General features: G+C 49.6%; 98 protein-coding genes (2 of these 98 only partly in view). 39 read left to right on the top strand and 59 right to left on the bottom strand.

The window, feature by feature from the left end:
• From ACYU8Y_RS14875 to ACYU8Y_RS14795, 17 genes are all read right to left on the bottom strand, one after another.
• Positions 1-593, bottom strand: the 5' portion of a protein-coding gene (locus ACYU8Y_RS14875) for an alpha/beta hydrolase (RefSeq protein WP_460938527.1). It extends 286 nt beyond the left edge of the window; the window shows 593 of its 879 coding nt (coding positions 1-593); it begins with the start codon at positions 591-593; the stop codon falls past the left edge of the window.
• A gap of 111 nt (positions 594-704) precedes the next feature.
• Entirely contained in the window at positions 705-2,279 is a 1,575-nt protein-coding gene (locus ACYU8Y_RS14870; protein ID WP_460938525.1) for an ABC transporter permease/substrate-binding protein, read from the bottom strand.
• On the bottom strand, positions 2,272-3,006 hold the full coding sequence (locus tag ACYU8Y_RS14865; protein ID WP_460938523.1) for an ABC transporter ATP-binding protein: 735 nt from the start codon (positions 3,004-3,006) through the stop codon (positions 2,272-2,274). The genes ACYU8Y_RS14870 and ACYU8Y_RS14865 overlap by 8 nt, the downstream gene beginning before the upstream one ends.
• Positions 3,003-3,284, bottom strand: coding sequence for a DUF427 domain-containing protein (locus ACYU8Y_RS14860; protein WP_460938521.1), 282 nt, complete (start codon positions 3,282-3,284; stop codon positions 3,003-3,005). The genes ACYU8Y_RS14865 and ACYU8Y_RS14860 overlap by 4 nt, the downstream gene beginning before the upstream one ends.
• Before the next feature lie 143 nt (positions 3,285-3,427).
• Complete coding sequence (locus ACYU8Y_RS14855) at positions 3,428-5,356, bottom strand: CocE/NonD family hydrolase (protein WP_460938519.1); 1,929 nt, start codon at positions 5,354-5,356, stop codon at positions 3,428-3,430.
• Between the two features lie 130 nt (positions 5,357-5,486).
• The gene (locus ACYU8Y_RS14850) at positions 5,487-5,648 is read right to left on the bottom strand and encodes a hypothetical protein (protein ID WP_460938517.1); all 162 of its coding nucleotides are present in this window, start codon (positions 5,646-5,648) and stop codon (positions 5,487-5,489) included.
• A 68-nt stretch (positions 5,649-5,716) separates the two neighbouring features.
• Positions 5,717-5,917, bottom strand: a complete 201-nt coding sequence (locus ACYU8Y_RS14845; protein WP_460938515.1) for a helix-turn-helix transcriptional regulator — start codon at positions 5,915-5,917, stop codon at positions 5,717-5,719.
• A 66-nt stretch (positions 5,918-5,983) separates the two neighbouring features.
• Positions 5,984-6,310, bottom strand: a complete 327-nt coding sequence (locus ACYU8Y_RS14840; RefSeq protein ID WP_460938513.1) for an L-rhamnose mutarotase — start codon at positions 6,308-6,310, stop codon at positions 5,984-5,986.
• 4 nt (positions 6,311-6,314) lie between these two features.
• A complete protein-coding gene (fucP, locus tag ACYU8Y_RS14835; RefSeq protein WP_460938511.1) occupies positions 6,315-7,706 on the bottom strand; it encodes an L-fucose:H+ symporter permease in 1,392 nt (463 codons plus the stop codon).
• Between the two features lie 31 nt (positions 7,707-7,737).
• Positions 7,738-8,523, bottom strand: coding sequence for an L-fucose dehydrogenase (locus ACYU8Y_RS14830; RefSeq protein WP_460938509.1), 786 nt, complete (start codon positions 8,521-8,523; stop codon positions 7,738-7,740).
• Positions 8,524-8,616: 93 nt separating this feature from the next.
• Entirely contained in the window at positions 8,617-9,597 is a 981-nt protein-coding gene (locus ACYU8Y_RS14825) for a type I phosphomannose isomerase catalytic subunit (protein ID WP_460938508.1), read from the bottom strand.
• A gap of 47 nt (positions 9,598-9,644) precedes the next feature.
• Complete coding sequence (locus ACYU8Y_RS14820) at positions 9,645-11,006, bottom strand: alpha-L-fucosidase (protein WP_460938506.1); 1,362 nt, start codon at positions 11,004-11,006, stop codon at positions 9,645-9,647.
• A 32-nt stretch (positions 11,007-11,038) separates the two neighbouring features.
• On the bottom strand, positions 11,039-12,124 hold the full coding sequence (locus ACYU8Y_RS14815; protein ID WP_460938504.1) for a M20 family metallo-hydrolase: 1,086 nt from the start codon (positions 12,122-12,124) through the stop codon (positions 11,039-11,041).
• 368 nt (positions 12,125-12,492) lie between these two features.
• Positions 12,493-13,278 carry a hypothetical protein gene (locus tag ACYU8Y_RS14810; RefSeq protein WP_460938502.1) on the bottom strand — a complete coding sequence of 262 codons (786 nt, stop codon included), beginning with the start codon at positions 13,276-13,278 and terminating at the stop codon, positions 12,493-12,495.
• A 91-nt stretch (positions 13,279-13,369) separates the two neighbouring features.
• Positions 13,370-14,032, bottom strand: coding sequence for an HAD family hydrolase (locus ACYU8Y_RS14805; protein ID WP_460938501.1), 663 nt, complete (start codon positions 14,030-14,032; stop codon positions 13,370-13,372).
• Positions 14,033-14,086: 54 nt separating this feature from the next.
• The gene (locus ACYU8Y_RS14800; RefSeq protein WP_460938499.1) at positions 14,087-16,504 is read right to left on the bottom strand and encodes an endonuclease MutS2; all 2,418 of its coding nucleotides are present in this window, start codon (positions 16,502-16,504) and stop codon (positions 14,087-14,089) included.
• 210 nt (positions 16,505-16,714) lie between these two features.
• Positions 16,715-16,975 (bottom strand): hypothetical protein, encoded by a 261-nt coding sequence (locus ACYU8Y_RS14795; protein WP_460938497.1) that lies wholly within the window; start codon positions 16,973-16,975, stop codon positions 16,715-16,717.
• A gap of 433 nt (positions 16,976-17,408) precedes the next feature.
• Between ACYU8Y_RS14795 and ACYU8Y_RS14790 the strand changes: the two genes are divergently transcribed.
• Entirely contained in the window at positions 17,409-19,082 is a 1,674-nt protein-coding gene (locus ACYU8Y_RS14790; RefSeq protein WP_460938495.1) for an NFACT RNA binding domain-containing protein, read from the top strand.
• Between the two features lie 84 nt (positions 19,083-19,166).
• Here ACYU8Y_RS14790 and ACYU8Y_RS14785 read toward each other — a convergent pair whose 3' ends face one another.
• From ACYU8Y_RS14785 to ACYU8Y_RS14750, 8 genes are all read right to left on the bottom strand, one after another.
• On the bottom strand, positions 19,167-20,381 hold the full coding sequence (locus ACYU8Y_RS14785; RefSeq protein WP_460938493.1) for a glycosyltransferase family 1 protein: 1,215 nt from the start codon (positions 20,379-20,381) through the stop codon (positions 19,167-19,169).
• Between the two features lie 457 nt (positions 20,382-20,838).
• Positions 20,839-22,860 (bottom strand): M1 family aminopeptidase, encoded by a 2,022-nt coding sequence (locus ACYU8Y_RS14780; protein WP_460938491.1) that lies wholly within the window; start codon positions 22,858-22,860, stop codon positions 20,839-20,841.
• 53 nt (positions 22,861-22,913) lie between these two features.
• The gene (locus ACYU8Y_RS14775; protein ID WP_460938489.1) at positions 22,914-23,579 is read right to left on the bottom strand and encodes a DUF4230 domain-containing protein; all 666 of its coding nucleotides are present in this window, start codon (positions 23,577-23,579) and stop codon (positions 22,914-22,916) included.
• 126 nt (positions 23,580-23,705) lie between these two features.
• Positions 23,706-25,316: a ribonuclease Y gene (gene rny / locus ACYU8Y_RS14770; RefSeq protein WP_460938487.1), complete on the bottom strand. Its 1,611-nt coding sequence runs from the start codon at positions 25,314-25,316 to the stop codon at positions 23,706-23,708.
• A 104-nt stretch (positions 25,317-25,420) separates the two neighbouring features.
• A complete protein-coding gene (locus ACYU8Y_RS14765) occupies positions 25,421-25,708 on the bottom strand; it encodes a cell division protein ZapA (protein WP_460938485.1) in 288 nt (95 codons plus the stop codon).
• 47 nt (positions 25,709-25,755) lie between these two features.
• Complete coding sequence (locus ACYU8Y_RS14760; RefSeq protein ID WP_460938483.1) at positions 25,756-26,094, bottom strand: hypothetical protein; 339 nt, start codon at positions 26,092-26,094, stop codon at positions 25,756-25,758.
• Between the two features lie 83 nt (positions 26,095-26,177).
• Positions 26,178-28,622: a phenylalanine--tRNA ligase subunit beta gene (gene pheT, locus ACYU8Y_RS14755; RefSeq protein ID WP_460938481.1), complete on the bottom strand. Its 2,445-nt coding sequence runs from the start codon at positions 28,620-28,622 to the stop codon at positions 26,178-26,180.
• 98 nt (positions 28,623-28,720) lie between these two features.
• Complete coding sequence (locus tag ACYU8Y_RS14750) at positions 28,721-29,365, bottom strand: DUF1684 domain-containing protein (protein WP_460938479.1); 645 nt, start codon at positions 29,363-29,365, stop codon at positions 28,721-28,723.
• A gap of 185 nt (positions 29,366-29,550) precedes the next feature.
• Here ACYU8Y_RS14750 and ACYU8Y_RS14745 point away from each other — a divergent pair, with 185 nt between their 5' ends.
• The 8 genes from ACYU8Y_RS14745 to ACYU8Y_RS14710 all read left to right on the top strand — a co-directional run bounded on the left by ACYU8Y_RS14745 (position 29,551) and on the right by ACYU8Y_RS14710 (position 36,659).
• A complete protein-coding gene (locus ACYU8Y_RS14745) occupies positions 29,551-29,958 on the top strand; it encodes a sugar 3,4-ketoisomerase (RefSeq protein WP_460938477.1) in 408 nt (135 codons plus the stop codon).
• Positions 29,955-31,055 (top strand): DegT/DnrJ/EryC1/StrS family aminotransferase, encoded by a 1,101-nt coding sequence (locus ACYU8Y_RS14740; protein ID WP_460938475.1) that lies wholly within the window; start codon positions 29,955-29,957, stop codon positions 31,053-31,055. Before ACYU8Y_RS14745 ends, ACYU8Y_RS14740 begins: the two co-directional genes overlap by 4 nt.
• Before the next feature lie 52 nt (positions 31,056-31,107).
• Positions 31,108-32,031: a glycosyltransferase family 2 protein gene (locus ACYU8Y_RS14735; protein ID WP_460938473.1), complete on the top strand. Its 924-nt coding sequence runs from the start codon at positions 31,108-31,110 to the stop codon at positions 32,029-32,031.
• 90 nt (positions 32,032-32,121) lie between these two features.
• Positions 32,122-32,886: a class I SAM-dependent DNA methyltransferase gene (locus tag ACYU8Y_RS14730; protein ID WP_460938471.1), complete on the top strand. Its 765-nt coding sequence runs from the start codon at positions 32,122-32,124 to the stop codon at positions 32,884-32,886.
• A gap of 80 nt (positions 32,887-32,966) precedes the next feature.
• A complete protein-coding gene (locus ACYU8Y_RS14725; protein WP_460938469.1) occupies positions 32,967-33,569 on the top strand; it encodes a riboflavin synthase in 603 nt (200 codons plus the stop codon).
• A gap of 88 nt (positions 33,570-33,657) precedes the next feature.
• Positions 33,658-34,434, top strand: a complete 777-nt coding sequence (locus ACYU8Y_RS14720; protein WP_460938467.1) for a PASTA domain-containing protein — start codon at positions 33,658-33,660, stop codon at positions 34,432-34,434.
• A 24-nt stretch (positions 34,435-34,458) separates the two neighbouring features.
• Positions 34,459-36,324 carry a T9SS type A sorting domain-containing protein gene (locus ACYU8Y_RS14715; RefSeq protein ID WP_460938465.1) on the top strand — a complete coding sequence of 622 codons (1,866 nt, stop codon included), beginning with the start codon at positions 34,459-34,461 and terminating at the stop codon, positions 36,322-36,324.
• Between the two features lie 41 nt (positions 36,325-36,365).
• The gene (locus ACYU8Y_RS14710; RefSeq protein ID WP_460938463.1) at positions 36,366-36,659 is read left to right on the top strand and encodes a rhodanese-like domain-containing protein; all 294 of its coding nucleotides are present in this window, start codon (positions 36,366-36,368) and stop codon (positions 36,657-36,659) included.
• Between the two features lie 34 nt (positions 36,660-36,693).
• On the opposite strand, the gene miaA is transcribed toward ACYU8Y_RS14710, so the two are convergent.
• Positions 36,694-37,590, bottom strand: coding sequence for a tRNA (adenosine(37)-N6)-dimethylallyltransferase MiaA (gene miaA / locus ACYU8Y_RS14705; RefSeq protein WP_460938461.1), 897 nt, complete (start codon positions 37,588-37,590; stop codon positions 36,694-36,696).
• 373 nt (positions 37,591-37,963) lie between these two features.
• Between miaA and ACYU8Y_RS14700 the strand changes: the two genes are divergently transcribed.
• Both ACYU8Y_RS14700 and ACYU8Y_RS14695 read left to right on the top strand, forming a co-directional pair.
• Positions 37,964-38,302 (top strand): winged helix-turn-helix transcriptional regulator, encoded by a 339-nt coding sequence (locus tag ACYU8Y_RS14700; protein WP_460938459.1) that lies wholly within the window; start codon positions 37,964-37,966, stop codon positions 38,300-38,302.
• Positions 38,303-38,363: 61 nt separating this feature from the next.
• Positions 38,364-38,960: a hypothetical protein gene (locus ACYU8Y_RS14695; protein ID WP_460938457.1), complete on the top strand. Its 597-nt coding sequence runs from the start codon at positions 38,364-38,366 to the stop codon at positions 38,958-38,960.
• A 120-nt stretch (positions 38,961-39,080) separates the two neighbouring features.
• On the opposite strand, the gene ACYU8Y_RS14690 is transcribed toward ACYU8Y_RS14695, so the two are convergent.
• A complete protein-coding gene (locus ACYU8Y_RS14690) occupies positions 39,081-39,872 on the bottom strand; it encodes an outer membrane beta-barrel protein (RefSeq protein ID WP_460938455.1) in 792 nt (263 codons plus the stop codon).
• 10 nt (positions 39,873-39,882) lie between these two features.
• Positions 39,883-41,229: an SGNH/GDSL hydrolase family protein gene (locus ACYU8Y_RS14685; protein WP_460938454.1), complete on the bottom strand. Its 1,347-nt coding sequence runs from the start codon at positions 41,227-41,229 to the stop codon at positions 39,883-39,885.
• Positions 41,230-41,452: 223 nt separating this feature from the next.
• On the opposite strand from ACYU8Y_RS14685, the gene lysM reads away from it, so the two are divergent.
• The 4 genes from lysM to ACYU8Y_RS14665 all read left to right on the top strand — a co-directional run bounded on the left by lysM (position 41,453) and on the right by ACYU8Y_RS14665 (position 44,388).
• Positions 41,453-41,920 carry a peptidoglycan-binding protein LysM gene (lysM, locus tag ACYU8Y_RS14680; RefSeq protein ID WP_460938452.1) on the top strand — a complete coding sequence of 156 codons (468 nt, stop codon included), beginning with the start codon at positions 41,453-41,455 and terminating at the stop codon, positions 41,918-41,920.
• 178 nt (positions 41,921-42,098) lie between these two features.
• On the top strand, positions 42,099-43,010 hold the full coding sequence (locus ACYU8Y_RS14675) for a DUF937 domain-containing protein (protein WP_460938450.1): 912 nt from the start codon (positions 42,099-42,101) through the stop codon (positions 43,008-43,010).
• A 123-nt stretch (positions 43,011-43,133) separates the two neighbouring features.
• A complete protein-coding gene (locus tag ACYU8Y_RS14670) occupies positions 43,134-43,406 on the top strand; it encodes a hypothetical protein (protein WP_460938448.1) in 273 nt (90 codons plus the stop codon).
• 97 nt (positions 43,407-43,503) lie between these two features.
• Complete coding sequence (locus tag ACYU8Y_RS14665) at positions 43,504-44,388, top strand: S1 family peptidase (RefSeq protein WP_460938446.1); 885 nt, start codon at positions 43,504-43,506, stop codon at positions 44,386-44,388.
• Here ACYU8Y_RS14665 and ACYU8Y_RS14660 read toward each other — a convergent pair.
• The 5 genes from ACYU8Y_RS14660 to ACYU8Y_RS14640 form a co-directional block, all read right to left on the bottom strand.
• Positions 44,376-44,858, bottom strand: coding sequence for an MOSC domain-containing protein (locus ACYU8Y_RS14660; RefSeq protein ID WP_460938444.1), 483 nt, complete (start codon positions 44,856-44,858; stop codon positions 44,376-44,378). The genes ACYU8Y_RS14665 and ACYU8Y_RS14660 overlap by 13 nt on opposite strands.
• A gap of 89 nt (positions 44,859-44,947) precedes the next feature.
• A complete protein-coding gene (locus tag ACYU8Y_RS14655; RefSeq protein ID WP_460938442.1) occupies positions 44,948-45,871 on the bottom strand; it encodes a metallophosphoesterase family protein in 924 nt (307 codons plus the stop codon).
• A 144-nt stretch (positions 45,872-46,015) separates the two neighbouring features.
• A complete protein-coding gene (locus tag ACYU8Y_RS14650; RefSeq protein ID WP_460938440.1) occupies positions 46,016-48,736 on the bottom strand; it encodes a DUF5686 and carboxypeptidase regulatory-like domain-containing protein in 2,721 nt (906 codons plus the stop codon).
• A gap of 367 nt (positions 48,737-49,103) precedes the next feature.
• Positions 49,104-50,792, bottom strand: a complete 1,689-nt coding sequence (locus tag ACYU8Y_RS14645; RefSeq protein WP_460938438.1) for a hypothetical protein — start codon at positions 50,790-50,792, stop codon at positions 49,104-49,106.
• Positions 50,793-50,823: 31 nt separating this feature from the next.
• Entirely contained in the window at positions 50,824-52,266 is a 1,443-nt protein-coding gene (locus ACYU8Y_RS14640) for an FAD-dependent oxidoreductase (protein WP_460938436.1), read from the bottom strand.
• A 438-nt stretch (positions 52,267-52,704) separates the two neighbouring features.
• On the opposite strand from ACYU8Y_RS14640, the gene ACYU8Y_RS14635 reads away from it, so the two are divergent.
• Positions 52,705-54,072, top strand: a complete 1,368-nt coding sequence (locus ACYU8Y_RS14635; protein WP_460938434.1) for a M24 family metallopeptidase — start codon at positions 52,705-52,707, stop codon at positions 54,070-54,072.
• A gap of 82 nt (positions 54,073-54,154) precedes the next feature.
• Here the strand turns inward: ACYU8Y_RS14635 and ACYU8Y_RS14630 are convergent, their stop codons facing one another.
• The 3 genes from ACYU8Y_RS14630 to fbaA form a co-directional block, all read right to left on the bottom strand.
• The gene (locus ACYU8Y_RS14630) at positions 54,155-55,291 is read right to left on the bottom strand and encodes an efflux RND transporter periplasmic adaptor subunit (RefSeq protein ID WP_460938433.1); all 1,137 of its coding nucleotides are present in this window, start codon (positions 55,289-55,291) and stop codon (positions 54,155-54,157) included.
• The gene (locus tag ACYU8Y_RS14625) at positions 55,275-58,574 is read right to left on the bottom strand and encodes an efflux RND transporter permease subunit (RefSeq protein ID WP_460938431.1); all 3,300 of its coding nucleotides are present in this window, start codon (positions 58,572-58,574) and stop codon (positions 55,275-55,277) included. Before ACYU8Y_RS14625 ends, ACYU8Y_RS14630 begins: the two co-directional genes overlap by 17 nt.
• A gap of 506 nt (positions 58,575-59,080) precedes the next feature.
• Complete coding sequence (fbaA, locus tag ACYU8Y_RS14620; RefSeq protein WP_460938429.1) at positions 59,081-60,160, bottom strand: class II fructose-bisphosphate aldolase; 1,080 nt, start codon at positions 60,158-60,160, stop codon at positions 59,081-59,083.
• 259 nt (positions 60,161-60,419) lie between these two features.
• Here fbaA and ACYU8Y_RS14615 point away from each other — a divergent pair, with 259 nt between their 5' ends.
• On the top strand, positions 60,420-61,985 hold the full coding sequence (locus ACYU8Y_RS14615; RefSeq protein ID WP_460938427.1) for a hypothetical protein: 1,566 nt from the start codon (positions 60,420-60,422) through the stop codon (positions 61,983-61,985).
• Here the strand turns inward: ACYU8Y_RS14615 and ACYU8Y_RS14610 are convergent.
• A complete protein-coding gene (locus ACYU8Y_RS14610; protein ID WP_460938425.1) occupies positions 61,951-62,184 on the bottom strand; it encodes a DUF2905 domain-containing protein in 234 nt (77 codons plus the stop codon). The two genes, ACYU8Y_RS14615 and ACYU8Y_RS14610, sit on opposite strands and share 35 nt — an antisense overlap.
• A 513-nt stretch (positions 62,185-62,697) precedes the next feature.
• Between ACYU8Y_RS14610 and ACYU8Y_RS14605 the strand changes: the two genes are divergently transcribed.
• Positions 62,698-64,875: a DEAD/DEAH box helicase gene (locus ACYU8Y_RS14605; RefSeq protein ID WP_460938423.1), complete on the top strand. Its 2,178-nt coding sequence runs from the start codon at positions 62,698-62,700 to the stop codon at positions 64,873-64,875.
• A 267-nt stretch (positions 64,876-65,142) separates the two neighbouring features.
• Here ACYU8Y_RS14605 and ACYU8Y_RS14600 read toward each other — a convergent pair whose 3' ends face one another.
• Positions 65,143-66,135 carry a fasciclin domain-containing protein gene (locus tag ACYU8Y_RS14600; protein ID WP_460938421.1) on the bottom strand — a complete coding sequence of 331 codons (993 nt, stop codon included), beginning with the start codon at positions 66,133-66,135 and terminating at the stop codon, positions 65,143-65,145.
• A gap of 168 nt (positions 66,136-66,303) precedes the next feature.
• Between ACYU8Y_RS14600 and ACYU8Y_RS14595 the strand changes: the two genes are divergently transcribed.
• Both ACYU8Y_RS14595 and ACYU8Y_RS14590 read left to right on the top strand, forming a co-directional pair.
• Positions 66,304-66,765, top strand: a complete 462-nt coding sequence (locus tag ACYU8Y_RS14595) for a hypothetical protein (RefSeq protein ID WP_460938419.1) — start codon at positions 66,304-66,306, stop codon at positions 66,763-66,765.
• 131 nt (positions 66,766-66,896) lie between these two features.
• A complete protein-coding gene (locus ACYU8Y_RS14590; RefSeq protein ID WP_460938417.1) occupies positions 66,897-67,421 on the top strand; it encodes an acyl-CoA thioesterase in 525 nt (174 codons plus the stop codon).
• Between the two features lie 65 nt (positions 67,422-67,486).
• On the opposite strand, the gene ACYU8Y_RS14585 is transcribed toward ACYU8Y_RS14590, so the two are convergent.
• From ACYU8Y_RS14585 to ACYU8Y_RS14555, 7 genes are all read right to left on the bottom strand, one after another.
• Positions 67,487-68,422, bottom strand: coding sequence for a phosphatase PAP2 family protein (locus ACYU8Y_RS14585; protein ID WP_460938415.1), 936 nt, complete (start codon positions 68,420-68,422; stop codon positions 67,487-67,489).
• 2 nt (positions 68,423-68,424) lie between these two features.
• Complete coding sequence (locus ACYU8Y_RS14580; protein WP_460938413.1) at positions 68,425-69,711, bottom strand: DUF4833 domain-containing protein; 1,287 nt, start codon at positions 69,709-69,711, stop codon at positions 68,425-68,427.
• Positions 69,712-69,723: 12 nt separating this feature from the next.
• Entirely contained in the window at positions 69,724-72,291 is a 2,568-nt protein-coding gene (locus ACYU8Y_RS14575) for a DUF5686 and carboxypeptidase-like regulatory domain-containing protein (protein WP_460938411.1), read from the bottom strand.
• Positions 72,288-72,665, bottom strand: a complete 378-nt coding sequence (locus ACYU8Y_RS14570; RefSeq protein ID WP_460938409.1) for a GtrA family protein — start codon at positions 72,663-72,665, stop codon at positions 72,288-72,290. Before ACYU8Y_RS14570 ends, ACYU8Y_RS14575 begins: the two co-directional genes overlap by 4 nt.
• Positions 72,666-72,673: 8 nt before the next feature.
• Positions 72,674-73,135, bottom strand: a complete 462-nt coding sequence (locus ACYU8Y_RS14565) for a phosphatidylglycerophosphatase A family protein (RefSeq protein ID WP_460938408.1) — start codon at positions 73,133-73,135, stop codon at positions 72,674-72,676.
• 796 nt (positions 73,136-73,931) lie between these two features.
• Positions 73,932-74,447, bottom strand: coding sequence for a hypothetical protein (locus tag ACYU8Y_RS14560; RefSeq protein WP_460938406.1), 516 nt, complete (start codon positions 74,445-74,447; stop codon positions 73,932-73,934).
• 227 nt (positions 74,448-74,674) lie between these two features.
• Positions 74,675-75,190 (bottom strand): pyridoxamine 5'-phosphate oxidase family protein, encoded by a 516-nt coding sequence (locus ACYU8Y_RS14555; RefSeq protein ID WP_460938404.1) that lies wholly within the window; start codon positions 75,188-75,190, stop codon positions 74,675-74,677.
• A 372-nt stretch (positions 75,191-75,562) separates the two neighbouring features.
• On the opposite strand from ACYU8Y_RS14555, the gene dnaE reads away from it, so the two are divergent.
• A complete protein-coding gene (gene dnaE, locus ACYU8Y_RS14550; RefSeq protein ID WP_460938402.1) occupies positions 75,563-79,198 on the top strand; it encodes a DNA polymerase III subunit alpha in 3,636 nt (1,211 codons plus the stop codon).
• Positions 79,199-79,213: 15 nt separating this feature from the next.
• On the opposite strand, the gene ACYU8Y_RS14545 is transcribed toward dnaE, so the two are convergent.
• The 7 genes from ACYU8Y_RS14545 to ACYU8Y_RS14515 form a co-directional block, all read right to left on the bottom strand.
• Positions 79,214-81,550, bottom strand: coding sequence for a GAF domain-containing protein (locus tag ACYU8Y_RS14545; RefSeq protein ID WP_460938400.1), 2,337 nt, complete (start codon positions 81,548-81,550; stop codon positions 79,214-79,216).
• Positions 81,551-81,749: 199 nt separating this feature from the next.
• A complete protein-coding gene (locus ACYU8Y_RS14540; protein ID WP_460938398.1) occupies positions 81,750-82,166 on the bottom strand; it encodes a hypothetical protein in 417 nt (138 codons plus the stop codon).
• Positions 82,167-82,230: 64 nt separating this feature from the next.
• Entirely contained in the window at positions 82,231-82,491 is a 261-nt protein-coding gene (locus ACYU8Y_RS14535; RefSeq protein WP_460938396.1) for an acyl carrier protein, read from the bottom strand.
• A gap of 98 nt (positions 82,492-82,589) precedes the next feature.
• Positions 82,590-85,730 (bottom strand): efflux RND transporter permease subunit, encoded by a 3,141-nt coding sequence (locus ACYU8Y_RS14530; protein WP_460938394.1) that lies wholly within the window; start codon positions 85,728-85,730, stop codon positions 82,590-82,592.
• Between the two features lie 115 nt (positions 85,731-85,845).
• A complete protein-coding gene (locus ACYU8Y_RS14525) occupies positions 85,846-86,895 on the bottom strand; it encodes an efflux RND transporter periplasmic adaptor subunit (RefSeq protein ID WP_460938392.1) in 1,050 nt (349 codons plus the stop codon).
• Positions 86,896-86,916: 21 nt separating this feature from the next.
• Complete coding sequence (locus tag ACYU8Y_RS14520) at positions 86,917-88,236, bottom strand: TolC family protein (protein WP_460938390.1); 1,320 nt, start codon at positions 88,234-88,236, stop codon at positions 86,917-86,919.
• 69 nt (positions 88,237-88,305) lie between these two features.
• On the bottom strand, positions 88,306-88,929 hold the full coding sequence (locus ACYU8Y_RS14515; RefSeq protein ID WP_460938388.1) for a TetR/AcrR family transcriptional regulator: 624 nt from the start codon (positions 88,927-88,929) through the stop codon (positions 88,306-88,308).
• Positions 88,930-89,432: 503 nt separating this feature from the next.
• On the opposite strand from ACYU8Y_RS14515, the gene ACYU8Y_RS14510 reads away from it, so the two are divergent.
• The 4 genes from ACYU8Y_RS14510 (at position 89,433) to uvrB (ending at position 94,848) form a co-directional block, all read left to right on the top strand.
• The gene (locus ACYU8Y_RS14510) at positions 89,433-91,124 is read left to right on the top strand and encodes a GH39 family glycosyl hydrolase (protein WP_460938386.1); all 1,692 of its coding nucleotides are present in this window, start codon (positions 89,433-89,435) and stop codon (positions 91,122-91,124) included.
• A gap of 330 nt (positions 91,125-91,454) precedes the next feature.
• Positions 91,455-91,724: a hypothetical protein gene (locus ACYU8Y_RS14505; RefSeq protein WP_460938384.1), complete on the top strand. Its 270-nt coding sequence runs from the start codon at positions 91,455-91,457 to the stop codon at positions 91,722-91,724.
• A gap of 185 nt (positions 91,725-91,909) precedes the next feature.
• Positions 91,910-92,734, top strand: coding sequence for a peptidoglycan-binding domain-containing protein (locus ACYU8Y_RS14500; protein WP_460938382.1), 825 nt, complete (start codon positions 91,910-91,912; stop codon positions 92,732-92,734).
• A gap of 92 nt (positions 92,735-92,826) precedes the next feature.
• Positions 92,827-94,848, top strand: a complete 2,022-nt coding sequence (gene uvrB, locus ACYU8Y_RS14495) for an excinuclease ABC subunit UvrB (protein WP_460938380.1) — start codon at positions 92,827-92,829, stop codon at positions 94,846-94,848.
• A 101-nt stretch (positions 94,849-94,949) separates the two neighbouring features.
• Here the strand turns inward: uvrB and ACYU8Y_RS14490 are convergent, their stop codons facing one another.
• Positions 94,950-95,435, bottom strand: a complete 486-nt coding sequence (locus tag ACYU8Y_RS14490) for a CdiA C-terminal domain-containing protein (protein WP_460938378.1) — start codon at positions 95,433-95,435, stop codon at positions 94,950-94,952.
• An 87-nt stretch (positions 95,436-95,522) separates the two neighbouring features.
• Between ACYU8Y_RS14490 and ACYU8Y_RS14485 the strand changes: the two genes are divergently transcribed.
• Entirely contained in the window at positions 95,523-96,050 is a 528-nt protein-coding gene (locus ACYU8Y_RS14485) for a DUF2911 domain-containing protein (RefSeq protein WP_460938376.1), read from the top strand.
• Positions 96,051-96,074: 24 nt separating this feature from the next.
• Here ACYU8Y_RS14485 and ACYU8Y_RS14480 read toward each other — a convergent pair whose 3' ends face one another.
• Positions 96,075-97,022, bottom strand: a complete 948-nt coding sequence (locus ACYU8Y_RS14480) for an alpha/beta hydrolase (protein WP_460938374.1) — start codon at positions 97,020-97,022, stop codon at positions 96,075-96,077.
• Positions 97,023-97,557: 535 nt separating this feature from the next.
• Between ACYU8Y_RS14480 and ACYU8Y_RS14475 the strand changes: the two genes are divergently transcribed.
• Positions 97,558-98,709, top strand: a complete 1,152-nt coding sequence (locus tag ACYU8Y_RS14475; RefSeq protein WP_460938372.1) for a sigma-54-dependent transcriptional regulator — start codon at positions 97,558-97,560, stop codon at positions 98,707-98,709.
• 66 nt (positions 98,710-98,775) lie between these two features.
• Here ACYU8Y_RS14475 and ACYU8Y_RS14470 read toward each other — a convergent pair whose 3' ends face one another.
• Positions 98,776-99,915: a LuxE/PaaK family acyltransferase gene (locus ACYU8Y_RS14470; protein WP_460938370.1), complete on the bottom strand. Its 1,140-nt coding sequence runs from the start codon at positions 99,913-99,915 to the stop codon at positions 98,776-98,778.
• A gap of 38 nt (positions 99,916-99,953) precedes the next feature.
• Between ACYU8Y_RS14470 and ACYU8Y_RS14465 the strand changes: the two genes are divergently transcribed.
• Positions 99,954-100,502, top strand: a complete 549-nt coding sequence (locus ACYU8Y_RS14465; protein ID WP_460938368.1) for a hypothetical protein — start codon at positions 99,954-99,956, stop codon at positions 100,500-100,502.
• A 76-nt stretch (positions 100,503-100,578) separates the two neighbouring features.
• Here the strand turns inward: ACYU8Y_RS14465 and ACYU8Y_RS14460 are convergent, their stop codons facing one another.
• Complete coding sequence (locus ACYU8Y_RS14460; RefSeq protein WP_460938366.1) at positions 100,579-101,772, bottom strand: sensor histidine kinase; 1,194 nt, start codon at positions 101,770-101,772, stop codon at positions 100,579-100,581.
• Between the two features lie 353 nt (positions 101,773-102,125).
• On the opposite strand from ACYU8Y_RS14460, the gene hemA reads away from it, so the two are divergent.
• Together hemA and ACYU8Y_RS14450 are read left to right on the top strand one after the other, a co-directional pair.
• Positions 102,126-103,409, top strand: coding sequence for a glutamyl-tRNA reductase (gene hemA, locus ACYU8Y_RS14455; protein ID WP_460938364.1), 1,284 nt, complete (start codon positions 102,126-102,128; stop codon positions 103,407-103,409).
• 102 nt (positions 103,410-103,511) lie between these two features.
• The gene (locus tag ACYU8Y_RS14450; RefSeq protein WP_460938362.1) at positions 103,512-104,114 is read left to right on the top strand and encodes a DUF4230 domain-containing protein; all 603 of its coding nucleotides are present in this window, start codon (positions 103,512-103,514) and stop codon (positions 104,112-104,114) included.
• A 30-nt stretch (positions 104,115-104,144) separates the two neighbouring features.
• Here the strand turns inward: ACYU8Y_RS14450 and ACYU8Y_RS14445 are convergent, their stop codons facing one another.
• Positions 104,145-104,564 carry a hypothetical protein gene (locus ACYU8Y_RS14445; RefSeq protein WP_460938360.1) on the bottom strand — a complete coding sequence of 140 codons (420 nt, stop codon included), beginning with the start codon at positions 104,562-104,564 and terminating at the stop codon, positions 104,145-104,147.
• Between the two features lie 65 nt (positions 104,565-104,629).
• Complete coding sequence (locus ACYU8Y_RS14440; protein WP_460938358.1) at positions 104,630-105,865, bottom strand: sulfite oxidase; 1,236 nt, start codon at positions 105,863-105,865, stop codon at positions 104,630-104,632.
• 282 nt (positions 105,866-106,147) lie between these two features.
• Here ACYU8Y_RS14440 and ACYU8Y_RS14435 point away from each other — a divergent pair, with 282 nt between their 5' ends.
• The 5 genes from ACYU8Y_RS14435 (at position 106,148) to ACYU8Y_RS14415 (ending at position 109,517) form a co-directional block, all read left to right on the top strand.
• Positions 106,148-106,708 carry a YqgE/AlgH family protein gene (locus ACYU8Y_RS14435; RefSeq protein WP_460938356.1) on the top strand — a complete coding sequence of 187 codons (561 nt, stop codon included), beginning with the start codon at positions 106,148-106,150 and terminating at the stop codon, positions 106,706-106,708.
• 143 nt (positions 106,709-106,851) lie between these two features.
• Complete coding sequence (locus tag ACYU8Y_RS14430; RefSeq protein ID WP_460938354.1) at positions 106,852-107,457, top strand: porin family protein; 606 nt, start codon at positions 106,852-106,854, stop codon at positions 107,455-107,457.
• A gap of 81 nt (positions 107,458-107,538) precedes the next feature.
• The gene (locus tag ACYU8Y_RS14425; RefSeq protein ID WP_460938352.1) at positions 107,539-108,006 is read left to right on the top strand and encodes an NADH-quinone oxidoreductase subunit A; all 468 of its coding nucleotides are present in this window, start codon (positions 107,539-107,541) and stop codon (positions 108,004-108,006) included.
• Between the two features lie 64 nt (positions 108,007-108,070).
• Positions 108,071-108,583: an NADH-quinone oxidoreductase subunit B gene (locus ACYU8Y_RS14420; protein WP_460938350.1), complete on the top strand. Its 513-nt coding sequence runs from the start codon at positions 108,071-108,073 to the stop codon at positions 108,581-108,583.
• 4 nt (positions 108,584-108,587) lie between these two features.
• Positions 108,588-109,517, top strand: a complete 930-nt coding sequence (locus tag ACYU8Y_RS14415) for a hypothetical protein (protein ID WP_460938348.1) — start codon at positions 108,588-108,590, stop codon at positions 109,515-109,517.
• 36 nt (positions 109,518-109,553) lie between these two features.
• Here ACYU8Y_RS14415 and ACYU8Y_RS14410 read toward each other — a convergent pair whose 3' ends face one another.
• Complete coding sequence (locus ACYU8Y_RS14410; protein ID WP_460938346.1) at positions 109,554-110,930, bottom strand: hypothetical protein; 1,377 nt, start codon at positions 110,928-110,930, stop codon at positions 109,554-109,556.
• 265 nt (positions 110,931-111,195) lie between these two features.
• Here ACYU8Y_RS14410 and ACYU8Y_RS14405 point away from each other — a divergent pair, with 265 nt between their 5' ends.
• The 4 genes from ACYU8Y_RS14405 to ACYU8Y_RS14390 form a co-directional block, all read left to right on the top strand.
• A complete protein-coding gene (locus ACYU8Y_RS14405; protein WP_460938344.1) occupies positions 111,196-112,464 on the top strand; it encodes an MFS transporter in 1,269 nt (422 codons plus the stop codon).
• 15 nt (positions 112,465-112,479) lie between these two features.
• A complete protein-coding gene (locus ACYU8Y_RS14400; protein WP_460938342.1) occupies positions 112,480-113,721 on the top strand; it encodes an MFS transporter in 1,242 nt (413 codons plus the stop codon).
• Between the two features lie 116 nt (positions 113,722-113,837).
• Entirely contained in the window at positions 113,838-114,251 is a 414-nt protein-coding gene (locus tag ACYU8Y_RS14395; RefSeq protein ID WP_460938340.1) for a hypothetical protein, read from the top strand.
• Positions 114,252-114,474: 223 nt separating this feature from the next.
• On the top strand, positions 114,475-115,343 hold the 5' portion of the coding sequence (locus tag ACYU8Y_RS14390) for a sodium:solute symporter family transporter (protein WP_460938338.1). Its footprint extends 829 nt past the window's final position; the window shows 869 of its 1,698 coding nt (coding positions 1-869); the start codon lies at positions 114,475-114,477; its stop codon lies beyond the right edge, outside the window.

The raw sequence follows: 115,343 nt of genomic DNA, 5'->3' as shown, positions 1-115,343 counted from the left end.
CCTAGTAGCTTGACAAAATTATCGGACCGCGATTTGGCAAAGTCGGCGGGCACTTTCCAGGTTGCCGTATTGATGTTCATGACACCGCTCATACTGCCAGCAGCAGCATATAAATCAGGGTGACGGCTCGAGATAAACATGGCTCCGTGACCACCCATCGACAAGCCCGCGATGATCCGGCCTCTCTTTTCACGAATGGTCCGGTAAGTGTTGTCAATTTTATCCATCAACTCTTTCGAAATAAACGTCTCAAACTGACTGGTCTTGACCAATGGGCTATCGAAGTAGTAACTGGTCGGGTCACCATCCGGTGTAACAATAATCAGGTTGTATTGGTCAGCCAGTCGTTGCAACAGTGTTTTGTCCGGCGTCTTCGTGAGCCAATCCCGAAAGCTGCCACTTCCCCCGTGAAGCAGGTATAGCACTGGTAGCGGCTGCCTGATTTTTTTGTAACGCTGAGGCAGCACAACGGCGGTTCGAAGCGTTCGGCTCATGGCAGCACTGGGCACATCGAGTGTATCAACGTTAGCATAAATAGCTGATAGGGGTAAAGTCAGCAGGATAATACAGGCTAACAAACGAAATAAGGTCATAAATAAGAAGAGGATTTAGGCGAGATGATGTATAGTATACGGGATTAAGACGCAAAAGATGAAGTTCTACCTCTTGGCCAAGATGTGAACAGATCTAAATCAAGCATCCTGTCACTTTGCCCCTAAATACCTAACCAGATCATCGATCGACTGAATACCGTCTTGTCGGGCCTGGCTCCGGCGCATCATCAGGCAGTAACTGTTGCTAAATCCCAGGGGGGTCAACCAGTCGAGTTGATACTTCTCCCGGAATTGCTGCTGGCAAAAGTGATAGACCGAATCCGACCGCATCGTCAGGCTGGCTAAAGTGGCCGCCGGGGGCTGCAACACAACCAGCAAGCCCGTACCCGTGTATTCAGGGTAGAAATCGATGGCCCCCGTCCGTAAGGCATCGAAGCAAATTTGTGTACCGCCCAGCCCCGTTTTGGTAACGACCCGCAACCGCGTCTGCCCTTCAATAAGTTGTCTGTAAATCTCGGCCAGGATATACTGCTCGGTAAACACCTTCGACCCCATGACCACCGTTTCTGTGCGGCTGTCGGCTGGATTGATCGCAAGTTGAGGGTCTTTGTATAAACCTGTTCGTTTCAAAAAGGCACGAGCCACCCGTTCCGGAGACTCCTTTCGATAGTCGACCTCATAATTTAGGCTTGTCATGACCGAATCCGTTAGCTTTCCCGCCAACAGATTCAGCGTCGGGCCAAGCTCAGGGTAGCGTTTGAGTGTCGTCTGTCGAACAACTGGAGCCGCATTATAGGGTGGAAACGCCTGTTTATTATCGGCCAGCACCAGCAGATCGAACGCTTTAATACGACCATCCGTCGAGTAGCCGCTAATGATGTCGACCTGTTCCCGCCGGATAGCCTCATACATTAAGTTCTGATCAATGAGCCGGGGCCGAATGTGCAAACCGTAGGTTTTTTGCAAGCCTGGATAGCCATCGGCACGCCCATAAAATTCATGCGCAAAGCCAGCGATCAACTTATCCTGCCGCCCTGGCAGTAGGTAAAACGCCGATAGAAACGGCACCAATACCACAAATGCCAGCGCCCCGATGCGGAGTTTTCGGGCGGATAAGTGTTGCAGACGAGCCAGCCCAAAATCGAAGCCCACGGCCAGCAAAGCCGCAGGAATAGCCCCTGCCAGCATCATGTTGACATTGCTGAGAGCGATACCACTAAAAATAAACTCCCCCAGCCCACCCGCAGCCACGTAAGCCGCCAGCGTGGCCACACCCACGTTGATGACCGTTGCGGTTCGTACACCAGCAAAAATAACGGGCAGCGCCAGGGGCAGTTCCACTTTGGTCAGGACCTGATTTGGGGTCATGCCGACACCCGTTGCGGCTTCCTTTATCAACGGGCTAACTTCGGTGATGCCAACGTATGTATTTCGGATAATCGGCAATAAGGCGTAGAGAAATAACGCCACGAGGGCCGGACCAACCCCAATGCCCAGCACGGGAATCAGGAAGCCGAGCAAAGCTACGCTCGGCACTGTTTGCAGCACGCCCGCCACGCCCAAAACGCCACTGGCCAGCCGGGGGTGGCGGGCGATAAGAATACCCAGGGGCACCCCAATCAGCAGGGCAACCAATAAGGAAACAAACGTCAGTCCAATGTGCGTCAGCGTCTGTTCCAATAATTTATCGGCATGATCCCGAACAAAAGCGAAGAAGTCAGTCATGCAACCGGTGGGGTTTGTCATCCAGAAAATCGCGAACGAAGTCAGTTGCCGGATTAGTCGACAATTCGTCGGGTGGGCCAATCTGAACAATACGTCCTTTGTCCATGAGGGCAATGCTATCGGCCAGTTCGAGTGCTTCGCTGACATCGTGCGTAACCAGCACGACGGTTGTTTCGCGCAGTTCGGTCAGGCCAAATAACTCCCGCCGAACGTGTTTTCGGGTGAACGGATCAAGCGCCCCAAACGGTTCGTCCATCAGCACGACGGGGGGATGAACGGCCAGCGCCCGTGCCAATCCAACGCGTTGGCGCTGCCCACCACTTAGTTCTGCCGGGTAGCGCGCAAGCAGGGAATCGGGTAATTGGAGCTTGCTCATAAGTTCACGAACTCGCTCCTGAATCCGGGCGGGTTCCCAGCCGAGTAGCTTTGGAACGGTCGCAATGGCATCGGCAACCGTGTAATGGGGAAACAGTCCCCCATCCTGAATCACGTAGCCAATGCGCCGGCGTAGCTCAGGCCCGGATTGCTGCTGAACATCAAGGCCATCAACTTGAATTGAACCCATAGTGGGCTCAATCAGGCGATTGATCATTTTAAGCGTCGTGGTTTTGCCGCACCCGCTCGTACCCAGCAGCACCAGCGTTTCGCCCCGGCCAACCGTGAGCGAAACATCCTGAACGGCGATCTGGGAATTAAATCGTTTTGTCAGCTTTTGGACCTCGATCATTCGATAACCTGTACGCCTTTCCAGAAGGCCACGCGATTTTTGATTTCACTGGCGGCTGGTTTGGGCTCGGGGTAGTACCAGGCAGCATCCGTATTGGTTTTGCCATCGACCGTCAGTGAATAATACGAAGCCAAACCTTTCCAGGGACAGGTTGAATGTGTTGCACTATCGGTCAGAAATTTCGCATTGACCGAGTCCTTCGGAAAGTAATGGTTATTTTCAACGACGATGGTGTCGTTACTTTCGGCAATGGTTTCGCCGTTCCAAATGGCTTTCATAATCGTGCTGTTTATTTTGAGAATAGACCCACGCAGCAGCTGACTGTCGGCGAACTGGCTGGTATGTATGATCTATACGCTACAACCATGATTTCATCGAACCTGTTATCATTCTTACGCTTGCATAGAAATCAATCACCGGCCTATTTCAGGACCTGTACCTCGATGACCGAGTTGTCATACACGCGGTGCGTTGCTTTCTGAAAATCAGCCGCGTCGGCTTTATAAATGTTGTCCACGTATTTCTGCGGGTTCCGGTCAATTAGCGGAAACCAGGTACTTTGCACCTGAATCATGATTCGATGCCCTTTCTTGAAGGTGTGAAGAACATCCTGCAACCGAAAATTCACGTCCGTTACTTCGCCCGATTTAAACGGTTCGGGCTTCTCGAAGGAGTTGCGGAACCGACCACGCATCACTTCCGAACGAACCATCTGCTGATAGTTGCCCAGGGTAATATTTTTGTTGGGCATATACGGGTGATTCGGTTCGTTGGCCGGGTACACATCAATGAGCTTCACTACCCAGTCGGCATCGGTACCCGTTGTACTCACTTTCAGTTTGGCCATTATTTCGCCACCCAGCGTCATATCGTCGGTCAGCACGTCCGTCTGAAAGGTCAGCACATCGGGACGTCGTCCGGCAAATCGCTGATCTTCAGACATGTAATTAAAAGGCGTAAACCCCTGTGTTGTCGTAATGTCTTCCGTGTAAGGAACGGGCTTCATGGGATCGCTGATGAACTCCGAGAACAGGTTATTCGTAGTGTTCATTGTCCGGTTGCTGGCCAGCGTTCCATCCGACATCAGAAAAAACTGCATCTTGGGGGTATCGGCAACCGGCCATTTGTCGAACGTTTTCCATTCGTTACGGCCGGTATTGAACAAATATGCCTCGGGCAGACCCGTTTTTCCATCGCCAGCGCCCTTCAGAAAATGGGAAAAGAACTTTGCCTCGATATTCCGTTGGTAGAACGTCGCAATGCTATCGCCAAAATAAATATTACTGTGCATCGTATGGCCCGTCTCGCGCGACCAGCGACCATGTCCGAACGGTCCCATAACCAGCGTGTTGTACGTATTGGGGCTATTCTTCTCCACTGTTTTGTAAATATTCAGCGGGCCATATAGATCCTCAGCATCGAACCAGCCACCCACCGTCATCACGGCAGGCCGAACATTTTTAAGATGGGGAATGATGCTCCGCTTCTGCCAGAACTCATCGTAGTTGGGATGATTGACGGTTTCCTGCCAGTAGAAATTATCCTTATAATATTTATCGGCATTCTTGAGCGGACCCAGGTCATACTGCCATTGGAATCCATCATTCGAGCCCGTTTTGATCATCTGGTCATTGTACCAGGGTTTCGTGGTCGGCTCTGGATGCTGCACGCCAAACACCGGAAACGTGAACAGGTAGGCCTGAATAAAGGCCCCATTATGGTGGAAATCATCGAAGAAAAAATCGGATACGGGAGCCTGTGGCGAAGCAGCTTTCAGGGCCGGGTGCGCGTTAGGCAACGACGCGGCCGTATAGAAACCCGGATAGCTGATGCCCCACTGCCCTACCCGACCGTTGTTGTTAGGCACGTTCTTCAGCAGCCATTCTATGGTATCGTAGGTATCCGAACTCTCATCGACAGCCGTGGTACTCACAGGTGCTGACGTTTTCTTTTTACCCTTTGCCGCTACCGCTGGTTGTTGATCGGTTACGGTCGGTGTCATATTTGTCCACGTTCCCTCCGACGCCCAGCGACCGCGTACATCCTGGTACACAAAAATAAACTTGTCACGCATGAGGGTTCCAGAAGGGCCAAGTTGCGCGGGATACGCGTCGGCACCATACGGAGCAACACTGTAGCAGGTGCGCTGCATCATGAACGGATATTTAACTGTTGCCGAGGCATCTTTCGGCACGTAGACCGCCGTATGCAATTTTATCCCATCGCGCATGGAAATTTTGTACTCGAATTTCTGGTAGTTATCGCGGACGAAATTGCTGGTTGGGGCTTGTTGTGCGCGTGCGGGCAGGGTCAACGCAAGGGAGAGCAAAGCGTAAAGCCAGTAGTTCATACGAATCAGGAAGTATTGATGGAGTTAGTGCCGTAAAGATAGCGATATGCGCAACACGGGTTACCAACAAAAAACGCCTGATTCGGTCAGGCGTTTTGCGTAATTTATGTTGACGGCAAAAGCCAGATACTTACAAATCGCGAGCTCTGATATGGACAGGTTTCCCGTCGCGAGCAATCACTAATTCCTCATCATTACGTTTTGCCTGCTCAACAACTTTTTGAACAGCCCGACGTATGCCAGCCAGTACTTCTTCGTTACTCGGAATCGACTTCTCCAGACTTGCTTTCATAACTCAGAATAGTTTTCCAAATATCTTTATTTAAAACAACAAGCCATGATATACAGATTTGGCATGTATCAGTCGGTTTCTTCGAGCATAAAGATATGCTCTACCGCCTTACTAAAAACCTGCGCCAGTTTGAGGGCCAGAATCGCCGACGGAACATAACGGCCCGTTTCAATCGAATTGATCGTCTGCCGACTGACACCAATGCGATCGGCTAAATCCGCCTGCGACAGGTTGTGCTCCGCCCGCTCTACTTTCAGTCGGTTTTTCATAAAGCCAGTAACGTGTGGTTATTTCGGTAGATGGGCCATCGAAACCGGATGATGAAGAAAAAGCTATTACAACTTAAAAAAACGCTCCATCAGTACCCATTTCTCGCCCGGTTTGGCGGTGGGCAGGGCTTGCTGGTAACTCCACATCAGGTTTTCCCATTTCTGCACGATCGGGCTGGCGGCATCGGCGGCCGCTTTGGCTTCGAAGGAGAAGCTGTCGTCTGTTTCCATAATCATGAACAGCCGGTTACCGGTGCGATAAAGCTGCATATCGGTAATACCTGCCTCACGGATGCTGGCCTCAATTTCGGGCCAGATCCGCAGGTGGTGACGCTCGTATTCGGCAATGGATGCCGGGTCGTCTTTGAGGTCGAGGGCGAAACAATAACGCATTGACTTAAGGAGCAATTTCGGGGGGAATAACTGGCGAATGCAGGTCGTCGGCGGCAATCTGGTACCCGCGTGTTGCGTAGTACAAAATGTAAGCGAAACAAACCAGAGGTACCAGCAGGGCATATACCGCACCTTTAGCGAACAACGCACCCGCTACGAGCGGCAGCAAGGCACCACCCACAATGCTCATAATGACCAGCGACGACGCAATTTTCGACTCTACACCCAGCCCTTTGGTTGCCAGCGCAAAAATGGTCGGGAACTGAATGGACTGAAAGAAGTACGTGAAGCTCAGGGCAATAACGGCCGTTAAGCCACCGGTTGCCATGGCCAGAATAACCATTGCCACAGCACCGGCGGCATACATGGCCAGTACGGTGTTGGGCCGAATACGAGTCATCAGCGACGTACCCACAAAGCGGCCAAGCATAAAGAGGACCAGGGCAAACGAAGCATGGAAACCCGCGATCTGCGTCGGCGACATGTCCGTTGGCGAACCCGTTACGGAATTAATAAAATTCATGTACCCTTCGGCCAGAGCCCAGTGGCCTTCCCGCGAGAAATCAAGTTTGAGATCAACGAAATAGCCCCATAACGTCGCCTGCGCGCCGACATTCACAAACTGGGCGATGATTCCCAGCGTCAGGTGCCGATGCCGGAACAAACTCGTGATGGGAATATCGCCAGCCGACTGCTCCTCTTCTTCGCCTACTTCGGGCATTTTCGTCACAAAGAACAGCACCGTCATCAGGGCGATAATTGTCCCGATAACCAAATATGGGCCCTGCACCGACAAGGCTTCCTGCACCCGAATGGCCTGCGCCTGCACAGGGGTCATCGCCTTCAGCATGTCGGGGGTGTATTCGGTTTTGGAGAAGATAAACAAGGCCCCAATAATTGGCCCCAGAATGGTGCTTATTCCATTGAACGACTGCGAAAAATTAAGCCGCCACTCGGCTTTTTTCGGATCACCAAGTACCGTTACGTAAAGGTTGGCGGCTGTTTCCAGAAAAGCAATTCCGCACGCCATAGTAAACAGGGCGAGCAAAAAGAAGCTATATACCCGCACTTCGGCCGCCGGATAAAACAGGAACGCCCCTCCTCCATAAAGCAGTAGCCCAAACAAAATACCACGCTTATACCCAAATTTCCGCATGACGTAGCCAGCAGGCAACGCCATAAAGAAGTAGCCCAGATAGAACGCGAAATCGACGATACCCGCCTGGAAACGATTGAGATCCAGTGCTATTTGAAATTGCTTGATCAGCGACCCGTTCAGGCTGTTGGCCAGTCCCCATAGAAAAAATAAACTGGTGACGAGGGCAAAAGCGATACCGTAACTTCCGGTCGAGCCGGCTTTGATCTTGGGCGACGTTGTCGAGGTAGGTAAGGGCATTCTGATGGTCAGGTTTAGGAAAGGCGGGGAATTAATCGGTAATCGAACGATCCAGATGGGTGTAGCCGCCATCGACGTGGATCAGTTGACCAGTGGTGTGGCTCGATTTGTCGGACAGTAGAAACGCAACCGCATTGGCTAGCTCCTCGGGGGTAGTCATGCGGTGTTCGAGCGGAATTTTGGCGACAATCTGCTTGAGCTTCTCGTCTGGATTAGGCAGTGTTTTGATCCAGCTGGCATAAAGTGGCGTCCAGCTTTCGGCCACCACTACACAGTTGACACGAATGCCGTAAGGAAGCAATTCGACGGCCCATTCGCGGGTCAGAGCGTTACGTCCGCCGTTGGCAGCCGCGTAAGCCGAGGTATTTCCCTGACCCGTTTCGGCTACTTTCGACCCAATGTTGACAATAGCACCTTTAGATGCTTTGAGAGCGGGCAGCGCATGGTGCGCCATCAGGTAATAATGCACTAAGTTTTTATGCAGCGACGCCATGAACCCTTCGTAAGACCCGTTTTCGAGACCTACGCCATCGTTTACACCGGCATTGTTGACCAGGCCATCAATGCGCCCGAACTGCGCCAGTGTTTGCTCTACCGCCTTCTTACAATCGTCAGGCTGGGTCAGTTCGGCAACAAACTGACACGCCTGACCGCCCGCAGCCCGAATGGCGTCGACCGTTTTCAGATTATCCGCTTCACTGCGACCAATAATAACAGGAATGGCTCCTTCGGCCGCCAGCACCGTCGAGATGCCTTCGCCAATACCTTTGGCACCACCCGTAACGACGATGATTTTATCTTTTAGATTTAGATTCATACACAAACAGTCATTGACTGTCATTAAGTAGTGAACGCATCTAAACTACTTAATGACAGTCAATGACCAGAAGGAGGGTACAATGGATTGATGTTAGGGAACGTATGTTTCCAGCACGGTCATGTCGCCATCGGGAACGAGCGTCACATTATCGACCGATGCCGGAATCAAGGCGCACTGGCCCATTTTGAGCGACACACTGTAGCCACCCGGCGCTTCGATGGTGAGGGCGCCAGCCACACAGATCAGGATCACAAACGAGTCGATATGGGTATAATCGTGCTCCACCTCCTCGTTGAAATTGAGCACGTTCGTTACGAAGTAATCGCTCGTTACTGCATTGACACTCTCGTTCAGTTTCTTTTCATACTGCGTTTTGTAGTCGTCGTAGTGGTGGTAGTTAATGGCATCGACCGCCAGTTCAGTATGTAATTCGCGTTTCTGGCCCGTGGTCGCATCGACCCGGTCGAAGTCATAAATCCGGTACGTTGTGTCTGACGTCTGCTGAATTTCGGCGAGCAACAATCCTTTGCCAATGTAATGCACACGACCAGCGGGCAGAAAAAAAACATCGCCGGGCTGGGCGGTTTCAATATTCAGAATATCCTGAATCGTGTTGTCGGCAACGGCTTTCACGTACTCTTCTTTGGTCACCTCCCGATTAAAGCCGGAGTTAAGTTTAGCACCCTCGTCGGCCTGCATGATGTACCACATCTCGGTTTTACCGAAGCCACTTTTGCGTTCTGCGGCCAGTTTATCGTCGGGGTGAACCTGAATTGAGAGGTCGTCATTGGCGTCGATAAATTTCACCAGCAATGGAAAACGATTGCCGTATTTCTCGTAAACATGGTCGCCAACCAGTTCGCCTTTGTACTGCTCCACCAATTCGTGGAGTGACTTTCCTTGTAGACCACCTTCTTTAACAACCGAGAGATTCCCGTCGACATCCGACACCTCCCAGGTTTCACCACAGTTGGGCAGGGGCGAAAAATCTTTCCCCAGAATGGTCCTGATTTTCTGGCCACCCCAGATTTTATCTTTAAAAATGGTCTCGAATGTGAGCGGATACAGCATAAGTTGATTGATAGTAAGTAGTTTAGTTTATCTGTTGATTCTGGTTATTATTCGCGGGCGGAAGCCTTGAATACGCCTACTTCGGCGAGTTGCACCGGCCCGTTGGCATTTGTGATAAACAGGCGCAGCTTGGAAGATGTTACAGCCGGGAAGCGCAGTAGGCGCTTATAGCCCACAGTGGTGAACGATTGAAGCGATTTCCAGTTACTGCCATCCCAATATTCTATCCGACCACTAGCCACCCGCTGACCATTGGCAATGTTTTCCTGAATGGCTATCCGGTCAAACGATTTATCACCACCCAAGTCAATCGTTAGAGGCTGATTCGCGGACAACGTGGTGAACGTTGTCAGTTTTTTATCCGTCAGAGCAGGCTGCTTAGCCACCATATTTACCTTAAACGTTTCGTCCAGAATGCTCCGAAATTCTTTCAGGCTGGCCATGTCCGGTTCAGAAAACAGACCATCCCGATTGGGCGGCACGTTGAGCAGCAGCAAACTATTTCGCCCAACGGATTGATAATACAGGTCGACCAGGTTTTTCCCCGACCGTACTTTCGAGTCTTCGGCCGCGTGGTAAAACCAGCCCGGACGAATGGACACGTCGGTTTCGGCGGGAACCCACTGTTTGCCCGTTGCATCGCCCCGGTTCAGGTATTTAGCATCGGCTTTACCAGGAGCCAGCCCTTCGGTATTGATCGTTGACCAGCAGGTTTCACCCGCGTTCCCGGACTCATTTCCCACCCAGCGCACATCGGGACCCGCATCGGAAAACATAACTGCGCTGGGCTGTAACTCACGAACCAATGCCCAGTAACCAGCGAAATCATAGGTCATGTCTTTGGCATTGTCGCCCTTGGCGCCATCGAACCACACTTCAGAGACGGGTCCGTAATTGGTGAGCAGTTCCCGCAGCTGACTTTTGTAGTAGTCGTTGTACGAAGCCGTTCCATACCGGGGCTCATGGCGGTCCCAGGGCGAGAGATACACCCCGAATTTCAACCCGAATTCGCGACAGGCATCCGCCACTTCTTTCACCACATCGCCCTTCCCATTCTTCCAGGGACTGTTTTTGACGGAATGGTCGGTCATTTTGGATGGCCATAAGCAAAAGCCGTCATGGTGTTTGGCGGTAATGATCGCCATTTTAAATCCGGCATCTTTCAGCGCTTTAATCCACTGCCGGGCGTCGAGCTTGGTGGGGTTGAAGATGGCGGGACTTTCCGTGCCGTCACCCCATTCCTTATCGGTGTACGTATTGACCGTAAAGTGCAGAAAGGCCGTCGTTTCCAGCGGCTGCCAGGCAAGCTGGCGGGGCGTCGGCCTAGGTATGGCCCCTGGCTGGGCATATCCCAGCAGTGAACTTAGTAAACCAATAATAAAGAGTCCTTTAGTGCCTATATGCTTCATAGCAATGGATTGACAGATAAGTAAGCCTTCCGTTATACAACTTGCTCCAGCATCTGGATATAGCCGCTTATGCCCTCTCCTATTTCACGCAGGTAGATAAACTCATCGGCCGAGTGCGACCGGCCTGATTGACCCGGCCCGCATTTGAGCGACGGGCAGTTCAGCACAGCCTGATCCGATGTGGTCGGTGATCCATACGTATGACGACCCAAGGCAATACCCGCCTGCACAATAGGGTGATCGGCTGGAATCGACGACGGTTTGAGCCGAATGGAGCGGGGCACCACCTCCGACTGAATATTGGCCCGTATCGTTTCAATTACTTCTTCGAGTGTATACTGCTCCGTTACGCGCACATCAATCGTGAAGGTGCAGGTATCAGGCACGACATTATGCTGGGTACCGGCATTGATGAGCGTGACCGACATCTTGATGGGTCCTAACGTTGGCGAGACCTTCGGGAACTGATAGGCCGTGAGCCAGTTGATATCCTGAACCGCTTTATAAATAGCGTTATCGCCTTCATTGCGGGCGGCATGTCCGCTTACGCCTTTCGCTGTACAATCAAGCACCAGCAACCCTTTTTCGGCAATGGCCAGTTGCATTTCGGTGGGTTCACCCACAATGGCAAAGCTAATATCGGGCAGTTCGGGCAACAGACGTTCAAGTCCATCGCGTCCCGAAATTTCTTCTTCAGCCGTGGCCGCCATCACGATGTTGTACGCCATATCGGGGCGGTCGTAAAAATGGGTGAACGTGGCGAGCAGCGACACCAGGCAGCCCCCGGCATCGTTACTACCAAGGCCAAATAGTTTACCGTCGCGCTCCAGCGGTTCAAAGGGGTCGAGCGTCCAGGACTTATTTGGTTTGACCGTATCGTGGTGCGAGTTGAGCAGCAGCGTGGGCTTAGCCGGATCGAAGTAGCGATTCTTCGCCCAGACGTTGTTTTTCAGGCGCTGACAGGGAATCTGGTTCTGCTGAAAAAACGCTTCGATCGCCATAGCCGTCTGTTCTTCCTCCCGACTGAATGATTGAATGGCAATCAGGCGCTTAAGCAGCGTAAGCGCTTCATCAACGAGCTTCGTTTGCGCCAGAGGTGTATCTGTAGGTTGGATCATAAAAAAAGCGTTGGCCGCTCAAAGATACAGCCAACGCAATAAAGTCGTTCCTACGCTACTATTATCTATTTGCGACAACGTAGCCATCGCCGTTACCTGAATTGACGGATTGAGGGCACAGCCCCAGAGTTAGGTGACTATTGAAGCTGTGCCTCAAAATGAGCCCGAACATGTTGAGTGAGTTTGTGCTTATATTCCCGTTTTCGTAGGGTACGGCTACGGTGGTTAGCCTTGATGGAAGTAATCGGCTTTTCGGGAAAGGGAATCGGGTAGTGGCTGGTGAGCATGGCCAGCTTATTTTTTATGGGCAAATCGAGAGCTAGATACTGAGCCAGAGCAAGCTTACAACACAAATGCTGAATCCGGGATTAGGGCTGTTTAGGTGCCGATGACTGGCCTGGATCAGGCGAAATACGGCTGGGTCGGTTAAAGCCATCCCGATACCGGTTGCGTAGTTGCTGAAGCGTGTTGATGAGGTCGTAATCTTCCGCTTTGAGCAGGTAGTCATCATCAAGATCGCAGAAATCATAAAAACGGTCGATCTCGTCGGGCTTCAGCGTCGTAGACTGTTCCACCAACAGCCGGAATCGCTCCAGCGCAAGCGCGTGCCGACGATCCTGCTGCATGATGTAATACGCTTTCCGGTCGGTTTTTGGCCGCTTGGCAAACAGTTCATACAGTAACGTCACGCCCGCCCCATCGGCCAGCCGGTCGAACGCCTGCTCACCGGTTACTTTTTTAGAGGCCGTCGGCTCATCGAGTACCTGCTGAATTTCGCGTTTCACCTCCTCATATCGCTTGCCCGTTACGGTTACTTCGGCGAGGTCGACAACACGGTAGGGCATAGGAGGAAGCGCCCGGGCAACAATGGTTGGGTTGTCGGCGCCATCGTAGAGAATGCCGGTACGGTCGTACAACTGACTGGTTAGAATCAACGAATCGCCGGGTTGAAGCGTCATAAAAAAACGCCCGGTTGCATTGGTTCGGGCTCGCTGGCGGCTGCGTTTGTTAATCACCGTGGCCCGGTCTACACCCTGCCGGGTAGCCTGATCAACGACCGTTCCAATCACATACTTGCCCTGCGCCCATGCATTACCCGACCAGCTGAGGAGGCTGCTGATAAGGCAAATAAATAGCAGGCGTTTGATGAGCATAGAGAGCGGGCTAGAGCGGTGACGTAATTTATTAACCCAGTTTAATGATACTGGATTTTACAAAAATACGGGTTGATCCAATTAAATTCTGTTAAAAAATCTTAACCAGCTTTTCCAGCCGATCGAGGCTTATTTGGCTAAAGTCAGAGACAACATCATCGACAAAAGGGTACAGTTCATCAGGCGATTGTGTCGTTGCCATACCGACGACCGAGGCCCCCGATGCTTTGGCCGCCTGAATACCCGTCATCGAATCTTCAAAGATGACACTGTCAGCCGGATCGACACCCAGCATACTCATTGCTTTCTGATAAATTTCGGGGTCAGGTTTAGGGTGGCTGACCATGCTTTCGTTCAGCAAAACGTTGAAGTAAGGACGCAGGCTAAGGGCGTCCATAACGAAGTCCAGATTCTCGACCGGGGCCGACGTAGCCACTGCCGTAAGAATATTGGCTTCTTTCAGGGATTGCAAAAAGGGAATCAACCCGACAACCGGCGTGATGTCCTTACTATACAACTCCCTGAATAGCGCTTCTTTCTCATCGGCCAACTGCTTCGACTCAGCCGCGGTGAGGATTTTTCCGGCAAAAAGATGACTCAGGATATCGTTATTGTGTTTCCCAGAAACATAGGTAACGAAATCAGCGTCGCTTAACGTTTTACCATACCGCTGGTAATATTCGCGCCAGGCAATGCGGTGATGCGGGTTCGTATCAACAATAACCCCATCCATGTCAAAAATTATCGCTTTCATAGTTTATAGTTTACCGTATTCGGTTTGTGACGGTCCGTCACAAACCGAATACCATTATTTCATTTTCACGATCGTTACACCCGCCCCACCCCGGTCGGCATGTTCGTCTTCCATCTTACCCACTTGTTTGTAGCCACGCAGATGATTGCGCACGAGCGTTCGGAGAATACCGTCGCCTTTTCCGTGGACAATGCGCAGTTCAGGATAGCCCAGCATCAGGGCATCATCAACAAATCGATCCACTTCGCCGATGGCTTCTTCGCCCCGCTTGCCCCGGATATCGAGGTTGAAGCTGAAGTTTTGCATCTTTTCGTTTATATCGATACCCTGACTTCGCGGGCGGTCGTCCCGTACTTCCGTTGCAGCCGTAAAGGTTTTCTTACTGACTTTTTCGAGTCGGTTGAGCTTTACATTTGACTTTAGATCACCAATGCGGATTTCAGCGTCCTTACCCCGGAGGGCCAACACCTGCCCAATGGCATTTTGGCCCGAAATACGCACATAGCTACCAACCGAAATGGGCCCACCGTCATTCTCGAACGTTTCTTCGGTTTGTTTGGGCGTTTCGATAACGACGGGTTCAGGCTTAAGTTCTTTCTGCTCAAACCGTTCCAGGGTTTGCCGAACCTGTTTAGTCGCTTCCCGTTCGGCTTTGTTTTCCTTGATTTCCCGAATCGTGTTCTCAATTCGCTGATTGGCTTCCTGCACCAACGCTTTCGCCTTCTGCTTCGCATCGTTGATAAGTTGCTTCTGCTCGTTATCCAGGCGATTCTTCAAGGCCGTGTATTCAGCCAGCTGCTGGGCGAGCTTCCGCTGATTGATACTGATCTCGATGTTTTTCTCCGAGAATACCCGCTTCTCAATGTCCAGTTCTTTCAGGAGTTTCTCGAAGTTCACCTGCTGGTTGCCCAGCTTTTCTTTGGCCCGGTCGATAACACCTTTGGGTAAACCAATTTTCTGCGCGATCTCGAACGCAAACGAAGAGCCCGGCCGACCGATCTCCAGTTGGTAAAGGGGCTCCAGATGCTCACCATCAAACCGCATCGCTCCGTTTATCAGGCCCGGCGTTTTGTCGGCAACCACTTTCAGGTTCGTGTAGTGCGTATTGACGACGCCGTACGCGCCTGATTTATTAAGGTCTTCCAGAATTGACTCCGCAATGGCACCACCCAGGCCAGGCTCCGTTCCTGTACCGAATTCATCAATCAGGAAAAGTGTCCGCTTATTGGCACCAATCAAAAACTGCTTCATCGCCGTTAAGTGCGACGAATAGGTACTGAGGTCATTTTCCAGCGATTGTTCGTCGCCAATATCGATGAATAGATTCTGGAAAACGCCCATCTCCGCAAAGTCAGCCATGGGCACGAGCAGACCGCATTGCATCATGTATTGGATAAGGCCAATCGTTTTCAGGGCAACGGACTTACCACCGGCATTAGGACCGGAAATAATGAGAATACGGGCCTTTTCGTCCAATCGCACACCAAGTGGCACGACCGTTTTGCCCACTTTCGAAAAGGATAAGTGGAGCAGCGGGTGGCGGGCGTTGGTCCAGTTAATGAACGGACGCTCATGCAGTTTGGGCATGATGGCATCCAGTTGAATCGCCAGTTTGGCTTTTGCGCGGATGAAATCAATCTGCGCTAAAAAATTGACCGCGCGTTTTAACTCCTCCAGATGGGGCCGAATCTGGTCAGTAAGCGCCAGCAGAATCCGGTAAATTTCCCGCCGTTCTTCATATTCCAGTTCACGAATTTCATTGTTTGCATCGAACACCTCGGCGGGTTCCAGATAGACCGTCTGGCCCGTTTGGGATTCGTCGTGAACGAAACCTTTGATTTTCCGCTTGTGTTCGGCCGCAATCGGAATGACCAGTCGCCCTCCGCGTACGGTCAATGAGAGTTCGTCCGGAATCCAGCCATTTTGCCGGGCCTGCCGCAGAATACTATCGAGCCGTTTGCGAAGATTAGCCTGTTCGCCAATAATCCGACGACGAATGCTGGCTAACTCCGGCGAGGCTGAATCACGGATGTGCCCTCTGTCGTCGATAACCCGTTCCAGCGAATCCGTTAATTTTTTATCGATGCCCACCGGTCCGGCCAGTTCCCGCAGAAAGGGAAAACTGTTCGCTTCTTCCCGCTTGGCCAGAAAGCGAAGGCAATCCTGAATGGTGCGTAAGGCTAGTTTCAGGTCAAAGAATTCGTCTTCCGTCAGGGCGATACCTTCTACGCGGGCACGCCCTAAATGGGGTCTGACGTCGATGTAATTACTGGTCGGGAAGTCCGTTTCATACTGGACAATCTGCTTAAATTCTGTTGTCTGACGAAGCAGTTTGTCTATCAGTTGTACATTATCGGTAAAGCGAATTTTTTCGACGTAATCCTGCCCCAGTGGACTGACACAGGCCTCTTTCAGTCGTTCGCGGATGGTATTGAACCCTAATTTACTTTCTAAAGTATTGGGATAAAGCATTATGTGGAAGCTGCCCCACCAGAGCAGCTTATGGGAAAGAATAGTCTATAAATAATGAATAAAGCCAGGCCGACAGGGTAGCTTCATCTCAATAACAGTAAGGAGGGAGTGTGGGTTCGCTAAATGGGTGCAGATGCACAAGAGGTGTGCTTTGATGAGTGATAAATGATTCTGTAAAAAATCATTTATCACTCACTCGTTATCATTCATCTACTTACGGCTGCCATTCCGGCTACTGCTGTGGCCGGAGTGCCCATGTCCCCCGCGTTCTTCTGCGAGTTCGGCATTGGTTTTGTTCTCCATGCTATGCTCCTCTTCTTCTCGCTGTACGCTTTTGTCCGAACCAATCATGGCTCGTTCCGCATTGGGGCGGTCCTTACCGGTATCGTGGGCTTCGTAATTGCGGGTTCGCTTATGATTTGCCTGCAAGTCTTTAGATCCCGGCTGATCTGTGGTTTTGTGATTTGCCATTGCGTATGTCTATTTGTTGAGTAGGCTAATAACTCGCAATAACACGGATTGTTTCCTATAAAAAATGCCCTTCTGACTCTATCGAAAGGGCATTTTAACTCAATTAAACCAGTTTCAGCATTCGCTTACTAGTCAACATGTTGGTCTGGAACGCGCTTATGTCATAAGCCAATTTGCGTTGTAGAAAAAATGTTCAGTTGCTGCACATTCTTATTTTTTAAGAAGATTAGGTTGGTTTTGCACTAGGCTAAAATCCGTCAACAATATACTGCTTAAATTACATTTCAAAGTGAAATTATGCTAATTATTTTATGCGTGTAATCTCAGAAGTTAACTTATCAGTAGCATTAGTCCTCTATTATAGTTCGTGTTGAGTGGGCTGACTATGTGTTTTGGCAGTGGTTAGCCGTTTACGATGTATGTTTGTTAGATTATGCATACGAATTATTACTTTCTTAGGCAGCTTGCACCCGCCATTCAATCACATTTGTTGAGTGGGGCTGAGGCTGCTTCAGACACATCGTCACCTACGACCGGGCTCCGCTTTATGGCCTGTTTTAGTCAGGATCGGGATGAAGTTGTTTTAGTGTTTGCGCAGGCGAAAGGTAAAGTCAATTATTACAGGCCCTTCTACATCAAAGCAACGCTACGGCCCGATTTCTCGGGTTTGTTTTTTCCCGATGCCATTCAGCGTGCCCGTACAAACAGCGTCGATCTGTTCGATTCAGTAATTGGTGAGCCAAGTAAGGAACGGGCCGTTGTGGCCGTACATTCCTTTGTGAATGAACGCTGTCTGGCCATCAGGCTGGAAGATGATTTTACACTGGTCTTTAAGTTTTTTGGTAATCGACCCAACTTGCTAGCCTTTCAGGGTAATCAGGTAGTTGATCTATTCAATCGGCAGCTAGCCACCGACGAGCACCTTCTGCTCGATGCGTTCGATCGGCCTATTGACCAGTCTTATGCGGCCTTTGAACAAGCGCATTTTGATCGCCGGAAACTGTTCCCAACGTTTGGTAAAGTCGTGAACAGATGGATCGATGATCGCACGAAGCGGTTGGGCGCGGAACCGGATAGTCAGGCGTTATGGGCAATTATTCAGGATGCCTTACGGCAGTTAGAACAACCCCATTACTACCTGATCCGGCTGGATCACAAGCCGACGCTAAGTCTGCTTCCGTTTGAGGCACAAGCCGATGACCCTCCTCAACGAGAATACAGTGACCCGATAGAAGCCGCCAACCGATTCTTTGTTGCCCTTAACGGATTAACGATGTTTGAACTTGAAAAAGCGAATTTGCTTCGCTTGATCGAAAAGCGTCGCAAGCGGGCTGAAGGCCAGATCGATATATCCATGCAGCGGCTGATGCAACGGGATGAAGGAGCCAGCCATGAGGAAATAGGCCACATTCTAATGGCCAATTTACATGAAATTCCCTCTACGGCTAGTGTCAAGTCTCCTGAACGGTTAACCCTATACGATTTCTACCGTGACCGCCCAATTGAGATCAAACTTAAGCCAGACTTAAGCCCCCAAAAGAATGCGGAAAACTTTTACAGAAAGGCTAAAAATGAAAAGCTGGAAGAGCAGCACCTGAATGATCAGATAACCGCTCGCGAAGCAGAACTGATTCGTATCAAGCAGCAAAGGGAAGACCTGAGCCATATACAGAATTTAAAGGAACTCCGAAAGTATATCAAGCAGCATAATATGCTGAGTGAAGGCATTTTAGCCAGCACAGGCGAAGTAGCGGCCTTGTTTAAGGAGGTAACCTATGAAGGATTTCGTATCCTGATTGGCCGAAATGCGAAAAACAATGACTTGCTTACCCAACGATATACTTACAAGGATGATCTTTGGTTACACGCTCGGGATGTTTCGGGCTCGCACGTGGTGGTAAAATACAAGGCGGGCAAAACGTTTCCGAAAAGCGTTATTGAGCGCGCTGCCGAATTAGCTGCCTGGTATTCCAAGCGTCGGACAGATAGCTTGTGTCCGGTCATTGTGACACCAAAAAAATACGTTCGTAAGCCTAAGGGCCTGGCTGAAGGCCAGGTATTGGTCGAGAAGGAGGACGTTGTACTGGTCGTGCCGAAAGGAGAATAAAAACAGGAAATCATGAATAAACAAGTGGCTGATGCTAAGGAAATACCGACGCATCAGCCACTTGTTTATTCTTCACGTGTAGATTTATTGATCGACAAAAACGCTCCGCTGAGCCGTCAGTAGCCGATTCATTTCGCTCCAGGTATGGTCCCAGGAGTTTTCATTCAAAAAGGTGTCAATAGCCGTCCAATCGCCGGACCCTCGGTTGGTGAGCGCTTGCTCAATGGCCGTTTCAAAGGCCTGTACCGAGTCAGCAATCTGAACGAATTCTTTTGAGCCATACATGCGAATGACATCGCGGATAGGCGTTGACACCACCGGTAAACCTGCCGCCAAATACTCGGGTGTTTTGGTTGGACTGATAAACTTAGTTGACTCGTTCAGGGCGAAGGGCAGCATGGCCACGTCCCAATTGCTGAAATAGGCGGGTAGCTCTTTGTACGCTTTCATGCCCAGATAATGCACGTTTGGTCCTTTGGGTAGCAAAGCCCGGTCTATTTTTACGATTGGACCCAACAAAACGAATTGCCACTCGGGGCGACGTTCTGCCAGTTCAGCAACCAGTTTGTAATCGAATCGTTCGTCGATAACGCCACTAAATCCAATTCTGGGGTTAGACAGACTGCGTTGGTCGGCGGGGTCGGGTTGAGGTTTTCGGGCTGACGCGAAATGGGCAAAATCGATGCTACTCGGAAAGGCGAACACGTGCGGATGCCGGTTGCGTTTCGCTTCGTACAAGCTATATCCGCCGGTAAACATGATCCCTGCCTGCTGTATAAGTTGTTTTTCTTTTTCGAGCAGTTGGGCTGGCGCACCCCAAAAGGCCGACAGTTCGTCCATGCAGTCGTACACTGTAAGGGCTGGCTTCAGATGGTCGCTGAATAGCAACGCCATGGGGGTATAGTACCACGCAATAAACGAATTGATGTGCTCACGGGCAATAAATTCATCCAGTAGTTGACGCTGAAGTTGAATAGCTTCGTCGGGCTTGGTACCGTGCGGCAGGTGCGGAACAAGCACAGTCAGTCGATCGGTCTGCTGACTGATGCTCATGTGCAGCGTATCTGCCCAAAGGGGTTCTTCAATAAACCAGACTCTATAGTTTTTGGCTGCTCGGTTAAGTAAGTGCTGTGGGCGTTGGTAAACAAAGTTCCAGCGTAAATGTGAGAAGCAAATTAAGTCAGAAACGTCAGTCGCAGTGGCATCGAAGGGTGATTTATTTGTATAAGTAGGAAGGGTGGATGAAAGTGAGAGGGCGTCATTTTCGCCTGCAATATGCGTTGAATTCGGTACTTTCATAAATATAGGAGGGGATTATATAAGTATATCCAGTTCATGGATTGACCAGACTACTTGTTATGCTTAAATAACACAAACTTTGCGGAAATGTTAGTCTCCTACTTATTTAATTGAGGTAGTGGGCCCATGCCTGTCAAGCAGATCATATCGGCCAAAATAGTGGCTTGACTGACTCAATTATCCTCTGTTTACTGATTAATTCTATTCAGAAATAAGGTGTAATTTTAATATCAAACTAAAATACTTAGACGATACCAACGATGCCCATTTGTCAATGTCAAGATCTATTTTTGTTTCTTAAATATTACTTTGGTTTGTTGACATCTTTGACGAAAAGCGCGTAACGGCTTTCGGCCCGATCATGAAAAATCTACCCGGTCCGGCCGTCCCGAAGGCGAGTCTGAGGATCATTACCTCAGGTTAACCCCAGCACGAATGGTTCTTTTTGGCAAAGCTGCTATCGGACCAGAACGACCTGACTTTGCAGCCCAGCCGGTGTTTCGATAGTTAGGGTATAGCGCCCCGAAGCCAAGCCACGCAGGCTGATTGTTCGCGTGTACTGACCAGGTCTAAGGGCTGACTCGGCTAGGGTTTGAATGCGCTGGCCCAGTGAATTTACGAGCGAGATATTGGCGGCTCCAGCGGTTAGTAGCGTAAAGTCGACTAATACCGTTTCCGTTGTCGGGTTCGGGTAAATACGAAAGCTGTTTGGGGCTGGCTCATCAATGGCGGTTACAATAACTGGAGAGGTTGTTACCGATGTGGGTAAGGTAACGGATTCGACGGTTTTGAGAATCCAGTTATTGGGATCGACAATGAGGCCTGAAATAGGCCCCTTGACGGGCAACGTAAACGTTTGATCGGCACGGTCGTTAAGCACCGTAACGGTTGTATCGCCAGCCACCGACTGCACCCTCATCTGAACCGGCATGGTGAAAGAGGTAGGACTGCTGGCCGTTGTGTTTCGTTGCTCTAGCCGTACCGTTACCGTGTTGGCCGTACTTCCCAACGTTACCGTCGCTCTGTAGGTTGGATAGCCTTCGCCGTAAATCCATTCGTTGAAAAAATAGGCCAGGGAGCGATTAGACACCTGCTGCACTACCGCCTGAAAGTCTTCCGTTACGGCTGTATTGTAGGCCAATGTTGGTGCAGCCGTGTAGGCACGAAGGGTCTGAAAAAATAGATCATCGCCCAAAATACCCCGAAGCATGTGCAAAACGGCCGCGCCTTTGGCATAGGTACGGGCACTGTTAAAAATATTGCTAACGTTACTAATATCCCGAACGTAAAGTGAACCGCGGGCCGTACGGGCACTCAACATGAAGTTATTCATCGTTGATAAATAACCCGTCTGCCCACTAACGGACTCAGCATACACGGCTTCACCGTAAGAAGCAAATCCTTCGTTAAGCCAGATATGCTGCCAGTCACGGCAGGTAATCTTGTCGCCAAACCACTGGTGGGTTAATTCATGCGCAATGACACTGGGCGTCAGCGATCGGATTCCCATGGATGAGATCGTCTGGTGCTCCATGCCACCGTTATCTCGGGCAAACTGAGCATGTCCGTACTTCTCCCGTAAAAACGGATAAGGTCCGAACCGATCGGTGAATAGCTGAATCATGCTGGGAGTCAGATCGAGACTCGACCTGACCTGAGCCAGGTTTTCCGGATAAATGTAATGGGTAACCGGCATCGTCTGATTGCCGGACGTATACGGCGTATCGTATTGCGTGTAGTTCGATACCGCTATTGAAATCAGATACTGCGCAATTGGGTAGCTGTTATGCCATAAATACGTGCGAGTACCATCCGTGTTGGTCGTTGTGCTGATCAGCTTTCCGTTAGAAACGGAGACCAACTGAGCTGGAGCTGTAATGCGGACAGAGGAGGAATCTGCTTTATCGGCCGGGGTATCCCGGCAGGGAAACCAGTCCGATGCCCCATAAGGCTCGCTCAAACTCCAAATGACCGGATCAGCCGTCGTTTCGTGTTTGTCGAACAGGAAGCTCCCATTGGCGGTACCATTTGGTATTCCCCGGTAAAAGACGGTCAGCGTCAGAGCCTGTCCATTTGCCAGGGGTTGCGGGGGCGTAATGGTTAACTTGTCTTGGGCGTGCTGAAAAGTCAGCGCCTGATTCCCCGCTTTTACGGAATCGACCCGTAATCCCAGGCCCGTCGTTGTGGTATCAGAATTCAGATCCAGAAAGAAACTGGATAATCCGGCGACGGTACTTTTCAGCGTAACGGTGGTGGCTCCGATGAGCCTGGCGGGTGTGGTGGTCAGGCGAAGATCAAGGCCGTAATACGTAACGTCGATGGTCGCATCGCCAGGGTAAGCTAATCGTGCCTTGGGATTAGCCGATAGCTGCCCAAAATAACGCACTTTACCCATCTGACAGAACTGCCCGCCATCAACGATAGCCTGAGCGTTGGTAAGTAATGGGAATAGAAACAGAAGCAGGTAGCTAATTCGCATATCCGATGAGTTTTCTTAACAAACTAAACCACACACACTAAGTTAGCGAATGGTTAGTTTTCGTCGGAGCGACCAGCATTCAACCGTTTAGCCGCCTGCGTTTTGTCTTCTGCCTGAGCTTTGAGAGCCTCTAATTTCTGCTGCTCAGCCTCGGGAAGCTGGAGTTGCCAACCCATAGAACTGGCCAACTGGTACATCATGTATTGAATCTGATTGTTGGCAATTTTGGGCAGGTCGCTTTGCATAGCCCGCTCGTTCATGGCTTGTTTGGCTTCATCCAGAATCTGGGTGTAGTCGCCCCCGCTGAAGTGATTCAGGATGCCCGCCTGAATATCGTAGAAGGTGTAGTCGGTATCAATGGACAGGACTTCGGGGTCGGGAAACGATTCGATGATCAACTTTTTGTCGCCGTTGTCCAAAGTCCTGAACCGAACTTTAGCGAAGTCGAAGCCTACCAGCACTTTGGCTTTGGCAATGACCATCGCCTTCTTCGGGTCATTCAACACGTATAAGATTTTTTTCTGGTCCTGATAATTGTAAATCTCCGAAAAGTACCCTTCGGCCATTACTACCTTAAATACTTTCTCAATACGCTCCAGCAACAGGACAGAATCTCGGCGGACATTAGCTATCCCCGTCCGTTTACGCATTGTATTCGCCAGGGCCGCTCCCCCACCCGCGCCGACGAGTAAGAGTAAAAAGGTAGTCAGGAAATCCATGTCAGTTCATGTTAACAGAAACGCAAAGTAGGCAGACCAGGTGAATTAAAACAGATTTTTACCAGTTGTCCATCCGTTTTACCTCACCCGATCTGCCTAATCGGCCTTCTTTACGCTGAATGTTAGTTATTTAGCGTAAGCTACTGCTCTCATTTCCCGAATAACCGTCACTTTTATCTGGCCGGGGTACTGCATTTCTTTCTCTATTTTTTGAGAAATCTCATACGACAGAATCCCCGCCCGTTCATCCGAAACGTGGTCGGCGTCGACCATGATGCGCAATTCGCGGCCCGCCTGAATAGCGTAACATTTAGTCACGCCGGGGAAGTTGCCCGCCAGTTCTTCCAACTCTTTAAGCCGTTTTATATACGACTCCATCATTTCGCGACGGGCACCCGGCCGGGAACCAGAAACGGCGTCGCACACCTGAACGATGGGCGAGATCATACTCGTCATCTCGATTTCGTCGTGGTGCGCCCCAATGGCGTTGATGACTTCTGGATTCTCTTTGTATTTTTTGGCCAGTTCCATTCCCAGAATAGCGTGGGGAAGTTCGGCTTCTTCGGGCCAGACTTTACCAATATCGTGAAGTAACCCAGCCCGTTTGGCCAGCTTGGCGTTCAACCCTAACTCAGCCGCCATGGTCGCGCAAAGTTTGGCCACCTCGCGTGAGTGCTGAAGGAGGTTCTGGCCATAACTGGAGCGGAAACGCATCCGGCCAACCATTTTGATCAACTCAGGGTGGAGGCCATGAATACCCAGATCGATAACCGTACGTTCGCCAATTTCGACGATTTCGTCTTCAATATTTTTGCGGGTTTTAGCTACAATCTCTTCGATGCGGGCCGGGTGAATACGACCATCCTGCACCAGCCGGTGCAGCGACAGGCGGGCAATTTCCCGACGAACCGGATCGAAACCCGAAATAATAATAGCTTCGGGTGTATCGTCAACAATAATTTCGACACCCGTAGCCGCTTCGAGCGCCCGGATATTACGACCTTCCCGACCAATTACTTTGCCTTTAACGTCATCGGATTCGATGTTGAAAACTGATACGCAGTTCTCGATGGCGTGTTCAGTAGCCGTCCGCTGAATGGTTTCAATAACTACTTTTTTGGCTTCTTTGGTAGCGGTCAGTTTGGCTTCTTCAACGATATTTTTGATGTACGAAGAAGCACGTGTTTCGGCTTCAGCCTTGAGGTTTTCTACGAGTTGCTCACGCGCCTGATCGGCTGAAAGACCCGCAATTTTTTCGAGTTGGGCTACCTGATCGGCCAGCATCCGATCCGCTTCTTGTTGTCGTCTATCGACATCTTCCCGACGCTTGTTGAGGGCGTCGATCTGCTGCGACAGGTTATTTTTTTGCTGGCCCAGTTCATTACGCTGCTGATTCAGCTCGTTTTCTCGGTTCCGTTGCTGATCGGCCTGCTGAGCCAGTTGCTGTTCGCGCTGCTTAAGTTTGGATTCGTTCTGAAGGAGTATAGTTCGTTTCTGATTCGTCGTTTCTTCAAATTCGGTTTTCAGTTTCAAATACTTCTCTTTCGCTTCTAAAATCCGATCTTTCTTAATCGTTTCAGCCTGTAATTCAGCGTTTTTCAAAATCGCGGCTGCTTTCTCCTCGGCTTCTTTCTCGTGCTTTGCGCGAACGCCCGCCATGGTCTGACGGCCAATTAATATGCCAATACCCCCCCCTGCAAGGGCGGCAAGAATCGTTAACCAAACTGGAATGTCCATCGGACTATATCGTTAGGGTTGAAAAAATAAACCATCAACCTGCTGCAATACGAGTGCTCTGAACGTCAACTCTGAGTAGTTTAAGGGTGGAAGCCCGCCGTTTTTTATGTCGAAATGACCGGCGTGACGACCTGATCTAATTGAGTTATTTTGTCAAACACCATTTGTTGTAATCGTTGCATCTGTCGTTCTCCTCTAAGCTTGGTAACTAAGCAGTCGAAGGCTATCATTGCCAAGGCTTCCTGTGTATCAGACAAGCCTTTTTCCCGATATTGTTTCAGTTCGTCCTGAATCAATTTGGCGGCTTCGCGCACAATAGCCTCTGAGTCCGGCTCCACAGCTAGTTTGTAGAATCGGTCGGCAATTTTCACGCGAATTGGCAATTCTTCCATCGCTGCAGTCGGCTCAGATTGGGCTAGGCCCCGGAGCCAATTTGGGTTTATGACAAACTACTCAAATGAGCAATGCACCGTTCCAATTCCCGGATATACTCGTCGAGTTGTTGTTTTAATTCAGCATTCGTATCTGTCTCAGACAGATTGTCTTTTACAATTATACCAACATCTTTCGACTTTGGTGTATTTTTTTCTGGAATAACTGGTTTTTTCCGTAGTTGTCTTACCAGCTCCTGTTCTTTTCGCAGGCTTTCCTGTAAGGCGGAGTTTTCCAGTTCCAGTTGTTCAACCTGCTTTTGCGTATCGGCATATACTCTCGTCAGCTGCTTGAGTTTATGCTCAAACCGCTCCACGAGGGCAATAATTTGATGTTCGCTTACCACAGGTTTAATCAAGTTTTGAATGATAGATTGATTGAATAATGTTTGTGGCAACTATTCAATCATTCAGTCAATCTATCATTCAATCATTTTCTAATTACCGCGCCTAACTCCTGCTCGAAAGCACTCATCAGCCGTTGCATTGTTTTGTCGATGGTTACATCGGTAAGGGTTTGAGTCGTATCCTGCAACATAAAGTTGACCGAGTAGGCTTTCTTGCCTTCACCGAGGTTTTCACCTTCATACACATCGAACACATTTATCGTGCGTAATAATTTTCGCTCCGTCTGGCGAGCTAGTTTGCTGATCTGTTCGAAGGAAATGGTCTTGTCGATGACGAGCGACAGGTCACGCCGAACTTCAGGAAACTTGGACACCTCCTCGTAACGCATCTTCCCGGAAGCCATCTTCAGCAACGCCTGCCAGTCGAAATCGGCATAGAATACGGGTTGTTTCAGATCGACCAGTTTGGTTAGCTTGGCGTTGACCAGTCCCAGGCTAACCAACGGTTTCTTGTTAACAACGTACGTCAGACCATACTGGAAAAGAGCGGTATCGGCGGGCTGGGTCTCGAATGACTTGATACGGAACAGGTTCAGGACCCGTTGTACGGCCATTGCCAGATCATGATAGGCTACAGGCTGGCCCTTCTGGAGCCAGCTTTCGGGGTTTTGATTCCCGATAATAGCCAGGCTCATTCGCATCCGTTCAACGTATTTGCTCGTGCCATCTTCAAGTTTTACTTTATGGTAGACTTTACCAAACTCAAACGTTTTCAGGTCTTTCTGCCGCCGGTTCAGGTTGTATACCAGTGTTTCCAGCGTTGAAAACAGCAAGGTTTGCCGCATCACAGATAAATCATCGCTCAATGGATTCAGCAAAGTGACGTCGTCGCCGGTCAACGATGGCCGAATTGCATCGTTGTAAGCAGGGCGGGTCAGGGACAGCGTCAGAATTTCGTAGAATCCATTGGCTGCCATTAGCTGGCTTACCCGGCTCTGCCATTGGTCAGGGTCAGTCTTCGGAAATTCAGAGAGTGAATCAGCAGCAAGGTTGGCCGAAAGCGGAATGTTGTCCAGGCCATAAATGCGAAGAATCTCCTCGATGACGTCGGCTTCCCGCGTTACATCGACGCGGTAGGGAGGAACAATCGCCATGAAACTATCTTCCTGAATTGATTCAGCCTGAATATCCAGGGCTTCCAGAATTCGGTGGATTTCAGCATGGTCAATCTTGATACCGATCAGCCGGTCAATATTTCGGTACCGCACTGGCACCCGAAATGCCTCAATCGGCGTCGGGTAAATGTCTGTAATGGCTGAACTGACCGTTCCTCCGGCAATTTCCTGAATTAGCAAAGCTGCCCGCTTAAGCGCAAAGATCGTGATGTTCGGGTCGATACCCCGTTCGAAGCGGAACGATGCATCCGTCTTTAAACCATGATGCTGCGCGGTTTTGCGAACCGAGGTTGGCGAGAAATAAGCCGACTCCAGAAAAATGTGGGTTGTCTGCGCCGATACGCCGGAGTTCTGACCGCCGAATACACCGGCAATACACATCGGTTTTTCAGCATCACAAATCATCAGGTCAGTAGCGGTGAGTTTACGCTCAACACCGTCGAGGGTGACAAACGGCGTGCCTTCGGGTAGCGTTTTGACGACTACTTTGTTGCCCGAAATTTTGGCGGCATCGAAGGCATGCAAGGGCTGCCCCAGATCGTGGCAAACGAAATTCGTTACATCCACAACGTTATTGATCGGGTTCAGGCCAATACTCAACAGACGCTGCTTGAGCCAGTCCGGCGATTCGCCAACCCTCAGGCCACTCAGCGTCAGACCAGCGTACCGTGGGCAGGCCGTCGTATCGTCGACCTGTACATCGAGGGTTAAATCTGTGTTGTTGATCGCAAACGTATCCACAGAAGGTAACCGAAGCGGACGGTTCAACACCGCTTTCAGATCACGGGCCGTCCCTAAATGCGAAGCCGCATCGATTCGGTTGGGCGTCAGGCCAATGGCAATCTGGTAATCGGCTTCGAGATTAAAGTAGCGGGCGGCTGGTGTGCCATTGGGTAGCCGGGACGCCGGACCGTCTGGGTCGAGGACGATAATTCCCGCATGCGATGTCCCTAAGCCGATTTCGTCTTCGGCACAAATCATCCCTTCGGATGCGGCCCCACGAATTTTAGCCTTTTTTATTTGAAACGCATCGCCCGAAGTTGGGTGAAGTGTTGCGCCAACCAAGGCTACAACTACTTTCTGGCCAGCGGCTACATTGGGAGCACCACAAACGATAGGTAGCGGCTGATCTGTCCCTACATCAACTGTGGTTAGACTTAGTTTATCCGCATCCGGGTGTTTGACACAGGTGAGCACCTGACCAATGACGACGCCCTCAAGTCCACCAGGCACGGCCTCTATTTTCTCAATTCCTTCAACTTCCAGACCCGTTGAGGTCAGCAATTTGCCAACTTCTTCGGGTGACTCAGGCAATTCAATGAACTCTTGTAACCATTTATAGGAAACTTCCATACAGCGGCAAAGCAAATTATTACCGCAAAGTTAGCCAATTGCTTGATTGCTCATGCAGATAATTGATGGCAAAATAACTGTATCAGCAATATGTCGCCCTATTCATGTGTACTATATTTTTCGCCTGCTTTTACGGCAATGGGTAGTTTGTTTTCGGCAGGCGGTAACGGACAGGCATATGTCGGCGCGTAGGCGCAATAAGGATTATAGGCTGTATTGAAATCAATAATGGCCTGACTATCCGACATTTGTGCCGGGTCAAGTTCGATGTAACGCCCCCCACCATATGTGTCCTTACCTGACGTTTCATCGCGAAACAGAATGGAATAGGTATTCGCGAGTTTTACGATCAGCAACCGGTGCGCTTCGCCATTCAGGCTGAATACGGCATGGGCAAATTTTTCGTACACCTCTTCGCTACCATCGCTCATGTGGACAACCAGCTTCTGCGTTTTATCGGCAAAGGGCTCAAGCCGGGCCACCACGCGGTAAGCGGGATCGGGTGAAAAATAGCTGAGTCCGTTGAAAGCTGATTTATCCCGAATGGGCGACTCCCCACTGGTGCGCATAAACTGATCTTTCTCTGCTCGCTTTTCGGTTAACAGTTGCCGGTACGTTTCGGGTTTTACCGTTGCTTCCAAACCACCCGCAGACGTCATATTGCCTCCATCGAAAAACGTGAAGTACAATACAATCAACGTAAGTAGAAATAACCCCGTTAGAAAAAACTTATTCTTTATCATAACTTAATGACCATAAATTAACTTTCAAGTAAAAACAATCGATCCTATAGTAACTGATGATCAGGTAATTTTGAGTAATTGTGCTTACTTTTTTCAATCGCGTTACATTCGGACTGTATAGTTTTTTTATATATTTAGAGCCTTAGGTGAATACTTCCTTTTTCAAAACTAAAATTTAACTCAGAATGGCCAAACTCTATGAATTGGAAACATTTGAATCAAGCACCGGAAATCTAACCGTTTTTGAAGGAATTATGCCCGGTGTCATTCAACGCGTCTTTTACATTTATGAGGCTGGCCACACCGCCCGGGCGGGCCATCGGCACCGCCGTACCTGGCATGCCCTCGTTTGCCTGACTGGCAGTTGCCGCGTCTACAATAACAACGGAACACAGGAAGACATCTTTCTGTTGACTAACCCCCGACAATGTCTGGTTCTGCAACCCGAAGACTGGCACATCATGGACCTGTTTTCTGACAATGCTATTCTGCTGGTCATGTCGAATGAATTGTACGACAAAGACGATTACATCTACGAGCCTTACCCAACCGGTGAAGGTGTGAATCGAATACTTATGGCTCATTCGGAATGATTCCGTTTTTAGATCTGAAGCAAACGAACGAGCCACATCAGGCGGCAATTCGACAGGCGATTGAGCGGGTCACGGATTCTGGGTGGTATATTTTAGGCCGGGAAGTCGAAGCATTTGAACAGCAGTTCGCGGCTTATTGCCAGACACGGCACTGCATTGGCGTTGCCAATGGACTTGATGCCTTGACCCTGGTGCTGAGGGCCTGGGATTTCCCTTCTGGCAGCGAAGTGATCGTTGCCTCAAACGCATATATTGCATCGGTGCTGAGCATCACCCACGCCGGTTTGCTGCCCGTTTTTGTTGAACCCGATCCGCAGACGTATTTACTCGATCCCTCCCGGATAGAGGTTGCTATCACATCCAGAACGAAAGCTATTTTACCCGTCCATTTATACGGGCGCTGCTGCGATATGGCTCCCATCAGCGTGCTGGCAAAGCAGTATGGTTTAAAGGTATTGGAAGATGCCGCTCAGGCACATGGCGCAATGTATCGGGCTGGTAGCGCCAATCGGCGAGCCGGTAATCTTGGCGATGCGGCAGGCTGGAGTTTTTATCCCAGCAAAAACCTCGGTGCCCTGGGGGATGCCGGAGCCATCACTACCAACGACGACGCACTGGCTGAACACCTGCGGGCAATGCGAAATTATGGCTCCAGCCGGAAGTATGTCAATGACTACGTAGGCCAGAATAGCCGTCTGGACGAGTTACAGGCGGCCGTATTGTCAGCGAAATTGCCCTTGCTCGATCAGGCTAACGCCCGACGACGCTCACTGGCCGAACGGTATTTGAATGGCCTGAAAAACCCGGCTATCCAGTTACCTCCGGCTAATCAATTGGCGCAGGATGCCTGGCACCTGTTTGTCATCCGGCATCCACAACGTGACGATTTTCGGACGTATCTGCACGAACGGGAAATTGGTACCGATATACACTATCCTATTCCGCCCCATCGACAACGGGCCTATCCGGCGTTTGCTCATTTATCATTTCCGATTGCCGAACAGTTGCACCAGGAGGTAGTCAGTCTGCCACTTAATCCGGCCCTGTCGGATGAGGATATAGAGTATATTATTGAGACGATAAATTTAATGAGTTAAAGAGCGAAAAGCGGTTCAATGGACACTCTTTTCGCTCTTTCGCTATTTTATCATGCACCTGTCCGTAGTTATTCCGGTTTATAACAGTGAGCGCACTATAGCGCCATTGGTCGACCGCTTGCAAACATGCCTGAGTGAAAGACTAGTTGAGATCATACTGGTTAATGACGGAAGTAGTGATCGTTCGGAAATAGTCTGCCAGGAGCTTGAAGACCGGTTCGATAACGTTCAGTTTATCTCGCTGCGCCGAAACTTTGGCGAATTCAACGCGGTGCTATGCGGACTCACCCAGGCTGAGGGGGCGTATGTAGTCATTATCGACGACGACTTTCAGAATCCTCCCGAGTCCATTCTGACGCTCGTTCAGACCGCCGAAACGGGTCAGTACGATGTTGTGTATAGCCGCTATGCGCAAAAGAAACATCACTGGTTTCGCAATGTAGGTAGCTGGCTGGTCAATACCTTAACGACGTATTCCATCGATAAGCCGCGCGATCTCTACCTGTCGAGTTTCAAACTGATACGGCAGGAAGTTGTGCGGGAAATTATCCGCTATCAAGGACCGTATCCTTATATCGATGGATTGATCTTTCGGACAACGCGTAACATAAGCAGCGTGGAAGTGCCGCACAATGCCCGCCTTGACGGGCATTCGAATTATACCATTCGTAAGCTGATCTCCCTGTTTCTGAACGTGTTTATTGGCTATTCGTTATGGCCCATTCGGGTGTTTACAGTTTTGGGGGCGGCCTTGTTTGGCCTAGGTTTTCTGAGCGGTGTACTCCTTCTGGCTGGCTGGCTGCTCCACGGCATAACCCTGGCGGGCTGGGCAGTCATTACCTGGGCAATCGTAACAGGATTGGGCATTCAACTCCTCTTTTTGGGTGTATTGGGGGAATATTTGGGTAAGTTATTTATGGCGTACAGTGGTTTGCCCGCGTACGTTGTTAAAAAGAGCGCAAGAGTGAAAGAGTGAAATCGGACCGCAGCCGCGGACGGTCGCCGATGCGAAGCGGTTCAATGAGGTACTTTCTCATTCTTGCGCTCATTCACTTTTTCAACTCTCATGATCGGTCGTAGGGAAGAATACGAAAAAATGTTTCGGCTGGAAGGGCAACTGTGGTGGTATCGTAGTTTGCACGAGCGTGTCGGTTCGGCGCTGCAACAAACGTTTGGTCAGCACCGGGATATAGCCATTCTGGATGCTGGTTGTGGTACGGGCGGCTTGCTGGATTTTTTGCGTAAGCAAGGCTACACCAATCTGAGGGGAGTCGATGGTTCGGCCGATGCCGTAGCGTTCTGTCAGCAGCGCAAACTCCCGGTTTCTCTGATCAACTTGACTGATCTTACTGGCTTCGAACCAGATACGCACTACGATGCGATCATTTGTAATGATGTGTTTTGCTATTTTACAGACGCCGATTTACGCCCTTTGCTGAACAGCCTTTCAGACCGGCTGAAGCCCAATGGCATTTTGGTGAGCAACAACAACGCGTTCGACCTATTTCGCGGAGAGCACGATGTCGCCGTTGGCATTCTCCGTCGATTTGTTCGGGCCGATTTTGACCGGCTGCTGCCGCATCATGGCCTGTCTATTCAGTCGGCTACCTATTGGAGCTTCGTGTTGTCGCCACTGATTCTCCTGATTCGACAGTGGCAGCGTTTACCACTGGCACTAGGTTGGCGTTCTGCTGACGAGGCCCAATCAGATGTGTATTTACCAGTTTCCTGGGTCAACGAAACCCTTTATCGGATTGTCCGGGCTGAACAGGCATGGATGCGCCGAACCCCCTTTGGCAGTTCGCTGTTCATGGTAAGTAAGAAGTCGTAGTTGGTTACCCATACGGCTTTCGCTAGTCTGCCGAAGCGGTCAGCGAGTAACAACTTATTTATATACGACTTAGAATTTTTATGTTTACAGGTATTGTTGAATCCACCGGTATTGTATCGGGTATTGAGGCAGAAGGTACTAACCTAACATTCCGCATTGAGTCGGCACTGGCTCCTGAGCTGAAAATCGACCAGAGTGTAAGCCATAATGGTGTTTGCCTGACCGTGACCAGCATTGCCGATGGAAGCTACACCGTAACGGCCATCGATGAGACCTTAAAGAAAACGAATCTGGGTAAGCTTACTACGGGTAGTTGGGTCAACCTCGAGCGGTGTATGCCCGCCAATGGCCGCTTCGATGGGCACATCGTTCAGGGGCATGTCGATCAAACGGGTATCTGCACCAACGTACAGGACATGAACGGTAGCTGGCTATTCGATTTTCAGTATGAGGTAGGAAATGAACCGGCAAGCCAGAACGTAACGGTCGAAAAAGGATCTATTTGTATCAATGGGGTCAGTTTAACCGTTTTTAATTCAGAAACGGATCGTTTTCGGGTGGCCATTATTCCGTACACGTACGAGCATACCAATTTTCGACATCTCAAGGCTGGCGACGTTGTCAATCTTGAGTTCGATATTGTGGGTAAATACCTTAAAAAAATGTTTGCGGGCTATCGGTAGCCCGTTATGGATTCTGCTACTTTTGTGAAACTAGTAAACCAACTGAACCGAGTGGTGCCTGGAAAGCGCCACGAATCACTACTCCCGAATGGCTAAAATCAGCACCCGCTCCTTTTCTGACCTGCTGATCCATATTGGCATTATCATAGCCCTGCTGGTGGCCTTGTTTCTGGCGTTTTTCTTTGTTTATCTGCCTTTTACGACAAATCACGGGCAAACCATTACGGTGCCCGATGTGACGCGACTGAGTCTGGACGAAATGGAGAATCTGCTGGACGATCGAGACCTGCGTTATGAGGTAAGCGATTGCACATTTGTGGCCGGCGCTCAACCTTTGACCGTTATACAACAGTATCCAAGGGCTAATTCTAAAGTAAAAGAGGGTCGTAAGATTTACCTGACGATTACCAAACGGGTGGCTCCGATGGTGCAGATGCCCAACCTGGTTAGTCTGACACTTCGGAGTGCACAGTTGAACCTTAAGTCGCTGGACCTGGTGAGCGGCCCGCCCATTTATGTACCCGATGTAGCCAAGAATTCGGTGCTTCGGCAGTTGTATAACGGGAAGGAAATTACGGCCGGAACGCCCATCCCGAAGGGTGCTCAGATCGATCTCGAGGTTGGTGATGGTCTGGGAAGTACGATGTTTGAGATTCCGAACGTTGTAGGGTTACCTCTCGATGAAGCCGAAGCAGCTATTCGTGGATCGAACCTGAAAGTTGGCACGAAAATTTCCGTTGAAGACCCTGAGAAGGAAGTCGGCACCGTAGTCCGGCAGCGGCCCGAAGCCCGGTCTGGCGAACGCATTCGCGTTGGCGAAACAATGGATTTGTGGATCGTGGGGCCCATTGAGCCAGACCAGTAAACCCATTTCCGGCCCTGATACCCGATGAGAATTGCGTTAGTTTGTCAGCCGCTTAATCCATTTGCCGGACGTTGTCTGCGCGGTCTTTTGTTGCTGTTTTTTAGTTTATCATACGTACTAGTGAAGGCTCAAACTCCGCTGAGCCTTCCTTTCTTCGACGATTTTTCGACGGCCAGCGGTCGCCCCGGCTTTGATCAGCCTGACCCAGCCCTTTGGCAGCCAGGCAGTGGTGTGTATATCAACAACACCATGGCGATTGGTCAGCCCACGGTCAACGTTGCCTCGTTTGATGGTTTACAGGCGAATGGCCGCCCTTATGTCCAGAACTCCCCGTTGGCCCAGGGCTATACCGATACATTAGCGTCATTGCCCATCAACCTGGCCGGTTTAACCGTTGCCGATTCCGTTTATTTAAGCTTTTACTGGCAGGCTAAAGGGCTGGGCGAGTTACCCGATCCGGGCGATTCATTGAGCCGACTGGCGGGCGATTCGCTCACCGTCCAGTTTCTGGATCGCACCGGTACCTGGCGAACGGTATGGGCCAAAGTGGGTGGTATCGTTAACAATAACTTTTTTCAGGTTTTCATCCCGGTTCAAAATGCAGCCTATTTTCATGCGGGCTTTGCCTTTCGGTTTCGTTCGTTCGGGCGTGAATCCGGACCGTTCGATACCTGGAATGTCGATTATATTTACCTGAACCGGGGGCGTTCAGTCAATGATCGATTCGTGAAAGATGTCGCTGTTACGAAGGCCCTTACTCCGCTATTGAAGCGCTATACAGCCATGCCGCTCGCGCAATATGTCGTTGATCCGGCCAGTGAAATGGCAGATTCGGTTAGGACAGAAATCAACAACCTGTTCAACAACTTCAACTTTACAACCTTTGACTTCACCATACGGGATGAGGTGTCGGGGCGTATTGTGCAGGACGATCCGCAGACCAGTTCAATGTTGATACCATCGCTCAGTTCGCAGCGGAAAGCCGCCAAGCCAGCTCCTGTTTCGGGCCTGGGCTCAGCGACCAGAGCCTTGTTGCGATATAAATTTGACTTGCTCACCACTGACGATCAGAATCCATCCATTCCCGGTGTCAATCTTCGGCGAAACGATACGATTTCGGCCGTAGCGGCTCTCGATGACTATTATGCTTACGATGATGGTACCTGGGAATATGCCCAGCAGATCAGGCAACGAGAACAGATAGCGATTCGGTTTATCCTGAATAAACCCGATGCGATTGGGGGCGTTCGGGCGTGTATTGTGCCTTTTACAACCAATCAGACGGGCCAGTCATTCGTCATCAATGTTTACAGCAACCGGGCGGGTCGGCCCGGTACAGCTATCTACCAGCAGGCGTTCACGATGCAGTATCCAACATCTCGCAATGGATTTGTCGAATTTAAATTCACGAAGAGTGTCTCCGTAAAGGATACATTCTACGTTGGTTACCAGCAGATCAGTAGCAGTGATACGACGTTTCTGCGCCTGGGGTTCGATAAAAGTAGTCCGTTTGGAGCGCAGATTTTTTACAATGCGGGTAGTAACTGGGATCAGAATTTAACTACCCCTTCGCTGAATGTACAGGGGGCATTTCTGCTACGGCCCGTTATGGGTGCTAAACCCGACACCATCGTGACGGCTGTTCCGGAGCCCGAGCCCCTGGCTTTACTGCGTACTTATCCGAATCCGACCACGGGTATTGTTCGATGGGATAATCCCGATCTAACGCAGTTAGCTGTTATGAACAGCGCGGGCCGGATACTACTCACACTTGAACCAAGTCGCGGGCAGCAAACGTTAGATTTAAGTTATCTGCCCGATGGTCTATATTTAATCCGTCTTTTCGCGGATAAACGATCGGCTGTACAAAAATTGATTATTCAACATTAACGAAGCGATACCTCAGTTCGTTTTCATCACAATTATTGACCATGGATATTACCGTACAGGAGTTGAAAGAGCGGCTCGATAAGGGCGAGAAATTGAATTTGTTCGATGTTCGGGAGCCCAATGAATACGAAGCGGACAACATTGGCGCTACGTTAATCCCCCTTGGCGACTTGTCGTATCGGTTGGATGAACTCGATGGCTTGCAGGATGAAGAAGTGATCGTTCATTGCCGGTCTGGCAAACGTAGTGGTATGGCGCAGCAGATTCTGGAAGAAAACGGATTCAACAACGTTCGAAACGTTATTGGCGGCATGCTGGCCTACCGGGCGCAGTGAACGAGCGATGAGCGATGAATGATTTTTCGTAGAATCATTCATCGCTCATCAATATAGTAAGCACTTCTTCCTTGTCTTCTGGGCCTACCCATCTGTAATTTCCCTGATTTCTGAACCAGGTTAGTTGTCGTTTAGCGTACCGTCTTGAGTTGCGCTTCAGTAAACGAACCATCTCATCATACTCGTAAATACCATCCAGATAAGGAAAAACCTCCTGATAGCCAACTGTTTGTAAAGCAGATAGTTGACGGTATGGGGAAAGCGAACGAACCTCATCGAGCAAGCCCTCCTTAAGCATCGTATCCATTCGGACATCAATGCGCTCATACAGTTCTTCGCGTGGTCGTTCCAGTGCGATCAGCACCGACCGGAATGGGCGCTCAACCGTCTGTCGCCTGCGAAAAGAGGAATAAGGCTCTCCTGTGGATAGACACACTTCCAAAGCCCGTGTTACCCGAACGGGATTCTGTAAATCGGCGGTTTGGGCGTAAACCGGGTCTAACAAACGCAGTTCATGCTGTAGTTTTTCTAATCCTTCCACTTGAAGCCGGGCAAACAAATGTTCGCGCAACGACGAATCAACGGCGGGCATATCGTCCAGACCGAAACAAACCGCATTGATATAAAGCCCCGTTCCACCCGATAAAATTACGACCTCTCTGGTCCTGAAAAGTTCGTCGAGCAGGTGTAGACACTCCCGTTCATAGCGTCCGGCATTCACCGGATCCAGAATGGAGTGAGAATCAATAAAATGATGCCTGACGCCATCCATTTCTTCATGCGTTGGCTTTGCTGTGCCAATGCTCAGCTCACGATACAGCTGACGAGAGTCGGCAGAAACCACATCGGTTTTCAGGTCTTTGGCCAATTGAACACACAAGGTGGTTTTTCCAACCGCCGTAGGGCCTGCAATAACAAGTAAAGTTTTCAAGGCTAAATCAATAAGACAACAAAGGTAAACCAGAGAAATATAGACTAGCAATCCGTTGGCCATGTTGCCCGTTTCCTAACAATTTTGTGCGTACAAACGCCTAACTATATACTATCTGAGTTTGTGGTAAAGTAAGTGCTAACCATTTTATTTTGAATCAGTATAAATCTCAATTAAACGCTTAATTTTTGATTTAAAAAAAATATTTTTTTGTTGATTAATAGCTAGTTAACATAAATATCTTTTTTTAAACAATCAGTGAGGAAAAATGGGCATGCTTTAGATTTATTACAAATTTATATATTTGCTATTATTGATATAACTATCTTCTAGTCAGTGAGTTACGAACCAAAAGGTTAGTAGCTGTTTTCTCATGAACGAACCCATTGAAAATCGAAAATCCATTGACCCAAAGTATTCATCTCTTCAGAAAACATTAGACATCATTTGCGGAAAATGGAGGCTTTATATAATTTATCAGGTAGGTACTGAAGCCCGACGTTATGGTGAATTACGCCGAATGATTCCTGAAGTAAGTGAGAAAGTTTTGATCCAGGAACTTAAAGTTCTGGTGAGTTTGGGGGTTATTGAAAAAAAGTCATACAGCGAGGTACCACCTCGCGTTGAATACAGATTGACGACTAAAGGGATACAGGTATTACCTACTTTGCTGAACCTGACGTCAATCGGAGAATTGTTTCTGGAACCGTAAGGGGGTCAACTTTTTTTTACTTCGTGTCGTTGTTTATCAACACATAAAGTAAATAGAGTCAATGGTTTGGAAGATAGGTGGTCTTTTGGTAGGCGTAATATGGCTTGTCGAGCTGGCTCAGGGCAGCCGACAGCGTATTCTCCCAATAGCACCTGTCTATCCGCAATCGGCTCCTGTCAAAAGCCAGTTCAATAAATCACTACGGTTCAACGTATACACATTTACTGTAACGGCTGCGGATACCGGGCGCGTACGTGAGGTGCAGGTTAAGGCTTATCGCGGAGAATTACTCCTGACCAACTTCCGAGTGCGTATTGAGGGAATGGTGACCGGCGCAGAAATAGCGGACCTGGATAATAATCGCTTGCCTGAATTATATGTTTACAGTACCACTAGTGGAAGTGGTTCGTTTGGCCGTGTCTATGGCTGGCAGTTTTTGCCGGAGCGAAAAGCCGATATTACGTCTATCAACTGGCGAGACAGGATGCCAGAAGGCTATATGGGCCATGATAGTTTATGGGTCGAGCGGGATATCCTGTGCCGCAAGTTTCCGGTATATCAACCCGGCGATGCTAATGCCGAACCGTCTGGTGGCTATCAAATGATGCGCTACAAATTACGCCCAGCCGGTGCCGGGTTCACATTAACAGCGGACTAGCGCGCGAAAAAAGTAAATCTAGTACCCCAATAGTTACCGAGGGATTCACTGTCTGGATCAAAAAGAACGTGGCTGACGCGATTAACAGATGCGTCAGCCACGTTCTTTTATTGACTTGCCCTAAAACACTTTGAAGCCAAGGGTAACCGTCGCGATGCCCAGAAAACCCGTAATATTGGAATCTTTATAAACTCCACCAACCGGAACGGCATACCGAAGATCAACATCCAGCAATGGAATCGGTGAGTACCCAACGCCAAGTTCAACCGCGTAGGTAAAGTCCTTAACTTCCAGATTCTGAGCTTCGTACTTGTTAAGTAGATTCGTGCTTGCGCTCGACGCCGGAATGGGTGTTTGTTGAAAACTTACAGCTGAGTTTGCGTTGATAACCCCGGATGTTGTCCGGTCGAGTGTTGCTTTCTGCACAAAAATGAAGTTAGGACCGGCGTAGCCACGCAACTTCCCTCCCATCCAGCGTTTGCCGAATAAGATGGGTACGTCAACCGCTTCCAGTACAGACTCCGACGTTGCATTCAGGCTGGCGTTGAGCAGGCCAGGCTGTATAGTAATGGGTAACGCATTGGCCAGGGCTGCGTTCGCATTTACATCGAGGGTGACGGCGGTTTTCTGTTTCAGGACAAACCGGTTGTAGGTGACTTCGGCCTGAATGAAAAACGTATTGAAGTTTTTCCGCGCCCACAATCCACCTGAATAACCGTAGCCAATCCCGTTGTTTTTGTTTTCCAGGGCCGGTACCTGGACACTGCCTATCGTTTGGGCCGGAACTTTGGTGAATCCGTGCGTGAAGGTGGCTCCTCCTTTAATTCCGAACTCGAACGGGCGAGTTTGGGCTACGGCTGTCGACATGCTGATCAGAAACAGCGCAGCTATTGATAGTTGACTTATTTTCATAAACGGACGATTATTGTTGCAGCAATACACGACGATAATTGGCTGGGTTAACCGTTGGTATGGTTGCCGTGTATTTTGCATTGATTTGTTTAATGATCTCATTGGCCATCAGGGCATAACCGGCGGGCGTCAGATGGATACCATCCAGGCTGAATACGCCACCCTGAATGAAGCTGGCTCTGTACGTGATGCCGTTTTGAGTAAGACCTCCTGAAGAAGCTACCTGGCTCAAAACCGCATTCGGATCAACGTACGCTATGCCTTTGGCATCAGCCTGGGCCTTCATAATACCATTATACGCACTGACGCTGGCGTTCAACGCACTCACCTCATTACCATCCAATACAAGCCTGTCAGGCAGTGGATTGGCCGGGCTTAGTCCGTAAGGGCCTGTTTTGGTGCCTACCGTTGAACTCCCAATATTCGCGTATTCGGTTGCGTTGGCGAGCATCAATAAATCGCCCGTCTGCGTAGTGCGGATACCATTCGCCGTCTGAATGTACAAGGCCGCTATCGGTGTTGGTGGATTCAAAAGGGCATTGATGTTTGCCAGCACAAGCGGGACAGTAATGGTCGTGTAATAAGGCGCTGTCGTAATATTCGGAATCCCAATGACCACGCCTTTCCGATTGCCCTCGGTCAGCTTGTTCATGGCAGCAGTAAAGTTTGTGGTGAACAAGGCCGTGGGTGTCAACGGTGTTGCGCCCCCCGAAGTAGCATACCCGAGTGCATCATTGTTGCCTAACCAGCAGGAAAAGAACGTAGCGCCGTTCAGGTTATCGCTCATGTACTGGAAGTAGGTTGTGGCAGACGGATCGGCGACCAACCGCTCAAGATAAGGATTAGCCAATCCATAGTTTGGGGTTAATATATCAGACACCCGAATACCCGGTACACCTAAATTTTGGTTAGCGTCGGTAAACTTGGTCAATAAAGGCAAGCCGCCAACAACCGTAGTCCCTCCTCGTGCGGCTCCGGGAGCTACCGTAGCAATCGACGTGATGAGGGAAAGGGGGTTAGCCGCATTCGGTACTTTAACAAGTTTTAAATAGCCTGCTCCAGCCGCCTGAGCCTCCGTAAATAAAGGTTGCACGAAGTTGCCGCCACCCACGGTGGCAAACTGAGCTGCTAAAATGCTGGGATACGAGTTAAGCTGACTATCCCGATAAAGGCCGCCATCGGCATAACCAGCTGTCAGTGAGTTACCCACGGCCACGTATTTGCTGAAGTCGGCACTCCCCTTTGTAGGCGCTACGCCGTTGCCAGCGTTGGGGTCGATGTCATTGTTTGTACAGGCGTTTATGCCCGCAAATATTGACAGCATCAGCCCCCACCGAAACCTGTTTTTTAGTTGCATTCGACTATGTTGTTGATAGTAAGAAATTGAGATAAACTTGCAAAAAAATAACGTAAAAGTAATTCGTTTCTGCATACGTAGCTGCGCTTATTCTCACAAAACTCCCGAGATTAAGTATATTTAATTTTAAACAAAGATTACCCTCCGGCAGTTGTTTGTCATAAGTGAGTTCGCTTAATTGCCGACCATTTAATGCTTGTTTCATTAAAACCATATTAAACAGATGGGTCTTTTATCATTCTTTAAAGGTGTAGGCGAAAAAATCTTTCACAAAGATGCCGTAGCTCCTGAGCCAGCTCAGGCAGAAACCGTCGAGCCCGTACGCGCTCAGGCATTGCTTGATCACGTTAAGCAACTGGGTTTGGCGTATAACAGTTTGACTGTAAAAACGAAAGGAGACACAGTTACGATAACAGGCTCAGTTAAATCGCAGGAAGATGCTGAGAAAATTGCCCTGGCGGTGGGTAACGTAGAAGGCGTATCGGCCGTAGACAACCAGTTATCGGTTGAGACGCCAGCACCGGAAGGAAAATACTACACGGTGAAATCAGGTGATTCGTTGTCGAAAATCGCCAAAGAAGTGTACGGTGACCCTATGAAGTACGGTATCATTTTTGAAGCGAACAAGCCAATGCTGAAAGATCCTGACCTGATTTATCCTGATCAGGTCCTGCGTATTCCGCAGTTATAAAAAGCCTTAAGCAGGCAAAAAGCAGGGTGATCATAGAGTAAAGCGCTTTCTGTGAAGGAGATAGCTTTATTCTATGATCACCCTGCTTTTTTGTGCGTACACTGCCTAACTACTACACGCAAAAACGAACATTCGGACCAATGACCAGTTCTATGTATCTCAACTCAATGAAAAACATATGGCCGTTCGCTTATTACCTTACATCAAAGACCAGTTTACGCCCGCTGTAGTTGACCAGCTTAGTGGTGTGCTGAATGAATCGTCGGCTACTACACTGAAAGTCATTAATGGCGCGCTGCCAGTTCTGCTGGGCGGATTGACTCGGCGCGTGCAGGCATCAGGTGGTGCATCCGCTATGGTTAGTTCGCTGGATAAAGGCGATTACGCAAAAACGCCCTTCGACGTAAGTCAGGTAATTGACTCGACGCAGTCGATCACGGAAGCAACCACGGCTGATGCCGGATTTATCGATCAGATTTTCGGGGATAAACTGACTCGTACCACTGAACTGCTCAGTGTGTATAGTGGCGCGAAGCCTCAGTCGGCCAGAACCATATTGGGTTTGGCGGGATCCGTACTCATGGGAATTCTGGGTCGGCAGGAACAGGAAAAGGGCCTTACCACCGACAGCCTGAAAACATTATTACTCGGTCAGGCTACCGAATTTCGGCAGGCTCTACCAACGGGCCTGGATGGTATCAGCAGTTTGCTGGGTTTCGACGAATTGGTGACGCCTGCCGGTCCTCAGACCGAAGTTCAGGGCCCTGATAACTTCAGTGGCACGCCTGTCAATCCGAATATACCCAAGAGTACAGATGGCGACCGACGGCAGGAAAACGTGCGCTGGCTCCGCTGGGCTATGATTGCCATTGCCGTGCTGGTACTGGCCCTGCTCATTCAGAAGTGCAGTGAGAATCAGAACGGTATTGATGGCGTTAGTACCGACTCTACCTCACGCGCTGAACCCAATGCGGTTGAAGACACCTCGGCAGCAACAAAACAAAGTGTTCGCGATGCACATGGTCAGCCGAACGATTCGACGGCTTCTGGTCCACTGGGTATCCGTGATTCATCGGCGATAAAGAAATAATCGATCAGGCGCCTATGGAATCCGGTTCTTTAAGCCTCGTCCCTACGTGGTAAGGTTTGGAGAACTGGCATCACAGGCCTACGAATCAGACCTTCAATTCAACTCTCAAACGTTTGAAAAACTATGATTTATAATCGCATCAAACCCATTCGGTCCTGGCTATGCATGGCCTTTATCGTTGGCACCAGTCTGACACTGGGGAACTGTTCGGGCAAGAAGACTGAAAACAGTGAAAGCCAGATGGCTGATACAACAGCCGCCAGCGATAGCTCGGTGTTTGGGCGTCAGGGCGATACCACGACCAATACACTAGACGCTCCCCAGCAGGCTCCACCCGATAGCGCAGACCGGGGCGCGGTTGTGCCAGCTGAAGTGAAAGTGACGCCTAAAAAGTAAGTTGTTACACCGTACGTCTGGCACGATAAGTGAGCCGTGATTTGTTAACTTGCGTGCTCACTTACCGCCAGATCGGTTTACTTACTACCATTGCTCTATGTTTGTTGACGCCATTGAACGCGTTAATCCGTTTACCCAGCCGATGCACTCTATTGTCAGACTGTATGGCCATAATGAGATTGTACCCGGAACAGCTACCCTATTTTTCATAAATGAACACGGATGTGCCATCACCTGTAAGCATGTTGCTGAACTGATCAGGCAGAGCGATCCTATTTACCACAACTATCGGGAGTTTCAGGGTGCCCGCCGGGAGGCATTGCGGGAGAAGAATGCGGCTCAGCTAATCAGTCAGTTAGAAACGAGATTTAAACTGAGTGCCGATACCATTATTCGGATACGAAATAATTTTGTGAACTGCGTTGATCAGTTCGAACGGCTGAACATTGATCACCACCCGACCCAGGACCTGGCCCTGTTGCGCTTCAAAGGGTACAATCGACCACTGTATCGCTCACACGCTGTTTTCCTGGGCGATACGAGCCGGATAAAACCGGGTCGGAGTTTGTGCCGGTTAGGTTATCCATTCCCTGAGTTTACCAACTTTCGCTACAACCCGTCCATTGACGATATTGAATGGACAACAACGGGGCGCGTCGTCTCGCCCAGCTTCCCGATTGATGGCATTGTTACCCGGCTGTCGGGGGATAACAATGTGGCTACCGGAATCGAGTTGAGCACACCCGGTCTGCGGGGTCAAAGCGGGGGTCCTTTGTTTGATACAAACGGACTTATCTATGGAATGCAATCGGCTACACGTCACCTGCATCTGGGCTTCGATATTGAAGATCAGGAGGTACTCGTAAACGGCCGCAAAAGCCGGGTATCAAATTACCCGTTTCTGAACGTAGGGCAATGCGTGCATGTCGATGTAATTAAAGCCTTCCTGCGGGAAAAGAAAGTAAAGTTCTATGAAGGATAAATCACAACCGCATCGCCTACCCGTATCTGCCCACTCTGTACAACCTTCGCGGTCATGCCACCGTGCCCACGCATGGCGTTGTACCCTCCGGGACCAAGTGTTGTTTCCATTTTAGAACAGGGATGGCATTGCCCGGTAATTTTCAGAATCACATCGCCAAGTTGAATTTGTTTGTCTTTTAGCGCCAATAAGTTTAATCCCGACACCACGATGTTTCGGCGAACCAGAGCGGGATCGAGGTCGGTACGACCAAGCAGGGCCGCCACAACGGGTAAGTGCTCGGCCTGAATCAGAGTTACGTGACGGTTGCCACTTTGTCCGCTGTAATGGTCGCCAACAAGACCTTTCTTATCGGATACGGTTACCGAATCGACCACCGCTACGGCCGTTTTGCGTTCAGGCCGGATGCCAATCCACTCCACTCGGCCAGAGCGGGGAAATACGTCGAATAAGTCTTTTATGTTGTCCATGGCCTGAGCCGCAGCATTTGGTTGATTTTTAGCCTAATCTGATTCTTTCTAAAATCATAGACTGTCGTAAAAACCAAACAAATCCTGGTTCAGACATAGTTCACGTAGGTATTCATTACGGATCCATCGTTGAACAGATCGACGATGGCATACCCGGCAGACGTATGTTTGTACTTCCCGAACCACCAGGCACCACTGACGGCTCCATTGCAGAAATACGAAACGCCATTGTAATCAACCCGGTCTGTTAAATGAATGTGACCGCTGAGGGCGGCTTTTACGTTTGGATGACGGTGAAACAGGTCGGTGATTCGAACGGTATCGCTGTGCATCCAGCGCGAGGGTACGTTCCAGTTTTCACCCGCAAAACGCTGACCATCAAAAAAAACACAAGCGGCCAGAATCGGCACGTGCGAAACGACAAGAACGGGCATTTCAACGGGTGTCTGGCTTAAATCAGCCTCGAGCCAGCCAAACTGTTCGTCGTCTATGTGAGCGGTGTACCAGCTTCCGTCGGGTTTGGGTTGCACGCTATCCAGCACGATAATGTGCCAGCCGTTTTGGTCCAGGCTGTAGTAACGCTTTGCCAGGTGAAACTCGTCCATTGCCCATTGCCGGCCTGCTTCGAAGCAAGCCCTGGTTTCCCTGGGGCACCAAATGTCATGATTTCCAATGCAGCTTACAACGGGGAGGGCATTTTCGCTACGGAGAACATCGTTATACAGACGCCATTGTCGACTGACGCTGTCTTTCTGACGACCGTGCGCTTCCATAATCGCATCGCCACCGTTGACGATCAGATCGGGTTTATCCGTCAAATTTTGTACATGATGCAGGCATCGTTCGAAGCCTTTGGCAGCGCCGATCAGCGGCTGCATGTGGGTATCGGTGAGGTGGGCAATGCGCAACACCCGTTGTTTGGGAAGTGTTGCCGCCTGCGCAGATACCAGGTTATTTACCGAAAGAGCAGCCAACCCTGCTCCCATTCGTTTAACAAGATCCCTACGGTTCATGCAGACCTACTTTGGTTTACGCAAAGTAAAGTCCCCACTGTGATGTGTTAATTAAACCAAGTTTATGTTTGTATTAGGTAATCAACTCAGAATGAAGCGATTTATTTATATATAACCCACCTGAACCGCTCCAGCAATTCAGACTTACCGCCCAAACTTCAACGTCGTGCCGATTCTAAATCCTAAACCCTGATACTTGGCATCCTGCCATTGCGAAATGACTTCTACCCGAAAGAAGGGCAGCACCTGCGGAATCAGCCCATCCAGCCCATACCCTACTTCCGTGTAATTTTTAGAAGCCGGTGTGTACAGGTAGTGTACGAACAAATTCTCTTTCAGGCCCAGCAACCGAACAACGGTCAACTGCGTGACGAAAAACTTACGAAACTCAGCCAGCACGTGGGCTTCGGCAAAGCGCTTGGCGGTACTGTATTGGTAATACGGCAGCAATCGGTACGTCGAAACGACATCGCCCTGTTGGAAGAAGAACTGATTTCCTTCAAAATGCTTGAAATCAGGAAAGTAAACCTGCCGATCATTCAGAAAGGAGCCAGCGCTGAGTTTGTAGTTTAACCGGCTCCGAATGCCCGTTTCGAACGAATGGCTGATGCTTGCCTGGAAGAAATCATAATCGACCTGGTCCATTCCTTTGCGGTAATTTACCGTCAGCAACGGACTTTCGTTATCACGCCGGGCAATACGTCGCCCGTTGCGGATGGTATACTGGGTAGCTCCCAACCGCGCCGAAGCCGTCAGATTGAGCACGAGCGCGTTATGCGTCGGGAAAGCCGTTGTCGCGACTTCGGCGTTTTCGGGACGGTTTGGTGTAAACGTCCGCTCGCGCCAGTTGATCCACGGCTTCAGATCGTCCCGATAGTTGGCCAATTCAGAACGGCGGGCGTACTCCAGGCTCCCCGTTAACGACACCCGTTCTCCGAATGGCGACGCAGTAAGGGTCAGATTTAGAAAATCTTTCTGATATAATTTGGCAAAATTCTGTTCAAATAGCAGCGTTGTCAACGAGTTCAGAAACGGGCTAATCGGATTATCGGGATTGTACTGGTACAAATATTGCCCCCCCGACAGGGCAACCCGTGTGCTTTTATGCTGGTAACTCGCCAGGCCGTAACCCACAACTTGTTTCCGGCCAAACTGGTAGCGGCCCACACCTCCCACATTCCACTCGCCCAATTGAATTTGCCGAAACCGATTGACCGAATCCACTTTCGCCCGATACCGGAAATTGAGCGCTCCCTCCAGCGTGTAGCCTTCGACAGTGTTGTACTCAATCCGGGTCAGCGGACTGGTATAAATCAGAGCACTTCGTTTGGATAGCCCCCAGGTATGTCCGCTCAGCACTTGACCAATCGAGAACTTACTGGCCGCTTTTTTCTTTTGCCTATCGGCTACGGCAAGGCTGTCGCGCTTCAGCGAATCGGCTTTCGTAAGTACCTTTGTTTCACGAACCAGCCCTAAGCTGTCTGCTTTCCGATAGCTTTTGATTTCGCCACTGGTAAGCGGCACTGAGCGGAGTGAATCCCAGAATACATTGGAGCGTTTGCGAGCCAGTGAGTCGATTTCCAGGGAGTCGTCGCGCACAACGGCCACATCTTCTTTCCGGTTTTTACGGGCCTGCTTCTCTTGCTTTTCGTATTCCTTGACCATCTGACGCAGGTTTTTGGTCGAAAACTCCTTTTGTTTTTTAACTAGCTCGTCGAAGTTCTTACCCTTAATATCACCTTTGGAGAGCGTTTGGGCAGGTGCCCCTTTCTTCTCGTCGGCCACTTCAATGTCTTCAACAAAAGCAGGGTTCACGACAAATTCATTAAACGTCAGGTTTCGAATGTAGTAGCCGCTGGCTTTCACGCCCAGATAGGTCCCCTTCCCTTCATACCGCTGGTTCGTTGGCATCCAGACACCCTGTATGGGACTGCATATGTGCCGGACTGAAATAGACACGCCGATGTTGTTTACCGTTTCCAGTTGCAGACTATGGATGGCCCAGGTATTTTCGGTAATATAAATCGTTCCCCGAAAAACGCCTTCGCCATACTGCCGGGGTATAACCTGAATTTTGCTGATCTCAACCGGAGCACCGGATGGACCCGGCTCCCGAAACGTGCCTTTGTACTCAAACTTATAGTAGGCAAACGCTTTGGGCGATAAAGGCGATACAGCACCGGCAACAGTGGGGCTATAAAAGCTGGCATTGTAAAACTGATTGGGGCTCAGGAAATCCCCCTGCGAGTTGCGATTGGCAATAATCCGTTGCCGAAATGTGTTGGGCTGCGTAAACGATACTTCAGCCACGGTTTCGTTGAGCAAAGGAACACCTACTTTAAAATTAGCTTCTTTTTCGGCTTCTTTGAGCTGTTTCCGAAACGCCATTTCGGCCAGATTGGGCAGGTCAATAACGGTGAACGATGATTTGGTATAGACCCGTGCCTTGAATCGCTGCACCTGCAACTGGTGGAACCGGCTTTTGGCTATGGCCCGGCGCATGATCGTATACGCAGGATCTTCATTCCCGGCTTTGGTCTGCACCTCAGCCAATCGTAGCGCCTGCTCCTCAAGGGTAGCATCCAGCGTAGCGAAGTCACCGCCTATCTCAATTGGTTTTTGAACAGACTGAAAGCCCAGATATTGGAATACAATGTCGTATTTACCGGGTGCAAGTCCGATTTCGTATCGACCCTCGGCGTTCGTAATCGTGCCCTTGTTCGTCCCCTTCACAATGACAGCCGCAAAGGGCAAGGCTTCCCCCTGCTTGTTTCTAACCACACCCCGCAGACCACTACTACCGGTTTGCGCAGGAGCCATCGTCAACGAAATGAGTGTGACCAGTATTAGTAGTATAAATTTCATGCAATTGGGGAGGTTAACAGTCTGCGAATGTACTTGTAAAACGAAGGAGCGTGCTAATCTTTTCGATAGACGGAAAATTTCTATCGACCAGCAAAATGAACTCATTCGTATTGGTAAGATGCACATTTGAACACAAACGTTGCCTGCGGGCAATACATCGGCCACTGAGCGAGGAGTGGAAACGGATCAAATGATTACTGAAAGAACCACACCAGCGGCCCGGTCAAAGCCTCGCTGTTTGATCGGACGAAGCCACCCGATAGACTCATAAAGGCGATCGGCATCTTCACCACGGAAGACTGCACGGCGAACCGTGGAAGCTTTTGTCCCTATCGCTATTTTTGTTTACGAGTTCTTGACCCGTTGACTAGTACTTTGGGGGCAACTCATTGGACCCGAGCCGATCTTTACGAACATAAACCCGTTCATCATTGATCGTAGCAACGTGTTGATAATGCGCCTGGATGTACGCCCCGATGGGTGCAACCTGTTCGTGACCGAATACATCTGGATTTAAAAACCAGAACGAGTGACGACGATTAACCAGATCAACGAAAACCACCGGGCGATGCCTTTTCAGATCGCTCAGAAATCTGGCCTGATGTTTTTTCTGCTGCGGTCCCGGCATGAGAACTCGAAAAGTAATGTTATCGGCGGTTGCCTGGCTGAGTTGCGTTTCGATGTGATAGACTGGATACCAGCCCCACAGGGTAATGTCATCGCCTGGGCGAGTATACGTCAAGATTTTTTCAGAAATCGGCGATACCGGAATCGGCTGGAACAAGTCGTATAAACGGATGGTAACAGCCTTCGAAGAACTAACGAACAGAACCAATCTATCTATCCCGTAAGGTAGACAACAAGCAAGCACCCAACCCGCCAAAATCAGCCGCATCGTTGAAGCGGGTATTTGTCGAGTAGCATAATAACCAGCCCAGATTGCTCCACTCAGGAGGGCCAGCGGTACGATAAGGAACTGCTGATAATGATAAAATTGATAGCCCGATTTAATGGCTTCGTAAAAACCCGTCAGTACATGCAGTAAGCCAAACCAGAGCAGAAATGACCGGGTATTCACCCGAGAAGACGAACGGATACTAAACCAGAGCCCCCCGGCAAGTAGCAGTCCGTAACTAATGAAAAGGTTTAAAAACTGCCCCGAACTCCACAAAAACGCTGGATAGTTCAATGCTTTTTCCCAGATAGATCCTCCGAAGTTGTACTGAAAATTACCAATCAAGTAAAAGTTAAGAAAATAGTCGAATGATCCGTTCAGGAGCGTAAGGGCCAGTACGAATAGCGGACAACATAAACAGCCTGCCAGCAGAACCAGGAGCGATCGAATTTTATCAGGGCTCTTCGAGAGGATGATTAACGCCGTAAAAACCAACGTAATCAGCACCGTAGGTACTCCCTGTAGTTTGGCAAAGGGAACGAGCCCCGACACAAAACCCAGGGCCAGCAGAACGCCAAACGCAGGATGGGATTGATTGTACAGAATTGAGAACAACCAGAAAGTAATAGCCAGTAAGCATAACACGACGTATTCATTGTACAGCTCACAAAACCATCCCTGAACCAACAGATAAAAAAACGCGGTGGGCACAAACACGGCCAAACTGATCGACTTGGCAAACAGATTATTAACCGTTAGATAGGTAAAAAGCAAGGTAAGACTTAACAGCACAAAGCCGACCAAACGGGCCGAGGTGTAATCGAAATGCCCGCCAAACCACGAAGGCAGGATCAGCAAATAGCTGACCAGTGGCCCCTGGGTCAGGCCATCCACATCTATCCAGTACCGCCAGTATTTAGTCAGGCTCAGCGCCTGAGTCAGCATCTGGGATTCGTCAACTTCCAGTTCCCTATTGTAGGCGATAAATGGCAAGCGCATGAGCAGCAACAGCCCACAAAAAACGGCCGCCCAGCCCCATTGCCTGCGTCGGCTACCGCCCGCCCCCCCTATCTGCTGATAAACAACTAATAACGAACAGATTACCACCAATAAGAATCCGAACGAAGTAAGTAAGGAAAGCCAATTATCAAAACGTATCATTCACCTCTGAGGCAGAAATTGCTTAAGGAAATTACTGTTTTACTAATCCCGTCTCCGTGATAACCGTACTCTCCTGATAGGTTTCGTAGTCGGTATTCACCGCCCATAGGTCGACTTCCTGTTGTTGGTCTGTGGTTAGTTTTTGGGCGGCCAAAATCCCCATCAGGATGCTATGGTCCTGATTGTTGTACTTAAATGCACCATATCGGCCAATGGGATATAGATTGGCGATGCCGCTGAGGTAATCCTGTACCGGAGTCAGCGCATCCATATACCCTTTCGCATAAATAGGATAACAGCGCGGAATCCGATGGATATGCCCATCGAGCACTTTTTTATTGGCGATCAGACCAGTTTTCCGCAGATCGGCCGTAGCCAAGTCAATTAAAGACTGATCCGACTGGCGCCACAGTTCGTCATCGTCGTTACACCACAATTCGAGGGCTAAGATGGTATCTTTCGAGGAGCCATAAAGCGTAGGTACCCAGTTACGAAAATTGGTGATTCGACCAACCTTCAGTTCCGGTGAGTGTACGTACAACCACTGATCGGGGAAAAGGCGATCACCCTCAACCAGAAGATACACCAGAATCGTGTTTCTAAACGTTAGTTTGCCCGCAGCTTCTTTTACTGCCTGAGGAACGCCGTCGAGGGTATTTACCAGATTAGTAATAGGCATGGTGCTGATAACCGCATCGTAACGTTCGGTTGTACCATCGGTCAGCTCCAGGCCCACTACCTGCTGTTGTTCCATGATGACCCGGCGGACTTTCGTATTGAGAAATACCCGTCCGTTATGGTCCCGGCAGTACTGGGCCATTCGCTCGTAGATCATACCCGTCCCCTGGGTAGGATAGGCAAATTGTTCGACCAGCGTTTGATGCTTACGACTATTGCCCATGAGGCTGTTGCGGACAGCTTCGTACAGCGAGAGCTTCTTGATTCGCTGGGCCGCAAAGTCAGCATCCAGGTCAGTACACTTAATTCCCCATAACTTTTCGGAGTAGTGTTTAAAAAACATCTCGTACAGCCGCTTGCCGAAGCGGTTGGTCACCCAACTTTCAAAATCGCCATTGTCGGGAACGGGAAAAACCTGCTGATAGACATAGCTGACCATGCTATTTACGGTTTCCAGCAAGCCCAGATTACGAAATGTATTGAAGGGTTTGAGGGGGTAATCAAAAAAGAGATTTTTGTAAAAAATGCGCGTTTGGCGGTCAATCATTTGATAATCGTTGCCCGCCACTTCCAGCCATAGCTCGTTGATTTGTCGGTTGGTGCTAAAAAAACGATGGGGCCCCAGATCGACCAAACAGCCCCATAGCTGGATTGTTCTGCTCATACCACCGACGTTATTTTCGGCTTCGTAAACATCGACTTGGTGTCCCTTTTTAGCTAATTCATACGCTGCTGTTATACCTGCGGGTCCGGCTCCAATAATTGCAATTCGCTTCGGCGTGGACGTTCTACTCATTCGAAAGATCAGTTCTGGCTTTTTTTTAACGTTAAACTTTTCGTCTGTCGAGCACGCCATAAAGCTCTCCTTTTGTAGTTTATCATTGAAGTTGAGCAGCGTTGAAACAGAGTTTAGCGCACAATTTAATAGTTTTTTGATTAGTTCCAAAGTTGCTTTTGAGTAGGCATGGTAGCCTTGCGATTTAATAGACTATTTGCCAGCTCGCTTTAATCCGGCGATGGATACAGCCATTATCGCTCGGTTTAAACCCATAGATGAACTGATCATTAATAGCCAGAATAGTACCTGGTGTTTGGTTGCCTTTCCGTAAATACCCCAATAGCTCGGGTCGATCAATTAGCCCCTTAATAAGCCCGGTAAGCTTATTAAGCTGTGCGTATATCTGTATAGTTATCTTTGCGTATCTTGCTGCAAACTGCTCATAATCTGAATACTATGCATAAACCAGTACACTTCTTCATTCAATTATTTATATTTCTGACCTGCTTGTCGACAGCTAACGCCCAACTTGCTTCACCATCTACAGTTCTGACCGAGCGAGATCGGGCACGCGTTGTCGATGAAATTCTGGACGATCGTTTTACCAATCTTCTCCCCCAATTGATGCGCCGGGAAGAGCTGGATATGTGGGTCATCATCTCCCGTGAATACAACGAAGACCCCGTTTTGCGGACAATGCTGCCCAGTACGTGGCTGTCAGCGCGACGACGAACCATTATTGTCTTTTATGATGCAGGTGGTGATAAAGGAATAGAGAAGCTGGCCATTGCCCGCTACGATGTGGGTAACCTACTGAAAGGGGCCTGGGATATTGATGTTCGGCCGAACCAGTGGGAGGCCCTGGCTAAGATTATCGAAGACCGAAAGCCTAAAAAAATAGGGCTCAACATGTCGACCAATTACGGTCATGCCGATGGGCTCTCTTTCTCGGAACACGAAGAGTTCCTCAGGAAACTACCTGCTGAGTATCAGAAACGAATCGTTTCGGCGGAGAAAGTTGCCGTTGGCTGGCTTGAAACCCGTACTGAAAAAGAGATGGCGATTTATCCGCTGATTTGTCGATTATCGCACCAGATTATACAGGAGGGGTTTTCGGAGCAGGTCATTCAGCCGGGCGTCACTACGACCGATGATGTAGTCTGGTGGTTTCGCCAGCGCATTACCAACCTCGGTCTGAGCACCTGGTTTCACCCAACGGTAGATGTACAACGTGCCGATAACCAAGACTTCAATCATCTCCACACGTTTTCCAAACGGCCCGACAAGCAGGTTATTCAGCCCGGCGACTTGCTGCACGTTGATTTTGGCATTACCTATTTGCGCCTGAACACCGATCAACAGCAACACGCGTACGTATTGAAGCCTGGTGAAACAGATGTGCCGGAGGCTATCAAAACCGCCTTTAAACAGGGCAATCGGTTACAGGAGATTCTGACGGAGCAATTCAGCGCGGGTAAAACCGGGAACCAGATGCTGCTGGCGGCTCTGGAAAAAGCCAAAAAAGAAGGAATCAACGGCACCATTTACTCACACCCGATTGGCGTACATGGTCACGCGGCTGGTCCAACTATCGGCTTATGGGATCAGCAGAAGGGCGTTCCAGGCCCTGGCGATTATCCCTTACTAGCCAACACCGCCTATTCCATTGAACTTAATGCAGCCGTTGAAATTCCAGAGTGGAAAAAAATAGTACGCATTATGCTCGAAGAAGATGGCTTTTTCGATGGCAAGACGTTTCGCTACATCGATGGCCGCCAAACGGAGATCTATACGATTCCCAGAAAACTGGGGTACGTAAAATAATGTAGAGACGCATATTTGCGTCTCGTTACGTCAGCAACTGGGCAAATGAACCATCCGGCAAACGAGACGCAAGTATGCGTCTCTACTTTTTACTCACGGGCGAACCATCCCGTATTTCTTCGTTAGCCGATTTGATTAGTTGGTCACCTTCAGTCAGTGGGCCGAATATCTCTACTTTTTCATCGGCTTCAAGCCCTCTTTTGATGGGTACCCACTCGGCTTTCCCATTAACGACCTTAATCACGAAAACGCCGGTTGTCGAATTGACAATGGCCGATTTGGGGACAATGAAGGTGTTGTTTTTCGTTGGTAAGGGCACGTTTACCTCGGCAACCATACCGGGCAGCAGTTTCTTGTCATTATTAATCACATCAACCTCTACCCGCTCCGACCGGAGCCGTTTGTCCAGAGCCCCCGCCTGGCGCTTAACCTGCCCGGTAAATTTCTGGTCAGGAAACGCTTTGACGTTGAAGGTAACCTGATCGTTCATATCGACATAGCCCGTGTAGGCTTCTGGAATCGAGATAACCAGACGCAATCTCTTTTGCTCGGTCAGCACGAACAACGGAAATTCGGATCCTTTGCCTGCCGGTCCGATGTAGGCACCGGTGCTGGCATTGCGGGCACTGATAATGCCATTGAACGGAGCACGTATTTCCAGGTATTTTTTCAGATCGGCTACTTCCCGATACGCCGACTTTGCTGCTTCCAGTTGGGCGAGGTCGGCGTTGCGCTTGGCCAGCGCCTGATCAACATCGTTTTTCGATACGGCACCAGAAAATTTGCTGGCTTCCAGAATCCGCTCGTAGTTGGCTTTGCTGGCAATGGAAAGGGCTTCCTGCGCTTTAAGCTTTGATTCGGCCGAAGAAAGTTGCGCGCTTAGTTCGGGGGCTTCGGCTAAGGCAAGCAGTTGTCCCTGCTTCACTTCAGTACCTACGTCGGCCTTCAACGATTTGATATAGCCGCTCACTTTGGCATAGATATCGACATCCCGAAATGCAACCAGTTCGCCCGGCACTTGCAGAGAAGATGCCAACTTTCCGCGTTGCAACGGGAATACCTCAACCGCAGTGGGTGCGTCGGCTTTCTTCGTCTCTTCTTTTTCCTCACGCTCCTCTTTGCCTTCCAACGAATGACAACCGATTAACGAACCGATAAGAAGTACACTACTAAATGCAACGAGCAGGCTTTGGATTGACTGTTTAATTGGCCGTTTCATACGGGGAGGGAATATAAAATTTACTTTCTTTATCTTCGGGATCGAGTGATACCGACTCCGTTGAGGTGTTGCCCTGCACCCAGGCGAATACCAGAGGCAGGATAAACAAAGCCGCAAAGGTCGATGCAATCAGGCCACCAATAACGGCACGTCCCAGGGGAGCTGTCTGGGATCCACCTTCGCCCAGCCCCGAGGCCATCGGAATCATACCGACCACCATGGCTACACTGGTCATCAGGATGGGGCGCATCCGCAGCGAAGCCGCTTCACGGGCGGCCAATAAAGCATTGCCACTTCGCATTCGCAGTTCCTCCGCGTTGGTTACCATCAGTACGGCATTGGAAATGGATACACCGACGGACATAATCATGCCCATATAGGATTGCAGATTAAGCGTTGACTTGGTCAGCATCAGCAGCACCAGCGAACCGACCAATACGGCGGGCACCGTACACAAAACGACCAGCGACACTTTAAAGGACTGAAAATTGGCCGCCAGCATTAGAAAGATAACGACGATAGCGACCATCAGGCCATTTTGCAGACTATCGAGTGTGCTGATTAACACCTCGGTCAGCCCCTGCATTTTCACCGTCAATCCGCGGGGCAGTTCACCCAGCGAGTCGATTGCTTTCTGAACATCGGTAGCCGCTGTTCCTAAATCCATGTCATTCAAATTGGCCGTCACCGATAGTACCGGTATGGCGCCCACGTTGTCATTTTCGCCATACGTTGTTCCTTTTTGCAGCGTGGCCACATCGCTCAGAACCGGACGACTCGCATTGGGTGAAATGGGTATTTCGCCCAAATCACCGATAGTGGTCATCTGATTTTCAGGCACTTGAATCTGAACGCTGTAACTTTGGCTCGACTTCGGATCAATCCAGACGCTTTTCTCCGTATAACGCGAGGATGAAGTAGCCGCCACCAGCGAGCGTGAAATCGCGGAAATATCCGTTCCCAGTTGAGCCGCCCGCGCCCGATCAATGGTTACGTTGATTGCCGGGTACTTGGTGGCTTGCCCGATTTGTACATCACGCAGATACGGAATCTGGTCCAACTTGGCAATTACCTTGTTCGCGTACTCTTCATTCTGCTTTTTATTCTTACCGATCAATCGGACTTCGATTGGCGTTGGCGAGCCCTGACTTAAGATCTTGTCCGTTAATTCGATGGGCTCAAAAGACAGCTTGACCCCCGGCAGGGCTTTCTTCATGCTGGCCCTGAACTCATCCTTTAGCTCGTCCAGATCAACCTCGTAATCTTCTTTCAGACTCACCTGCAAAACGCCTTCCTGCGGCCCCGCCATAAACAGGTAGATCGGGCTTGTCGAGAATTGAGCGCCGTGCATACCAACCATCGCTGACGTGATTTCGACATTTTCTTTGCCAACCAGCTTGTTCAGCACATCGATGGTTTTCAGCATGGTGGCTTCCGTTTTTTCGAGTCGGGTTCCGTCTGGATTGCGTAACCGAACCTGAAACTGACCGGCGTTGCCCCGGGGCAACACATCCCGCCCAATCACCGTAATAAGTAAAACGGCCAGCCCAAGTGCCCCTACAACATACACGAGCACAATCGGCTTGCGATACGGTAACATCCGATCAATGAAACGCACGAACCGAACCCGAATTCGCTCAAAGTAGCTGAGCTTTCCGTCGTGATCAATATCTTTTTGGTGGGCCAGTTTCTGCTTTTCGGCAAGCACATCGTCATGCGACCCTTTACCATTGCTTGACGCCACGCCATTGGTATGGATTGTGTTTCCATTTACAGGCTGAGTGCTCTGTCCATTGTTCACATGGGTGTGCTCTTTCATCATCCAGTTGGCCAGCACAGGCACCAGCGTCTGAGCCATCAGGTAGGATGTGATCATCGAAAAACCAATGGCCAGCGCAAGAGGCAGGAACAGGGCTCCCGGTATGCCGCTCATCGTGAAAGCGGGCGCAAATACGGCCAGAATACAGAATAGAATCAGCAGTTTGGAAAACGCAATTTCCTTACAGGCGTCCCAGATGGCCAGCGCTTTGGGTTTACCCATATCCATGTGCTGGTGAATGTTCTCAATCGTTACCGTACTTTCATCGACGAGAATACCGATCGCGAGCGAAAGGCCGCTCAAGGTCATGATGTTGATGGTTTGCCCAAACAACGACAGAAAAAGGACGCCCGAAATGATACAGGTTGGAATGGTAATAATAACGATGAGCGCTCCCCGAACGTCGCCCAAAAACAGCAGTACCATTAGCCCCGTCAGAATAGCGCCGATAGCTCCTTCCGTCATCAAGCTTTTTACGGCATTGATCACATAAACCGATTGGTCGAATGTGTAAGTCAGGGTCACATCTTCGGGCAGCAGAGCCTGGAAACGGGGCAAGGCCGCTTTCAGGTTTTGGACAACCTCCCAGGTCGATGCGTCGGATGACTTGGTGATGGGCAAATACACCGAACGTTTCCCATTTACCAGCACATATCCCTGGGTAATATCGGCTCCGTCTTCAATCGTGGCCACATCTTTCAGGTAGAGGTTTTGAACCGTTCCGGTAAAGAGCGGAATATTACCGAAATCCTTGATATTCAGAACCGTTGTATTGGCTGGCGTAAAATAGTTCAGGTCGCCTACCCGTACGTTGCCGGCGGGTGTTGCCTGGTTATTGATCCGTAAGGCGGCAACCAACTGATCGGGGGTCAGGTTGTGCGAGCGCAATAATTCCGGGTCGGCCTTGATCACGATGGAACGGGAGTTACCGCCAAACGGGGCAGGTGATACCAGACCGGGAATAGACGTAAAACCCGAACGGATGTAAACGTTCGCCAAATCCTGAAGCTCATTATTACTACGAATCGGGCTGCTCAACACCAATTGGCCTACGGGCAACGTAGAGGCATCGAAACGCAGAATAAAGGGCGGTTGCGATCCCGGTGGGAACTGCGCCTGTGCCCGGTTGGAGTAGGCGGACACTTCGGCAGCCGCCTGCGCCATGTTTGTGCCTTCGTAAAAGGATAATTTCAGCAGTGTTATCCCCTGAATATTTTTTGTCTCGATACTTTTTACCCCCGACACGTAAAGGAGCAGGTTCACATACTGCTTCCCAAAAAATGCCTCCATCTGGTTAGGCGTGTACCCACCGAATGGCTGAGAAATATAGATAACGGGTAAATTAAGATTCGGGAATATATCAATCTTGATGGTACGGACGGCGCTGATTCCGAAAAAAAACAAGCTTGCCACTAACACCAGAACGGTTATGGGCTTGCGTAACGCTGATCGTATTAAATTCATGTTTTAATTAAAGTACTGTTAAATTCAGCTGTCTGCGTTGATACCAAATTAGCTATCCGTTGAATTCTTCCCTCATCAGAAAACCAATTCCTAGAAAAGCCAATTTTTTCCACAATACATCATATCGACGGATATATCTACCTGAAAGTTAACGAATTTGGCTGGCAATTAGAAGTACCAGCCGACCCAACAGAGGAAGGTTTTGTACGGCAGGTCGACCGCCAAACTTATTGTACAATCAACGCATGAAGTGGCCGTTAAGTAGAATCACTTACGCAAATTTCAACGTCCCGCCTTATAGTAACTCCTTAACAGTCAGCTACTAAAATTTTGGTTCGCCTGATTGCACAGTCATTCTACGGCCTTATGACCTGACCGCAAACGCAGCGCAATTACTTAGGATAAAGTTTTATAAATTCTTCGCTGACTGTGTCAAAAAAAATGGGGATAACAGCCAGCTTACCAAGCCAGTCCATTATCCCCAACCCATTAAATCTGTCTGGAAATTAAGCCAGGCGGTTGATGCAATTCAAATCTTCAAAAGCAATTTTCAACCGCTGCACCATGCTTTCTTCGCCCTTACGAAGCCACACGCGTGGATCATAATATTTTTTGTTCGGCGAATCGGCACCTTCCGGGTTACCCAACTGCGATTGCAGATAACCTTCCTTGGCTTTATAATACTTCAGGATACCCTCCCACATGGCCCATTGCATGTCGGTATCGAGGTTCATTTTAACGGCCCCGTAGCGAATAGCTTCCCGGATTTCTTCCCGGCTGGAACCCGACCCGCCGTGGAAGACAAAATTCACTGGCAATGGTCCCGTAGCGTACTTTTCCTGAATATACTTTTGGGAGTTGTCCAGAATGATCGGCGACAGTTTTACGTTTCCGGGCTTATACACACCGTGTACGTTTCCGAAGGCAGCCGCAATCGTGAAGTTTGGCGAGATTTTGCTCAGCTCTTCATAGGCATAGGCCACTTCGGAAGGCTGGGTATATAGTTTCGAATCGTCAACGTCCGAATTATCGACGCCATCCTCTTCGCCACCCGTCACCCCCAATTCAATTTCAAGCGTCATGCCGATTTTGGCCATGCGCTCAAAATATTTAGAGCATATCTCGATGTTCTCTTCAATCGGTTCTTCCGACAGGTCGAGCATGTGCGATGAGTACAACGGCTTACCTGTTTGATCAAAGTGCTTTTCACCCGCTTCGAGTAGCCCGTCGATCCAGGGCAGGAGTTTCTTTGCACAGTGGTCGGTATGCAGAATCACCGGTACGCCATACAGTTCAGCAACATGGTGAACATGAAGGGCACCCGAGATCGATCCGGCAATGGCCGCTTGCTGTTTGTCGTTTGGCAGGGCCTTACCCGCGTAAAAAATTCCACCACCATTCGAAAACTGGACGATTACCGGTGAGTTAACGGCTTTAGCCGTTTCCAATACGGCATTAACGGAGTCCGTTCCAACGACATTGACGGCAGGAAGGGCGTAATCATTTTCGTTGGCGTGACGGAAAATTTCGGTGACGCCTTCGCCGGTCACAACGCCGGGGGCAAAACGGGTGGCTACTTCACTCATAGTTAAGACAAATTTTGGATTCGTTCAAGAAATAGTTTACCGAAAATAAGGACGGCTAATCTATTTGACTTCAGAAGGTAAAGTTGGGGATATTGTAAAAAAAATACTAATCTTACTGAAATGCTTCTCAGGAAAACGGATGATTTACGCGCCTTGATCCAGTCAGGAACTTATGTCGGGAGGTATGATTTTTGTTAGGTATTCTACTTAACTTCGTAGATACACAGGACAATACGCCATTGGTTATAAATCTATTTTCATGTTTCGTATCGTTTACTTAGGCTGTCTGCTGTTTCTGACTATTGGATTTCGACCGGCGTGCGCGCAGTTGGCGCAGTCACTGCGCCTTGAGATTCCCTCAGACCCCGACGAAGCCGAAGCCTTTGACGTGACACCACTGGCCGAAAAAGGCGTTCTGATGACGGTACGTACCGGCAATTTTGTCGACCATACACCGGTTAAACTGAGTTTCAGAAAATACGATACGAACCTTAAATTGCTGTGGCAGACAGAGTTTAAGCAGGACGTTAAGTATGTACAGGTATCGACCTACGACTCTGATCGGTATGTGTATCACCTCTTCCGCGAATACGATACGGATCAATACCAGTTCGTACGGCTGCACCTCGATGATGGCGTTATCGAAACGTTTGATGGTAGTTTGATTGACCAACTGGATGTTCAGCAGTTCAAGGTAATGGGTAGTCAGGCCTACGTGAGCGGGTATCACCACGGCCGGCCGGTTGTAATGTCGTTTTCTTTCTTTGACCGTACGGTGAAAGTTCTCCCCGGCATGTACGTCAACCGCATGGAAATAAGCAGCCTGGAAATCGATGAAGCCCAGCAGGAAGTACATGTGCTGGTTCATTCGCTTCGGCGGCATTGCGAATTTTCGATACGGACCTACAATTACGACGGCAAGCTCCTGCGCACGCTGAACTTTGACGGAGCATCGAATAGTCTGATTTCAGGAAAATTACTACCTGTTAATCAACAGGAATCATTATTGGTAGGCAATTACTCTACTGACTGCACCCCTTATTCTCAGGGCATTTATGTGACACGGATCCATCACGGCGATACGGGCACCGAACCAGCCAATGCCATTCAGTACATTGAGTTTTCTCAACTCCAGAACTTTTTTAATTACCTGAAACCACAGCGACAGCAAAAACTGCTGGCCAGGGCACAGAAGAAAAAGGATGAAGGCAAAGATTATAAGTTTCGCTACCGGCTGCTTGTACATGACCTGAAGCCCACCGCCAATGGCCTCACCCTCGTGGCCGAAGTATATTACCCACAGTACCGGGGCAACACGCTGGCGTATGGTGGCTATCTGCGCGGGAGTGACCGATACGAGGGCTTCCGGTATACCCACGCCTTTATTTGCGGGTTCGACAAACAGGGAAAGTTGTTATGGGATAATTGTTTTCCCATTAAAGAACTGGTTAGTACAGACCTAACCGAGATGGTACAGGTCTCTCAACAGGGAGACCGGGTTGTGCTGGCTTATCCGAGCGATGGCGAAATAACGACCGAAGTCATTCAGGGCAGTAAGATTCTCAAGGAAACGGAAAAGTTTAAACTGCAAACCAATACCGAGAACGAAAAAGTTACGTTTTCGGCTCAGGACAACCTGATGGCGTGGTACGGCCAGCATTTTCTAGCTTGTGGGTTCCAGAAAATAGCACCATCCAAAACAACGCAGCGTGATGTGCCGCAACGGGAAGTGTTTTACCTGAACAAACTGACCTATAACGAAGACAACCCGACCAGGGATGCCGGCAAGGCTACGACCCGAAAAAACGACGGATCAAGACAATGATCAGGTTTAGCAGAAGACTAACGACAATACAGGTCACAATAGGAAAATAAAACCCTCCGCCCCCTTTGCCTTCTACGCGTATATCTCCGGGCAATCTGCCCAGCCAACCTAGTTTATCCCCGAAAAAGTAAATCGCGATACCGACCAGTACGATTATCGTCCCGATAAGTATGATGGCTTTGCCGAATGAAGGTGTCATTGCATTAACTACGGTTTTGTACAGGATCAGTTCTATAACCAACTGAGATCCGGTATAATTTCGGGAGAAAATCCTACTACTCTACTCAAATACGTACAAGCGACCTGTCGTTTCCCCAATAAATACAATATTTATAAGCATACTCTTGCTTTTTGGCGGATTTAGTTGTATTTTTGCACCAGATTTTACAAGCGACATCCGTTCGCGTCTCTGTTTCTCTCCTTTTTTACGCGTTGAGTTAGGTCTGACAGAGCTTATGTACGGATGTACAGGATGGGTTTCTGTGTGGACGTCCCGCCGTGAGCGGGACCTTAGCGCGTGGGCTAATCGTCAATCAGTCGGCCGGTCGATCCGGTTCGTTGTCTTTATTCCCCTTGAAAAGGTTCGGGGAGGTGGTCCTGTTGGGTCGTTGGGCAGCTTGGTTCGTTGGGCAATTTTCGCATTATCGCGCCGTTCACTGGCACATACTCGTCTTCGCTTGGATGATTTACGTATTTAATCATTTCCAAGTTAATGAAAACGAAAACAAATAAATCCTCAGATCAGGATGCACTCCTGGACATTGAAAAAATAGCTACGGAAATGGCCGCCAGCGCGGTCGCTCCAACCGATGCGGCAACGGCTGAATCCAAAACCGCCAAGGTCCCTAAAAAGAAAGTTGCCAAACCAGCAGCCGAATCAACTACGGAAACTTCGTTCGATGATACAGCAACGGAACTCATTGCTGAAGGCGTTGCCGACAAAGTAGTGATCGTTGCCGATGAGCCGCTCACAACAGCCGACGCAGCCGCGCCAGCCGTTACCGAAGCAACGGCTCCCAAAGCGGACCCAAATCAACTGTTATTTTCTGACCTGGCTATTTCGGCAGAGCTGTTATCGGCCGTTACAGACATGGGCTTCACGAGCCCGTCGCCTATCCAGGCAGAAGCCATTCCACCCATTCTGGAAGGCCGTGATGTCATCGGACAGGCCCAAACCGGCACGGGTAAAACGGCCGCCTTTGGTATTCCCGCTCTCGACCTGATCGACATTCAGGATCGGTCGGTGCAAACGCTTATTCTTTGCCCAACGCGCGAATTGGCGCTGCAGGTTGCTGAAGAAATCAAGAAACTGGCCAAGTACAAGCGGGGTATTCGGATTGAAGCCATTTATGGGGGCGACTCCATCGAGCGGCAAATCCGGTCCCTCAAAAGCGGTGTGCATATCGTTATTGGTACGCCCGGTCGCGTTATGGACCACATGGAACGTAACACCCTCAAACTCAACAACGTTAAGATGATGATTCTTGACGAAGCTGACGAGATGCTGGACATGGGCTTCCGCGAAGATATTGAGAGCATTTTGGAAGAAATGCCCGAAGAGCGGCAAACAATTCTGTTTTCGGCAACGATGTCGAAGCCGATCATGCAGATCACCCAGAAGTTCCAGAAAGATCCTGTCCTGGTGAAAGTCGTCAAGAAAGAACTGACGAACGTTAACATCGAACAGGTTTACTTTGAAGTAAAATCGAAGGCAAAAGTGGAAGTAATGTGTCGTCTGATCGACATGTACGACCTTAAACTGATGCTGGTATTCTGTAACACAAAACGGAAGGTCGACGAGATCGTTGAAGATCTGCAAATCCGGGGCTATCAGGCCGAAGGGTTGCATGGTGACCTGCGTCAGGCGCAACGGAATAACGTCATGAGCAAGTTCCGGGCGGGCACCACCAACATTCTGGTGGCTACCGACGTAGCTGCCCGTGGTATTGACGTTGACGATGTTGATGCGGTTATTAACTTCGACATTCCCCTCGACGAAGAATATTACGTACACCGGATCGGTCGGACGGGCCGCGCGGGTAAATCGGGTCGCGCCTTCTCATTCGTCGGTCGTGATGAGAAATATCGGTTCCGCGAAATCCAGACGTACACGAAAGTTAAGGTTGAGAAAGGTGTAATTCCTTCCTTCGAAGATATCGTCGGTGTTCGCAAAGCTCGCTTTATCGAACAACTGCAACAAACGATTCAGGAAAGTAAAGATCTGAACCTGTATGACGACTTATTGGTTCAGCTAAACCACGCCGGATTCTCGACGGAGCAGGTTGTAGCCGCTCTGGTAAAACGTAGCATGGGTCTGGAAAAGAACGAGTTTGCGGATCAGAACCTCAACCTGGAAGATGATCGCCGGAATGGCCGCGACAAGTATGCGGACCGTGGCCGGGGTGATAGTCGTTCTGACGACCGTCGGGGCAACTCTCGCTTTGGTGACCGTGATGGCGGGTCTCGTTTCGGTGATCGCCGGAGCGACGGTGGTTCCCGCTTTGGTGATCGTGATGGTGGCCGGAGCGACTCTCGTTTCGGTGATCGCCGGAGCGCTGGTGGTGATCGTCCCCGTTTCAACGACCGCAATGACGGTGGTGAGCGGAAGCCTTATTTCGAACGCGATGATCAACGCGCCCCTCGCGAGCGTGATGCCAATATGACTCGCCTGATGGTGAGCATTGGTCGGAAAGACTTCGTTCGTCCGGGTGACATCGTTGGCGCCATTGCTGGCGAAGCCAACATCCCAGGCAGCAGCATCGGTAGCATCGATATTTTTGACAAGTTCACCTATGTCGACGTACCGAAAGATGTAGCCAACCGCGTTGTCGACGCTATGGAAGGCAATACGATCAAAGGTCGCCGGGTCAACATTGAACTCGCCCGATAAACTGGTTTCAGACTACGTCAACAACTGGAGTCATTCCGAATGTTGAGTTAAAGCATTGGCCGTAGCCAAGCCTATTACAAAAGTCGGTACTGGAGTAATCCGGTGCCGACTTTTTGGTTTCCAGGCACCTAGATTCTGTCGGCACAATCTGCATGTAAAAGCCTCTCCTTTCTTCGCGTAGACATGCGGCTCAACGCGAAGAAAAGAGAGGCTTTTTGCGTCAGTCCCTGACAATTCGGACTGCTCTACATTTGCGGTTGAATCAATTTATTGAGGCAATAGCAACCGGTCGATAATGTGCACTACACCATTTGTAGCGGTGATATCGGGGCCTACGATGTTCGATGCCGTACCGCTATTGCCTTTACCGGTGACGGTCAGGGCGGTGGTGCTTCTAGCAGCCGTTATGGTTCCTCCCTGCAGGGTTGATAGACTGGATCCGCTGGTGATGAGTGGCGTATACGTACGGCTATTGAGCACATGGTAGCTTAATATGGATGTCAGAGTGGCAACCGGAGTGGTAGCAATAGCTGCCGAATCGATACCCACCGCCTTAAAAGCTGCATCAGTTGGTGCAAATACGGTCAGTGGGCCAACTGCCGTTAATGAGGCACCGATACCGGCCTTTGTAACAGCCGCCTGAAGCAGCTTGAACGAAGCCGTTGGCAACAACAGAGGAATACCCTGGATTGTGGCGACGATGTTACCAAAAACAGGCGGTAACAGCACTCGATCGATGGCATGAACGACGCCATTACTAGCCACGCCGTCGGCCTGTAATATGTGTGCACCATTGATAGAAACAGTCGCCGAGGTAGCCGATGCTGAGGTCACCTTTGATAAATAGACCGGTAGACCAGCCAACGTTTGCTGGCTAGTATTAACAGCCACGGGAATATCTGACGCACCGATTCTGGTACTAAGTACGTGGTATTGAAGAACCGTTTTCAGCAGATCGACAGGGGCTGCATTGATAGCTGCGGCATCAACGTAGCCAAAGGCTTTGAATGCATCATCGGTCGGGGCAAAAACGGTGTAAGTGCCGGGTTGAGCAAGCGCTCCGTCTAATCCCGTCCGAGCAAGAGCCGCTTTCAGTAAGGTAAACTTGCTTCCGGTGCTGATAAGATCGCCAATCGTCGATAGTGGAAGCGTGTTGTCATCGTCTTTTTTACAAGCGGTGAACGAGAAAGCCAGAGTGGTCAATAAGACAGCAAGTAAGGCCCACTTCCGCCCTGCGAATGCGTTTTTAGTTGGTAACATGAGAGACTAGGAGTTTGTAAAAGAATGGTAGCGGCTACCCGTTCTGCAAACAACAACGGATGCATTGTTTTGTTCTCTTTTCTTCATGTATTCACTGAAAACCCCGTCTGTACCCTAAAACTATTGATCAGACCAAAGGTTATTTTACAAACACCTCCCCCATTCACTATGCATAAATACGTCCTTATTGGCTTGTTGGCCAGTACGCTTGCCTGCCAGAGCCATTCATCTGAGCAATCGAAAGCGACACAGTCAACCGAAAAAACAACCGCAATTCCCGACACGCTCTGCTTCCGTCAGATCCTGAGCCGCGATACGACAACCCTTCAGCTAGTAATTAACGGCAATCAGGCTACGGGTTATTTAGACAGTAATCCATACGAAAAAGATCGGGCGCGAGGGCCGTTTCAGGGAACAGTCAATGCGGCTCAGATTCAGGTTGACTGGCAGCGTTCGGGCGAGGGCACAACCCAACCATACACACTCGATCTACGTATGAGCGGAGACAGCCTTTCCTGGTTCGAGGGCGAACGCGTGGAGCAGCAGGGCAAATGGGTTCTAAAAGACCCTAAAATTGGGTACACGTATGTACTGACCAAAACTGACTGTTCGACAATACCACAACCCTGATTGACGATTGGGCGCAATGGCCAATCCGGTGTCTCCTGAGCATCAAATTCAACCTTTCGTTTGTCCGTCTGCTTTTTTGGTCGTTGGTTTGTGGACCTCAAAACGGTCTGTCACTAACGCATCAGCAACAAATGCCCCAACCCAAATATGCCCGCGAATCCATTACGGTGATGACCGAAATGGTATTACCCAATGATACCAATACCCTTAACAACCTGATGGGCGGGCGACTTCTTCATTTCATGGACATTGCGGCTGCTATTGCTGCCCAGAAACACTCGAACCGGCTGGTCGTAACAGCCTCCGTCGATAATGTGTCATTTTCTGAGCCGATTCGGCTGGGCAACATTGTTACCATGAAAGCCCAGGTAACTCGGTCCTTCAGTTCGTCGATGGAAATTTTTATTGAGGTTTGGGCGGAAGATATTCCGGCCGGGCACCGGGTAAGCACCAACAGCGCTTACTACACGTTTGTGGCCGTCGATCAGAGCGGGCGCCCTATTGAGGTGCCAGCCGTCATTGCCGAAACAGACGAAGAAAAGGACCGGTATGCCAGTGCGCTCCGTCGGCGACAGTTACGGTTGGTATTGGCCGGGCGCATGAACGCTCAGGACGCCACGGAATTAAGAGACTTTTTAAATATCCGAAACGATTAATTTACCTAAGTCTTATGTAGAGCTGTCCGTCCGATGGGATGGGCAGCCGCTTGTGGCTATTTTCCTTATGCGGTCAGCGCCACCATCTTCCGAATGAACGATCGAAGCCAGTTGGTCTTCAGTAGTTGTTGAAAGAGCATAATGCCGGTGAGCGCACAGGTAATTCCGGCCAAAACGTCCAGCACATAATGGTGACTCGTGTAGACCGCCGAAAACCAGATACCCACCATAATCAGCCCGAAAAACCAATTGACGAACCCCATTTTTTTCCTGATGCCATAATACAGGACGATCACCGGGTAGGATGAATGAAGAGATGGCATTGCCGCAAAAACATTGGAGCTTTTGGCATAAATAGACGCAAAAACGGGCACCCCAACATAGTGGTCAAAAGCAGCCAGACCACCGGTGTTGCCGGGTGTATGCGGGTCAAAAATGAAGCCGTGGGCCTGTATGTACCAGGGCGGGGCCGCGGGATATGCGTAGTATAGAACAAATCCCAGCAGATTGACCAGCACAAACGTTAGGGCGAAGGGATAGAATGCCGGGCGATCTTTAAAAAAAAGATAGGTGGCAAATGACAGCGGAATGGGCACCCAGGTCAGGTAAAACAACCCGGTCAATACATTCAGGAAAGTTGTCTTGTGCAGCAGCCAGTACTCATTGGGCGTCAGGATCGACTGACCGTACCCAATACCAAACAGCTTCTTTTCCAGAGCATAGAGCGATTCGATGTGTACTGAATTGTACTGGTAATTGGGGAACGCCTTCATGTAATCGAAAACGATCCAGTAAACGGCGAAAATAGAAAACCCGGTTACAAACTTACGACTCTGACTGGATGCATAATATAATCCATTTACTAAACCGACCAACACGAGCTGATCAGAGTTGAATCCAACCAGCACATACGACAGTAACAGGTAAGCCAATGATGCCGCGCTGACCACCACGACTCCCTTGTTAATGAGCGGATTACTAATCTCCGTAGGTTGATTCATCTCTAGACCATGATACGTTCTACCGTCGATTCACCCGTTGACGCATTGGTGCCCTCCAACTGGATATACTTCACATTCGGCATCCACATGGTGCCTCCTTCTATATGAAGATAAATTCGCTTGAGAATCACCTTTTTCTGGTTCACGGTCGCGTAGACGTAATAGCTGGCGTCCCTGTCTGACTTCGCCAGGTGCAGGGGCAATTTTTTATACGATACAAAGGTCAGTTCATACTGCTCATTTGCTAGCGGACGGGCTTTTACACCGTAGGCAAACGTACGCTGGATGTAAGAAAGCTCTTTTTGCTGGCTCTGCTCCGTATACCGAATCCAGAAAACATGAACCGGATCCTGTTTATCCAACTGGCCGTTTTTCAGGTTCAGCGTGCAGATAATTGTATTTGGATTGGGGTCACGCTGAATATAAAATAACTGATTGGGAATGCCCTTTGGCACCGGAAAGCTTGTTTTTACTTTCTCCTGATGACTATCGTCCGCCCAAGCACTGGCCGGCACAGAATATCCTAAAACACTGCCAAGCAGCAGAAAACTTACAACCAGCGCTTTTACCGAAGAGGGCTTTTCTTTTTCTTCAAGTCCTTTCTTGGCATCCATAAGCCGATTGTAGGCCGTTATGTTGGTCATAATCGCCATCACGACTAGGGGCAGGGTAAAGATGGACATGGTTTCGAAAACGTGCACCGGTATACCCGGTATATACACTTTGAAATCGGATCCCAGCAGCGGGGCGAAACAGCCGCAGGCCAGTGCCGATACTCCTATGGTAATGACGCGTTCGGGGCGTTGCATAAGCCCACCTTTGCACTCGATACCCAGGCCTTCGGCGCGGGCGCGGGTATAACTGACCATCATGGAGCCGATCAGAGCAATAAAAGCAAACAGGGAGCTGAAAAAATAGTGATGAGAAATCAGGTAATAGCAAATACCCAGAAACAGAATCAGTTCACTGTACCGATCCAGTACCGAATCGAACAGGGCACCATACAAGGAACTCATTTTCCCCAGCCGCGCCACCTGTCCGTCGAGCATGTCGAACAGACCGGCAAATAGCACCAGCGCCCCCGCCCAGCCAATGTAGCTAAAGTCGCCCCGGTTACCCTGCTCGGCACCCGCGATAAAAATGAACGCTACACCAATGTTCAAAACCAGCCCAATGGTGGTGACCATGTTAGGCGTCAACCCCAGTCGGATCAATAGCCTGACAAATGGGTTTATGACGGTATAAATACCCAGTTGAATTTTTGTTCGGAGTGTAAGTGCCTGTTGCATAATACCTAATCGTTAAAAATCGAGCGTAGCACGCGCCCGGATGCCCCATGATGACACATTAGGGTGATCTAAATAATTGAGTCGTTTGACCAGATCGATCCGGAAAAACTTGAATACGTTAGCCACACCCGCGCTCGCTTCGATGTAAGGTGTGCGGTTGAGCGTGTATGTGTAGGCAACACCCATAGCATTGACCGGAAACTGATAGAGCGATGGATGCTGCTGCGGATCGTTTTCACTACGCAACCCACCATAAAGGGCTTTGAACGAGACGGCTTCCCGCCATTTCAACCGTTTGAACAAAGGGATCTTATTAAAGAAAAACCCGTTGAACGAATGATCGATGCTGACGCTGGCATACCGGTCGCTGACGAATTCAAGAAAATTCATCAGGTTGTACGAGTTTAACTGATATGCATACGTTTGGTTGGCCCGGTGAATCGTTAAGAGTGGAAATGGCACCTGACCGAAGATGTAGCCGCCCTGCAGTGTCACGGTGGAATAGCCAAGCTGGGAAAGCCAGAAGCGCTTGCTGGCCGTGGCCGTCAGGTTTTGGTAATTGTATTGACTTTGCAACAACCCTTTTATCCCGGCGGCAAAACGCAGTGTAAACACCGGGTAGCGCCCAATGATAGGAACCCGATAAATCTTACCCTGATAAAACTGTTCGTTGGGAGCCCAGCGAGTCTCCAGCGAGAATTCGGAGGTCGTTAAGGTAGGCGATGGCGTATTTTCGTCGTCGCCCAGCCGTTTAAACTGTAAGGCTCCCGCGGGTGACTGCTGCCAGTTTTTAAACCCAAGGCTGTAGGAAAAATGGTTCTCAAACTCGTGAACATAGTCAATTCGCCAGGTGTCGTTATACAGCCACTTATCATTCACTCCCCGTTTGAACGACAACAGAAAATTATCTTCCTGCACAAACTGTAGCTCCTGCCCCGGAATTTTTGTGTCGCGCTGAAAACTGGCCCGAACGTAATTTTGCGGAAACTGGTAAATAGATTTGTTGTTGAGTGAATACGTTCCGCTCAGAAAATACTTCCACCGCTGATCTTTAAATCCATACGCTGCGTAGGTTTCGGCGTAATAACGTTTGCTCAGCTCCGGCGTTGTACGTCCGCCCACCCGCAACCGAAATCCCTCGACGGGGTTGAAGCTATAGAAGGTGTTGGCCGGACCAATCTCAAACGGACCAAAGGATTTGTACCCGGCAATGACAAACGTAAGAGCCTCCATGGTCCGTCGAAACGATGGCATCCGCTTCAGACTGTCAATATTGGTATATACTTTCGATTCGGCGGAGGACAGTGAATCATGGCGATTCGTCTTCCAGAATTCATCGGGTTGCGTGGCCGCTTCGGCATCCACGATCTGTTGCTGCCCATCGTAAAACTGAGCGGGCAGCGCTTCGTCTGTTTTATAGTTCTTATACGAAAGGGTACGCTGGCCGAAAATCCCCCCCCCCTTACTTTTGTTAACGCCAAAGTCAGCCAGCAAATCGCTCTTGCTCAGAAAGTAACGGCCGTCGGTATTTTGCTCAAACTGCAGGCGAATCTGCAATTCCCGAACCCAGTTCAGATTGATTCGGGGATTGATCGTCAGATTGATTTTCTGGACCGCATAATTACTATCGAGCGTGATATACATCTTCCCCTCAAACAACATATCGGTTGGATTCCGGGGCACGAAGTTCAGACCAACAAGTTTCGTCTTGTTAACCACAATGGTATCGGCCAGATAGAATTGGTAAAAAGTGGGTGCGCTGTTGGCGATGGGGCTCAGAAACTGATTGGTCATCAGAAAGATCGAGTTGGAATAAATATCCACCTTCGAATACATTCTGTTTAGATATAGGCTGAGCCCGTTATTGTCAAAATACTGGCCAAAATCGACTCGTTTACTTCCCTTGATGACCACTTTATCCCGCAGCGGACTTTTGCGGAAATAATGATCGGCAATCTTTTCTTCCAGATAAATTGGCAGTAGCGACTTCCCCGGCAACGTCGTCGTATCCCGATTGTCCAGCAGAAAGCGATACTTCTGAAACATCTTCCGTTCCGATATTTTCGACGATAAACTACTGAGTGAAAACTGCAGTTTGTCGTATTCCTCGTAGGCTGCGTAGGCGTAATTCCCGATTTGGTTTTGCTCTTTGTGGCTGATCACATTCCGGATCAACTCAACTGCCGGGTTGTTTTTATTGCGATAGCGTTCCCGCTTACCACTCCGAATAACGACTTCGTTGAGGAGCTGCGAATCAGATTCCAGCTTAACGGATATTGCCTGGCTCGTGCCGGGCGTAATGACTCGGGTAGCCAATTTATAGCCGATAAATGATACAGCTATTTTGGTGAAACTTCCGGTCGCCGTTAGGGTGAATGCCCCTTTTTCGTTGCTGGTGGTACCCGTATTGGTTCCGACAAAAATAACGTTGGCAAAAGCCAGGGGTTGGTTGGTGGCCGCATCGGTAATGGTGCCGGTAACGGTGGTTGTCTGCGCTCTGGTTAGGCTACTGAAGAGTAGCAATCCGCCCAAGAGCAGGATTGATAACCGGAGTGAAGGGTAGCGCAGAAGTATATTCATGACAAACTGAAAACGAAGTCTTTCTGAAAAATATAATTGTAACTCACGCCAACCAGAATGGCGATGGCCGTTTTCGCTACCAGATATTGAATACCCAAAAATTGAGTAGCGACGAAAAGCCCGGCGGCATTGAGTCCTGCGTTGCCAAGCCAAACCAATACGAACCGACCAAGTTGAGTACCAACCGGTTGGTTGCTCTGGGTAAACACCCACGACTTGGAGAGGCCAAAGCTGACGACTCCTCCACCAACAGCCCCCGTCACGCTGGCCGATAGATACCAGAAATGCCCTAGACTAACGCAGGCAATGGTCGTTAGGAAGTCGACACCTGAAGCGATTAACGAAGTAAGCTGTGCTTTAAAAAACGTTTGCATTTATACGTTTATAATAGGCCAGTTGCCCATACGATCTGTAGGAGCACATTAGCATAAAGTCCCGCCACGACATCATCCAGCATGACGCCCCAGCCGCCATCCAGCTTTTCCAGTTTCCGAATGCCAAGCGGCTTGGCTATGTCGAACAAACGGAAAAGGAACAGACCAACAAGCAGGCTTTTACCGGTAATTGGCACAAACAGCAGGCTGATGCACATGCCCACTATTTCGTCAATAACAACCCGGTAATTATCCTTGCCCCATTGCTGCTCCACTACAGTTGCCGACCAGATACCAACAACGGTTAGAACAACAGTAACTAGCACTGGAAAAAAAAACGAAAAATTGTCAGGATGAGTTGCATTAATCTGAGTCATATACCAGACAGCACAACATGCAACCGAGGCTACCGTACCTCCACCTTTGGGGATGTAGCCAATCCCGAGACCAGTGGCGATGAGTTTATGCATAACCGGCACGGCTCGCGCCTTTTTTCATACGCTCTACACCCACGGTGGCAGTTGCCAATGGTCGCGAGGACAAGGCTCCTACTTGGGCGGATGGTTCTGTAAAACAGTGTTTCATTCCGGTAATTTTTTAGCTCATATTGGTCTAATGAAAGCATCTACTTAACTATTTCCACCGCCCCCTTATCGAAGCTTCGAAGCAATAGCCAAATGCCAGCGCTTGGTACTGTCTACTAACCATAACCTATAAAATAAATTGTAGTTATTTTTATTATGGTGAAGTACTCGCCAGTCGTTTAAACAACCCTTTTAATCAGTTGTTTAAATCAATTAAATAAGTTAAAAAATAGTTCACGATTGAGTTACTTTTTGTGCCATTTCTTAGGAAAATTAGCAGCCCTGCTTCGTTAATAGTCTTGTTATCAAGCCATAAAAAACAAAAAAAGAGTTTCCAACCAGCTTAACCTGATTCAAAACTCTTTTTTGCGACTCGCATTCTTAAACAGATAATCAGGCGCTTCAATAGCAAATTATAAATTTTATTCAGTCAGTCCTACAAAGCCTACGAATTGTACTATCCAAAGAATACGCCTGATTTAAACTTATGAATCACTAGCCTATTTAATCTCCTGGCACCATCACTTGGCAGACTATCAGTTGCCAAGGCCTGGGGTTGCGCGCGTAGACGGCTACTTAAAGAAGATGGGGATTGGGGGGCAATACAAAAAAACCGGCCATTGGGCCGGTTATAATGGATATTGATATAAACCAGAAGCTTTGGGAAGCGGCCTGAAGCTAGCTATTTCTTAACTCCCGTCACCTCGTCCGTCCGGGAATACTGAGCGCCATTACGTAATGCGCGGGCCGTTGATGAATAACCAAATTGCTTATTGCTTACATCGAATGCACCAGTGGCTGCGTAGTCTGAATCGACTTTACCGCTAGGCAACTCAATTTGATCCGTTGCCTTATCAATAACCGTAAAATTGGCCCCATCCAACTCGGCGGTCACCTTTAACGTATAACCACCTGTGAAGCCCCCATTATTCGCCACAGTCGTTTCAATATAAATCTCTTTGCTATTCGATGCCTTTGTAATTGTTGTTGTCGATTCGCCGGGAATAGGACCCTGAAAAATATCGGCACTGACATAAAGTGTTCTGCGGGAGGTGCCCGTATACGTGCCAACGTACTGGTCACGAGGATCGACCGCATCGGCACCACCCGATTTTTTGCAGGCCGTAGTCAACGATCCAAGGATAACTAAAGCAAGAAATGTGTTTCGTAGAGAGCGAACGGCATAAGTAGTAATCATGAGCCAATAAGTATAATAGGTTAGATTCAAACGTTGTCTGTATCAAACGCATGGCTGGGTTTGCGCAGTATATAGTCAGCACGAAACTGCAAATGTGCATAGGCTTAGACTATAGCAGAACGATGCAGGAATCAGCACTTCGGACGTACTTATTGAATAGACAGACGGCGCTGACATACTCGCCCTACAGTCGAATACGCCAGCGCCGTTTACTTAGCCTTTGTCATTTACTGAGGCTCATCGCCAAATTTCTCATTACGTCCCGACTTATCAGAGTCGCCCGTAACCGCGCCCTTCGCCATTTCAAATAGCTTCATCATTTTTCCGCCTGGCCGATCCCAGTATTCGCCAGCATGCGTCGTTACTTTCAGCAAAGCAATGTCCGGATCGTCTTTGCCATTGGGAAACCATGTTTTCAGAAAGTCGCTCCACAGTTCATCCACTTTAGCTTTATCTTTCACAACTTCGGCGTATCCCGAAGTAGATACATACACCTCCGAGCCGGGGTCCGAAAAACCCAGTGCGACGCGGTCGTTCTGGCGTATTTCAGCCACCTTGTTTGAATTTTCGTAGGTAAAAAACCACATTGTACCATCCGGCTCTATCTCGTGAGTAGCCATTGGGCGAGTATGAAAATCACCATCGGACTCCTGCGTAGTGAGCATAGCAATTCGAATACCCTTGATTTTGTCTTTCAGTTTATCAACTTCCAGTGAAGTCAATGTACGTTGTTGAGTTTGCATGAGATTTCAGGTTTTGTTGTTCAAACGAAATAGCTTGTTCAGCCATAGAGTTTATAGGCAATAGGCAAAATTCTGATAAGTCGAGCCAATGGTCTTTGGTTTTGTAGAAGCCTTCTCCCTGGCGAATGGATAAATTGCGCATCCACTCAACTTCATGTTCCTGAATGAAGCAGCGCATCTTACAGGCCGTTAAAGAATTATTATGACGCTGAGCAGAGTCGTTTCAGCGTCAGCCTCTTACCAGATTCTTTTCAAAAATCCTCCGCATCTAGCATAGGTTGACCGCTGGTTTGTCTATTTTTACAGACGAACGAAATCCTGTAACCCAGGAAAATCCGACAATCCCGGCCGCGTCGGCGGTCCGATCCGACTATGCAATTCTCTCATCTTCACTGCCATACCCAATACTCGCTGCTCGATGGCCAGGCCGATATTAAAAAGCTGGTTAAGAAGGCGAAAGCCGATAACATGCCTGCGGTTGCCATTACCGACCACGGCAATATGTTCGGCGTATTTGAGTTTGTCGCCGAAGCCAGCAAACAGGGCATTAAGCCCATCGTCGGCTGCGAGTTTTACGTGGTAGAGGATCACCATAAAAAGCAGTTTACCAAAGAGCAGAAGGACGTTCGTTATCACCAACTGCTGTTGGCAAAGAACGCGCAGGGCTACAAAAACCTGGCGAAACTCTGCTCGCTGGGCTATATGGAGGGTTTGTATGGCAAGTACCCCCGCGTGACGAAAGCGCTCATCGATCAGTATAAAGAGGGCTTGATTGCCTCCACCTGCTGCATTGGCGCATCGGTTCCCAAAACCATTCTCAAAAAAGGCGAAGCAGCGGGCGAGATTGAATTCAAATGGTGGCTCGATCGCTTTGGCGAAGACTATTATGTTGAATTACAGCGGCACGATATTCCGGATCAGATCAAGGCCAACGAAATCCTAATCAAATTTGCCCGGAAGTATAACGTCAAAATTATTGCGTCCAACGATTCGCACTACGTCGATCAGGACGACTGGGTAGCGCATGACATTCTGCTCTGCGTGAACACCAACGAAAAGCAGAGTACGCCGTCGATGAAGGATTTCAGCGACGACGATGTGATGCCCAAGAATACGCGCTTTGCTTTCTTCAGCGATCAGTTCTATTTTAAGAACACGCAGGAAATGACAACGCTTTTCCATGACTTGCCCGAAGCCATCGACAATACCAACGAGATCGTTGGGAAAGTGGAGACGCTAAAGCTCAAGCGGGATATTATGCTGCCCAACTTCCCGATTCCGCAGGAGTTTCAGCAGCACAGCGACGATGTCCTGAACCAGTGGGAATACCTGCGGCACCTGACTTATACAGGAGCCAAAGAACGTTACGTCGACATTTTGCCGCACATTCAGGAGCGCCTTGATTTCGAGTTGTTTACGATCAAAACGATGGGCTTTGCCGGGTACTTCCTCATCGTGGCCGACTTCATCAAGGCGGGGCGCGATTTAGGCGTCATGATCGGGCCCGGCCGTGGGTCGGCGGCCGGTAGCGCGGTGGCTTATTGTACGGGAATCACCAACATTGACCCCATCAAATACGACTTACTGTTCGAGCGGTTCCTCAACCCCGACCGGAAATCAATGCCCGATATCGATACGGACTTCGACGATGAAGGCCGCCAGAAGGTGATTGATTATGTGGTGCAGAAGTACGGGAAATCGCAGGTAGCCCAGATCGTTACGTATGGCACCATGGCGTCGAAATCATCTATTAAAGACGTGGCCCGAGTGATGGATTTACCGCTACAAGACGCCAACGCCGTGGTGAAACTCGTGCCCGATAAGCCAACGTACAACATGACACTCAAACGCATCTTCGAGGATCCCCTCGAAGGGCCGGGTGGGTTGTCGAACGTTATTCAGCCAGAAGAACTTGAGAATGTGAAGCGGATGCGGGCGCTCGAATCGGGCGACCGGAGCGCGGCCCAGGCTATGCGCATCGTCGATTATGAAAAAGTATCGGCCGTTCTTAAACAAGCGCGAAAACTCGAAGGTACGGTTCGCAATACAGGGCTTCACGCGGCTGGTATCATCATCGCTCCCAGTGACTTATCCGACATCGTACCGGTTTCTACATCGAAAGATACGAACCTGATTATCACGCAGTATGAAGGAAAAGTCATTGAGGATGCGGGCGTAATCAAGATGGACTTTCTGGGCCTTCGCAACCTGACGATCATCAAGGAATGTCTGCGGCTCATCCGGCAAAACTACGGTGGATTCTTCGTCAACGGAGTAGAAACCGACATTGATGATATTCCACTGGACGATGACGAAACCTACAAACTCTTCCAGCGGGGCGAAACCAATGCCGTTTTCCAGTTTGAATCCGACGGCATGAAAAAGCACATGAAGGACCTGAAGCCCGACCGCTTCGGTGATCTCATTGCCATGAACGCCCTGTATCGCCCCGGACCGATTGCCTACATTCCGAACTACATCAACCGGAAACACGGTCGGGAAGAAGTCAAGTACGACATGCCCGAAATGGAGGAGTATCTGGCGGATACATACGGCATTACGGTGTATCAGGAGCAGTTGATGCTGTTGTCGCAAAAACTCGGCAACTTCACCAAAGGCGACGCCGACGTGCTGCGGAAGGCGATGGGAAAGAAGGACAAGGCCACGCTGGATAAAATGAAGGGCAAGTTTATGGAGGGCTGTGCATCCAACAACCTCCCGCTAAAAGTCTGCGAGAAAGTCTGGACCGACTGGGAAGCCTTTGCGTCGTACGCCTTTAACAAATCTCACTCGACCTGTTACGCCTTCGTAGCCTACCAAACGGCTTACCTTAAAGCGCATTACCGCTCGGAGTATATGGCGGCTGTCCTGACAAGCTGTCTGGGCACGATCGACAAGATCACATTCTTCATGGAGGAATGTAAGAACATAAATATACCGGTTCTGGGGCCTGATGTCAATGAATCGGAGCGGTTCTTTGGGGTAAACAAAAAGGGAGAAATCCGATTTGGCCTGGGCGGTATCAAAGGTGCGGGCGATGCAGCCGTGGAAGCCATCATTGAGGAGCGTAAGGCGGGTGGGCCATTCAAGGATATTTTCGACTTTGCCATTCGGGTCAACCTCCGTACGGTGAACAAAAAAACGTGGGAATCGCTGGCCTACGCAGGAGCCTTCGACAGTCTCGACGAGTACCACCGGGCTCAGTATTTCGAGATGGGCGAAGGCGACACATCCCCGTTTCTCGACCGAATCATTCGGTACGCCAACAACTACCACGCCGAAAAAGCAGCCGCTCAACAGTCGCTCTTCGGCGCCATGATGGGTGGTGAGCCCATGCTGTCCCGGCCCAAAGCTCCCCTGGTGGAAGAGTGGAACCAGATCGAGAAGCTCAAATTCGAGAAGGATGTTGTCGGCTTTTACATTACCGGCCACCCACTCGACGAGTTCAAACTCGAAATGGAAGGCTTTTGCAACTGTACACTAGCCAATATCTACGAGACGAAACAGGCTGAAATTAAAGTAGGCGGTATCGTTTCGGCGGTACAAATGCGGGTCACCAAAAGCGGTAACCCATTCTGCATCTTCAAATTTGAAGATTACAACAGTTCGCTGGAGATGGCTCTTTTTGGAGATGACTATGTTCGGCTGGTGCAATACATCGAGGTTGGTCGCTTTCTGCATATTACCGGAAAAACCCAGAATAAATGGGGGTCGGAACAACTGGAATTTAAGCCAACGAGTATCCGGCTGCTGAACGACATGCGCGAAAAGTTCTGTAAAGAACTTCGTGTATCCCTGACCATCGATGCCTTGAATGCACAACTAGTGGCTAAAATCAATGAGTTGGTCAATGCGCACCCCGGCACCTGCACGCTCTCACTGAACGTGGTCGACCATAACGAGCGTATCGAAGTCAGTCTGCAATCCCGAACGCTGAAAGTCTCCCCTGCCAATACGTTCCTGCGGGCATTGGAAGCGATTGAGGGCGTGACGTGTAAAGTGGCGTAGCGGTGCTATCGTCAACTATTGTGATACGGCTTCGCCATAGTTGATATGCAACCGCAATGCTTTCAGGTTGGCAACGCCCTGCAAAGGTTCTAAATCCAGATACTCCATGTTCGGTTGTAGCATGCCCCGCTCTTGTAACTGGGCGATAACCGGCAGATAATCCGTCAGTTCCATGCTGTGACTGTAGACCACGGCAATGGTATCGGGTTGCGTTAGCCGCTCCTGACCGCCCTCGATATACGCTTTGTCGATACGTTTTTTGAGTACCTCGTACCGAATACTGTAAGAGCCTTCCACATCAAAACGGCGCTCATCCTGCCGAAAAGCAATATCGACCGGGTGTGTATGGACCAAAATCAGTTGAGTCGTTCGCAGAGGTAACGGCAATAAGGGAACCAGCCGATGCGTCAGTTGAGCCATTTCGACCATCGATATCAGTTGCCACTCGGATAATCGCCGGCGGTAATCCTGATCGAACGGCTGGTGGGGAGCGATAGATTGTCCGGCATAAACGGTATACTCCATACCATCGGTCCGATACTGCTCAAAGTAGTGCGGATAAATCGCTTGTGACTTTTTTTCCTCCTGATTAACGTAGTCGTTTATCGTGGCATTGATCCAGTTCATGCTCCGCTCATACACCTTCAATGCCCGATTGAACTGCCCCGTTTGGGGATCTGTCCTGTTGAAATAATGCTGAAGCGAGACGCCCCACTCCTCTTCATACGGCAGCAATTGCCGCAAAAAAGGGTGCAGTTCCTGCGCCAGAAAATACGTAATGTTTTGCTCGTCATTGAATTTCAGGCTGGTCGCCAGCTTCCTTTGCCAATGCTGACACTGGACCAAAATACGGTTGAAGTAATCAGCATCGGCAGGCGGTGGAAGCTGGTTCAGCAGTTCGTTGACAACGTTCAGTTGATCCAGTAAATCCTGCCGAACCGCTTTATGCCGCTCGATAGACGAATCGCGAATATCAATGGCTCCATAATAGGGATACACCTGCAGAAATTCGACCCGCATACTGCTCCCGCTGGCTGCCAGACTCTGCTTCAGCCGCAATGACTCCCAGGCAACCTCATAAAACTTCCATTCGACCGCAGGCTGCAGCGAGGTAAACTGCTTTTTTATCAGCTTTTCCAGCGTATCCTGAAACTGGCGCAATTGGTACCGCAGCAGTTCCTGGATCAAGGGCATGATGCGATCGATTTTCGTCAACATTTGCTCATTGAGCGCGTTACGATGTCGACTACCCATTTCCAGAATACCGAGTACTTCGTTGGTGGTCGTAATCGGATACATCAAAAAGCTGCGAATACCTTTCTGCGTAAATAACTGCCGCTCCGACTCAGGCATACCATCAAGATCGGGGAACAGAAACGGGATGGGGTGCTGAATAAAGTTGCGTAACTTTTGCTGGGCCTTCGTGTCGCCACTCTGTTCCTGAAAACTGAAATTGGACTGGCGCAGAAAAATACTCCGCGCACGTAGATCCGGATGATCGACAAACGCCCCATTCACCTGCGGCAGCGGCACAATACTAATCTGAAGATCAGGCTGTCCACACAAGTTACGCAGCGCGTTTTCAAACCGTTGATAAATGGCGGCTTCGGTGTCCGATTGAAGATGCGCAAATACCTCCTGCAGTTGCTGAATAGTCTGCGCTTCGGTTATGTCCTCAAGTTTAAAAAAAGAAAACCCTTCGATTATAAACTCAGTGAGGAGCAATGGGTTCTCAACGGGGGGCGTCTTGCGGATGCCATTAGCGTAGTCGACCCAGGCACGTTGTAGCGGGGGAACCGCTCCACGGGCCTTCACGTCCATAAACGACAGGTTTATGTCCATCCGGTAAGACCTCATCAGCCCATTTACATCCCGTTGGAAGTAAACAGAAAGAACGGCCTGGGTGGTCGTTGGCATACCGTAGACTTTATCCAGAATAAGCTGATAAATTAACCGTTGCTTGTCTAACGTTTTGGCTTGATCACGTAATTCGGCCAGCAGATTTGGGAACTGTTGCACCAGTTCCGAAAAAGCAGTTGACTGATAATACATTGTCATGGGCTCAGGCAGACCAAACGCAAAAGGTATAGTCTGACTGGAGCCAGTCAGGGGCAGCACCGCTACGGCTGCCAACTGAAATAATTCGGTGAGTTGGTCGGCGGGCAATAGACCTGTTGGTGTATCAGCAGACAAAACAGGCGTAAACTGGTCAATCAGATAACTATAGAACTGGGAGAGGGCAGCAGAGGATACCTGACTACGCTGGTCGGTCAGATACGCGACAAAAGGTTGAAAGGATAACCGAAAGGCAACCGGTGGGCCGACCTGATCAATATCGTACAATTGTTCCATAAATTCATGCTTGGTATCCTGAAGGCTGGTATTTCCTAAATGGAGCCAGATCAAACCGATACATTGACGCCTTCAGGTCGGCAGCTATACCGACCTATGGCATCTAACGGAACACGTAAAAAATAATATCAATTCCCAGTGTCAACAGGCACCAGGAGCCGATTACCTCGAAAATAGAGCGGAACCTAGGTGTACTTTACTAATTACTGATGACCGAAAACTCTCTTCCTGACTTTGAGAGGGCAGGTATTGACAGCGATCGGTACGATTCGTTTATCTCGTCGACGGCGTCGGTCAATTGTTCAATTACCATTTGCATGGCGGCATGCGCCTGTGTACGTTTTCGAGTAAGGGCTTCATTGGTTAAGTCCATTCGAAGTTGCGCCACTTTTTCGGTTAGCATGAGCGCTAATTCACCAAAAAACTGACTGCGCTGGTGCATACACGCACGCAGGTACTGACTCAATCCGCTCAGATCGGCATGTGTTTTCCCAATTTGAACGAGTTGACGGTCATACTTGCGAATGGTGGCCCGGGAAACCATTACAAACGTTAACCAACGTTCATAATCGGCCAGAAGTACGGCCATCGAGAGGTCTGAATGCGAGGTTGCCATTAGTTAATTGTTGCGATTTGTTAAACGATTCAGGCTATACGTTATCGTATAGATGGTTAATGCATTATATAAGGGCATCACCACCGAAAATTACTTCGCCGGCCAGGTACGTTTTCAGTTGGCCAATCGTTCGAATACCCCACCAGTCTTCGTCGGGAATGCGAATACTAAAGCTGGTTTCAATCCGTAACATCAAATCGGTTATGTCCAGGGAATCGAGGCCCAGATCCCGGCTGAAGTGCGCCTGGTCAGACAAAGCCGTTACGCTTAGGCCAATGCTGGTGAATACGTCCAGCAGGCGGTTGTTTAATTGTTGACGTGTCATAGTGGCAACTGATACTACATTTTACAGCGTTAAAAGAAGCACTTTATACGACCGGTTACCGAAATAGTAACCGGTCGATTGTGTTTTTAGTGAGCGGATTAGCCGACCGCTACCTGCTGATCGCGGTCAACGGTTGACTTACCACGAAAGCCGGCCCATTTTTCCTGTATCCGATCAACGACGTAGTACACCATCGGCACCAGAAAAATGGTCAGAATCATCGAACTACTCAGGCCACCGATCAGCACCCAGGCCAGTGAGTTTTTCCACTCGGCCCCCATTCCTTTGGCGGTAGCAATGGGAATCATCCCAATCACCATCGCGATAGTCGTCATCAAAATGGGGCGTAAGCGTTCTTCACCTGCATGCAGGATAGCAGCCCGAAAATGTACTCCTTCCGCTTTCTGCTGGTTGGCAAAATCGACAATCAGAATGGCATTTTTTATCACCAGCCCAATCAGCATCAGGAAACCCAGCATGGAGAAGATACCAATATCGGACGAGGTAAGCGCCAGTACGAGCAGGGCCCCTATCACCGCCACTGGCACGGAGAACATAACCACAAATGGGTAGATAAAGCTGTCGTAAAGCAGCACCATAATAAAATAAACCAGCATCAGACCAATCAACATAGCCAGTCCCAGCGACCCGAAACCTTCGTCCTGGTTTTTGGCATCGCCCCCCCAACTCACGGAAATACCGGCAGGCATCGGGTTCTTGATCAAATCAGCCCGAATCGCACTGATCAGCGTTCCAGATCCGGTCCCCAGCATGTTGGCCGTGATGGTTACTGCCGACCGACGATTTTTACGTTCCAGCAGCGATGGTGCGTTGCTCAGGGTTACGTTGGCAAACTCGGCCAGACGCACCGGACGATTGGCCGCGGGGCTGAAAAAGTTAATGCTTTTCACGTCATCCGGATTCTTACGGTCGAAGGCATCGAGCATCACCCGGATGTCGTAATCTTCCCCTTTATCCCGGAATTTGGAGTCGTCATTACCTGCAAACGCATTTTGCAGCGTTCCGCCTACGGTCGCTATGCTGAGCCCTAACTTGGCCATTTTTTCGCGGTCGACTTCAACCCGAACTTCTGGATTACCCGATTCGATGGATACATTTACGTCGTTGGCACCCGGCGTTTTGGCAATACGGTTTGCCAGGTTCTGAGCCGCTTCCAGGTTTTGGTTGAGATCGTCGCCACTAAGAAAAATCTCGATAGGTGACCCCGTGTTAACCATACCAATGATGGATGAATTAAATTCGATGGCCGGAAAACGAGCCTCCAATTCTTTCCGAACGTTGATCATGTATTGCTCCGTAGGTACCTTACCGGGTCGTTCGCTGGCTTCGGCCAGTTGCACCGTTAGTTCAGTCCGGTTCGTTTCGCCCTGCCCCGTGCTGTTCACGCCCGTGCTGGCCCCGCCTACGTTGGCAAATATGGTCTCTACTTCCGGCTTCTTCTGAAGGTATTCCTCAATACGCCGGGCTGTCAGGTTATTCTGTTGCAACGACGCACTTTTGTCGACTTTCATCGTCAGGAGAAATTTGCCCTGATCACCCTGCGCAACAAACTGTGACCCGATAATGCCCAAACTCATGACCCAGGCCGTACCCGCAAAAAGGGCAATCAGCATAGCCGTGAAGGCCAGTTTGTGGCTCAACACCCATTCCAGGCTGCCGTGGTACCATTTGGTTAAACCCGTTAATTGCCGTTCAAACCAGAGCAGAAAGGCCTGAAATGGATTTTTGGGGTTCAGGGTTTCGAGCTTGGCCAGCCGCGAGGTCATCCAGGGAGTCAGGGTGAAGCTAGCTAGTAAACTTACCATCGTAGCGAAAGCTACGGTCATTGAAAACTGCCGCAGTAAGTCAGCAATGACCGAACTCACGAACGTGATCGGAACGAATACCACCACAATCACTAGCGTGATGGCTACGGCGGCAAAGCCAATTTCTTTCATCCCATCCAGCGTTGCCTGCCAGCGATTTTTACCCATTTCCATATGCCGCTGAATATTTTCCAGTACCACAATCGAGTCATCGACCAGAATCCCGATTACCAGTGATAGGGCCAGCAACGTCATCAGGTTGAGCGAATAGCCCATGACGTACATAAACAGAAATGCAGAAATGAGCGATGCCGGTACGGATACCATGACGATAAAGGCGTTCCGCAAACTATGCAGAAAGAGCAGCATGACCACCGCAACCAGGGCAATGGCCAGAAACAAATCGTGCGTAACGGCTTCAACAGACGCCAGCGTGGTAATGCTGGTATCGTCGGCAATAACAAACTTCACGTGGTCCTTAGCATTCTCCTTCGAAATAGCGGCCAGCTTTTCCTGTACCAGTCGGCTGATATCGACCGCATTGGCATCGGACTGTTTCTTGATGAAGATACCGATACCATCGCCCCCGTTATAGCGGCTGATGCTGGTTGGCTCGGTCAGGCCGTCGGTTACGTCGGCCACGTCGCTCACGCGAATGGGACTGCCATTTGCGGGGGTTGCAATCACTAACTTCCGAATGTCGTCCAGCGAACTGAATTTACCTGCCAGACGGAGCGTCATATTCTCGGTCGTACTCTTTACTTTCCCCGTCGGGAAATCCACGTTGGCCTGGTTGATCGCCTGCGTGACCTGAAGAAGCGACAGACCGTAATAATTCAGCTTATCGTCATTGACGTTGACCCGAATTTCACGCTTATCGCCACCCACCATTGTAATTTCGGCAACACCCCCGATTTGTTGAAGCTGGGGCAGATACCGGTCTTCCATCTGCTGGTAGAACACCTCATTGGGGAGCGTCGATGTGGCCAGCAACTGCATAATGGGCTGATCGCTAGGCGATATTTTGGCCAGCGAAGGTGTCTCAGCATCGTCGGGCAGGTCGCTTTGCATTTTGTTGATTTCCCGTTGCGCATCCTGCATGGACAAGTCAATATCGGTTCCTGCCTTGAACTGAACAACGACAACAGAGGCATTCTCGAACGAGTTGGATTTTATATCGTCTAGATTATCCAGTCCCGACATAGCATCCTCAATCTTCTTACTGACTTCGGTTTCTACCTCCGACGGCGCTGCCCCTGGGTAGGCGGTAGTAATTGTGATGGTTGGCACCGAAAACTCCGGCAGCAACTCGTAGCTCAGCAACTTATAGCTGAACAGGCCACCAATGGTCAATACCGCAAACAGAACGATAATGAGCGAAGGGCGTTTGATGATTGTTTCGACGAAATTCATAGATAGTTAGTTTTTGTAGAGACCGGTCCGCCGTGGTCCGGCATTCCGGTGCGGCATATTTGCGTCTCCTGACCGGATGGTTTTGCTGACGCATGTGAGACGCAAATATGCGTCTCTACTGGGCCACAACCGGGGTGCCATTTTGCAGGTTGATCTGACCGCTCGTGACGACCTGATCGCCGGCCTTCAGCCCCTTCGTTATTTCGTAATATTCATTCGTCGTGGTGCCAATTTCTACTGTTTTCAACACGGCCTTACCGTTTTCGACTACATAGATCTGTGGCTGTTTCGCCGACCCCAGAATGGCCTGACGGGGAACGGCGAGTGTCTGCGTCTTCAATTTGTCGGTATTGGCAATCGAGCCGTACATACCGGCCTTCAGCGGATGCTTTCCGGAATTAGTCACGGTAATCTCAACCGGGTAGTTGTGAGCTGCGTCGCCCTGAGCCGCAACCATCGAAACCCGCCCGGTAAAATGGGCCTCCGGGTACACATCCGTTGCTACGGCGATCGACTGTCCTGTGCGGAATTGATTGATCGCTTTTTCGGGCACGTCGACAACCAGTTTCAGCACTGAAATATCTGTGATTTTTGCAATCGGCGATCCAACGGATACCACAGACCCTTTTTCAACCATTTTTTCGGTGACGATGCCCGCAAAAGGAGCCGTGATGGTCGTGTTGGCAATCTGCTTTTTCAATTGTTTGATCTGGGCCTCCGTAGCCCGAATATTCAATTGCGCCCGCTCTACGTTGACGGCTGGGGTAGCGTCGCCTTTTACCAGGTTTTCGTACCGCTTGAGGTCATTTTGATAACCTTCCAGCGTCACCTGCAACCCTTCTACCTGATAGCGCAGTTGTTCGTCGTCCAGTTTGGCAAGCAGGCGGCCCGAGCCAACCAGTTGCCCTTCCTCGAAAGGCAGCTGAATAATCTGTCCGCCTGCCTGGGGCCGGATTTCGACCTCACGATTCGGCGAAAAAGAACCCAGAAATTCCGTTTCCTGCGACAAGTTGCGTAATTCGGCAATCGCCGTGCGAACGCCCACTTTCCGGTCGGGATTGGGTTTATAGACTTTTGCTTCAACTTCTTTTTTATTCGTCAGCAGCGTCCAGGCGGTCAGCCCGAGTGTTCCGAACAGGGCAAGTACAATAAGGATACGTTTCATAGTCTTAACAGGTTGTGTTCGTTATTTAGTAGCAATGAGATTCCCCGTGGCCTTCTTCCAGTCGAGTTCGGCTGTGCGGAATTTCACAAGGGTGCTTAAGTAGTTGTTTTGTGCATTATGGAGTTCGTCTTCCGTTTGAATAACCTCACTGACACTCACGGTGCCTTCCTTAAACTGTAGCTGTGTCTGGCTGTAGATTTTTTCGGCCAGGTTAACCTGAGCGCCATTTGTGGTTAGGTTCCGCTGTTCTACCAGCAGTTTGTTCTTCGCATTGGTGATGTCCATCGTGATCGACTCCTGGGTTTGCCGAAGTTGTGTATCGAGTTTCTGATTGTCGAGTCGGTTTTGCGTTAGTCTCGCTTTGCGGGCAAAGCCATCGAATACACTCCAGTTGAGTTGTAACCCCAGCCAGTAGCCCGGTACATTTTTAATGTACGCATACTCACCACCCGTTGCATAGACCGTACTATTGGCAACCCCATACGCCGAAACGGTGGGAATAAAGCCCGCTTTAATGTTTTGTTGATCGAGGCTATTCAGGGCTTTCTGCCGATCCAGCAGCAACAAATCGGTGCGGTTGATGGCTGGTGCGTCCAGAGTAACCGTCGGAATGGTTTCGTCGATGGTTGTCTGAACCGTAAGCGGCTCGGACTGAGACATACCAGTCAGGTACTTCAGCATGTTCAGCAATTGATTATAGTTTGCCTGTAGTGATTCGATCTGCGTTTCGGAGGCTATTTTGCTCAAACGCAACCGATCGACATCCACTCCTTTTGCCAGTTGATTCTGCCGTTGCAGGTCCGTGATCTGAATCAGCCGATCCGAAGAAACGATGTTCCGGCGCAGAAAAGCCATTTGCTGGGCTGTCGTCTGCAGGTTGTAGTAGGTGGCTGCCACGTTGTAGGCTACGTCCTCTTTCGTTTGCCGGGTCTGCAGTGTCGACACCTCGCGACTCGTTTTAGCCGCCTTCAACCCAATCGTCAAGGACGGATTATAAATGGCCTGCGACGCCTGCACGGACGTGGAAAGGTTGTAAGGCAAGCCGAAAGCAAGCACCTGATACGTTCCTTCGGGGCCGCCAAATGCCGACGCGGGTACGACTTGTCCGGGAATCTTCAGGTACCGTTTGTAATCTCCGGTTAGGCCAACCGATGGCAAGGCTCCGGCTCTTACTTCGGCAATCCGGGCTTCGGTTCTCGCTTCATCGAATCGAGCGGCCTGAACGCTCAGGTTGTTGGCCAGCGCTTTATCGATCAGTTGTTCAAGCGTAAGGCTTTGGCCCTGAGCGGCCAAGCTAAGCAGAACGCTTACTCCGCTCAGCACTTTCGTTAACGGATTCATCTTCATTTGTCAGATTGATTTAACTAACCATTTAATTTAAACATTTGATTAAACGTAGGACAAAAAAAATCAGGTTTTACCCTGAGGTTTGAAAAGATATTCGCAGATCATTTCTTTCACATAAATCATGTGTTGCCGGGCAAACTTATTGAAGCTTTCCTCATCCAAACCCTGGGTTAGCATGGTCATTGGCTTGGAAACATACAAAAACTGAATGTTGGCGATGATCATGGTCATGATATGGTGAGCATTGATGGGAATAATAATTCCTTCCTCTACAGCCTGCTCTACCTGTTGCCGGAATATGGATTCAGGTATTTTTTTAGCCATGCCGATGGTGGCCGCCATACGCTCAGGATTTTTATGTAACTCGTTCATCACGAATATACTTAAGCTCGGATTACACCGCATCATCTGAAAATGATGATCGATCAGGGCCGATATCTTTTCCTTCAAACTGATCGGCTGATTGAATGTGTCGATCATTCCTTCAAACATCAAATGACACATGTCATCGAAGATGGATTGAAACAGCTTCTCTTTACTACGGAAATAGTAATTCATCAAAGCGCTATTGATCCCGGCAGCTTGGGCAATATCTCGTGTGGTTGTACCATCAAATCCCTTCTCCAGGAACACCGCTTTGGCAGCCTCTTTAATGCGTTCTTCGGTGGACAATACGGTTTCGTTCATGTTATTCTTTGTTGTTAGGTCAAAAGTAGATGAGTAAACTAACTAAACCAACTGATTTAATCAAAAACTTTAATCAAATGATTAAATTCCGGCTTATGCCCTACTATTTAAGCAAAAAGTAAAAAATCTTTCATTCATAACCTGTATACAACCTGAATCATTCATTATAGACGGTTCCTGATTCGAGGTGCAGTCCTGAACTAATTCCCTCACCAATGAGCTGGTTACGACAGCATTTAGAAAAATTATGTACTGAAAAGTAATTAAACCTCTTTTTCAATTGATCTAAAGCGCAAATAAACACATAGGCTCTAGTTAAACAACCATTCCCTACCCTTAGCCTGAACAAGTTTGAGTAGAATATGGCGCTTATCCAATTTATTGCTGACAGCGGATCAAGTCTTTTACTAACGACGCTTTCAGGACCACCTATTATCGAATGAGTTGGCGAAGGCTAAGTTCTCTGTTCCGTACCCTTATTGTCTATGTTTCAACCGATACGTATGACCCGTTTTACAAAACTTATCGTCGCTATCCTGGCGCTGCTGTCTATTGCTGGTAGTAGCAGCATGGCTCAACCTAAACCAGTAGCTATTCAAGTTGACCTATCAAAAACAAAGGAACCGCTGAAACCCATTTGGGCCTGGTTTGGCTACGACGAACCGAACTACACCTACATGAAGGATGGTAAAAAGTTATTATCCGAACTAGCCAGCCTGAGCCAGGTTCCCGTGTATGTTCGGGCACACAGCCTCCTAGTCACGGGTGATGGCAAAGCCGCGCTGAAATGGGGATCGACCAACGCGTACACCGAAGACAAAAACGGCAACCCGGTTTATGACTGGACAATCGTTGACAAAATTTTCGATACATACATCGAGCGCGGCATGAAACCCATTGCCCAGATCAGCTTCATGCCCGAAGCCCTCTCCACGAAACCCGACCCCTACAAACACAACTGGGGGCCCGGCAACCAGTACAACGACATATATACTGGCTGGGCTTACCCGCCAAAAGATTACAAAAAATGGGGTGAGCTGGTCTATCAATGGGTCAAGCACTCGGTAGCCCGGTATGGCCAGAAAGAAGTGGAAAGCTGGTACTGGGAGCTCTGGAACGAACCCAATATCGGCTACTGGAAAGGAACCGTCGAGGAATACATCAAATTGTACGACTACACGGCCGATGCCGTCAAGCGGGCGCTACCAACCGCCAAAATGGGCGGCCCCGAAGTGACCGGGCCAGGCAGTGAAGGATCGGCCAAGTTTTTTCGAACCTTCATGGATCATATCGTGAGCGGTACCAACGCGGTTACGGGCAAAACCGGTGCGCCCCTCGATTTCGTTACGTTCCATGCCAAAGGCGCGCCCAAGCTCGTAAATGGCGTGGTGCAGATGAACATGGGAACCCAGTTTCGCGATATTGATAAAGGTTTCGAAATTGTGGCCTCCTACCCTACGTTGAAGCACCTGCCAATTATTATCGGCGAATCTGACCCGGAAGGCTGTGCCGCCTGCTCGGAAGACCTGCACCCACAAAATGCCTATCGTAATGGCACCATGTACGCCAGCTATACGGCGGCTGCTTTTGCCCGAAAATATGACCTGGCCAAAGCACGCGGGGTCAATCTGCTGGGTGCTGTAACCTGGGCGTTCGAGTTTGAGGATCAGCTCTGGTTTCGGGGATTTCGGGACCTGGCCACCAATGGTGTCGATAAACCCGTTCTGAATGTGTTTCGAATGTTTGGTATGATGCAGGGCAATCGGGTGGAAATCAATACCGATCTGGCCTATGATTTTACCAAAATAAAAAAGGAAAGTGTACGCGGTGAACGGGATATCAATGCGCTGGCAGCTAAAGACGGGAAATCAGTTACGGTGCTGGTCTGGAATTACCACGACGACAATGTAACGGGCCCCGAGGCACCGGTGGTGGTGACGATAAAAGGCATTCCTGCCCAACGGGTATTCGTTCAGCATTATCGCATCGATCAGCAATTCAGTAATTCTTACGAAGCCTGGAAGAAGATGGGCTCCCCAAAATCACCAACCGCCGAGCAGGTCGCCGAACTGGAAAAAGCCGGGCAATTGCAGCTACTGACCTCTCCCGTGTGGCTCAATGTTAAGAACGGCAACGCAGCTATACCCTTCCGGCTACCTGGTCAGGGTGTATCGCTGGTGAAGCTGACCTGGTGAACATGGCCGTCTACCCAGCAACAACAGACCCGTTTTCTCACTATTCAACCCATTAATCAACAAAGTCAGATGTATACTGTAGATTGGTCATTTACAAATACATTACGGTGAGATACGACAGCCGCTATCTGGTTAGATAGCGGCTGTTTTCGTACGGTCTGCCATGTCAATATATTACTGATAGACAGTGCATTAAACATAATAATGATTACACAGGCGGTGCTACGGGCTTTCTACATCGAGTTTGTCACGAACTATTCCGGATCAGCCTGGTTAAAACACCCACATTAACTCGTCAATATCGCTCTTAACCTTCTCGATTCTCTTCCCATGAACATTACAAAAGAAGCTTACGATCGCCAACCCTTGTTAATTCGACAGGGTGCGTTGAAACTCTGGGGCATACCCCTGGCCAGACGTTCTGACTTTTGTCGAACCCGTCAGTTGTATAGCTTCAACAACTTTTTTGCCGAAGCCTGTTATGACACCACGAGTGGCAAACTGACCTGTATTTGCTCATTTACACAATCGAAACGGCTAGATCCTTATTTAGATCAACTGAATTTTAATGAAGTTGATCCTTTGCAGTCTCTCCAGTAAAAGAGATTTTTTCTCTGGTCAAGGTATCCGGAGAGAAAATTCACCAGAATTTATTCGGTACTGCTTGAAATCGGTTCATAACAAACGGATAGTCACTCCCGAAGGGCATGAGCGGGCGTAACGGTGTCATGCGTAGGAAAGCCCGGTCGGCTTCTTTTGGCTGCATCTGCCACCACCTCACGCGCATGCTAAAAACTGCCTTTCAACAAGAGTTGCTTTTTACATCCACAGTCCAGAAAGGAAGCACCGGGACAGACGTCCGGCGGATTCAGGAATGGCTCTGCCTCAATGCCTTATGCTACCCTAAGGCAACCCTCGCCACCAGTCTCGATAGTGAGTTTGGCCCAGCTACCAAGCGAGCCGTACAAAATTTTCAGGCCCTTTTAAAAATAGCCCAAACGGGCGTGGTAACGCCTGAACTCTTCAGCCAGTTAAGTGCTCCACTGGCTACGGCTTTCCAACAGAAGCCAGCGGGTACAGCTATTCGCAAGGCCATTGTTCAGGTTGCGCAAACGCATCTGAAACAGCACTCGGCGGAGTTACGAACCAAGGATGCCCAAAATCTGGGACCCTGGGTACGCAGTTACTGCGATGGTTTGGATGGATCTCCTTTCAAGTGGTGCGTCGGCTTTGTTCAATCCATCCTGGATCAGGTAGCCTCGAACCTTGGGCGTAACTTCACTGACATTATGCCCCGCACATTGAATTGCGATGTGCTCGCCCTGAGTGGACAGGACAATGGCCGGCTTGTTTCCAGTAAAACCCTACGAAAAAATCCCAAACTGATTCAAACCGGCGATTTGTTTCTACTTCGTGCCAGCACACAAAAGGCAGGCCAGCCAACCGACTGGTTTCATACGGGCCTGATTACGGCAGTATCCGGAGATGTTATCGAGACGATTGAAGGCAATACGGATACCCAGGGAGGCAGCAACGGAACAGCCGTCTACGCGCGCGTCAGGAACATTCAAAAAACAACACTGGACGTTTTTTCCATCGACGGTTTATAAGAGCAGCCCCTATAAACAGGCGGCTAATTTCTAAACCGTTCTTGCTATCCAGCCTGCTTTTGCGTAAATTAGCCAGATTCTAAACGGCAATAATGAACTTTAAACTAACCTCTGAATTTCAACCAACCGGCGATCAGCCAAAGGCCATCGAAAAGTTGGTTAAAGGTATAAACGAGGGTGAGCCAGCGCAGGTACTTCTGGGCGTAACCGGCTCCGGAAAGACCTTCACAGTCGCCAACCTCATTGCGCAGACCAACCGGCCAACGCTTGTTTTAAGCCATAACAAAACCCTGGCCGCGCAACTGTACGGCGAATTCAAACAATTTTTCCCGGAAAACGCGGTCGAGTATTTCATCTCTTACTACGACTATTACCAGCCGGAAGCCTTTATTGCTACCACCAATACGTACATTGAAAAAGATCTGGCCATCAACGAAGAAATCGACAAACTTCGGCTGGCGGCAACCTCCGCCCTGATGAGTGGTCGGCGCGATGTGATTGTGGTGGCGTCGGTATCGTGCATTTACGGTATGGGCAACCCCGAAGAGTTCAAACGAAACGTGGTGACGATTGGCGTCGGTCAGCAGATGAGCCGCAACCAGTTTTTACATCAGTTGGTCAGCATCCTGTACAGCCGAACGGAAGGTGAATTTCAACGGGGCAACTTCCGCGTGAAGGGCGACACGGTCGATCTATATGTCGCCTACGCCGATTTTGCCTATCGTGTCATTTTCTTTGGCGATGAAATCGAAACGATTCAGCGCATAGACCCCGGCACAGGCAAGAAAATATCGGCCGAAAATATAGTGACCATATTCCCGGCCAATCTTTTCGTCACCGGGCGCGACACCCTCAACGATGCCATGTACCAGATTCAGGACGACATGGTAGCGCAGGTACGCTATTTTGAATCGGAGTTTCGGGAACAGGAGGCCACCCGCATCCGTGAGCGAACGGAGTTTGACCTCGAAATGATGCGCGAATTAGGCTATTGCTCTGGTATTGAGAACTATTCGCGCTATTTTGATAAACGAAAACCAGGCCAGCGCCCTTTCTGTCTGCTCGACTATTTCCCGGACGATTACCTGATGGTCATCGACGAAAGCCACGCGACTATTCCGCAAATTCGCGCCATGTGGGGTGGCGACCGCTCCCGAAAAACCGCCCTCGTCGATTATGGTTTCCGCCTTCCCTCGGCCATGGATAACCGACCGCTTACATTCCAGGAATTTGAGGATTTGTCGGGTCAGGCCATTTACGTGTCGGCTACGCCGTCGGATTATGAACTTCGGAAAAGCGAGGGCGTAGTGGTCGAACAACTCATCCGGCCAACGGGTTTGCTCGATCCCGAAATCGAAGTACGCCCCAGCCTGAACCAGATCGATGATCTGCTCGAATCCATCGACAGCCGTATCAAAAATGGGGAACGGGTTCTGGTCACCACGCTGACCAAACGCATGGCTGAAGAATTGACTAAATACCTGGATCGGGTAGGTATAAAAACCCGCTACATTCACTCAGAGGTAAAAACTTTGGAGCGGGTCGAGATTCTGCGGGATTTACGGCTGGGTAACTTCGATGTGCTTGTGGGCGTCAACCTGCTTCGGGAGGGCCTTGACCTGCCCGAAGTGTCGTTGGTCGCCATTATGGATGCCGACAAAGAAGGCTTTCTGCGCGACATCCGTTCGTTGATTCAAACCATTGGCCGCGCAGCCCGTAACGCAAATGGCAAAGTGATTATGTATGCTGACCGCATTACGGGGTCGATGGAGAAAGCCATTGACGAAACCAACCGACGCCGGGCCATTCAGCTGGAATACAATACGGATAACGGCATTACGCCAACGACCGTCTTGAAATCGCGCGAGTCCATTATGGGTCAGACCAAAGTGGCCGATTCGAAGGCAAAACATTTCTATGTGGAACCTGAGGAAATCCGGATTGCTGCCGATCCGGTAGTGCGCTACATGGGCAAAGGGGATCTGGAGAAAGTGATTAACGAGACTCAATCGAAAATGGAGCGTGCCGCCAAAGATCTCGACTTTATGGAAGCGGCCCGCCTACGCGACGAGTTGTTCCAGTTGCGGGATAAGTTGAAGAAAGAGACGGTGTAAGATTCACTATTTGCTTCATGTTTCATTAATATTTATATTTGCGTCGGTTGGGGTGAGAGCCTCGACCCCTACCTTGAGGTGATGCAGGCAACTGTGTCACCTCATTGTATTTTATCTTCTATATGCTTATTACGTATCTCAGTCGGCGAAAACAAATATAGGGTGTCTTTGAAGATAAGCCACACCTGCTTTACATTAATAGCCCGGTGAATATGTTGTCGTAAACCTTTTATCAAGAGTTCTTTTGAAAGTGAACTCTTGATATGTAAAAGAATATAATCTGCCTGGTGCTTGGCGTCTCTCACTTCATTTTCGATTGCTGATGCGGTTGGCGTTGAGTTGTGTTTGAACTCAATAACAATCTGTTCTCCAATAAGATACGCATCTGGATTCTTTTTATTAGGTGTATCATCAATCGGCATCAACCTTACGCGAAAGCCTTTCTTAGCTAAAAAAACAGCCGTTTCAATATTCCGGGCCGCTTCGTGCGAAGCATGTGTAATGTGCATTTCTACATAGCCGCCAGACGGCTCGGTTTCGTCCTTGCGAGGGTCTGGATAAATAAGGAGATAGTCGATACTAGACATTACAATTCGGCAGAAACTATCCAAAAGTTCGCAAGTTATAAAAACTTCATACCTTGCAATCCGTCAGCACAAAATCACAGAATGTCCATGAAACGCATCCTTATTATTCTCGGTGTCATTGCCACAATAGCTCTCGTCGGCTTCTTTACCTTACGCAGCTGGACCAAATCCAGTAGCCCCGAAGCCATAGCGCAGATCGATCAGAACGGCCTGCAAATCAAGGTAGACTATTGCCAGCCCTATAAGAAAGGACGTAAGATTTTTGGCGGCCTGGTGCCGTACGGACAAGTCTGGCGCACCGGTGCCAACGAAGCCACCGTTATTGATTTCGACCAAAACGTAATCGTGGCGGGACAACCGTTAGACAAAGGCCACTATTCGTTGTGGACCATTCCTTCGCAAAATGGCTGGATCGTTATTTTCAACGACGAAACCGGTCAGTGGGGCACCAACTACGACCAGACCAAGGACGTTCTGCGCGTGCCCGTCATTTCTCAGAAACACAGCCCCATGTCCGAACAATTTTACATTACCTTCCGGCCAGCAGCAAACGGTGTCGACATGGTTTTAGCCTGGGAAGAAACAGAAGCCGTGGTACCTATCCAAAAGCGTTAACCGCTGCGGCAATTTCAGCGGCCGCTACTGGTGAAAACTGGCGGCTATAAACCTGAGCGCATCGGGCAGTCCGGTGCGCCAGTATGTCCAGGTGTGCCCCCCATCGCGTACCCGGTACTCGTGCGGAATTTTGCGGTCAAGCAAAGCCATGTGTAACACGGAGTTCCCCACGGTTAAGGCGTCATCGTCGCCACAATCGATGTACCAGCGAATTTTTGACAGATCCCCTTCCGGAGCCGATTTAGCCAACGTAATGGGGCTATTGCGCTTCCAGGCAACCGTCAGTCGTTCCTCCCCCTTGGCAGGGCCACTGAAAACAGGGGCAAAAACAAGTGTATATCGTTCGTCGGGTATGTTCATGAAGCCCTCATCGGTACGAATACCAGCGCTGAGAGCCGCGCAGGAACCAAACAAATCAGGATGGTGCATGGCCAGCGTCAACGATCCAAAGCCGCCCATCGACAAACCGGATATAGCCCGAAACTCCCGCTGCGTCCGTGTCCGGAACGACGAATCGATGTGCGGAATCAGTTCCTGCACAAACATATCCTCGTACCGAACTTTATTCTGATAATCGTTCACAAAAAAGGTTGTCCCACCGTTCGGCATAACGATAATCATGGGCGGTAATTCGCCCGACTTAATACCCGTGTCGGCAAGGCGGTCGGCCTCACCAAACTGAACCCAGCTCGTTTCGTTATCGCCATACCCGTGAAGCAGGTAAACGACCGGGTAACGTCGATTGGACACATAGTAGTCGGGAGGTAAATAAATGGAAAACTTAACAGCCCGGTTCATCAATGAACTATTCATTGTCATGCTTTCCAGCAAGCGGGCTTGTGGAGCCGCCACTACCGGAACGGGACCATTCGTTTGTGGAGCCGTCAGTTGAGCGCGTCGGCGTGACTGCGCCGATGCCGTCTGAAGCACCAGCCCCATTAATAAGCCAATCAGTAACCTACGTACAGCCATCTGTTTCAGAGAACGTTGAATTAGAGTTCCAATTTATACTGAAATAGCGGCTATGTGTTCAGTTAACTCTTGAATTGGCATTTTATTTATTGGAAATAGGAGGCCCCCATAAGGGCATGTGTGATCAACTTACCGGGAAGCCAGTGGTTATTTTGTCTACACTCAGACTCTTTATTGTCCCGAACGACCCGCTTTTGCCGCTCATCCGCCAGCAATTATGTTTACCAGCTTCAACCTTTAGGCGCTTCCTTGTTTATGTACATTCAAAAATGGCCTGAACGTATGTCGTGGCCACACTTCGTAAAAAAGAAGGGAGATTTTAGCAAATTTCAGACGCAGGATAACGGATGCCGATACAAAATCCCCTATTTTCGGGCTATACTAAGTAGTAGTGAATCGTTACTTGATTATCGAATTAGTAGTAACTTGTTAGTTATCAACGACTCTATATCAGATTAACTCACCGGCTATAACCGGATTCGTTACCGCAACCTTTACTTACTCACAACCAATTGTTTAAATTTACTCCAGTTGTATGGCCAAACTGATTATCGTGGACGACGAAAAACCTATTCGGTCGGCTCTACGCGATATTTTAGAGTATGAAGGCTACGATGTTGACGAAGCAAAAGACGGCGAAGAAGGACTGGACATGATTATGCGCACCAGCTACGATGTAGCGCTATGCGACATTAGAATGCCCAAACTGAATGGGCTGGAATTGCTCATGAAAGTCAGCGAAGCCGAAAAGAGTACGCAAATCATTATGATTTCGGCTTACGGTAATGTCGAAAACGCAGTGGAAGCAACTAAGCGCGGAGCCTTCGATTTTATCACCAAACCCCCCGATTTGAACCGTCTGCTGATTACCGTGCGCAACGCCATTGATCGGGCAAAACTGGTTCAGGAAACCAAGACACTCAAAAAACGTATCTATAAGCTGAACGAGATTGTCGGAGAGTCCGCATCGATCAAGAAAGTTAAAGATACGATCAATCGGGTTGCGGCCACCGAAGCACGGGTGCTCGTAACGGGTGCCAATGGCTCAGGTAAAGAGATGGTTGCCAAACAGATCCATGAAAAAGGAAGCCGGGCAAACCAACCGCTCATCGAAGTAAACTGCGCGGCCATCCCGAGCGAACTCATTGAAAGTGAACTGTTTGGCCATGAAAAAGGTGCCTTTACGGGTGCGGCTGCCCGGCGCGTCGGCAAGTTTGAACAAGCCGACGGCGGTACATTGTTTCTGGACGAAATTGGCGATATGAGCCTGTCTGCACAGGCAAAAGTGCTTCGGGCCTTGCAGGAAAGCAAGATTACGCGCGTTGGTGGCGATAAGGAAATCAAAGTCAATGTACGGGTTATTGCAGCTACCAATAAAGACCTGCGGCAGGAAATCATCAATGGTAATTTCCGGGAAGACTTATTTCACCGCCTGAGTGTTATCATGATCCACGTCCCGCCCCTGACCGAGCGCCGGAGCGACATCCCGCTCTTAGCCGACAAGTTTCTTCACGATATAGCCACCGAATACGGTGCCCCCGCAAAAGAAATCGCACCGGATGCCATGCATTACCTGCAATCGCTGCCCTGGTCGGGTAACGTGCGCGAATTGCGTAACGTGATCGAGCGTCTGGTCATTATGTGTGGCGATGAAATTGTGCTGGACGACGTGAAGTTATACGCGTAGTTAATTGCATGATAACGTCGTAAGCCCATACAATCAGGCAGGAATGACGTTATCATGCACAATTAATTAACTAATTACCAGCAAATTACATCCCCTTACATCGGAATTATCGAAGCGACCGATAACCCGAAAGCTGCCCGGCAGAACGCCCTCTTCTTCGTCAACGTATTGTCCCAGATCCTGGGTTTCGATGAATGAGCACGAATCCAGATTGGCTAGATCGATAACGTTGATGCCACCGGTTTGGCGTGACCCGGTCTGGCGAGCATCATCCGGATAAATGAAGAAGGGATCGTTTATGTCCCGCAGCAGTATGCGTAAGGTTGAACTCGGCCTGAAAATACCTTCACCCGCCGAATAAGCCTGCGACAGCAGTTCCGTCATACCATATTCGGAATGCACGCTGCTGACGCCTAATCGCCCGGTCAGGAGGTCATGCACTTCTTCGCGGAGCAACTCTTTCCGGCGACCTTTCATACCACCGGTTTCCATAACAATCAGGTTGGCAAATTGGCCAAGAAATGTCAGATCGGGCTCCGACTCGGCCCAGTCCAGCAGGCCAAACGTCACACCGATCAGCAGAATTTGTTTTTGGTCGGGCTGTTGTGAAAGCTGCCTGAGCCGTTCGGTTAGCTCAGTATAATTATGGAGAAAAAAACCAGACTGATTTGACGTCGTCTGCTCCATAAATCGCTGAACCATATACACGAGCGAGGAGTTATTTCGTTCAAGATAAGACGGCAGCAGGGCCAGAATGTGGAAATTGCTGAGCGGACCGTACGTCTGCTCGAAAATCCGGATACTAATGGCGTCATACAGTGCCGGATCGGGTACCACATGCTGGCTGGTTACAACAGGTCCGACACTACGATCGGTGGTTCCACTGCTGGCAAACGTTAGTCTGGAATCGGGCTGGTCTGGTTTTGCGTCTGTATCGATACCCGTTAAAACCGTATGGGTTTTGAAGAAACCGATTGGCATGAACGGTATTTGCCTTATGTTCGTGATCTTTTCCGGCAAAACGTTCAGGTGGTGCAGGTACGATGCGTAAACCGGGTTATGAACCGCCTGATAACGAAAAACGGCCAAAGCCAGTGAATCGAACGATTCACGTACAGGCTGGCCAGCGCTGAGCGTCAGAATTTGTTGCCGAAGTACTTGCCGACGTGCAGCGGTCTCGGCGGAGAGTGTTGATAAGAAAGACAAAATAACAAAAGCGTTTATTGCACAACGAATACAACAGTATGCGACGGCAACTAATTCAACCGTATCTCTTCGTAGTGGGCATTGCCCTCACGCTATCTTCGTGTTTTAACGAGCCAAATTACTCCGACACGCCTGCTATTGACTACAAAGGAATCTTCAAATACACCATTGAAGCCGGTAAAGGTGTTGGCAAAGGAAAGCGGGACTCTGTAGTGATTACCATTGGTTTCAAGGATGGCGATGGCAACATCGGCAACAGTTATCCTTTACCCAAAGCTGACTCGCTCCAGTACGCTACGAACGGTAACTGGGGCAGCTACCGTATCCGTACGTTTCGTTTGAATAACAACGTGTATGAAGAAGTCGCCCTTGCGGTCAACAATGCGCTCTTTATTCCTGATCTAACAAAAGGCAAGCCCAAAGGAGCTATCGAAGGATCGCTTGACTTCAATCAGATCTACCAGTATGGTTCCAGTTATAAATTTTACCCGACAAAGTACCAGATAGAAATACGGGATCGCGCCCTGAACGTCAGTAACGTTATCGAAACCGATACCATTTCTGTTCCCTGGGGCACAAACCCCTAAACAGCCTATCGTACTCATCATCATCGTACTGCTGGTTGTATATGAGCCTGAACTCATTTACAGCCAGCAGTACTTTTTATTTTCTATTCAGAATAATTCGGAACGTCGTGCCTTTTCCCACTTCCGAGCTTTTGACGTAGAGCCGGCCATTGTGGTACTCTTCCACAATACGTTTGGCCAACGTCAGACCTAGACCCCATCCTCTCTTTTTGGTGCTGAAGCCCGGCGAAAACACCTTCTGCATATTGGCTTTGGAAATCCCCTTGCCCGTGTCCGTAATGTCGATAGCTACCTCTTCGTGCGGCAACGGCACCATATTCAGCCGGAGTTCGCCCACTCCTTTCATGGCATCAACGGCATTTTTACAGATGTTCTCAATGACCCATTCAAACAATAACTTGTTGATTCGCACCATTTGGTTGGGTGGCAACTGACTGGTGACGCTCATTTTCACCTTCGTTGAAATACGTTTCCCCAGGTAATCGGTAAACTGTCGAACAACGTCGTTTACGTTCTCTTCTTTCAGCGTCGGCACCGAGCCAATGCTCGAAAAACGGGACGTGATGGTTTCCAAACGTTGAACATCTTTCTCAATTTCGTCGGTAATCGAGCCATCAAACTGATCAGGATCGGAACGCATGTACTCGACCCAGGCCATCAATGACGACATGGGCGTGCCCAACTGATGCGCGGTTTCTTTGGCCAGCCCAACCCAAACACGGTTTTGCTCCGCCCGTCGTGATGAACTAAAAGCCAGGTAAGCCAATACACCCAGGGCGGCCAGAATCATTAAGAGGACATAGGGAAAATACGTTAGTTGCCGCAACAGATTCGAGTTAGTATAGTACACAAGCCCCCGAACACCATGCCCCATCTCGACAATCAGTGGCGGGTGTTTTTTACGCATTTCGATGGTTTTCTGACGCAGAAACTTTTCGGTTTCCTCCGGCGTGTATTCAGCGGGAACTTCAATATTTCGCTGCATAGCTACCTGGCCATCGGGATCTATGTAAATAGCCGGAATCGTACTGTTGGCTTCCAGAATTTCGCTGGTTACAAAGGTTAGATCGCCAGCATCCACGTGACTCGAATCGACCAGATACGCGATACTTTTCGCATAAAGCTGCACATACTGCTCTTCGCGGGCTTCCAGCTTATTGATCAGTCGGTTGGTGTAAAGTACGGAGCCCGTTCCAACCAGAAGCAGATTAAGGGCCACAATAATTTTCAGAATGTTATTCTGATTGTAAATATCAAATGACTTCAGCATAGTGTCCTGCTACTTTTCTGCACCAATGCTCGAAACGAGCATTGCCTGAAAGTGGCCCGTGTGGTCGTGTAAAAATAGGCGTATCGGGCAATTAAATAGCTCGTTGATTTCCAGCGTTGACCAGGCTTGCCCCTACCCTTACTTTATCAAACGGCAAAAGCGCTTTAATTGTGTAAAACCGAACCACCAGCCAGGTCATTACGTTACAAATTTGAATAGGATTGAACGAAGAATTCAGCTATTTATTTGGACGGATTCTAAATAGTAAATTCGATTGCCGTGGGTATGTTCATGTACCGCAATAAAGCCGTAATTTTGTCAAGGCTACTAGCCAATTTGCGTGATTTACCATAATGTTAGACACCTTCAAAACAATTAGTTTATCGCATAAAACGGCACCTCTTCAGGTACGTGAACTAATTGCACTTAACGAAGACGAGGCTAAACGCCTGATGCTTCGGCTACGGGACTTTTTTGGGTTAACCGATCTGCTGGTTATTTCAACATGCAACCGTACCGAGGTCTATTACGCCTTTGAACAGGACCTGAACGCCGATATTGCCCGGCTGCTGCTTATTGAAAAGGGACTGACCGACACGGATAACTATTTGCCTTATTTCCAGTTTTTCGTAGCTCACGATGAAGCTGTCCGGCACTTGTTTGAAGTATGCGTTGGCTTGCATTCGCAGGTCGTCGGCGATATGCAGATTCCGAACCAGGTGAAACAGTCGTATCAATGGTCGGCCGATTTAGACATGGCCGGGCCATTTTTACACCGGCTGATGCACACGATTTTCTTCACTAACAAACGGGTAGCTCAGGAAACGCCATTCCGCGACGGAGCCGCTTCAGTTTCCTACGCGGCTGTCGAGCTGATCGACGAGTTGATCGGCGAAAAACAAAACCCGAATGTCCTGGTAATCGGGCTGGGCGAAATTGGAACCGACGTCTGCAAAAATCTCGAAGCCCGGAAGTTAACGAATATTACTCTGTGCAATCGCACGCAGGCTAAAGCGGATGTGCTGGCCAGCCAGTACGGATTCCGTGTCGCCGACTTCTCGAACCTGACCGACGAGATCCGGCAGGCCGATGTGATCATTTCGTCTATCATGCGCGATGATCCGCTGATCACGCCTGAATTACTAAAAGATGTAAATGTATTGACATTCAAATACTTCATTGATTTGTCGGTACCTCGCAGTGTCGATGCGGCCGTTGAGCAGATTCCGGGTGTCTTAGTTTATAATATCGACCATATCCGTAACCGGGCCGACGAAGCCTTGAATCAACGCCTGGCAGCCATTCCAAAAGTCGAAGCAATCATTACGCAGGCCGTAGCTGAGTTCGGTGACTGGTCGAAAGAAATGGTCGTATCACCCACGATCAATAAATTAAAGAATGCGCTGGAGCAGATTCGTCGCGACGAAATAGCCCGTCATTTGAAGCATCTTACCCCGAACGAATCCGAGAAAATAGAGAAGATTACGCGGGGCATTATGCAAAAGATTATCAAATTGCCCGTTCTTCAACTCAAGGCAGCTTGTAAACGGGGTGAAGCGGAAACGCTTATCGATGTGCTGAACGATCTGTTTGATCTGGAAAAACAACCCGTCGAAGAACAGAAACATACGTATTAATTCATACAGATTTCCGTTATTGAAACTCCTGAACCGATACCGATTCAGGAGTTTTACTTTTTATACGGTTTCTCCGACGCACTACACGCCTGCCGATACACCATGTCCCGACTTATCAATGCCTTATTCCGCCTGTTCCTGATTGCCGTACTCGTAGCGGGCCTGATCGCCATTTGGGAGCAGATTCGTGGGAATACAATACTGAGCCGTTTCCGGCGGGGCGACACCACGACACAAAGCATTGTGCTGACAGAAATTAAGGCCCTAGGTAAGCTGGAGCTAGTGCGTTACACCTTCAAAGACATCGTTGAACACGAGCAGGTCAACACGTTTTTGCCCAATGCAAACGCCGTTCTGATTGTGGAAGGAGAAGCCACGGGTTGTCTTGACCTTACTCGGATCAACCTGGACAACATTACGACCACCGATGATTCAATAACGATCCAATTACCCAAACCAGAACTCTGCGGCTGGAAAATCAACCACGACCGCTCGCGGGTTTACGACACCCACTTCTCGTTTCTGAATGAATCGCAACTGGTGAGCGATGCCTACCGAAAGGCCGAGCATCAGGTTAAACAATCGGCTCTGAACGGCGGCATTCTGAATCAGACCCGACAAAATGCCAATCAGCTCTTGCGGCCCTTGTTGGAGCGTATTTCCGGCAAAAAAGTGGGCTTTACCTTTCAGGATCAGGCAAACTAATACAGAAGCCACACGCTACCGTCCGGTGAGCTACTGCGGCAGTTTATACCATTCAACCGCTTTTAAGGGTTGACGCCGAAACGTACTAACGTTCGCTGCGTTTTGGGGTCCATAATGTTTTTCTAGATAGTCCAGAACTACCTTCTCAGACTCGCCCAAATCCCAGAGTTTGTGGTATTTCTGCATCCAGCGAATGCGCTCTACCCAACCAGCCCGGGTAAAGCGATGCTGCAAAATAAGCTTGGACGAATGACAGGCCGTACATTGCGCTTTGACCATCATCAGGTTAGGGTCGTTGATCATTCCCGATTCAGCATCAATTTTTACCGTATCGGCAGTCGATGCCGGGGACCTGAAAACCGGCGGCTTCTGGCTAATGGAAATATTCCGAAAACTTGCCAGGCCCGTTACCAGGACACCGATCAGAAAAAAAGCGCTTATCTGCTTCATGGGTTATCCATCGTTAGATCTACACTGGCTTTCAACCCAGTATAGACATCTGGTAAGTAAACGTATTAGCTCGCTTTTACGGCAATTCGGTGGCAGGCATTGTTCAGATAACCACCCGGGTTCCATTGCGGAATAACCACCGGCTGTGCAACACCATCGCTATCCGTGGCCCGCACCCATACCTCATAATAACCCGGTTGAGGGAACGTCAGTTCGGTTGACCAGTGTTGCCAGGCAAGTCGGTTTTTGGGTGGCTGTAGTTTACTTTTCTGCCAGGTAGCGCCATAATCAATTGACATATGCACGTCACTAACCGTTCGATCACCCGCCCAGGCATGTCCGCGTAAGGCGAGAGGCTTCTTCGAATCGACCAGCGCCCCCGTTTTTGGGTATGTAATCAGCGACTTGACCGGCATCGACTCGATGATACGGAAGTTTTCGGGTGTCTCCGGAATTTTTTCACCGGGCTGGACGGGTCGAATGGGCATCTTATAACTGTGCCCTTCCATTTTGGCCCCATCGTGTATTTTATCCCGTACGGCGATCGTGTGCAGCCATTTACCCGACACCGATGCTGGCCAGCCCCCAATCACCAACCGGAGCGGATATCCATGAGCCGGTGGAATATCTTTCCCATTCAGTGCCCAGGCAACAAGGGTTTCGTTTTCGAGGGCTTTCTTCATGGGTACGCCCCGAGAGATGGCCACTTTGGTGGGGTCCTGGCTCAAGTGTGGATCTTTACCGTAATAACCAATGTAAACAGCATCTTCTTTCAGCCCTACATCAGCCAGGATATCCTTTAGCCGCACGCCGGTCCATTCGGCGCAGCTAACGGCACCCTGATCCCAGGGGTTACCCGTCGTTTGCGGCTCAAACCCCGACCGGCCATTGCCTCCGCATTCGAGCACAAGCTGATAGGTGTAGGGCTTGAATCGTTTTTTCAGATCATTGAGCGTATACGTTTTCGTCGCTTTTACCGACTCACCTTTTATGGTCAACGTCCAGGTTTCAGGATTAATCGGTTCTGTAGGAATCAGGCCGTTGTTCCGAATAAACATTTTTTCGACAGGCGTAACCGCGTCGTCCAACAAATGAATAGGCGACTCCACATTCCAGGGTTTATCCCCCAGCACTTTCATGTCGGGGCTTTTCTCCTTGAGCGGGTCGTAATCGAACCCCAGGGGTGTGTAAAAGGGTGGTATATGATCGGCAAAAACGATGTGCGTGCCAACCAGGGTTGTCAGTGTAGCCAACGCACTTTTCCGGAGAAACCCCCGCCGGTCGTGAATCTGGTGATGCATAGAGCCAGTTTAATTAATCTTGAGTAGACAAAGTTGGCGAATACCCGCTTAACAATACGCATGTAATCATCCGACTTTTTTGCTTTACGGCGCTTCGACCCGACAAATCAAAACGAATGCGTTACTACATCGCCAATGCGAAGCCCTGTTGATAATTTTTTAACGGAAACGCAGCCTGTACAGTATTATTAGCGAGTTAACCCGTGTATTTAACAGTTTTTAACCAATATCATTCCTACGAAAGGCGTTTTGTAGTATCAATCGTTAACTGCTTTATGACTCATGGATACGTCACCGCAACCTGTTAAGAATGGCGATTTGTTGATTGCCGAACCCTACATGGGCGACAATAATTTTGAACGTAGTGTTGTCCTGATTTGCGAACATAATGCAGTTGGCACATTTGGCCTGGTACTGAATCAACTGACCGATATTCATCTTGGTGATGTCATCGAAGATATTCATACCGATTTACCGTTATTTGTCGGGGGACCTGTTCAGCAGAACACACTTCACTTCATTCACCGTCGGCCCGATTTGATCGATGGCTCTATCCATGTCGCGGACGATTTATACTGGAGTGGCGATTTTGAACAAATTAAACAGGCCGTCAATCTGGGTACACTCACCGAGCGGGATATTCGTTTCTTCATCGGGTATTCGGGCTGGAACGAAGGCCAACTTGATAGCGAATTAGGCCAGAAAGCCTGGATCATAAGCCGTACGAAAGCCGATTTTCTGTTCGATACACCTACCTCCGAATTCTGGCGCGAAGTCCTGAAACGCAAGGGAGGTGAGTACAAAGCCATTGCCCATTATCCTGTCGATCCTCGGCTCAATTAATCCGTCGACGTACGCGCGCCACAACGGCTAACAACGATTTATTAACTTTTTTCACCAATTTTACGGCGGTCCGACGTTTCGAGCGGTCCGACGTTTCGGATAAAACTTATTAGTGAAGGCGACTCGCCTGTCAACAGTCCCGCATGTATACATCTCGCTTACTCCTTTTATTTCTTTTAGTGATCTCTCCCCTGCTCACGCGGGCACAAAGTGACAAACCGATTGGCGGCCATTTCGGGGTGAAATTAGGGGCTTCTTTCACCCAGGTGTCTATTTCCGGAACCAGTCTTAATATTCCCAAACGGGCGTTGGAACCTCATCTTGGGGTTATATATCGGTATCGCTATAACCGGCTGGTGTTACAGCCCGAAGCACTTCTGGCGGTAAAAGGGGGCACGTTTCAACAGGAACAGGTCGGCGGACGGTCAACCACGAGTCATTCTTATTATTATGTGAGTGCTCCCATCCTGCTGGGCTACATTCCAACCGAAGGCTTGACCATCCAGGCGGGACCAGAGTTCAGCTACGCCCTTAATTCAGGATCAGCGACCGGCCCTGGTACTCAGAATGATCTGGGTGCCGTGTTGGGGGTTCACTACGACTTTCTGGACATGCTGAACAAGTTCAGTTTGCACATTCGTTACGTATATGGGTTCACCAATGTCTCCAACGAAGCAACGGCTTCTTATTACAACCGGAACCTACAGGTGAGTCTTGTCTATAATATTTTCCCTAAAAAGAAAAAGTAGGTTAGCTAACCCGCGGAAGCTGGTTTGCGAAGGGCACGATAACGACCAATCACAAGCTATAATCCGTAACCCGCAATCTGTATGCTTACCGACTTCGGCATTATTCTCCTGTTTATTATCGCGGCTTTCGCCTTCATTGCCATCGTTCTGTTTGTGGCGCGTATGCTACGTCCCGATAAGCCAAATGTCGAAAAAAACAGCACCTATGAGTCGGGGGAAGAGCCGATTGGCAATGCCAATGTGCAGTTCAATATCCGCTTCTACGTTGTTGCCCTGATTTTTGTGCTGTTCGATGTCGAACTGGTTTTCCTGTTTCCCTGGGCTACGGTGTTTGGCCAGGAACGGCTCATCGCCGAAACAGGCGGTTTATGGGGCTGGTTTGCGCTCACCGAAGTTTTCCTGTTTGTGGCTATTCTGGCGCTGGGACTTGCCTATGTATGGGCAAAGGGTTACCTTGACTGGGTAAAACCGCAACCCAAAGTACCGTCAGTTGAAACTAAAGTTCCGGCTCGACTGTATCAGCAGGTAAACGAACGCTACAAACGCTGACACTGTTCAGCGGACGGTTTGCGCCAACAGAACCGACAAGAATTTATTCATCGTCTGCCCAATTATGACCTCTCCGACAACCGATAAGACCGGCGAAGCCAGCGTTATTCTGATGCATTCGGAAGACCTGCTAAACTGGTCGCGTGAGAAATCAATGTGGCCTATGAGCTTTGGGCTGGCCTGCTGCGCCATCGAAATGATGCAGGCCTTTGCCGCCAGTTACGACCTCGAACGATTTGGTATTTTTCCGCGCCCTTCCCCCCGTCAGTCCGATATTATGATTGTGTCTGGCACGGTAACCTACAAAATGGCCGACCGAATCCGGCGACTTTACGAACAAATGGCCGAGCCGCGGTACGTTATCTCCATGGGCTCCTGTTCTAATTGTGGCGGTCCCTACTGGCAGCACGGTTATCATGTCGTAAAGGGAGTGGATCGCATTATTCCCGTCGATGTGTACGTGCCGGGTTGTCCCCCCCGCCCGGAAGCGCTGATTGATGGCTTTTTGAAACTGCAGGAAAAAATCAGGACAGAACACCCCTTATCTGCCAACACAGACGATCAGGCCAGCTCATAGAAACGTGAACGCACTACGTACCTCCTTCCAACAAACACTACGTTCGTTTCGGCTGCTGTGGCTGATTTATGGCATTACGCTGGTGCTGGGCTTGCTGGTTGCGTTACCGTTTTACAACACGCTCAAGGTAGAAGATCAGAATTCTCTGGCCTTCATGAACTTGCTGGAAGGCTTCGATTATACGATCTATTCAGACTTTATGCACCGCAGCGGTCGGACCCTATCCCCACTTATCAGTGTGGGGCGCTGGCTGGGCAGTCTTTATGTTTTTCTGAGCGTATTTTTTGCCGGAGGCATCTTGCTTCGCTTTTCGCAACCCGCTAGTTCATTCAGCAGTGGCGTATTCTGGCAGGGCTGCGCGCAGACTATAGGTCGGTTTTTGCGTCTGTTCGGGGTCACGTTGCTTTTCGTAGTCGTTGGCGGTGGGCTGTGGCTGGTCATTGGATCGCTGGTGAGTGTGATGGTTAACGATACGTTTACGGAACGGGGCCTGTTCTGGATCGGCACCGGTTTCTTTGCGCTCTTCGCTCTCACAGCTACCCTGTTCTTATGCATCGGCGATTATGCGAAAGTGCTCATGCTTCAGGAAGATGAGCGAAATGCCTTCCGCGCTTTCGGACAGGCCGGGCGCCTGGTTCTGCGCAATCTGGCCCAGACGTTTGGCCTCTACTGGCTTACCATTCTAATCGGCTCGGGCCTGTTCGGAATCTATTTTCTACTCGACGAGCTGATTCTGATGAATGGCTGGCTTACCATTCTGATTATGTTTGTCATCCAGCAACTACTGATTTTTGCCCGTGTCTCCCTCAAAGTATGGTGGTTAGGTACAGCCTACACCAGCTACCAAATGCTACCCAAGCCCATACCCACTCCTCGGCCGACATTCCCCGTTGTGCAGACGCCCGAACCACCTATGAATCCCCTTGCCTCCTGATCAATCAAGCCCGCAAAAGCCTTTGTCAACCCGGTCTTAGATACCCCATTTCGTTAGAATTAGTATGGACAAAACGGTGTAGGACGCCACGACCAGATACGTGCGGGCATTAAGAAAGGAAGGTATCAGACTGGCCAGGACATACCCAATAAACGGCCAGGGATGAATCAGGTATCGGTCATAGAACGGGTGGTTGCCTCCCACAAAAGCCTGAGAAACAAGGAAAAGAATCACGAAGACGAGCGAGAATACCAGCCCTTTATCCAATAAATTCCGGTTGGTGGTAAGCACAATCAGCCGTTCTAGGATTAATGCCAAACTACTCAGCCCAGCTCCGTAGAGAACAAATAGGGCCAAGGGCTGTAACCAATCACGTTTGGTCTGTAGCCAGGCCAAACTATGCTCGATGGGGCCGCTATATACCGTACTGATTGACAGGGAATCGTGAAAAAGATTGACTCGGAACAAAGCGAGCACAAGAGCAATCAGGCAGGCAACCAGTACCTTCCCGGAAAACAAGTCTGATCTCCAGTTCACGTTCACAAAAACAAACGGAGCGGTATAAATCCCAACCATCGCTAATGCCGAAAAGGGACGAAACGGATTGAAACTGACGCCCAACCGCAACTCCGACCATTGATTGAATCCTGGTGGTGTCAACCCTCCCCAAAGTAGAATAAGTCCACCAAGTGGCAACGCACTTATCGCGATGAAAAAGTACATCAGAGTACGGCGGGTTGGGCGATACAGAAAACCAGACTGACGGTACTGTTGCCAGTCAGACAGGAGCAGGACGATGAACAGGGTCGGCAACAGCGGAATAAAGTAAAAGCGGGCTATGGTCGTTAACCCCAGCAGCAGACAGCCCAAACAAAAAGGCAGCAGGTGCTGAAATCTGGACACGAAGAGAAACAGCAAACCCGTCCCTAAGAAAAGCAACGATGGGCCCTCGGTCATGAGGGTCGAGATACTCAGGAAGAAGTACGGAAAAGCCAGCATGAATAACGTAGCCGCCAGCACCGTTTTCTTGGACGCAGCTCGAATTGCCTTCAGTTGGGAAAAAGTAAAGATCGCCAGTATACCCAGGGCCAGACAGGAAATGAGTCGAAGCCCGATGTAACCGATTCCCGGAAATAGCCTGAGCCATATGGCAAACCAGATGTGACTAGATACGCCGGTTGGGGGTAAATGGTGGTATAAAGTCGACTTATTTACGCCACCACCAGCGAACGATTGACTGGCTGACAGATGAAAATCCTCATCCATAACCCCGTAGCGAACCCGTATGGCCAGTACGCTGGCCACGCCGACATATAATAGACAAATTGCGATAAAGTATTGCCAATAGGGTGAATTACTCCGGGCAACGGAAGTAGAGATTGGAGGAGGAGATGAAATAGTCGGTAGTTTCATCGAAAACAAGAGTTAAACTGGATAAAATTGCAGTCTTGGCAGTTTGTACCAATAGAGGACCTTCAATGAATCTGCACTGCTCCCAATTTATTTAATCCGGCTGTATACCAGCAAAAAAAATTAGTTATTGATTCCCATCTTCGTAAGCGGTCGGCACATTTACCTCGTGATTACGATTTCCCATCGTCATTTCTGCACAATCTTCTTTGGTCATTTCGTATACTTGCAGAACTGTTTCGCTTTTTTAACCTCTGCTCTTTGCCGTATGGCTATTCCTGCTGTTTCGCCTAAACCACATCCTCCTACTGTTGGGTATTTTGGTCTGCCTGTTATTGTGGCCGCTCTGGGCTACTTTGTTGACATTTATGACTTGCTCCTTTTCGGTATCGTTCGGGTACCCAGCCTTCAAGACCTAGGCCTTACCCCTGATCAGATATCGACCGTTGGGGCCAGCATCATCAACTGGCAAATGGGCGGCCTTTTGCTCGGCGGAATCTTATGGGGCGTTATCGGCGACAAACGGGGTCGGCTTTCGGTGTTGTTTGGCAGCATCATTACCTATTCGATTGCCAACATTGCCTGCGGCTTTGTCAAACACATTACCTTCATGGACCCGGCTATGTATTACGCACTGATGCGTTTCATAGCGGGTATCGGACTGGCGGGTGAGTTAGGCGCGGGCATTACACTCGTTAGTGAAGTACTCCCCAAAGAGAAACGGGCCATCGGGACATCGCTGGTGGCAGGCATTGGCCTTTTTGGCGCTGTGGTAGCTTATTTTACCGTAAAATTATTCGATTGGCAGACGGCTTTCTTTGTGGGTGGTGGCTTGGGATTTGGCCTGTTGCTACTGCGGGTAGGGGTCGTGGAGTCAGGGATGTTCAAAGACGTATCCGATCAGAAACATGTCAATCGGGGCGACTTTCTTTCGTTCTTCACGAACGCAAATCGCCTGAGCCGCTACCTCAAATGCATCGGTATTGGATTGCCAACCTGGTTCGTTATCGGCATTCTCGCTACGTTCAGCAACGAATTTGGTAAGGCAATGGGTATTGCCGAAGAAATTCAGCCGGGTCTGGCTATTATGTGGTGTTATGTCGGGCTGGCTACCGGCGATCTGGCCAGTGGATTCATTAGTCAGGCTATGGCTTCCCGGAAGAAAGGGGTTGCCCTGCTCATGGCCATTGCGCTGCTATTCAGTCTCGTCTACTTATACGTGGGTATTACATCGGCCACCGCCTTATACGGTCTCTGTCTGGCCATGGGCTTCGGTATTGGCTACTGGGCCATGTTCGTCACCATCGGAGCCGAGCAGTTTGGTACTAACCTGCGGGCTACGGCCGCCACCACCGTGCCGAACATGGTGCGTGGTCTGGTGATTCCCATGACGCTAACCTATCAGTTCCTCAAACCCTCGCTGGCAGTGATCAACGCCGGAGCCGTTGTTGGTCTGATTTGTTTCATCCTCGGCTTTTACTCGATCCTGACCATCCCCGAAACCCACGGCAAAGACTTAAATTACCTGGAAGAATAAGATCTGATTCGCTACATGCAAACCCTCTCTCCTCCCCGCGTTTCCTTCCGACCGTTGTTTGCCTTACCCGTCATTGTCTCGGCGCTGGGGTTCTTCGTGGATGTGTATGACATGCTGATCTTCAGCATCGTACGCGTACCGAGCCTGCAATCGCTGGGGCTATCCGAAGCGGAGGTGTCGCAAGCGGGTACGTTTATCCTGAATTGTCAGCAGGCGGGTCTGGTCGTGGGTGGCTTCCTGTGGGGTGCTTTGGGCGATAAGCGCGGTCGGATGTCGGTGCTGTTTGGCAGTATCGTTACCTATTCACTCACGAACATTGCGTGCGGCTTTGTGCAGGATGTCAATGTGTATGCCTTACTGCGGTTTGTGGCGGGTGTTGGGCTATCGGGCGAGATCGGCGCGGCTATGGTGCTCGTATCCGAAATACTCCCGAAAGCCATCCGGAGTTTTGGTTCGTCGATGGTCGCGGGCATCGGCTATCTGGGCGCGGGCGTGGCTTATCTGACGGTTGAGTATTTCAACTGGCGAACGGCGTTCTGGGTGGGGGGCGGCATGGGCATTGCCCTGCTCCTGCTGCGCGTAAGTGTGTTCGAGTCGAGTGTTTTCAACCGCATGAAAGCCGACCATCAGGAAGTAAGCCGGGGTAATTTTCTTTATTTCTTCAGTAGTTGGCCTCAATTTATCAAATACATCCGGTGCGTAGCGGTGGGCGTTCCAACCTGGTTCATTGTGGGGATTCTGGCCACGTTTGCCAATGAGTTCGGACAGGCGCTGGGCATTGAGGAAGTGGTAAAGCCGGGGCGCTGCGTCATGATGATTTACGTCGGCTTAGCGGGTGGCGACCTGCTTTCGGGACCCATAAGTCATTGGCTTCAATCACGCCTGAAAGCCATTACGGGTTTGTTAATTATGAGCGCTTTGTTGAGTGGCGTTTATTTATTTGGGGGTATTAAGACAGCGGGCGGTTTATACACGGTATGCCTGCTGGCCGGTTTCTGTACGGGCTACATTGCCATGTTTTTGACGATGGTCGCCGAACTGTATGGCACGAACCTCCGCAATACGGCCACCACCTCGGTGCCGAGCGTTGTTCGGGGCACGTTGATTCCCATGACTCTTCTGTTCCAGGCGCTTAAACCGTCGATGGGCGCTTTACTGGCGGCCGGATTGCTGGGCGTTGTGGTCTATGGCCTGTCGTTTTGGTCATTAAGCCGCATGGACGAAACGTTTGGCCGGGATTTGGATTTCGTAGAATGACCGCCAACCGCTCATCATTTTTATAAACCGTTGCTCCAGAACGACAGCGTTCAGCGAGCGTCCCGGCATCATTGGGTTGACAGCTAAAGGTTTCCATTTAATCCTTTTTCAACTCCATGAAAACGTCCATCAAATTGCTCGCCGGTGCCCTTCTTGTGGCCGTAATGGCTTCCGTTTCATCGCCTGTTCTGGCCGATGATCACAAATCGCAAAACAAAGTATTCTCAGCCGCTATGTTTCCGGCAGCGAATACCAATAAGCTCTGGTTATGCCTGGAGAAATATCAATCAGAAAACAAAATTGAGCTGATGCTGATCAGCGAAAAGGGCGAGGTTCTGTTCCAGGAGGTTCTGTGCGGAAAGAACAGCAAGAAGAATGCCTACCGTCAGCAATTCGATATGAGCGAACTTAAGGATGGCAACTATACTTTCCGGGTAACGGCTGGCACGCAAACAGAACAATTCGCCTTTAAATTGACCACCCCTACCGTAGAGGCCATACAACCCACACGGCTTGTGGCAATCAACTAAAGTCTCCCCCTTCACATTGTCAATTACAGCCAAAAAGGCACGGATTAGCTTCCGTGCCTTTTTGGCTATATGGTAAAGCCCCTTATGCTTTTGCGCTATGAGCAGCGGCAAGCTGACACTACTTATACAAATCTGCAAATGATTTTACCCAACAGTAAGCCTATTTGGAGAATTAATTGCTTTTTTACAGGCTAATTCCAAAACTCATTCTATACTTGCTGAAATGAACCAACTTAAACAAATAGACTACATTATTTTCCTTCTGTACTTCATCGGTGTCTCTTCTTATGGATACTGGATTTACAAACGAAAACAAACGACAAAGCTTGACACCAAAGATTTTTTTCTGGCCGAAGGGTCATTAACCTGGTGGGCCATCGGAGCCTCCATGATTGCCTCCAACATTTCGGCGGAGCAGTTCATTGGCATGTCGGGCAATGGCTTCACCTTCGGGGTTGCCGTAGCGGTGTATGAGTGGTTTGCGGCCATTGCCCTGATTATTGTGGCGGTCTGGTTCATGCCGATTTACCTCAAGAATCACATCTATACCATGCCGCAGTTTTTGAAAACGCGGTACAACGAAACAGTGAGTCTGATTATGGCCATTTTCTGGCTTTTTCTCTACGTGTTCGTTAACCTGACGTCCATTCTTTTTCTGGGTGCACTGGCTATCAGCACGTTAGTTGGGGGCGACTCGTTTCATCCGATTGTTATTGGTTTAAGTATATTCGCCATTGTCATTACGCTGGGGGGCATGAAAGTCATTGGGTATACCGATGTTATTCAGGTGGCCGTGCTTATCATTGGGGGGTTGGTAACCTCCTACATCGCGCTGACGCTGGTTAGTCAGCAGTTTGGCCTGGGCAACGATGTTCTGGCGGGCTTCTCGGCCATGATGAGCGACGCCGACGATCACTTTCACATGATTTTTGAGAAACCAGGCCCCAACACATCGCAGGTCGACATCAATAAATACCTGACGTTGCCCGGCCTGGCCATGTATTTTGCGGGCATCTGGATCGTGAACCTGAACTACTGGGGCTGTAACCAGTACATTACCCAGCGCGCGCTCGGCGCTGATCTGAAGACTGC

The organism is Spirosoma humi, from assembly GCF_054776575.1.
This window is presented reverse-complemented; position numbering and strand designations above follow the sequence as displayed.

What these genes read in the sequence shown, in the direction of transcription:
- ACYU8Y_RS14870 (WP_460938525.1), bottom strand. Translation starts at nt 2,279, where the DNA reads ATGACTGACTTCTTCGCTTTTGTTCGGGATCATGCCGATAAATTATTG.
- ACYU8Y_RS14865 (WP_460938523.1), bottom strand. Translation starts at nt 3,006, where the DNA reads ATGATCGAGGTCCAAAAGCTGACAAAACGATTTAATTCCCAGATCGCC.
- ACYU8Y_RS14860 (WP_460938521.1), bottom strand. Translation starts at nt 3,284, where the DNA reads ATGAAAGCCATTTGGAACGGCGAAACCATTGCCGAAAGTAACGACACC.
- ACYU8Y_RS14855 (WP_460938519.1), bottom strand. Translation starts at nt 5,356, where the DNA reads ATGAACTACTGGCTTTACGCTTTGCTCTCCCTTGCGTTGACCCTGCCC.
- ACYU8Y_RS14850 (WP_460938517.1), bottom strand. Translation starts at nt 5,648, where the DNA reads ATGAAAGCAAGTCTGGAGAAGTCGATTCCGAGTAACGAAGAAGTACTG.
- ACYU8Y_RS14845 (WP_460938515.1), bottom strand. Translation starts at nt 5,917, where the DNA reads ATGAAAAACCGACTGAAAGTAGAGCGGGCGGAGCACAACCTGTCGCAG.
- ACYU8Y_RS14840 (WP_460938513.1), bottom strand. Translation starts at nt 6,310, where the DNA reads ATGCGTTATTGTTTCGCCCTCGACCTCAAAGACGACCCGGCATCCATT.
- fucP (WP_460938511.1), bottom strand. Translation starts at nt 7,706, where the DNA reads ATGCCCTTACCTACCTCGACAACGTCGCCCAAGATCAAAGCCGGCTCG.
- ACYU8Y_RS14830 (WP_460938509.1), bottom strand. Translation starts at nt 8,523, where the DNA reads ATGAATCTAAATCTAAAAGATAAAATCATCGTCGTTACGGGTGGTGCC.
- ACYU8Y_RS14825 (WP_460938508.1), bottom strand. Translation starts at nt 9,597, where the DNA reads ATGCTGTATCCGCTCACATTCGAGACCATTTTTAAAGATAAAATCTGG.
- ACYU8Y_RS14820 (WP_460938506.1), bottom strand. Translation starts at nt 11,006, where the DNA reads ATGAAGCATATAGGCACTAAAGGACTCTTTATTATTGGTTTACTAAGT.
- ACYU8Y_RS14815 (WP_460938504.1), bottom strand. Translation starts at nt 12,124, where the DNA reads ATGATCCAACCTACAGATACACCTCTGGCGCAAACGAAGCTCGTTGAT.
- ACYU8Y_RS14810 (WP_460938502.1), bottom strand. Translation starts at nt 13,278, where the DNA reads ATGCTCATCAAACGCCTGCTATTTATTTGCCTTATCAGCAGCCTCCTC.
- ACYU8Y_RS14805 (WP_460938501.1), bottom strand. Translation starts at nt 14,032, where the DNA reads ATGAAAGCGATAATTTTTGACATGGATGGGGTTATTGTTGATACGAAC.
- ACYU8Y_RS14800 (WP_460938499.1), bottom strand. Translation starts at nt 16,504, where the DNA reads ATGCTTTATCCCAATACTTTAGAAAGTAAATTAGGGTTCAATACCATC.
- ACYU8Y_RS14795 (WP_460938497.1), bottom strand. Translation starts at nt 16,975, where the DNA reads ATGGCAAATCACAAAACCACAGATCAGCCGGGATCTAAAGACTTGCAG.
- ACYU8Y_RS14790 (WP_460938495.1), top strand. Translation starts at nt 17,409, where the DNA reads ATGCATACGAATTATTACTTTCTTAGGCAGCTTGCACCCGCCATTCAA.
- ACYU8Y_RS14785 (WP_460938493.1), bottom strand. Translation starts at nt 20,381, where the DNA reads ATGAAAGTACCGAATTCAACGCATATTGCAGGCGAAAATGACGCCCTC.
- ACYU8Y_RS14780 (WP_460938491.1), bottom strand. Translation starts at nt 22,860, where the DNA reads ATGCGAATTAGCTACCTGCTTCTGTTTCTATTCCCATTACTTACCAAC.
- ACYU8Y_RS14775 (WP_460938489.1), bottom strand. Translation starts at nt 23,579, where the DNA reads ATGGATTTCCTGACTACCTTTTTACTCTTACTCGTCGGCGCGGGTGGG.
- rny (WP_460938487.1), bottom strand. Translation starts at nt 25,316, where the DNA reads ATGGACATTCCAGTTTGGTTAACGATTCTTGCCGCCCTTGCAGGGGGG.
- ACYU8Y_RS14765 (WP_460938485.1), bottom strand. Translation starts at nt 25,708, where the DNA reads ATGGAAGAATTGCCAATTCGCGTGAAAATTGCCGACCGATTCTACAAA.
- pheT (WP_460938481.1), bottom strand. Translation starts at nt 28,622, where the DNA reads ATGGAAGTTTCCTATAAATGGTTACAAGAGTTCATTGAATTGCCTGAG.
- ACYU8Y_RS14750 (WP_460938479.1), bottom strand. Translation starts at nt 29,365, where the DNA reads ATGATAAAGAATAAGTTTTTTCTAACGGGGTTATTTCTACTTACGTTG.
- ACYU8Y_RS14745 (WP_460938477.1), top strand. Translation starts at nt 29,551, where the DNA reads ATGGCCAAACTCTATGAATTGGAAACATTTGAATCAAGCACCGGAAAT.
- ACYU8Y_RS14740 (WP_460938475.1), top strand. Translation starts at nt 29,955, where the DNA reads ATGATTCCGTTTTTAGATCTGAAGCAAACGAACGAGCCACATCAGGCG.
- ACYU8Y_RS14735 (WP_460938473.1), top strand. Translation starts at nt 31,108, where the DNA reads ATGCACCTGTCCGTAGTTATTCCGGTTTATAACAGTGAGCGCACTATA.
- ACYU8Y_RS14730 (WP_460938471.1), top strand. Translation starts at nt 32,122, where the DNA reads ATGATCGGTCGTAGGGAAGAATACGAAAAAATGTTTCGGCTGGAAGGG.
- ACYU8Y_RS14725 (WP_460938469.1), top strand. Translation starts at nt 32,967, where the DNA reads ATGTTTACAGGTATTGTTGAATCCACCGGTATTGTATCGGGTATTGAG.
- ACYU8Y_RS14720 (WP_460938467.1), top strand. Translation starts at nt 33,658, where the DNA reads ATGGCTAAAATCAGCACCCGCTCCTTTTCTGACCTGCTGATCCATATT.
- ACYU8Y_RS14715 (WP_460938465.1), top strand. Translation starts at nt 34,459, where the DNA reads ATGAGAATTGCGTTAGTTTGTCAGCCGCTTAATCCATTTGCCGGACGT.
- ACYU8Y_RS14710 (WP_460938463.1), top strand. Translation starts at nt 36,366, where the DNA reads ATGGATATTACCGTACAGGAGTTGAAAGAGCGGCTCGATAAGGGCGAG.
- ACYU8Y_RS14700 (WP_460938459.1), top strand. Translation starts at nt 37,964, where the DNA reads ATGAACGAACCCATTGAAAATCGAAAATCCATTGACCCAAAGTATTCA.
- ACYU8Y_RS14695 (WP_460938457.1), top strand. Translation starts at nt 38,364, where the DNA reads ATGGTTTGGAAGATAGGTGGTCTTTTGGTAGGCGTAATATGGCTTGTC.
- ACYU8Y_RS14690 (WP_460938455.1), bottom strand. Translation starts at nt 39,872, where the DNA reads ATGAAAATAAGTCAACTATCAATAGCTGCGCTGTTTCTGATCAGCATG.
- ACYU8Y_RS14685 (WP_460938454.1), bottom strand. Translation starts at nt 41,229, where the DNA reads ATGCAACTAAAAAACAGGTTTCGGTGGGGGCTGATGCTGTCAATATTT.
- lysM (WP_460938452.1), top strand. Translation starts at nt 41,453, where the DNA reads ATGGGTCTTTTATCATTCTTTAAAGGTGTAGGCGAAAAAATCTTTCAC.
- ACYU8Y_RS14675 (WP_460938450.1), top strand. Translation starts at nt 42,099, where the DNA reads ATGGCCGTTCGCTTATTACCTTACATCAAAGACCAGTTTACGCCCGCT.
- ACYU8Y_RS14670 (WP_460938448.1), top strand. Translation starts at nt 43,134, where the DNA reads ATGATTTATAATCGCATCAAACCCATTCGGTCCTGGCTATGCATGGCC.
- ACYU8Y_RS14665 (WP_460938446.1), top strand. Translation starts at nt 43,504, where the DNA reads ATGTTTGTTGACGCCATTGAACGCGTTAATCCGTTTACCCAGCCGATG.
- ACYU8Y_RS14660 (WP_460938444.1), bottom strand. Translation starts at nt 44,858, where the DNA reads ATGGACAACATAAAAGACTTATTCGACGTATTTCCCCGCTCTGGCCGA.
- ACYU8Y_RS14655 (WP_460938442.1), bottom strand. Translation starts at nt 45,871, where the DNA reads ATGAACCGTAGGGATCTTGTTAAACGAATGGGAGCAGGGTTGGCTGCT.
- ACYU8Y_RS14650 (WP_460938440.1), bottom strand. Translation starts at nt 48,736, where the DNA reads ATGAAATTTATACTACTAATACTGGTCACACTCATTTCGTTGACGATG.
- ACYU8Y_RS14645 (WP_460938438.1), bottom strand. Translation starts at nt 50,792, where the DNA reads ATGATACGTTTTGATAATTGGCTTTCCTTACTTACTTCGTTCGGATTC.
- ACYU8Y_RS14640 (WP_460938436.1), bottom strand. Translation starts at nt 52,266, where the DNA reads ATGAGTAGAACGTCCACGCCGAAGCGAATTGCAATTATTGGAGCCGGA.
- ACYU8Y_RS14635 (WP_460938434.1), top strand. Translation starts at nt 52,705, where the DNA reads ATGCATAAACCAGTACACTTCTTCATTCAATTATTTATATTTCTGACC.
- ACYU8Y_RS14630 (WP_460938433.1), bottom strand. Translation starts at nt 55,291, where the DNA reads ATGAAACGGCCAATTAAACAGTCAATCCAAAGCCTGCTCGTTGCATTT.
- ACYU8Y_RS14625 (WP_460938431.1), bottom strand. Translation starts at nt 58,574, where the DNA reads ATGAATTTAATACGATCAGCGTTACGCAAGCCCATAACCGTTCTGGTG.
- fbaA (WP_460938429.1), bottom strand. Translation starts at nt 60,160, where the DNA reads ATGAGTGAAGTAGCCACCCGTTTTGCCCCCGGCGTTGTGACCGGCGAA.
- ACYU8Y_RS14615 (WP_460938427.1), top strand. Translation starts at nt 60,420, where the DNA reads ATGTTTCGTATCGTTTACTTAGGCTGTCTGCTGTTTCTGACTATTGGA.
- ACYU8Y_RS14610 (WP_460938425.1), bottom strand. Translation starts at nt 62,184, where the DNA reads ATGACACCTTCATTCGGCAAAGCCATCATACTTATCGGGACGATAATC.
- ACYU8Y_RS14605 (WP_460938423.1), top strand. Translation starts at nt 62,698, where the DNA reads ATGAAAACGAAAACAAATAAATCCTCAGATCAGGATGCACTCCTGGAC.
- ACYU8Y_RS14600 (WP_460938421.1), bottom strand. Translation starts at nt 66,135, where the DNA reads ATGTTACCAACTAAAAACGCATTCGCAGGGCGGAAGTGGGCCTTACTT.
- ACYU8Y_RS14595 (WP_460938419.1), top strand. Translation starts at nt 66,304, where the DNA reads ATGCATAAATACGTCCTTATTGGCTTGTTGGCCAGTACGCTTGCCTGC.
- ACYU8Y_RS14590 (WP_460938417.1), top strand. Translation starts at nt 66,897, where the DNA reads ATGCCCCAACCCAAATATGCCCGCGAATCCATTACGGTGATGACCGAA.
- ACYU8Y_RS14585 (WP_460938415.1), bottom strand. Translation starts at nt 68,422, where the DNA reads ATGAATCAACCTACGGAGATTAGTAATCCGCTCATTAACAAGGGAGTC.
- ACYU8Y_RS14580 (WP_460938413.1), bottom strand. Translation starts at nt 69,711, where the DNA reads ATGCAACAGGCACTTACACTCCGAACAAAAATTCAACTGGGTATTTAT.
- ACYU8Y_RS14575 (WP_460938411.1), bottom strand. Translation starts at nt 72,291, where the DNA reads ATGAATATACTTCTGCGCTACCCTTCACTCCGGTTATCAATCCTGCTC.
- ACYU8Y_RS14570 (WP_460938409.1), bottom strand. Translation starts at nt 72,665, where the DNA reads ATGCAAACGTTTTTTAAAGCACAGCTTACTTCGTTAATCGCTTCAGGT.
- ACYU8Y_RS14565 (WP_460938408.1), bottom strand. Translation starts at nt 73,135, where the DNA reads ATGCATAAACTCATCGCCACTGGTCTCGGGATTGGCTACATCCCCAAA.
- ACYU8Y_RS14560 (WP_460938406.1), bottom strand. Translation starts at nt 74,447, where the DNA reads ATGATTACTACTTATGCCGTTCGCTCTCTACGAAACACATTTCTTGCT.
- ACYU8Y_RS14555 (WP_460938404.1), bottom strand. Translation starts at nt 75,190, where the DNA reads ATGCAAACTCAACAACGTACATTGACTTCACTGGAAGTTGATAAACTG.
- dnaE (WP_460938402.1), top strand. Translation starts at nt 75,563, where the DNA reads ATGCAATTCTCTCATCTTCACTGCCATACCCAATACTCGCTGCTCGAT.
- ACYU8Y_RS14545 (WP_460938400.1), bottom strand. Translation starts at nt 81,550, where the DNA reads ATGGAACAATTGTACGATATTGATCAGGTCGGCCCACCGGTTGCCTTT.
- ACYU8Y_RS14540 (WP_460938398.1), bottom strand. Translation starts at nt 82,166, where the DNA reads ATGGCAACCTCGCATTCAGACCTCTCGATGGCCGTACTTCTGGCCGAT.
- ACYU8Y_RS14535 (WP_460938396.1), bottom strand. Translation starts at nt 82,491, where the DNA reads ATGACACGTCAACAATTAAACAACCGCCTGCTGGACGTATTCACCAGC.
- ACYU8Y_RS14530 (WP_460938394.1), bottom strand. Translation starts at nt 85,730, where the DNA reads ATGAATTTCGTCGAAACAATCATCAAACGCCCTTCGCTCATTATCGTT.
- ACYU8Y_RS14525 (WP_460938392.1), bottom strand. Translation starts at nt 86,895, where the DNA reads ATGAAACGTATCCTTATTGTACTTGCCCTGTTCGGAACACTCGGGCTG.
- ACYU8Y_RS14520 (WP_460938390.1), bottom strand. Translation starts at nt 88,236, where the DNA reads ATGAATCCGTTAACGAAAGTGCTGAGCGGAGTAAGCGTTCTGCTTAGC.
- ACYU8Y_RS14515 (WP_460938388.1), bottom strand. Translation starts at nt 88,929, where the DNA reads ATGAACGAAACCGTATTGTCCACCGAAGAACGCATTAAAGAGGCTGCC.
- ACYU8Y_RS14510 (WP_460938386.1), top strand. Translation starts at nt 89,433, where the DNA reads ATGACCCGTTTTACAAAACTTATCGTCGCTATCCTGGCGCTGCTGTCT.
- ACYU8Y_RS14505 (WP_460938384.1), top strand. Translation starts at nt 91,455, where the DNA reads ATGAACATTACAAAAGAAGCTTACGATCGCCAACCCTTGTTAATTCGA.
- ACYU8Y_RS14500 (WP_460938382.1), top strand. Translation starts at nt 91,910, where the DNA reads ATGCTAAAAACTGCCTTTCAACAAGAGTTGCTTTTTACATCCACAGTC.
- uvrB (WP_460938380.1), top strand. Translation starts at nt 92,827, where the DNA reads ATGAACTTTAAACTAACCTCTGAATTTCAACCAACCGGCGATCAGCCA.
- ACYU8Y_RS14490 (WP_460938378.1), bottom strand. Translation starts at nt 95,435, where the DNA reads ATGTCTAGTATCGACTATCTCCTTATTTATCCAGACCCTCGCAAGGAC.
- ACYU8Y_RS14485 (WP_460938376.1), top strand. Translation starts at nt 95,523, where the DNA reads ATGAAACGCATCCTTATTATTCTCGGTGTCATTGCCACAATAGCTCTC.
- ACYU8Y_RS14480 (WP_460938374.1), bottom strand. Translation starts at nt 97,022, where the DNA reads ATGGCTGTACGTAGGTTACTGATTGGCTTATTAATGGGGCTGGTGCTT.
- ACYU8Y_RS14475 (WP_460938372.1), top strand. Translation starts at nt 97,558, where the DNA reads ATGGCCAAACTGATTATCGTGGACGACGAAAAACCTATTCGGTCGGCT.
- ACYU8Y_RS14465 (WP_460938368.1), top strand. Translation starts at nt 99,954, where the DNA reads ATGCGACGGCAACTAATTCAACCGTATCTCTTCGTAGTGGGCATTGCC.
- ACYU8Y_RS14460 (WP_460938366.1), bottom strand. Translation starts at nt 101,772, where the DNA reads ATGCTGAAGTCATTTGATATTTACAATCAGAATAACATTCTGAAAATT.
- hemA (WP_460938364.1), top strand. Translation starts at nt 102,126, where the DNA reads ATGTTAGACACCTTCAAAACAATTAGTTTATCGCATAAAACGGCACCT.
- ACYU8Y_RS14450 (WP_460938362.1), top strand. Translation starts at nt 103,512, where the DNA reads ATGTCCCGACTTATCAATGCCTTATTCCGCCTGTTCCTGATTGCCGTA.
- ACYU8Y_RS14445 (WP_460938360.1), bottom strand. Translation starts at nt 104,564, where the DNA reads ATGAAGCAGATAAGCGCTTTTTTTCTGATCGGTGTCCTGGTAACGGGC.
- ACYU8Y_RS14440 (WP_460938358.1), bottom strand. Translation starts at nt 105,865, where the DNA reads ATGCATCACCAGATTCACGACCGGCGGGGGTTTCTCCGGAAAAGTGCG.
- ACYU8Y_RS14435 (WP_460938356.1), top strand. Translation starts at nt 106,148, where the DNA reads ATGGATACGTCACCGCAACCTGTTAAGAATGGCGATTTGTTGATTGCC.
- ACYU8Y_RS14430 (WP_460938354.1), top strand. Translation starts at nt 106,852, where the DNA reads ATGTATACATCTCGCTTACTCCTTTTATTTCTTTTAGTGATCTCTCCC.
- ACYU8Y_RS14425 (WP_460938352.1), top strand. Translation starts at nt 107,539, where the DNA reads ATGCTTACCGACTTCGGCATTATTCTCCTGTTTATTATCGCGGCTTTC.
- ACYU8Y_RS14420 (WP_460938350.1), top strand. Translation starts at nt 108,071, where the DNA reads ATGACCTCTCCGACAACCGATAAGACCGGCGAAGCCAGCGTTATTCTG.
- ACYU8Y_RS14410 (WP_460938346.1), bottom strand. Translation starts at nt 110,930, where the DNA reads ATGAAACTACCGACTATTTCATCTCCTCCTCCAATCTCTACTTCCGTT.
- ACYU8Y_RS14405 (WP_460938344.1), top strand. Translation starts at nt 111,196, where the DNA reads ATGGCTATTCCTGCTGTTTCGCCTAAACCACATCCTCCTACTGTTGGG.
- ACYU8Y_RS14400 (WP_460938342.1), top strand. Translation starts at nt 112,480, where the DNA reads ATGCAAACCCTCTCTCCTCCCCGCGTTTCCTTCCGACCGTTGTTTGCC.
- ACYU8Y_RS14395 (WP_460938340.1), top strand. Translation starts at nt 113,838, where the DNA reads ATGAAAACGTCCATCAAATTGCTCGCCGGTGCCCTTCTTGTGGCCGTA.